This is a genomic window from Pseudomonas sp. B6002 (assembly GCF_013385985.1).
Classification (GTDB): domain Bacteria; phylum Pseudomonadota; class Gammaproteobacteria; order Pseudomonadales; family Pseudomonadaceae; genus Aquipseudomonas.
In genome coordinates this window covers 170,692-284,501 of record NZ_JACAOY010000002.1, presented here as the reverse complement: position 1 = coordinate 284,501, position 113,810 = coordinate 170,692, and the positions used below count along the sequence as shown (strand labels likewise).

The 113,810-nt window shown below is 61.0% G+C and carries 105 protein-coding genes (2 of these 105 only partly in view); 63 read left to right on the top strand and 42 right to left on the bottom strand.

The window, feature by feature from the left end:
• Together trpA and HX792_RS02435 are read left to right on the top strand one after the other, a co-directional pair.
• Nucleotides 1-32, top strand: the end of a protein-coding gene (gene trpA / locus HX792_RS02440) for a tryptophan synthase subunit alpha (RefSeq protein ID WP_176994606.1). Its footprint begins 778 nt before the window's first position; 32 of the gene's 810 nt are visible here — the last part of the coding sequence; the start codon falls outside the window, past its left edge; the stop codon is at nucleotides 30-32.
• Between the two features lie 138 nt (nucleotides 33-170).
• A complete protein-coding gene (locus HX792_RS02435; protein WP_176994605.1) occupies nucleotides 171-608 on the top strand; it encodes an anti-virulence regulator CigR family protein in 438 nt (145 codons plus the stop codon).
• A gap of 72 nt (nucleotides 609-680) precedes the next feature.
• On the opposite strand, the gene HX792_RS02430 is transcribed toward HX792_RS02435, so the two are convergent.
• The 6 genes from HX792_RS02430 to HX792_RS02405 form a co-directional block, all read right to left on the bottom strand.
• Complete coding sequence (locus HX792_RS02430; protein ID WP_176994604.1) at nucleotides 681-1,988, bottom strand: MFS transporter; 1,308 nt, start codon at nucleotides 1,986-1,988, stop codon at nucleotides 681-683.
• A 184-nt stretch (nucleotides 1,989-2,172) separates the two neighbouring features.
• Complete coding sequence (gene dgoD, locus HX792_RS02425; RefSeq protein ID WP_003170741.1) at nucleotides 2,173-3,321, bottom strand: galactonate dehydratase; 1,149 nt, start codon at nucleotides 3,319-3,321, stop codon at nucleotides 2,173-2,175.
• Nucleotides 3,322-3,369: 48 nt separating this feature from the next.
• Nucleotides 3,370-3,990, bottom strand: coding sequence for a 2-dehydro-3-deoxy-6-phosphogalactonate aldolase (locus HX792_RS02420; RefSeq protein WP_176994603.1), 621 nt, complete (start codon nucleotides 3,988-3,990; stop codon nucleotides 3,370-3,372).
• A 1-nt stretch (nucleotide 3,991) separates the two neighbouring features.
• Nucleotides 3,992-4,951: a 2-dehydro-3-deoxygalactonokinase gene (locus HX792_RS02415; RefSeq protein ID WP_176994602.1), complete on the bottom strand. Its 960-nt coding sequence runs from the start codon at nucleotides 4,949-4,951 to the stop codon at nucleotides 3,992-3,994.
• Between the two features lie 96 nt (nucleotides 4,952-5,047).
• Complete coding sequence (locus tag HX792_RS02410) at nucleotides 5,048-5,377, bottom strand: DOPA 4,5-dioxygenase family protein (protein ID WP_176994601.1); 330 nt, start codon at nucleotides 5,375-5,377, stop codon at nucleotides 5,048-5,050.
• Between the two features lie 31 nt (nucleotides 5,378-5,408).
• Complete coding sequence (locus HX792_RS02405; protein WP_176994600.1) at nucleotides 5,409-6,359, bottom strand: LysR family transcriptional regulator; 951 nt, start codon at nucleotides 6,357-6,359, stop codon at nucleotides 5,409-5,411.
• Between the two features lie 103 nt (nucleotides 6,360-6,462).
• Here HX792_RS02405 and betC point away from each other — a divergent pair, with 103 nt between their 5' ends.
• From betC to HX792_RS02390, 3 genes are all read left to right on the top strand, one after another.
• Nucleotides 6,463-7,977 carry a choline-sulfatase gene (gene betC, locus HX792_RS02400; protein WP_176994599.1) on the top strand — a complete coding sequence of 505 codons (1,515 nt, stop codon included), beginning with the start codon at nucleotides 6,463-6,465 and terminating at the stop codon, nucleotides 7,975-7,977.
• Between the two features lie 18 nt (nucleotides 7,978-7,995).
• Complete coding sequence (gene choX, locus HX792_RS02395) at nucleotides 7,996-8,910, top strand: choline ABC transporter substrate-binding protein (protein WP_176994598.1); 915 nt, start codon at nucleotides 7,996-7,998, stop codon at nucleotides 8,908-8,910.
• Between the two features lie 158 nt (nucleotides 8,911-9,068).
• Entirely contained in the window at nucleotides 9,069-10,637 is a 1,569-nt protein-coding gene (locus HX792_RS02390) for a SulP family inorganic anion transporter (protein ID WP_176994597.1), read from the top strand.
• A gap of 109 nt (nucleotides 10,638-10,746) precedes the next feature.
• Here HX792_RS02390 and aroE read toward each other — a convergent pair whose 3' ends face one another.
• Both aroE and hemF read right to left on the bottom strand, forming a co-directional pair.
• A complete protein-coding gene (gene aroE / locus HX792_RS02385; protein ID WP_176994596.1) occupies nucleotides 10,747-11,574 on the bottom strand; it encodes a shikimate dehydrogenase in 828 nt (275 codons plus the stop codon).
• Entirely contained in the window at nucleotides 11,574-12,506 is a 933-nt protein-coding gene (gene hemF / locus HX792_RS02380) for an oxygen-dependent coproporphyrinogen oxidase (protein WP_176994595.1), read from the bottom strand. The genes aroE and hemF overlap by 1 nt, the downstream gene beginning before the upstream one ends.
• Before the next feature lie 160 nt (nucleotides 12,507-12,666).
• Here hemF and HX792_RS02375 point away from each other — a divergent pair, with 160 nt between their 5' ends.
• Entirely contained in the window at nucleotides 12,667-13,644 is a 978-nt protein-coding gene (locus HX792_RS02375; RefSeq protein ID WP_176994594.1) for a quinone oxidoreductase, read from the top strand.
• A 131-nt stretch (nucleotides 13,645-13,775) separates the two neighbouring features.
• Here the strand turns inward: HX792_RS02375 and HX792_RS02370 are convergent, their stop codons facing one another.
• The 3 genes from HX792_RS02370 to HX792_RS02360 form a co-directional block, all read right to left on the bottom strand.
• Nucleotides 13,776-14,333, bottom strand: coding sequence for an L-threonylcarbamoyladenylate synthase (locus HX792_RS02370; protein ID WP_176994593.1), 558 nt, complete (start codon nucleotides 14,331-14,333; stop codon nucleotides 13,776-13,778).
• Between the two features lie 61 nt (nucleotides 14,334-14,394).
• Nucleotides 14,395-15,498 carry a DNA-processing protein DprA gene (gene dprA, locus HX792_RS02365; RefSeq protein WP_176994592.1) on the bottom strand — a complete coding sequence of 368 codons (1,104 nt, stop codon included), beginning with the start codon at nucleotides 15,496-15,498 and terminating at the stop codon, nucleotides 14,395-14,397.
• Nucleotides 15,499-15,561: 63 nt separating this feature from the next.
• Entirely contained in the window at nucleotides 15,562-16,338 is a 777-nt protein-coding gene (locus HX792_RS02360; protein WP_176994591.1) for a peptidoglycan-binding protein, read from the bottom strand.
• 135 nt (nucleotides 16,339-16,473) lie between these two features.
• Here HX792_RS02360 and def point away from each other — a divergent pair, with 135 nt between their 5' ends.
• From def to HX792_RS02335, 5 genes are all read left to right on the top strand, one after another.
• A complete protein-coding gene (def, locus tag HX792_RS02355) occupies nucleotides 16,474-16,980 on the top strand; it encodes a peptide deformylase (RefSeq protein ID WP_016978734.1) in 507 nt (168 codons plus the stop codon).
• A 69-nt stretch (nucleotides 16,981-17,049) separates the two neighbouring features.
• A complete protein-coding gene (fmt, locus tag HX792_RS02350; protein WP_176994590.1) occupies nucleotides 17,050-18,000 on the top strand; it encodes a methionyl-tRNA formyltransferase in 951 nt (316 codons plus the stop codon).
• Complete coding sequence (gene rsmB / locus HX792_RS02345) at nucleotides 17,997-19,307, top strand: 16S rRNA (cytosine(967)-C(5))-methyltransferase RsmB (RefSeq protein ID WP_176994589.1); 1,311 nt, start codon at nucleotides 17,997-17,999, stop codon at nucleotides 19,305-19,307. The genes fmt and rsmB overlap by 4 nt, the downstream gene beginning before the upstream one ends.
• Nucleotides 19,308-19,329: 22 nt before the next feature.
• Nucleotides 19,330-20,703, top strand: a complete 1,374-nt coding sequence (trkA, locus tag HX792_RS02340) for a Trk system potassium transporter TrkA (protein ID WP_176994588.1) — start codon at nucleotides 19,330-19,332, stop codon at nucleotides 20,701-20,703.
• Between the two features lie 42 nt (nucleotides 20,704-20,745).
• Nucleotides 20,746-21,057, top strand: coding sequence for a hypothetical protein (locus HX792_RS02335; RefSeq protein WP_176994587.1), 312 nt, complete (start codon nucleotides 20,746-20,748; stop codon nucleotides 21,055-21,057).
• Nucleotides 21,058-21,188: 131 nt separating this feature from the next.
• Here the strand turns inward: HX792_RS02335 and HX792_RS02330 are convergent, their stop codons facing one another.
• Both HX792_RS02330 and HX792_RS02325 read right to left on the bottom strand, forming a co-directional pair.
• Entirely contained in the window at nucleotides 21,189-22,076 is an 888-nt protein-coding gene (locus HX792_RS02330; protein WP_176994586.1) for a lysophospholipid acyltransferase, read from the bottom strand.
• Nucleotides 22,077-22,116: 40 nt separating this feature from the next.
• Nucleotides 22,117-22,674, bottom strand: coding sequence for a DNA-3-methyladenine glycosylase I (locus HX792_RS02325; RefSeq protein WP_176994585.1), 558 nt, complete (start codon nucleotides 22,672-22,674; stop codon nucleotides 22,117-22,119).
• 81 nt (nucleotides 22,675-22,755) lie between these two features.
• Here HX792_RS02325 and glyQ point away from each other — a divergent pair, with 81 nt between their 5' ends.
• The 4 genes from glyQ (at nucleotide 22,756) to HX792_RS02305 (ending at nucleotide 27,152) form a co-directional block, all read left to right on the top strand.
• Nucleotides 22,756-23,709 carry a glycine--tRNA ligase subunit alpha gene (gene glyQ, locus HX792_RS02320; protein ID WP_003187265.1) on the top strand — a complete coding sequence of 318 codons (954 nt, stop codon included), beginning with the start codon at nucleotides 22,756-22,758 and terminating at the stop codon, nucleotides 23,707-23,709.
• On the top strand, nucleotides 23,706-25,760 hold the full coding sequence (glyS, locus tag HX792_RS02315; protein ID WP_176994584.1) for a glycine--tRNA ligase subunit beta: 2,055 nt from the start codon (nucleotides 23,706-23,708) through the stop codon (nucleotides 25,758-25,760). The genes glyQ and glyS overlap by 4 nt, the downstream gene beginning before the upstream one ends.
• Before the next feature lie 2 nt (nucleotides 25,761-25,762).
• Nucleotides 25,763-26,299, top strand: a complete 537-nt coding sequence (gene gmhB, locus HX792_RS02310; protein ID WP_176994583.1) for a D-glycero-beta-D-manno-heptose 1,7-bisphosphate 7-phosphatase — start codon at nucleotides 25,763-25,765, stop codon at nucleotides 26,297-26,299.
• Nucleotides 26,300-26,381: 82 nt separating this feature from the next.
• Nucleotides 26,382-27,152, top strand: a complete 771-nt coding sequence (locus HX792_RS02305; protein ID WP_176994582.1) for a 1-acyl-sn-glycerol-3-phosphate acyltransferase — start codon at nucleotides 26,382-26,384, stop codon at nucleotides 27,150-27,152.
• A gap of 182 nt (nucleotides 27,153-27,334) precedes the next feature.
• Here HX792_RS02305 and HX792_RS02300 read toward each other — a convergent pair whose 3' ends face one another.
• The gene (locus HX792_RS02300; RefSeq protein ID WP_176994581.1) at nucleotides 27,335-29,614 is read right to left on the bottom strand and encodes a CHASE2 domain-containing protein; all 2,280 of its coding nucleotides are present in this window, start codon (nucleotides 29,612-29,614) and stop codon (nucleotides 27,335-27,337) included.
• Between the two features lie 3 nt (nucleotides 29,615-29,617).
• Nucleotides 29,618-30,580 (bottom strand): FecR domain-containing protein, encoded by a 963-nt coding sequence (locus HX792_RS02295; protein ID WP_371319322.1) that lies wholly within the window; start codon nucleotides 30,578-30,580, stop codon nucleotides 29,618-29,620.
• Between the two features lie 257 nt (nucleotides 30,581-30,837).
• On the opposite strand from HX792_RS02295, the gene HX792_RS02290 reads away from it, so the two are divergent.
• Nucleotides 30,838-31,560, top strand: a complete 723-nt coding sequence (locus HX792_RS02290) for a response regulator transcription factor (RefSeq protein WP_176994580.1) — start codon at nucleotides 30,838-30,840, stop codon at nucleotides 31,558-31,560.
• Between the two features lie 104 nt (nucleotides 31,561-31,664).
• Here the strand turns inward: HX792_RS02290 and gyrB are convergent, their stop codons facing one another.
• The 4 genes from gyrB to dnaA are packed head-to-tail and all read right to left on the bottom strand — an operon-like array spanning nucleotide 31,665 to nucleotide 37,870.
• Entirely contained in the window at nucleotides 31,665-34,082 is a 2,418-nt protein-coding gene (gene gyrB / locus HX792_RS02285) for a DNA topoisomerase (ATP-hydrolyzing) subunit B (protein WP_176994579.1), read from the bottom strand.
• Between the two features lie 4 nt (nucleotides 34,083-34,086).
• Complete coding sequence (gene recF, locus HX792_RS02280; RefSeq protein ID WP_101265038.1) at nucleotides 34,087-35,190, bottom strand: DNA replication/repair protein RecF; 1,104 nt, start codon at nucleotides 35,188-35,190, stop codon at nucleotides 34,087-34,089.
• 20 nt (nucleotides 35,191-35,210) lie between these two features.
• Nucleotides 35,211-36,314, bottom strand: a complete 1,104-nt coding sequence (dnaN, locus tag HX792_RS02275) for a DNA polymerase III subunit beta (protein WP_176994578.1) — start codon at nucleotides 36,312-36,314, stop codon at nucleotides 35,211-35,213.
• Between the two features lie 38 nt (nucleotides 36,315-36,352).
• On the bottom strand, nucleotides 36,353-37,870 hold the full coding sequence (gene dnaA, locus HX792_RS02270) for a chromosomal replication initiator protein DnaA (RefSeq protein ID WP_176994577.1): 1,518 nt from the start codon (nucleotides 37,868-37,870) through the stop codon (nucleotides 36,353-36,355).
• Nucleotides 37,871-38,456: 586 nt separating this feature from the next.
• Between dnaA and rpmH the strand changes: the two genes are divergently transcribed.
• From rpmH to HX792_RS02130, 28 genes are all read left to right on the top strand, one after another.
• Entirely contained in the window at nucleotides 38,457-38,591 is a 135-nt protein-coding gene (rpmH, locus tag HX792_RS02265; RefSeq protein WP_003213577.1) for a 50S ribosomal protein L34, read from the top strand.
• 13 nt (nucleotides 38,592-38,604) lie between these two features.
• Nucleotides 38,605-39,012: a ribonuclease P protein component gene (gene rnpA, locus HX792_RS02260; protein WP_020302575.1), complete on the top strand. Its 408-nt coding sequence runs from the start codon at nucleotides 38,605-38,607 to the stop codon at nucleotides 39,010-39,012.
• The gene (yidD, locus tag HX792_RS02255) at nucleotides 39,005-39,250 is read left to right on the top strand and encodes a membrane protein insertion efficiency factor YidD (protein WP_010207715.1); all 246 of its coding nucleotides are present in this window, start codon (nucleotides 39,005-39,007) and stop codon (nucleotides 39,248-39,250) included. The genes rnpA and yidD overlap by 8 nt, the downstream gene beginning before the upstream one ends.
• A gap of 2 nt (nucleotides 39,251-39,252) precedes the next feature.
• The gene (gene yidC, locus HX792_RS02250; RefSeq protein ID WP_176994575.1) at nucleotides 39,253-40,935 is read left to right on the top strand and encodes a membrane protein insertase YidC; all 1,683 of its coding nucleotides are present in this window, start codon (nucleotides 39,253-39,255) and stop codon (nucleotides 40,933-40,935) included.
• Nucleotides 40,936-41,014: 79 nt separating this feature from the next.
• The gene (gene mnmE / locus HX792_RS02245; protein WP_176994574.1) at nucleotides 41,015-42,385 is read left to right on the top strand and encodes a tRNA uridine-5-carboxymethylaminomethyl(34) synthesis GTPase MnmE; all 1,371 of its coding nucleotides are present in this window, start codon (nucleotides 41,015-41,017) and stop codon (nucleotides 42,383-42,385) included.
• A 551-nt stretch (nucleotides 42,386-42,936) separates the two neighbouring features.
• Nucleotides 42,937-44,829 (top strand): tRNA uridine-5-carboxymethylaminomethyl(34) synthesis enzyme MnmG, encoded by a 1,893-nt coding sequence (gene mnmG / locus HX792_RS02240; protein ID WP_176994573.1) that lies wholly within the window; start codon nucleotides 42,937-42,939, stop codon nucleotides 44,827-44,829.
• Nucleotides 44,826-45,470, top strand: coding sequence for a 16S rRNA (guanine(527)-N(7))-methyltransferase RsmG (gene rsmG, locus HX792_RS02235; RefSeq protein ID WP_176994572.1), 645 nt, complete (start codon nucleotides 44,826-44,828; stop codon nucleotides 45,468-45,470). The genes mnmG and rsmG overlap by 4 nt, the downstream gene beginning before the upstream one ends.
• Before the next feature lie 18 nt (nucleotides 45,471-45,488).
• Nucleotides 45,489-46,286 carry a ParA family protein gene (locus tag HX792_RS02230; RefSeq protein ID WP_176994571.1) on the top strand — a complete coding sequence of 266 codons (798 nt, stop codon included), beginning with the start codon at nucleotides 45,489-45,491 and terminating at the stop codon, nucleotides 46,284-46,286.
• A 9-nt stretch (nucleotides 46,287-46,295) separates the two neighbouring features.
• On the top strand, nucleotides 46,296-47,168 hold the full coding sequence (locus tag HX792_RS02225; protein WP_016970690.1) for a ParB/RepB/Spo0J family partition protein: 873 nt from the start codon (nucleotides 46,296-46,298) through the stop codon (nucleotides 47,166-47,168).
• 148 nt (nucleotides 47,169-47,316) lie between these two features.
• Nucleotides 47,317-47,724, top strand: coding sequence for a F0F1 ATP synthase subunit I (locus tag HX792_RS02220; protein ID WP_071485335.1), 408 nt, complete (start codon nucleotides 47,317-47,319; stop codon nucleotides 47,722-47,724).
• Between the two features lie 16 nt (nucleotides 47,725-47,740).
• Entirely contained in the window at nucleotides 47,741-48,610 is an 870-nt protein-coding gene (atpB, locus tag HX792_RS02215) for a F0F1 ATP synthase subunit A (RefSeq protein ID WP_058424360.1), read from the top strand.
• Nucleotides 48,611-48,744: 134 nt separating this feature from the next.
• Nucleotides 48,745-49,002 carry a F0F1 ATP synthase subunit C gene (gene atpE / locus HX792_RS02210; RefSeq protein ID WP_002555987.1) on the top strand — a complete coding sequence of 86 codons (258 nt, stop codon included), beginning with the start codon at nucleotides 48,745-48,747 and terminating at the stop codon, nucleotides 49,000-49,002.
• Between the two features lie 56 nt (nucleotides 49,003-49,058).
• Entirely contained in the window at nucleotides 49,059-49,529 is a 471-nt protein-coding gene (locus HX792_RS02205) for a F0F1 ATP synthase subunit B (protein ID WP_060756576.1), read from the top strand.
• 12 nt (nucleotides 49,530-49,541) lie between these two features.
• On the top strand, nucleotides 49,542-50,078 hold the full coding sequence (locus tag HX792_RS02200) for a F0F1 ATP synthase subunit delta (RefSeq protein ID WP_176994570.1): 537 nt from the start codon (nucleotides 49,542-49,544) through the stop codon (nucleotides 50,076-50,078).
• A 21-nt stretch (nucleotides 50,079-50,099) separates the two neighbouring features.
• Complete coding sequence (atpA, locus tag HX792_RS02195; RefSeq protein WP_016970694.1) at nucleotides 50,100-51,644, top strand: F0F1 ATP synthase subunit alpha; 1,545 nt, start codon at nucleotides 50,100-50,102, stop codon at nucleotides 51,642-51,644.
• Between the two features lie 50 nt (nucleotides 51,645-51,694).
• Nucleotides 51,695-52,555 (top strand): F0F1 ATP synthase subunit gamma, encoded by an 861-nt coding sequence (atpG, locus tag HX792_RS02190; RefSeq protein ID WP_010207685.1) that lies wholly within the window; start codon nucleotides 51,695-51,697, stop codon nucleotides 52,553-52,555.
• Between the two features lie 27 nt (nucleotides 52,556-52,582).
• Nucleotides 52,583-53,959 (top strand): F0F1 ATP synthase subunit beta, encoded by a 1,377-nt coding sequence (gene atpD, locus HX792_RS02185; protein ID WP_176994569.1) that lies wholly within the window; start codon nucleotides 52,583-52,585, stop codon nucleotides 53,957-53,959.
• A gap of 44 nt (nucleotides 53,960-54,003) precedes the next feature.
• A complete protein-coding gene (locus HX792_RS02180) occupies nucleotides 54,004-54,420 on the top strand; it encodes a F0F1 ATP synthase subunit epsilon (RefSeq protein ID WP_015886644.1) in 417 nt (138 codons plus the stop codon).
• 123 nt (nucleotides 54,421-54,543) lie between these two features.
• A complete protein-coding gene (gene glmU, locus HX792_RS02175; RefSeq protein WP_176994568.1) occupies nucleotides 54,544-55,911 on the top strand; it encodes a bifunctional UDP-N-acetylglucosamine diphosphorylase/glucosamine-1-phosphate N-acetyltransferase GlmU in 1,368 nt (455 codons plus the stop codon).
• Between the two features lie 229 nt (nucleotides 55,912-56,140).
• On the top strand, nucleotides 56,141-56,908 hold the full coding sequence (locus HX792_RS02170; protein WP_122716288.1) for a DeoR/GlpR family DNA-binding transcription regulator: 768 nt from the start codon (nucleotides 56,141-56,143) through the stop codon (nucleotides 56,906-56,908).
• 10 nt (nucleotides 56,909-56,918) lie between these two features.
• Nucleotides 56,919-58,751, top strand: coding sequence for a glutamine--fructose-6-phosphate transaminase (isomerizing) (glmS, locus tag HX792_RS02165; RefSeq protein WP_176994567.1), 1,833 nt, complete (start codon nucleotides 56,919-56,921; stop codon nucleotides 58,749-58,751).
• Nucleotides 58,752-58,757: 6 nt separating this feature from the next.
• On the top strand, nucleotides 58,758-59,657 hold the full coding sequence (locus HX792_RS02160; protein WP_176994566.1) for a LysR family transcriptional regulator: 900 nt from the start codon (nucleotides 58,758-58,760) through the stop codon (nucleotides 59,655-59,657).
• A gap of 137 nt (nucleotides 59,658-59,794) precedes the next feature.
• Nucleotides 59,795-60,544, top strand: coding sequence for an SDR family NAD(P)-dependent oxidoreductase (locus HX792_RS02155; RefSeq protein WP_176994565.1), 750 nt, complete (start codon nucleotides 59,795-59,797; stop codon nucleotides 60,542-60,544).
• Between the two features lie 33 nt (nucleotides 60,545-60,577).
• Nucleotides 60,578-61,687 carry an alkene reductase gene (locus HX792_RS02150; protein ID WP_176994564.1) on the top strand — a complete coding sequence of 370 codons (1,110 nt, stop codon included), beginning with the start codon at nucleotides 60,578-60,580 and terminating at the stop codon, nucleotides 61,685-61,687.
• Between the two features lie 145 nt (nucleotides 61,688-61,832).
• Nucleotides 61,833-63,365: a class I adenylate-forming enzyme family protein gene (locus tag HX792_RS02145; protein ID WP_176994563.1), complete on the top strand. Its 1,533-nt coding sequence runs from the start codon at nucleotides 61,833-61,835 to the stop codon at nucleotides 63,363-63,365.
• 128 nt (nucleotides 63,366-63,493) lie between these two features.
• A complete protein-coding gene (locus HX792_RS02140) occupies nucleotides 63,494-64,699 on the top strand; it encodes a Fic family protein (RefSeq protein WP_176994562.1) in 1,206 nt (401 codons plus the stop codon).
• Nucleotides 64,700-64,799: 100 nt separating this feature from the next.
• Entirely contained in the window at nucleotides 64,800-65,381 is a 582-nt protein-coding gene (locus HX792_RS02135; protein ID WP_176994561.1) for a LemA family protein, read from the top strand.
• Nucleotides 65,378-66,544, top strand: a complete 1,167-nt coding sequence (locus HX792_RS02130; protein ID WP_176994560.1) for a hypothetical protein — start codon at nucleotides 65,378-65,380, stop codon at nucleotides 66,542-66,544. The genes HX792_RS02135 and HX792_RS02130 overlap by 4 nt, the downstream gene beginning before the upstream one ends.
• Here HX792_RS02130 and pbpC read toward each other — a convergent pair whose 3' ends face one another.
• From pbpC to HX792_RS02115, 3 genes are all read right to left on the bottom strand, one after another.
• The gene (pbpC, locus tag HX792_RS02125) at nucleotides 66,545-68,842 is read right to left on the bottom strand and encodes a penicillin-binding protein 1C (protein WP_176994559.1); all 2,298 of its coding nucleotides are present in this window, start codon (nucleotides 68,840-68,842) and stop codon (nucleotides 66,545-66,547) included.
• A complete protein-coding gene (locus tag HX792_RS02120; protein ID WP_176994558.1) occupies nucleotides 68,823-74,633 on the bottom strand; it encodes an alpha-2-macroglobulin in 5,811 nt (1,936 codons plus the stop codon). Before HX792_RS02120 ends, pbpC begins: the two co-directional genes overlap by 20 nt.
• Before the next feature lie 78 nt (nucleotides 74,634-74,711).
• The gene (locus tag HX792_RS02115) at nucleotides 74,712-75,341 is read right to left on the bottom strand and encodes a LysE family translocator (protein WP_176994557.1); all 630 of its coding nucleotides are present in this window, start codon (nucleotides 75,339-75,341) and stop codon (nucleotides 74,712-74,714) included.
• Between the two features lie 136 nt (nucleotides 75,342-75,477).
• Here HX792_RS02115 and HX792_RS02110 point away from each other — a divergent pair, with 136 nt between their 5' ends.
• Complete coding sequence (locus HX792_RS02110; protein ID WP_176994674.1) at nucleotides 75,478-75,951, top strand: Lrp/AsnC family transcriptional regulator; 474 nt, start codon at nucleotides 75,478-75,480, stop codon at nucleotides 75,949-75,951.
• A gap of 117 nt (nucleotides 75,952-76,068) precedes the next feature.
• Here the strand turns inward: HX792_RS02110 and HX792_RS02105 are convergent, their stop codons facing one another.
• From HX792_RS02105 to HX792_RS02080, 6 genes are read right to left on the bottom strand one after another with little or no spacing between them, the layout of a single operon-like run.
• The gene (locus HX792_RS02105) at nucleotides 76,069-77,001 is read right to left on the bottom strand and encodes a phosphatidate cytidylyltransferase (RefSeq protein ID WP_176994556.1); all 933 of its coding nucleotides are present in this window, start codon (nucleotides 76,999-77,001) and stop codon (nucleotides 76,069-76,071) included.
• 1 nt (nucleotide 77,002) lies between these two features.
• Nucleotides 77,003-77,623 carry a 1-acyl-sn-glycerol-3-phosphate acyltransferase gene (locus HX792_RS02100; protein WP_176994555.1) on the bottom strand — a complete coding sequence of 207 codons (621 nt, stop codon included), beginning with the start codon at nucleotides 77,621-77,623 and terminating at the stop codon, nucleotides 77,003-77,005.
• Nucleotides 77,624-77,632: 9 nt separating this feature from the next.
• Nucleotides 77,633-78,076, bottom strand: a complete 444-nt coding sequence (locus HX792_RS02095; protein WP_176994554.1) for a hypothetical protein — start codon at nucleotides 78,074-78,076, stop codon at nucleotides 77,633-77,635.
• Nucleotides 78,066-79,364 carry a phosphatase PAP2/dual specificity phosphatase family protein gene (locus HX792_RS02090; protein ID WP_176994553.1) on the bottom strand — a complete coding sequence of 433 codons (1,299 nt, stop codon included), beginning with the start codon at nucleotides 79,362-79,364 and terminating at the stop codon, nucleotides 78,066-78,068. The genes HX792_RS02095 and HX792_RS02090 overlap by 11 nt, the downstream gene beginning before the upstream one ends.
• Nucleotides 79,365-79,366: 2 nt before the next feature.
• Nucleotides 79,367-81,115 carry a bifunctional alpha/beta hydrolase/class I SAM-dependent methyltransferase gene (locus tag HX792_RS02085; protein ID WP_176994552.1) on the bottom strand — a complete coding sequence of 583 codons (1,749 nt, stop codon included), beginning with the start codon at nucleotides 81,113-81,115 and terminating at the stop codon, nucleotides 79,367-79,369.
• 11 nt (nucleotides 81,116-81,126) lie between these two features.
• Nucleotides 81,127-81,747 carry a CDP-alcohol phosphatidyltransferase family protein gene (locus tag HX792_RS02080; protein ID WP_176994551.1) on the bottom strand — a complete coding sequence of 207 codons (621 nt, stop codon included), beginning with the start codon at nucleotides 81,745-81,747 and terminating at the stop codon, nucleotides 81,127-81,129.
• A 336-nt stretch (nucleotides 81,748-82,083) separates the two neighbouring features.
• On the opposite strand from HX792_RS02080, the gene hflK (HX792_RS02075) reads away from it, so the two are divergent.
• The 8 genes from hflK (HX792_RS02075) to cfaB all read left to right on the top strand — a co-directional run bounded on the left by hflK (HX792_RS02075) (nucleotide 82,084) and on the right by cfaB (nucleotide 91,263).
• Nucleotides 82,084-84,009 (top strand): protease modulator HflK, encoded by a 1,926-nt coding sequence (gene hflK / locus HX792_RS02075; protein ID WP_176994550.1) that lies wholly within the window; start codon nucleotides 82,084-82,086, stop codon nucleotides 84,007-84,009.
• A 9-nt stretch (nucleotides 84,010-84,018) separates the two neighbouring features.
• Nucleotides 84,019-85,014 carry a protease modulator HflC gene (hflC, locus tag HX792_RS02070; RefSeq protein WP_176994673.1) on the top strand — a complete coding sequence of 332 codons (996 nt, stop codon included), beginning with the start codon at nucleotides 84,019-84,021 and terminating at the stop codon, nucleotides 85,012-85,014.
• Nucleotides 85,011-86,045, top strand: a complete 1,035-nt coding sequence (gene hflK / locus HX792_RS02065) for a protease modulator HflK (protein ID WP_176994549.1) — start codon at nucleotides 85,011-85,013, stop codon at nucleotides 86,043-86,045. The genes hflC and hflK (HX792_RS02065) overlap by 4 nt, the downstream gene beginning before the upstream one ends.
• Entirely contained in the window at nucleotides 86,042-87,928 is a 1,887-nt protein-coding gene (locus HX792_RS02060; protein ID WP_176994548.1) for a cation-translocating P-type ATPase, read from the top strand. Before hflK (HX792_RS02065) ends, HX792_RS02060 begins: the two co-directional genes overlap by 4 nt.
• Nucleotides 87,929-88,044: 116 nt before the next feature.
• The gene (locus tag HX792_RS02055; protein WP_176994547.1) at nucleotides 88,045-88,299 is read left to right on the top strand and encodes a hypothetical protein; all 255 of its coding nucleotides are present in this window, start codon (nucleotides 88,045-88,047) and stop codon (nucleotides 88,297-88,299) included.
• A 67-nt stretch (nucleotides 88,300-88,366) separates the two neighbouring features.
• Nucleotides 88,367-89,212 carry a DUF692 domain-containing protein gene (locus tag HX792_RS02050; RefSeq protein WP_176994546.1) on the top strand — a complete coding sequence of 282 codons (846 nt, stop codon included), beginning with the start codon at nucleotides 88,367-88,369 and terminating at the stop codon, nucleotides 89,210-89,212.
• On the top strand, nucleotides 89,203-89,991 hold the full coding sequence (locus HX792_RS02045) for a DNA-binding domain-containing protein (protein WP_176994545.1): 789 nt from the start codon (nucleotides 89,203-89,205) through the stop codon (nucleotides 89,989-89,991). Before HX792_RS02050 ends, HX792_RS02045 begins: the two co-directional genes overlap by 10 nt.
• Before the next feature lie 87 nt (nucleotides 89,992-90,078).
• Nucleotides 90,079-91,263, top strand: a complete 1,185-nt coding sequence (gene cfaB, locus HX792_RS02040; protein WP_176994544.1) for a C17 cyclopropane fatty acid synthase CfaB — start codon at nucleotides 90,079-90,081, stop codon at nucleotides 91,261-91,263.
• A gap of 134 nt (nucleotides 91,264-91,397) precedes the next feature.
• On the opposite strand, the gene cls is transcribed toward cfaB, so the two are convergent.
• Nucleotides 91,398-92,837 carry a cardiolipin synthase gene (gene cls, locus HX792_RS02035; protein ID WP_176994543.1) on the bottom strand — a complete coding sequence of 480 codons (1,440 nt, stop codon included), beginning with the start codon at nucleotides 92,835-92,837 and terminating at the stop codon, nucleotides 91,398-91,400.
• Between the two features lie 130 nt (nucleotides 92,838-92,967).
• On the opposite strand from cls, the gene HX792_RS02030 reads away from it, so the two are divergent.
• Nucleotides 92,968-93,489 (top strand): DUF3617 domain-containing protein, encoded by a 522-nt coding sequence (locus tag HX792_RS02030; protein WP_176994542.1) that lies wholly within the window; start codon nucleotides 92,968-92,970, stop codon nucleotides 93,487-93,489.
• Here HX792_RS02030 and HX792_RS02025 read toward each other — a convergent pair.
• From HX792_RS02025 to folE2, 7 genes are read right to left on the bottom strand one after another with little or no spacing between them, the layout of a single operon-like run.
• Nucleotides 93,486-94,823 (bottom strand): dihydroorotase, encoded by a 1,338-nt coding sequence (locus HX792_RS02025; RefSeq protein ID WP_176994541.1) that lies wholly within the window; start codon nucleotides 94,821-94,823, stop codon nucleotides 93,486-93,488. The genes HX792_RS02030 and HX792_RS02025 overlap by 4 nt on opposite strands.
• 2 nt (nucleotides 94,824-94,825) lie before the next feature.
• The gene (locus tag HX792_RS02020; RefSeq protein ID WP_005792581.1) at nucleotides 94,826-95,386 is read right to left on the bottom strand and encodes a DapH/DapD/GlmU-related protein; all 561 of its coding nucleotides are present in this window, start codon (nucleotides 95,384-95,386) and stop codon (nucleotides 94,826-94,828) included.
• Nucleotides 95,383-95,796, bottom strand: a complete 414-nt coding sequence (gene hisI / locus HX792_RS02015) for a phosphoribosyl-AMP cyclohydrolase (protein ID WP_176994540.1) — start codon at nucleotides 95,794-95,796, stop codon at nucleotides 95,383-95,385. Before hisI ends, HX792_RS02020 begins: the two co-directional genes overlap by 4 nt.
• Nucleotides 95,793-96,671 carry a metal ABC transporter substrate-binding protein gene (locus tag HX792_RS02010; RefSeq protein WP_176994539.1) on the bottom strand — a complete coding sequence of 293 codons (879 nt, stop codon included), beginning with the start codon at nucleotides 96,669-96,671 and terminating at the stop codon, nucleotides 95,793-95,795. The genes hisI and HX792_RS02010 overlap by 4 nt, the downstream gene beginning before the upstream one ends.
• Before the next feature lie 11 nt (nucleotides 96,672-96,682).
• Entirely contained in the window at nucleotides 96,683-97,549 is an 867-nt protein-coding gene (locus HX792_RS02005; RefSeq protein ID WP_176994538.1) for a metal ABC transporter permease, read from the bottom strand.
• Nucleotides 97,549-98,217 (bottom strand): metal ABC transporter ATP-binding protein, encoded by a 669-nt coding sequence (locus HX792_RS02000; protein WP_176994537.1) that lies wholly within the window; start codon nucleotides 98,215-98,217, stop codon nucleotides 97,549-97,551. The genes HX792_RS02005 and HX792_RS02000 overlap by 1 nt, the downstream gene beginning before the upstream one ends.
• Nucleotides 98,214-99,110: a GTP cyclohydrolase FolE2 gene (gene folE2, locus HX792_RS01995; RefSeq protein WP_176994536.1), complete on the bottom strand. Its 897-nt coding sequence runs from the start codon at nucleotides 99,108-99,110 to the stop codon at nucleotides 98,214-98,216. The genes HX792_RS02000 and folE2 overlap by 4 nt, the downstream gene beginning before the upstream one ends.
• Nucleotides 99,111-99,238: 128 nt before the next feature.
• On the opposite strand from folE2, the gene HX792_RS01990 reads away from it, so the two are divergent.
• Nucleotides 99,239-100,450 carry an N-acetylmuramoyl-L-alanine amidase gene (locus HX792_RS01990; protein ID WP_176994535.1) on the top strand — a complete coding sequence of 404 codons (1,212 nt, stop codon included), beginning with the start codon at nucleotides 99,239-99,241 and terminating at the stop codon, nucleotides 100,448-100,450.
• On the opposite strand, the gene HX792_RS01985 is transcribed toward HX792_RS01990, so the two are convergent.
• Nucleotides 100,447-100,815, bottom strand: coding sequence for a glutamine synthetase (locus HX792_RS01985; RefSeq protein ID WP_176994534.1), 369 nt, complete (start codon nucleotides 100,813-100,815; stop codon nucleotides 100,447-100,449). The genes HX792_RS01990 and HX792_RS01985 overlap by 4 nt on opposite strands.
• 126 nt (nucleotides 100,816-100,941) lie before the next feature.
• On the opposite strand from HX792_RS01985, the gene dksA reads away from it, so the two are divergent.
• The 4 genes from dksA to HX792_RS01965 are packed head-to-tail and all read left to right on the top strand — an operon-like array spanning nucleotide 100,942 to nucleotide 104,233.
• Nucleotides 100,942-101,346 (top strand): RNA polymerase-binding protein DksA, encoded by a 405-nt coding sequence (gene dksA / locus HX792_RS01980; RefSeq protein ID WP_176994533.1) that lies wholly within the window; start codon nucleotides 100,942-100,944, stop codon nucleotides 101,344-101,346.
• Nucleotides 101,347-101,373: 27 nt separating this feature from the next.
• The gene (gene zigA / locus HX792_RS01975; protein WP_176994532.1) at nucleotides 101,374-102,582 is read left to right on the top strand and encodes a zinc metallochaperone GTPase ZigA; all 1,209 of its coding nucleotides are present in this window, start codon (nucleotides 101,374-101,376) and stop codon (nucleotides 102,580-102,582) included.
• Nucleotides 102,582-103,226, top strand: a complete 645-nt coding sequence (locus tag HX792_RS01970) for a DUF1826 domain-containing protein (RefSeq protein WP_176994531.1) — start codon at nucleotides 102,582-102,584, stop codon at nucleotides 103,224-103,226. The genes zigA and HX792_RS01970 overlap by 1 nt, the downstream gene beginning before the upstream one ends.
• Before the next feature lie 44 nt (nucleotides 103,227-103,270).
• On the top strand, nucleotides 103,271-104,233 hold the full coding sequence (locus tag HX792_RS01965; RefSeq protein WP_176994530.1) for a GTP-binding protein: 963 nt from the start codon (nucleotides 103,271-103,273) through the stop codon (nucleotides 104,231-104,233).
• Here HX792_RS01965 and HX792_RS01960 read toward each other — a convergent pair.
• Nucleotides 104,227-104,622, bottom strand: a complete 396-nt coding sequence (locus tag HX792_RS01960) for a DUF3301 domain-containing protein (RefSeq protein WP_176994529.1) — start codon at nucleotides 104,620-104,622, stop codon at nucleotides 104,227-104,229. The two genes, HX792_RS01965 and HX792_RS01960, sit on opposite strands and share 7 nt — an antisense overlap.
• Before the next feature lie 117 nt (nucleotides 104,623-104,739).
• Here HX792_RS01960 and pdxY point away from each other — a divergent pair, with 117 nt between their 5' ends.
• Together pdxY and HX792_RS01950 are read left to right on the top strand one after the other, a co-directional pair.
• Nucleotides 104,740-105,612, top strand: a complete 873-nt coding sequence (pdxY, locus tag HX792_RS01955; RefSeq protein ID WP_176994528.1) for a pyridoxal kinase PdxY — start codon at nucleotides 104,740-104,742, stop codon at nucleotides 105,610-105,612.
• A gap of 82 nt (nucleotides 105,613-105,694) precedes the next feature.
• Nucleotides 105,695-106,735, top strand: coding sequence for a hypothetical protein (locus HX792_RS01950; RefSeq protein ID WP_176994527.1), 1,041 nt, complete (start codon nucleotides 105,695-105,697; stop codon nucleotides 106,733-106,735).
• A 16-nt stretch (nucleotides 106,736-106,751) separates the two neighbouring features.
• On the opposite strand, the gene HX792_RS01945 is transcribed toward HX792_RS01950, so the two are convergent.
• Complete coding sequence (locus HX792_RS01945) at nucleotides 106,752-107,237, bottom strand: acyl-CoA thioesterase (protein ID WP_176994526.1); 486 nt, start codon at nucleotides 107,235-107,237, stop codon at nucleotides 106,752-106,754.
• Nucleotides 107,238-107,528: 291 nt separating this feature from the next.
• Here HX792_RS01945 and HX792_RS01940 point away from each other — a divergent pair, with 291 nt between their 5' ends.
• On the top strand, nucleotides 107,529-109,292 hold the full coding sequence (locus HX792_RS01940) for a cation:proton antiporter (protein ID WP_176994525.1): 1,764 nt from the start codon (nucleotides 107,529-107,531) through the stop codon (nucleotides 109,290-109,292).
• Between the two features lie 108 nt (nucleotides 109,293-109,400).
• On the opposite strand, the gene HX792_RS01935 is transcribed toward HX792_RS01940, so the two are convergent.
• The 3 genes from HX792_RS01935 to uvrD form a co-directional block, all read right to left on the bottom strand.
• Nucleotides 109,401-109,808: an SMI1/KNR4 family protein gene (locus tag HX792_RS01935; protein ID WP_010207624.1), complete on the bottom strand. Its 408-nt coding sequence runs from the start codon at nucleotides 109,806-109,808 to the stop codon at nucleotides 109,401-109,403.
• Between the two features lie 136 nt (nucleotides 109,809-109,944).
• Nucleotides 109,945-110,817 carry a Tim44 domain-containing protein gene (locus HX792_RS01930; protein WP_176994524.1) on the bottom strand — a complete coding sequence of 291 codons (873 nt, stop codon included), beginning with the start codon at nucleotides 110,815-110,817 and terminating at the stop codon, nucleotides 109,945-109,947.
• Between the two features lie 261 nt (nucleotides 110,818-111,078).
• Nucleotides 111,079-113,262 carry a DNA helicase II gene (gene uvrD, locus HX792_RS01925; protein ID WP_176994523.1) on the bottom strand — a complete coding sequence of 728 codons (2,184 nt, stop codon included), beginning with the start codon at nucleotides 113,260-113,262 and terminating at the stop codon, nucleotides 111,079-111,081.
• 279 nt (nucleotides 113,263-113,541) lie between these two features.
• Between uvrD and HX792_RS01920 the strand changes: the two genes are divergently transcribed.
• Nucleotides 113,542-113,810: the 5' end (the start) of an EAL domain-containing protein gene (locus HX792_RS01920; protein ID WP_176994522.1), read on the top strand. It continues 2,605 nt past the right edge of the window; the window shows 269 of its 2,874 coding nt (coding positions 1-269); its start codon is at nucleotides 113,542-113,544; its stop codon lies beyond the right edge, outside the window.

Below are 113,810 nucleotides of genomic sequence, written 5' to 3'. Positions count from 1 at the left end.
TGTCGGAAGGTGTCCGTAACGCCCGTAAGTAAACGCCATGTAGCAGTAGGTAAAGTTCCTGATACAGAGGAATCAAACTGAAAACTCAGTACCTAAACTGACAAGACCAAGGGATTTCGAACCTCGTTCGAAATCCCTTTTTTGTTCGTGCAGTACTGAGGAAAGCCCCCATGAAAATGCCTAAACGCTTGATCGCCGGTCTCGGCGTGCTGATGCTGGGTGCCACTGCCCTGGCACACGCGGCGCCCTACGATCAGGGCGGCCCCGACCGTGGTGGCCCGCAAGGCCAGCACGAGCAGCGCGGCGACGACCACCGCGGCCCGCCAGACAACCGCCGTGGCCCACCCCAGGATTTCGGCCCGGTACGCCAGATCATCCACGACAACCACGGCCAGTTCTCCCGTGGCGCACCACCGCCGCCAAACGTGCGTCTGGTGCGTGGCCAGCCGCTGCCACGTGGCTACTACGGCGAACGCCTGGACAATCGAGCGCTGGGTCGCCTACCGCAGTACCCGGGCTATGAATGGCGCCGCTCCGGGCCTGACGTGGTGCTGATCGCCGTGGGTACGGGCATCGTCTACGAAATCCTCGATGGCGTGCTGAACTAACTCACACACCTTGCCGGCGATGGCGTCTTCACGGGCGCTATCGCCGGCAAGCCGGCTCCTACAGGGGTTGTATCAATTGAGTTCGATGCGTTCGACTTTGCCTACGAGCAATACGTAGGACAGCGCACCCAGCAATGCCAGTACTGCGATGTAGGTAATCGCCGGCGCAAACGAATCGCCGCTGGCCAAAAAGCCAATCACGATCGGCGTGGCAATGGCTGACAGATTACCGATGAAGTTGAACACCCCACCGGTCAAACCCAGCAACCGTGCCGGCGCCAGGGTCGAGACCAGCGACCAGGTGATCGACGCCAGGCCATTACCAAAGAACGCCACAGCCAGGAAGGCAATCACCCAGGCCGTCGAGTCCACATAGTTGGCACCGATGATCGCCGTGGAGATCAGCAGCCCGCCAATGATCGGCAGCTTGCGCGCAAACCCCACCGATGCGCCGCGACGAATCAGCCAGTCGGAAAAGATCCCGGAACACAACACACCGACAAACGCAGCGAGGAACGGCAGCGACGCCAGCAGGCCGGACTTGATGAAGTCCATGCCGCGATATTTCACCAGGTAGGTCGGGAACCACGTCAGGAAAAACCACAACGTCGAGTTCAGGCAGAACTGCCCCAGGTAGATGCCCCAGAGCTTGCGCTTGCTCAGCACGATCCCCAGGTCGACCCAACTGAACGGCGCTTTGGCGGCTTTTTCCTGCATATCCACCAACCCGCCGCCTTCACGGATCAGCTCGATTTCCGCGCTGTTGGCGCCTTTGAAATCCTTCGGCTCGCGGTACACCGCGTACCAGATGATCGCCCACAAGATGCCAACACCACCGGTGACCACAAACACCATGTGCCAGCCAAACGCGTGTTGCAGCCACGCCAACACCGGTGTGAGAAACGCCAGCCCGACAAACTGCCCGGAGGTGTAGACGCCAATCGCCGTGGCGCGTTCGCGCTCGGGAAACCAGGTGGTCACAACGCGGCTGTTGATCGGATACGCCGGCGCTTCCAACGCGCCCACCGCCATGCGCAACACGAACAGCGCGATAAAACTGGCGGCAAAGCCGAGCATGACGGTCGCGATAGACCACAGCAGCAAAGCCGCCGTGTAGAGAATGCGTGGCGGCACGCGGTCCACCAGCCAGCCGCCCGGGATCTGCATGGCGGCGTAGGTCCAGCCAAAGGCCGAGAAGATCAGCCCAACATGCACCGGGTCGATGCCCAGTTCGCTGGTCAGCGCCGGGGCGGCAATCGACAGGTTGCTGCGGTCCAGGTAGTTGATCACCACGGTGATGAACAGCAGCACCATGATGAAGTAGCGCTTTCTCGTAGGCGTGACTAAAGAAGCCTGCCCGGTGAAGGTTTCAGGGTGCATGGGGGTTGCCTCTTCTTATGCTTATTGAGGTCTGGAAAATAATCTGACTGAAGAAACCGCATCAAAATGTGGGAGCTGGCTTGCCTGCGATAGCGGTGTATCAGTGCCAGATGTACACACTGGCCCACCGCTATCGCAGGCAAGCCAGCTCCCACAGGTTCAACCGCATTTCGTCAGTGAGAAATCACCACTCGGCAAAACTGCCGTCGGCATGGCGCCAAATCGGGTTGCGCCAGCGGTGGCCGATGGCGGCGCGTTCGATCACATATTCCTCGTTGATCTCGATGCCCAGGCCCGGCCCGTTGGGGATCTTCACAAAGCCTTGGTCGTAGTCGAACACGCCAGGGTCGCGCACGTAGTCGAGCAGGTCGTTGCTCTCGTTGTAGTGAATGCCCAGGCTTTGCTCCTGGATGAACGCGTTGTAGCAAACCGCGTCCAGTTGCAGGCACGCGGCCAGGGCAATCGGGCCCAGCGGGCAGTGCAGGGCCAGGGCCACGTCGTAGGCTTCGGCCATGTTGGCGATCTTGCGGGTTTCAGTGATGCCACCGGCATGGGAGGCGTCGGGCTGGATGATGTCGACGTAGCCTTCGCTGAGCACGCGCTTGAAGTCCCAACGCGAGAACAGGCGCTCGCCCAGGGCAATCGGCGTGCTGGTCAGCGGCGCCAGTTCCTTGAGCGCTTCGTAGTTCTCGCTGAGCACCGGCTCTTCGATGAACATCAGCTTGTACGGGTCGAGTTCCTTCATCAGCACCTTGGCCATGGGCTTGTGCACCCGGCCATGGAAGTCGACGCCGATGCCGACGTTCGGGCCCACCGCATCACGCACGGCGGCGACGTTGGCCAGGGCCAGGTCGACTTTTTCGAAGCTGTCGACGAACTGCAGCTCTTCGGTGCCGTTCATTTTCACGGCGGTAAAACCACGAGCCACGGCCTCTTTGGCAGCGCGGGCGGTGTCGGCCGGGCGATCGCCGCCGATCCAGGAATACACGCGGATCTTGTCGCGCACCTGCCCGCCGAGCAGGTCGCTGACCGACACACCCAAGGCCTTGCCCTTGATGTCCCAGAGCGCCTGGTCGATACCGGCCAGGGCGCTCATGTGCACGGCGCCGCCCCGGTAGAAGCCGCCGCGATAAAGCACCGTCCAGATGTCTTCGATGTTGCGTGGGTCTTTGCCGATCAAGTAGTCGGACAGTTCTTCAACGGCAGCCGCAACCGTGTGGGCGCGACCTTCGACCACGGGTTCGCCCCAGCCAGTCACGCCCTGGTCGGTCTCGACCTTGAGGAAGCACCAGCGCGGCGGGACGATGAAGGTGGTCAGTTTGGTGATTTTCATCTGTTATCTCTCTTATCGATGCGGCGCCTGTGGGCGCAAGACTTGAAATCAGCTCAGGGCTTTCCAGGCGGCGACATACGCCTGGGCGCGACTCGCGACCTGTTCCACGGTCATGCCCGGCTTGAACAACCCGGAACCCAGCCCGAACCCTTTGGCGCCGGCGTCAACAAACACCTGCATGTTGTCCGGGGTAATGCCGCCCACGGGCAGCAGCAATGTGCCCGACGGTAAAACCGCCAGCCACGCCTTGATCACCGCCGGGCCCATTTGCTCGGCGGGGAACAGCTTCAATACGTCAGCCCCTTCGGCCAATGCGGCGAAGGCTTCGGTCGGCGTCGCCACACCTGGCGACAGGTACAGGCCCGCCGCTTTCGCCGCGCGCAGCACCTGGGCGTCACTGTGGGGCATCACGATCACTTGGCCACCGGCCGCCTTCACCTGCTCAACCTGCTCTGGCGTCAACACCGTGCCCGCACCGATCAGGCAATCGGCGGGCAGGCTGTCACGCAGGGTGCGGATGCTGGTGTAAGGGTCGGGCGAATTCAGCGGGACTTCAATCACGCGAAACCCGGCCTGGTACAGCACGTGGCCGATGGCCTCGGCTTCGTCCGTGCGAATGCCGCGCAGGATGGCGATCAAACCGTTTTGCGCGAGTGCTTGCTTGAGCATGTCAGGCCTCCGATACAGGTTGAGTGAGCCCGGCCGCCACGGCCAACTGCCACAGGCCGCGCTCGGTGGCTTCCTGCGCGAGGCTGACGTGGGTGAAGCCGAAGAGGGCGAGGGCGCGTTGATAACGGGCGCACAGTGGGGCAGCGCCGACCAGGATGATCGGCTGGCGTTTGGCGCTGTCGGGCAGGCCGGAAAGTTCATGGCCGATGAGCAAACCGGACAGGTAATCGGGCTGCTGGTCTGGGGCAAGTTCGCCGGTGAGTCCAAGGGTGCGGGCACTGAACAACGTGGACAGCACGCCGCGCTGGCCGTCTTTGGAAAGCGCCACGTGCACGCCACGATCAAAGGCTTGGGCCTGAAAGTGTTCAGACGGTTGCTGGGTGCGCCCGAGGAGGCTGTGTTTGCTCAACACTGCAAACACCTCGCCGGTCATGAAGGTGTCGAAATGGGTGATGCGCCCATCGGCCACTTCGACCCACTTGGAATGGCTGCCCGGCAGGCCGATCAGCACCTGGGCGCCCAGCCCTTGCAGCACGCCCAGCACTTGGGTTTCCTCGCCGCGCATGACATTGGGCAAGCCGACCTGCTCGATCACGCCCGGCACGATATGCACGTCCACACCGCGCAGGCTGCGCACTTTGTGCAGCGCTTGGCCGAGGCTGGCGACATCGACAGGAGTATTGCGATAGGCCGCTTCGCTCCAGCCTTGGGCGCTACCAACCATGCCGCAGGCGATCACCGGCAGATTGGGTTGTGTGTCGAGCCAATCGCCGCAAGCCGTGTCGAACGCCAACTCAAAGCCATCACTGCAGCGTACGCCGGCGATGTCCCGGGGTTCGCTGGGCAGGTGCATGACCCCCAGCGCCAGCGAGCGCTGTTCGAGCACCACGCCAGCCGGGCCGAGTTTGTAAGCACGAAGGGAACTGGTTCCCCAATCGAGCGCGATCAATTGCGCCTGCATCGCTTCACCTGAGTTTTGAGCGGATGCAGCGAATATAAACCTACGCGAACGCAAGTCTCAATATATAAATATCAATCCCATATTTAGGGATGTCTTTTAAGAAAAGGCTGACAGGTTCAGCTCCCGCATTGCCCCCATCCAGACGGCATAGTCTGTGTGATCTTTCAGGTCATCGCCGGTTTCGGGATGCAGGAACACCACCAGGCCATTGCGATGGATCACCAACCACGGCAGCACCACACCGATGTACTCAGGGTCGAAGGCCAATTGGCAGCTCCAATCCGGGTGCGGGCCCACCGGCCGTTCGTGGACGCGCCCCATGCGCAATGGGAAGAGTTTGGCGGCGTCTTCGCACAAGGTGCGCGCCTGATCAATGGTGCTGGCATCGAAATAGATATGGGCGTGATAGCCCTTGATACGTTGCATGACGGACTCCGGATCCACTATGCGCCAGATGCTAGACCGCAATGGACGGCAGGGCCAGCCCGGTCAGAGACCGCGCGCTGCTGGCTTGTTCGGCGACCAACCAGTCGACAAAACGCTCGACCAACTGCCCCCGGCGTTTACGCTGCGGCTGCACCACGTAATAGCCGTAGCGTGAGATCACCGTGTCGCTGATCGGACGGCACAGCCAGTTCTGTTCCAGCAGGTTATCCACCAGGTGGCGCCAACCGATGGCCACGCCCTGGCCGGCAATCGCCGCCTGGATCAGCAAGGTGTAGTTGTCGAAACGCAGTTGGCCCGGGGTGGGCGCGGCACTAATGCCCAGTTCACGAAACACGCCGGCCCAGTCGAACCACTGGCTGTTGTTTTCCTGGCGCAGGTGCAGCAAGGGAAAATCGTGCAGATTTTGCACAGTCAGCGCGGAGGTCTGTTCCTTGAGCCACTGCGGGCTGCACACCGGGAACACTTCCTCATTGAACAGCCACAGGCTGTCGCCCTGTTTGAAGCGGCCATCGCCAAACAGCACCGCCACGTCGATATCGCTGCGCAAGGTGGCGTGGTTGCGCTCGCTGGTCACCAGGCTCACATCCACCTGGGGGTTGGCCGCATGAAAACGGTGCAGGCGCGGCATCAACCAATAGGCGGCGAAGGCGAAGTCGGTGGCGACTTGCAGCACTTCATGCTGATCCTGTTGGGTGATGAGGCTCAGGCCTTGGTTGATCCCCTGCAAGCCGCCTTGCACATGCTCGAACAGCAACGCGCCGGCGTCGGTCAGTTCGATGCCGCGATAGATGCGATCAAACAGGCGGATCGCCAACTGTTCTTCCAGACGCTTGATCTGCTGGCTGATGGCCGGCTGGGTGGTGCCAAGCTCCATTGCCGCCGCCGTAAAGCTGCGATGACGCGCCGCCGCTTCGAACGCGCGCAGCAAATCGAGGGATAAATCGCCGAGGGCTTCATACATAAGCTGTGCTTATCCTAGACATTGCTTTTCATGGGCTTTACCCCACTTTTCATGGGCTGCATGCTCATTCGCATAAACACCACCTATGGAATGCCGATAGATCATGAAGCGCAAGAACATTCTTTTCATCATGGCCGATCAAATGGCCGCGCCGTTGCTTCCGTTCTACGGCTCTTCCCCCATCAAGTTGCCCAACCTCAGTCGCCTCGCCGCGCAAGGCGTGGTGTTCGACGCGGCCTATTGCAACAGCCCGTTGTGCGCGCCGTCGCGCTTCACCCTGGTGAGCGGCCAATTGCCGAGCAAGATCGGCGCCTACGACAACGCGGCCGACTTCCCCGCCGATGTGCCCACCTACGCCCACTACCTGCGCCGCCTCGGCTACCGCACCGCGCTGTCGGGCAAGATGCACTTCTGTGGCCCCGACCAGTTGCACGGTTACGAAGAACGCCTGACCAGCGACATCTACCCCGCCGACTATGGCTGGGCGGTGAACTGGGATGAGCCGCACGTACGCCCCAGCTGGTACCACAACATGTCCTCGGTGTTGCAGGCCGGCCCGTGCGTGCGCACCAACCAGCTGGATTTCGACGAAGAGGTGGTGTTCAAGGCCCAGCAGTACCTGTTCGACCATATCCGAGAAGACGGCGAGCGGCCGTTCTGCCTGACTGTTTCCATGACTCATCCCCACGATCCGTACACCATTCCCAAGCCGTTTTGGGACCTGTACGACGACGGCGATATCCCGTTGCCTACGACGCCCGCCCAAGCCGATCTCGACCCGCATTCCCAGCGGCTGCTCAAGGTCTACGACCTGTGGGACAAACCGCTGCCGGTGGACAAGATCCGCGATGCCCGCCGCGCCTACTTCGGCGCCTGCAGCTACATCGACAGCAATGTCGGCAAGCTGCTGCAAACCCTGGAAGACACCGGCCTGGCGGACGATACGATCATCATCTTCTCCGGCGACCACGGCGACATGCTTGGCGAGCGCGGCCTCTGGTACAAGATGCACTGGTTTGAAATGGCCGCCCGCGTGCCGCTGCTGGTGAGTGCGCCAGGGCAATTTGCGGCGGGCCGTGTGGGCAAAGCCGTGTCCACCGCTGACCTGTTGCCGACGCTGGTGGAACTGGCCGGTGGCGAGCTGGACCCTCGCCTGCCGCTGGACGGCCGTTCGTTGGTGCCGCACCTGCAAGGGCAGGGCGGGCATGACGAGGTATTTGGCGAATACATGGCCGAAGGCACCATCAGCCCGCTGATGATGATTCGCCGTGGCGCCTACAAACTCATCTACAGCGAAGACGACCCTTGTCTACTGTTCGATGTACACAACGACCCGCACGAGCGGGAGAACCTCAGCCAGTCACCGGAACACCGGCCGCTGTTCGAGGCGTTTTTAGAAGAGGCGCGAGCCAAATGGGACATCCCGGCGATCCACCAGCAGGTGCTCGCCAGCCAACGCCGCCGTCGCCTGGTGTTTGAAGCACTGACCGAAGGAAAGCTGAAGAGCTGGGACCACCAGCCACTGGTCGACGCCAGTCAGCAATACATGCGCAACCATATCGACCTCGACGACCTGGAGCGCAAGGCACGTTATCCACAACCCTGCCAAAACCAATAAATAGACAGAGGGAAGGCCATGCAAAAGTTGACGGTGATACTCGCAGCCCTGGCGTTGAGCAGCGCCAATGTGTACGCAGACACCAGTTGTGACACGGTGAAAATGGCCGATCCGGGCTGGAGCGATATCGCGGCCACCAACGCCATCACGGGTTTCCTGCTGACGGGCATGGGCTACAAGGCCAAGGTCGACACCCTGGCGGTGCCGATCACCTTTGGCGGGCTCAAGGACGGCCAGGTGGATGTGTTCCTGGGCAACTGGATGCCGGCGCAGCAAGGGTTCTATGACAAGTTCGTGGCCAATGGCGATGTGGTGCAACTGGCGAAAAACCTCGACGGCACCGAGTTCACCCTCGCCGTGCCCGACTACGTGTGGGACGCCGGCGTGCATGACTTTGCCGACCTGAACAAATTCGCTGACAAGTTCGACAAGAAGATCTACGGCATTGGCTCCGGCGCGCCGGCGAACATCTCGCTGCAGGACATCATCAAGAAGAACGACTTCGAGCTGGGCCAGTGGAAGCTGATCGAGTCCAGTGAACAGGCGATGCTGGCCGAAGTATCGCGGGCAGTGAAGAAGCAGAAGTTCGTCACCTTCCTCGGCTGGACGCCGCACCCGATGAACGTGCAGCTGAAAATGCACTACCTCACCGGTGGCGAGAAGTACTTTGGTGACAAAGGCAGCGTGTATACCCTGACCCGCAAGGATTATGCACAGGCCTGCCCGAACGTCGGCAAACTGCTGACCAACCTGAGTTTCACCCAGGACATGGAGAACAGCATCATGGCCGAGGTGGCCAACAACAAGGTCAGCAATGCCGATGCAGCGAAGGCGTGGATCAAAGCGAATCCAGCGGTGTTGGATAAGTGGTTGGAGGGGGTGAAGACCGTGGATGGCAAGGATGCATTGCCCGCAGTTAAAGCAAAACTCTAAGCCCTGTGGAAACTGGCTTGTGTGGGAGCTGGCTTGCCTGCGATAGGATCACCTGTGTGTACCTGAAGTACCGCGGTGTCTGCATCGCAGGCAAGCCAGCTCCCACAGGGGCCAGTGCGTGCTGATATTCTGCGTAAAACCCTCAAACCGAGACCCTGATGCCCCGGCCCACCCGCCACACTCTTTTCCCCTTCCTGCGCTGGCTCCCGCGCCAAACCCGCGCCAGCGTGGGCCGGGACGCAATCGTCGGCCTCAGCGGCGCAGTGCTCGCCCTGCCGCAGTCGATTGCCTACGCATTGATCGCCGGTCTCCCACCCGAATATGGCTTGTACGCCGCCATCATCCCGGTGCTGATCGCGTGCCTCTGGGGTTCGTCGTGGCACCTGATCTGTGGTCCCACGGCGGCGATTTCCATCGTGCTCTACGCCAGCGTCAGCCCGCTGGCCGTGCCGGGGTCACAGGACTACATCACCTTGATCTTGTTGCTCACATTCCTCGCCGGGGTTTTCCAGTGGCTGCTGGGCATGCTGCGCTTTGGCGCGCTGGTGAATTTTGTCTCCCATTCGGTGGTACTCGGGTTCACCCTGGGTGCGGCCGTGGTGATTGCGCTCGGACAATTACCCAATCTGCTGGGGCTGGATTTGCCGAGCCAGGCCACAGCAATCAACAGCCTGCTGGCACTGATCCATCACAGTGGCGAATGGGACCATGCTTCACTCACCCTCGGAGTTGGCACGTTGCTGGTGGGCGCGTTGCTCAAATACCTCGTTCCACGCTGGCCAACCCTGTTGATCGCCCTGGCCCTCGGCAGCCTGGCGGCGTGGCTGTGGCCGGCGATGTTCGGGCATGTGGCGCTGGTCAGTTCGTTTATCGGCAAGCTGCCGCCGTTCAGCCCATTGCCCATGGACCTAGACGTGATCCTGCGCCTGCTGCCGAGCGCCGTGGCGGTGGGCATGTTGGGGCTGGTCACCAGCCTGTCGATCGCCCGCTCGCTGTCGGCGCGTTCGCAGCAATTGCTCGACGCCAACCAGGAAGTGCGTGCGCAGGGTTTATCCAACATCGTTGGCGGATTTTTCTCCGGGTATTTGTCAGCCGGTTCCTTTACCCGCTCCGGCCTCAGCTACGAGGCGGGCGCCTGTTCGCCGTTGGCCGGGGTGTTTTCTGCCTTGTGGGTGGCGCTGTTTGCGTTGTTTGGCGCGGCGTTGATCGCCCACATTCCGATCCCGAGCATGGCTGCCAGCATCTTGCTGATCAGTTGGGGGCTGGTGGACCGTCGCGGCATTCGCGCCTTATTCCGCGTCAGTCGCGCCGAGTTTGTGGTGATGAGCCTGACCTGCGTCGCCACCTTGCTGCTGGAGCTGCAAACCGCAATCTACGCCGGGGTGCTGGCGTCGCTGTTTTTTTACCTCAAGCGCACGTCGCAGCCGCGGGTTCAGCAATGGCGCGATGGCGATGAGGATGTGCTGCGGGTAGGGGGGTCGATCTTCTTCGGCGCCAGCCATTACCTGCAGGTGCGCCTGCAGAGCCTGCAGGCTGAGCGGGTGGTGATTGAGGCCCAGCAGATCAACTTTATCGATTACTCCGGCGTGGAGATGCTGCACCAGGAGGCGCGACGGTTGCGTGGGCTGGGACGCAGCCTGACGTTGCGGCGGGCACGGCCGCAGGTGGTGGAAGAGCTGAAAAAGCTGGAAGGGGCCGACAACTGCCCCCTCCATTTCGAAGACTGAACCCGGTTAAACCTGTGGGAGCTGGCTTGCCTGCGATTGCGGTGGGTCAACCAACAGATGTGTACCTGACATACCGCTATCGCAGGCAAGCCAGCTCCCACAGGGGTCTTCACAAGGCTTGAATCAACTGGCGGCGCAGCTCGGCCAACACCGGCGCCGACGCCGGGCGCACACCGCGCCACAGGAAGAAGGCTTCCGCCGCCTGTTCCACCAGCATACCCAGGCCATCCATTGCCACGGCTGCGCCCTGTTCAGTGGCCCAGCGGCAAAACGCCGTCGGTTCCTTGGCGTACATCATGTCGTAGCAAAAGGTCTTGCCCGGTTCGATCAGGCTGCCTGCAATCGGCGGTACATCGCCTGACAGGCTGGCGGAAGTGGCGTTGATGATCACGTCCACCGGCTCACGCAACCAGTCGAAACCGCTGGCAGACACCGGGCCCAGGTCGTCGAACAGCTCAGCAAGCATTTCGGCCTTTTCCACGGTGCGGTTGGCGATGATCAGCGAAGCCGGCTGCTCGGCCAGCAACGGTTCCAGCGCGCCACGTACCGCGCCACCGGCGCCCAGCAACAGGATGCGTTTGCCTTGCAGGCTCAACCCGGCATTCACCGTGAGGTCGCGCACCAGGCCGGCACCGTCGGTGTTATCGCCCAACAGGCTGCCATCGGCCAGCTTGCTCAGGGTGTTCACCGCGCCAGCGCGTTGGGCACGTTCGGTGAGGGTGTGGGCCAGGCGGTAGGCCTCTTCCTTGAACGGCACGGTGACGTTGGCGCCACGGCCTTGCGCAAAAAACGCACGGGCACACCCGGTGAAATCCTCCAGCGGCGCCAGTAAGGTGCTGTAGTCCAGTTGCTCGCCGGTCTGCTCGGCGAACATTCGGTGGATCAGCGGCGACTTGCTGTGGCCGATGGGGTTGCCGAACACGACATAACGGTCCATCAGACAGCCGCCTTGGGCGCGGCGAGGCCCAGCCAGTCACGGTCTTGCAGGAAGTAGTCGGTGAGACGTGCTTCTTCGCTGCCGGCTTCGGCTTTCCAGTCGTAGCTCCAGCGCACTTGCGGCGGCAGCGACATCAGGATCGACTCGGTGCGCCCGCCCGATTGCAGGCCGAACAACGTGCCACGGTCGTAGACCAGGTTGAATTCCACGTAGCGGCCACGGCGGAACTCCTGGAACTCGCGCTGCTGCTCGGTATAGGGCGTGGCCTTGCGGCGCTGCACGATCGGCAGGTAGGCGTCGATGTAAGCGTCACCGATGGCGCGGATGAAGGCGAAGCAGGTGTCGAAGTCCCACTCGTTCAAGTCGTCGAAGAACAGGCCGCCGATGCCACGCGGTTCGTTGCGGTGCTTGATGTGGAAGTAGGTGTCGCACCAGGCCTTGTAGCGCGAATACACGTCCGGGCCGAAAGGCGCACAAGCCTGCTCGGCCACGCGGTGCCAGTGAATGCAGTCTTCTTCGTTGCCGTAGTAGGGCGTGAGGTCGAAACCGCCACCGAACCACCACACCGGTTCTTCGCCTTCTTTTTCGGCGATGAAAAAGCGCACGTTGGCGTGGGAAGTAGGAATGTGCGGGTTATGCGGGTGGATCACCAACGATACGCCCAGGGCTTCGAAACCACGGCCGGCCAACTCGGGGCGATGGGCACTGGCAGAAGGTGGGAGACCGCTACCAAACACGTGGGAAAAGTTAACGCCGCCTTTTTCGATCACCGAACCGTCTGCGATCACGCGGGTGCGACCACCGCCACCGGCAGGCCGGGTCCAGGCGTCTTCGATAAAGCGAGTGTCCGTCTCGAAGGTTTCCAGGGCGCTGCAAATGCGGTCTTGCAGGTCAAGCAGGTAGGCCTTTACAGCCTCGGTGCGGGTAGTCATGGCATCACCTTGAATCGGGCAAAGCTACACGAGGCCATTGGGCGTCGGCGGCAAATGGGCGCACAGGATACCACCGCACCCCGCTGTGCCGCAGTTGACGAAGATCAAGCTTAGGAGTCCGATAGGGGGCTACGCGAATTCGAACCCAGGAGAAGTGCAGATGGCCAAACGTATCCAGTTCAGCGCCCATGGCGGCCCCGAAGTCCTTGAATATGTGGACTACACCCCAGCGGAGCCTGGCCCACAGCAGGTTCGCGTGCGTAATGAGGCCATCGGCCTGAACTTCATCGACACCTATTTCCGCAGCGGCCTGTACGCACCGCCCGCCTTGCCGTCGGGGCTGGGCGCAGAAGGCGCCGGTGTGGTCGATGCGGTCGGCAGCGAAGTTACCCAATTCAAGGTCGGCGACCGCGTGGCCTACGGCAGTGGACCACTGGGAGCCTACAGCCAACTGCACGTGCTGCCTGCCGCCAACCTGGTGCACCTGCCAGACGACATCAGCTTCGAACAAGCCGCTGGCGCCATGCTCAAAGGCCTGACCGTGCAGTACCTGCTGCGCCAGACCTATGAGTTGAAGGGCGGTGAAACCATCCTGTTCCACGCCGCTGCCGGTGGCGTGGGCTCCCTGGCCTGCCAATGGGCCAAGGCGCTGGGCGTGAAGCTGATCGGTACCGTCAGCTCGCCGGAAAAAGCCGCGCTGGCCAAATCCTTGGGCGCGTGGGAAACCATCGACTACAGCAAGGAAAACGTCGCACAGCGCGTGCTGGAATTGACCGACGGCAAGAAAGTCCCGGTGGTGTATGACGGCGTTGGCAAAGACACTTGGTTGACCTCGCTGGACAGCGTGGCACCCCGTGGGTTGGTGGTGAGTTTTGGCAATGCGTCGGGTGCGGTCGACGGGGTGAACCTGGGGATCCTGGCGGCGAAAGGCTCGCTGTATGTGACGCGCCCGACCCTGGCGACCTACGCGAATAACCCGGAAAACCTGCAGGCGATGGCCGATGATCTGTTCTCGATGATCAAGAGCGGCAAGGTGCGCATCGATATCAACCAGCGGTGTGCGCTGGCGGATGCGGCGAAAGCGCAGACGGAGTTGTCGGGACGGCGGACGACGGGGTCGACCATTCTGTTGCCTTAACACCATGGGTTTTCGGCGTCTGTGAGGGCCTCATCGCGGGCAAGCCCGGCTCCCACAGTTGATCAGTGTCGTTCATGACAACACGGTCAAATGTGGGAGCCGGGCTTGCCCGCGATGGCCACACCTCGGTCTCAAGACGGCCGCACCACCTCACCCGTGGCCAAATCCCGAATCAAGCTCGGGTTCTTGCGCCCACCCAAAGCGCCGCCCAATACCAGGTCAAGCTGACCACGGAAATACTGCTCCACGCGAAGTCGCGTGCGCGCAGACGGCCGCCCCTGGGGGTTGGCCGACGTCGAAATCAGCGGCCCGACCAACGAACACAAATCCCGCACCAGCGGGTGATCGCTGACCCGCAGGGCCACGGTGTCATGCACACCGGTCACCCATTCGGGCAGCAAGTCTTGATGGGGCACCAACCAAGTGTTCGGCCCCGGCCAGGTGCTGGCCATGCGTTCGATCCAGGTGTCCGGGAAGTCTTCGAACAGGAAGTCGAACTGGCGGATGTTGTCCGCCACCAGGATCAGGCCCTTGTCCACCGAGCGATTCTTGATCGCCAGCAACCGGTCCACCGCTTCTTCATTCCACGGGTCGCAGCCCAGGCCCCAGACCGCTTCGGTCGGATAGGCAATCACCGCGCCTGCGCGAATTTCTCGTGCGGCTTCCAGCACACGCCACCTGTTGACCATTGCTCACTCTCCGGACTTAAAGCTCTGCGCAGTTTACCGATCTTCGTTACAAAACCCATCCCTACAAAAGCGCACAGCGCGCCAGCCAGCGTCCGCTTTCACAGATCACCTGGCCTTCCAGCTCCAGTTCCGTAAGGGTTGCCAACACCTGGGACAAAGGCCGCCCGCTGGCCATCGCCAAGGCTTCGCTGGTATGGGGCGCAGCGTGCAACAGGGCCACCAGTGGATGGGTCACCGGCACTGGCGCCGGGCGGGACAGCGCCTGCCAGCCGCGCAACCCTTCAAGAATGTGCTCGATGGTTTCCACCAGCACCGCCCCCTCGCGGATCAACTGATGGCAGCCCTTGGCCCCAGGATGATGAATGGAGCCCGGAATCGCATACACCTCGCGCCCTTGCTCGGCTGCCAGCTTCGCGGTGATCAATGAACCGCTGGCCATGCTGGCCTCCACCACCAGCACACCCAGGGACAAGCCGCTGATGATCCGATTGCGCCGTGGAAAGTTGCCAGCCTGGGGTGCGGCATCCAGCGGAAACTCGGAAACCACGGCGCTGCCCTGGGCAATCATCGCGTCAGCCAGTTTCCTGTGGCGCTGTGGATAAAAATTTTCCAGCCCGGTGCCAAGCACACCGATGGTATGCCCACCCACATCCAATGCCGCTTGGTGGGCAGCACCGTCGATGCCCAGCGCCAACCCGCTGGTGATCACAAAACCGGCACTCGCCAGGCTGCGGGAAAACGCGGCGGCCGTGTCCATGCCAGGGCGAGAAGCACGACGGCTGCCGACCATCGCCAACTGCGGTTTTTCGAGGATGGCGGGGTTACCGGCAACGAACAAAAGCGGTGGCGCATCGTCGATCTGAGCGAGCAGTGCCGGGTAGTCCGGGTGGTCCCACATCAGCAAATGCTGGGCCGGGCGGGCCAGCCACGCCAATGCGGCACTGGCACCGTCGCGTATTTCATGGCTGCGCCGTGCCTCTGCACTGATCGCGGGCAACCCCAGGGAGCGCCAGGCACTGGCCGGTGCGCTGATCGCCTTGGAGGCCGAGCCGAACGCTTCGATCAACAGGCGAAAACGCTTCGGACCCAGTTCCGGCAGCCTGTGCAAGCGTAGACGAGCTTCCAGTTCTGACGGGGAAATTTCATGGCTGTTTATCGGATACATCTGATCATCCTTGACCGGAACAAGCTGTGGATAACTCTGTTGGTAACTTATTTAGCAGGCTATTTATTGTGTTTGATGGGCAGTCTCGAAACGGTCCATGACCGCCAAGGGTCGTGAGGCCTTGAGTACCAGGCCGTAACTGAGCTTTTCATAGGTACGAAACACCAGCAGGGTGCCAGCGCGTTCGTCGGGGAGTTTCACCGGAACGCCAGTGAGAGCGTCACGTACGGTGGCGCCGGCCTTGATCACCGTGAGCAGCTGGCCTTCGACCAGGCCATCGCGGCGGCCCTTGTTCAGGGTGACGGCATCCAGCACGCCGATCTGGGTCACGCCCTTGGGGATATCGATGATTTTTCCTTCAATGAAGGGCGCACGTTGCGCGACTTCAAGATCTGCCAACGCAATGGGGGCTTCGGTTCTCAGCAAGCGGTCGCCGGGGCGCACCTCCTGTGTCACCCGCTGCACCGCCAGGGTGGTGACGTCGCCTGCTGTCACAAAGCGGGCGGTGCCGATGTCATCGGCGTTTACACCCAGCAGCTCCTGAGTGTCGGGGTCGGTGTAGGTCTTGCCCCGGCGAAAGATCCCGTAGCTGGGCAGGGCCGGGTCCAGTTGGCCCCGGGCATGCACGGGTTCGTCATGGGCGCCCAGGACGCGGCCGGCGTCCGCGGCGACAATATACGGTGCGTTGTCCAAATCCTGCGGGGTATCGAGAATGCGGTTGTGCAGCAGGAAGCGTTGGATCGCCTGTTGCGTCGGTTGATCCAGACGCTGGGCGGGCGGGGGCAGCAGGGCCATGGCGAAGGGGGCCCACAGCAGCAAGACGAGTAGCGATTTCCTCATGGGGTGAATCTCCTTTATTATGTGCGTTCGCGTGAAATCCCCGTGCCTTCGTGGCTTTTGGGCGTTTCACACCGGCAGTCTGGGTCCATCCCAACGCCGATTTGCCTCTACCTCACATGTGCAGCAATTACGCTTATGGCTATTTTGAACATCCTCGAATTTCCCGACTCGCGCCTGCGCACGATCGCCAAACCGGTGGCCGTAGTGGACGACAAGGTTCGTCAGTTGGTCGATGACATGTTTGAAACAATGTATGAAGCCCCGGGCATCGGCCTCGCCGCGACCCAGGTCAACGTGCATCAGCGCGTCGTGGTCATGGACCTGTCGGAAGATCGCAGCGAACCGATGGTGTACATCAACCCCGAGTTCGAACCGCTGACCGACGAGATGGGTGAGTACCAGGAAGGCTGCCTGTCGGTGCCCGAGTTCTACGAGAACGTCGAACGCCCGCTGCGCGTGAAGATCAAGGCCCTGGACCGTGATGGCAAGCCGTTCGAGCTGATCGCCGAAGGCCTGCTGGCGGTGTGCATCCAGCACGAATGCGACCACCTCAACGGCAAGCTGTTTGTCGATTACCTGTCCACGCTCAAGCGTGACCGGATCAAGAAGAAGCTGGAAAAAAAGCATCGCCAGCAAGCTTGATGCCTCTCTTCCAAAGGCTTGCTGCGGCAAGCCTTTTTCTTTTGTGACTGTTTTTAACCGAGACCTCCCATGACCGAGCCACTGCGCATTGTTTTTGCCGGCACTCCCGAATTTGCCGCCGAACACCTCAAGGCCCTGCTTGCCAGCCCTTATGACATCGTCGCGGTGTACACCCAGCCGGATCGCCCGGCCGGTCGCGGGCAAAAACTGATGCCGAGCCCGGTCAAGCAACTGGCGCTGGAGCACAACCTCCCCGTGCTGCAGCCGCCGACCCTGCGCAACGCCGAGGCCCAGGCCGAACTGGCGGCACTGAAACCCGACCTGTTGGTAGTCGTGGCCTATGGCCTGATCCTGCCGCAAGCGGTGCTGGATATCCCGCGCCTGGGCTGCATCAACAGCCACGCCTCGCTGCTGCCCCGCTGGCGTGGTGCGGCGCCGATCCAACGCGCCGTGGAAGCCGGCGACAGCGAAAGCGGTGTGACCGTGATGCGCATGGAGGCGGGTTTGGACACCGGCCCGATGCTGCTCAAGGTGACCACCCCGATCACCGGCCAAGACACCGGTGGCAGCCTGCACGACCGCCTCGCCGAGCTGGGCCCGCCGGCTGTGATCCAGGCCATCGCCGGCTTGGCAGCTGGCACCCTGGAAGGCGAAGTGCAGGACGACAGCCTGGCCACTTACGCCCACAAACTGAACAAAGACGAAGCGCGCATCGATTGGAGCCGCCCGGCCGTGGAGCTGGAGCGCCTGGTACGCGCCTTCAACCCGTGGCCAATCTGCCACAGCACCCTCAACGGCGAAGCCTTGAAAGTACTGGCCGCGACCCTGGCAGAAGGCAAAGGCGCACCCGGTGAAATCATCGGCGCCAGCAAAGAGGGCCTGTTGGTGGCCTGCGGCGAACAGGCGCTGTGCCTGAGCCGTCTGCAATTGCCTGGCGGCAAGGCGCTTAATTTCAGCGATTTGTTCAATAGCCGTCGTGAGAAATTTGCCCTGGGCACTGTCTTGGGTGCTGCCCAATGAACCCACGTCTGGCCGCCGCCAAGGCTCTGGCCGCCGTCCTCAACGGCAAGGCTTCGCTGAACAGTTCGTTGCCCACCCAGCTGGACAAGGTCGAAGACCGTGATCGCGGTTTCACCCAGGACCTGGCCTTTGGCACCGCCCGTTGGCAGCCACGCTTGTCGGCGCTGGCGGCCAAGCTGCTGCAAAAACCGTTCAAGGCGGCGGATGCGGATGTGGAAGCGCTGTTGCTGGTCGGTCTCTACCAACTGCTTTACACCCGCGTGCCGGCCCACGCCGCCATCGGCGAGACGGTCGGTTGCGCCGACAAACTGAAAAAGCCGTGGGCCAAGGCCCTGCTCAATGCCGTGCTGCGCCGCGCCCAGCGCGAAAGCGAAGCGCTGCTGGCCGAGCTGGAACATGACCCGGTGGTGCGCACCGCCCACCCGCGCTGGCTGCAGAAGTCCCTGAAGGCTTTCTGGCCTGAGCAATGGGAAGCCATCTGCGCCGCCAACAACGCGCACCCGCCGATGATCCTGCGGGTCAACCGTCGTCATCACAGCCGCGACGCCTACCTGCAATTGCTCACCCACGCCGGTATCAACGCCACGCCCTGCGTGTACAGCGTCGACGGTATCGTGCTCGAAGCCGCCACCGATGTGCGCAGCCTGCCGGGCTTTGCCGAAGGCTGGATCAGCGTGCAGGACGAAGCGGCGCAACTCGCCGCCGACCTGCTCGACCTGGCGCCCGGCCAACGCGTACTCGACGCCTGCTGCGCGCCGGGCGGTAAGACGTGTCACATCCTGGAAGTCGAAAAAGACCTCGCCGGTGTGGTCGCGGTCGACCTGGAAGCCAAACGCCTGGTGCGCGTGCGTGAGAACCTTGCACGCCTGGGCCTGAGCGCCGAGCTGATTGCTGCCGACGGCCGCGACACCGCCACCTGGTGGGACGGCAAACCCTTCCAGCGCATCCTGCTGGACGCGCCGTGCTCCGCCACCGGTGTGATTCGCCGTCACCCGGATATCAAGCTCACGCGCCAGCCCGACGACATCGCCGCCCTGGCCGTGCTGCAAGGCGAATTGCTCGACGCGATGTGGCCAACCCTGGAAGTCGGCGGCATCCTGCTCTATGCCACCTGCTCCACGCTGCCGACCGAAAACACCGAAGTCATCGAAGCCTTCCTGGCCCGTACCAGCGGCGCACGCGAGTTGGACCTGGCGACCACGGCCGGCATCAAGCAGCTCCATGGTCGCCAATTGCTCGCCCAGGAAGGCGGCCACGACGGCTTCTACTACGCCAAACTGATCAAGATCGCCGCCGCTCGCGGCTGAACGGTTTTAAGGGAGTGACCGGATGAAAATCATCATCCTTGGGGCAGGGCAGGTCGGCGGCACGTTGGCCGAACATTTGGCCAGCGAAGCCAACGACATCACGGTGGTCGACACCGACAGCGAGCGCCTGCGCAACCTCGGCGACCGCCTGGACATCCGCACCGTACAAGGCCGCGCGTCGTTCCCGACCGTGCTGCGCCAGGCGGGTGCCGACGACGCCGACATGCTGGTGGCGGTGACCAACAGCGATGAGACCAACATGGTCGCGTGCCAGGTCGCCCACACCCTGTTCCACACCCCGACCAAGATCGCCCGCGTGCGCGAAGCCGCCTACCTGACCCGCGCCGGCCTGTTCGATAACGACGCGATCCCGGTGGACGTGCTGATCAGCCCGGAACAAGTGGTTACCCACTACATCAAGCGCCTGATCGAAATTCCCGGCGCCTTGCAGGTGATCGACTTCGCCGAAGGCAAGGCCCAACTGGTGGCCGTGAAGGCGTACTACGGCGGCCCGCTGGTGGGCCAGCAGCTGCGCCAGCTACGCGAACACATGCCGAATGTCGAAACCCGCGTCGCGGCGATTTTCCGGCGTGACCGGCCGATCCTGCCCCAGGGCGACACGGTGATCGAGGCCGACGACGAAGTATTTTTCATTGCCGCCAAGGCGAATATTCGCGCCGTGATGAGCGAAATGCGCCGCCTCGACGAAACCTACAAGCGTATCGTCATCGCCGGCGGTGGGCAGATTGGTGAGCGTTTGGCCGAGGCCATCGAGAGCCGCTACCAGGTGAAGATCATCGAGATGAGCCCGGCACGTTGCCGGCATTTGTCCGACACGCTGGACAGCACCGTCGTACTGCAAGGCAGTGCCTCGGACCGCGACCTGCTGATGGAAGAAAACATCGCCGACGCGGATATTTTCCTGGCGCTGACCAACGATGACGAAGCCAACATCATGTCGTCGCTGCTGGCCAAACGGCTCGGGGCGAAGAAGGTGATGACCATCATCAATAACCCGGCTTATGTGGACCTGATCCAGGGCGGCGATATCGACATCGCCATCAGCCCGCAGCTGGCCACCATCGGTACGTTGCTCGCCCACGTGCGCCGTGGCGACATCGTGAGTGTGCATTCCCTACGCCGTGGCGCGGCGGAGGCCATCGAGGCGATCGCCCACGGTGACTCCAAATCCAGCAAGGTGATCGGCAAGGCCATCCGCGATATCGGCTTGCCGCCCGGCACCACCATTGGCGCGATCATTCGTGACGAAGAGGTGATCATCGCCCACGACGACACGGTGATCGAAACCGGTGACCATGTGATCCTGTTCCTGGTGGATAAGAAACATATCCGCGATGTGGAGAAGTTGTTCCACGTGGGGCTGAGCTTTTTCTGATGACGCTATCGCCGGCAAGCCGGCTCCTACAGGGTTCTTCGTATGCTTGAGTCACTCGAGAAAATGCTGGCCAAGGGTGTGGATAATTCGCTGCTGCGCTTTGGGCTGGGCAAGGGTTATCTGGACTTGAAGGACAACGCCAGGGCGGCAGAGCATTTGCGCAAGTGCGTGGAGTTCGACCCGAAATATTCGGCGGCGTGGAAGCTGTTGGGCAAGGCGCAGTTGGGGCTGGAAGACCGCGCAGCGGCCCGGTTGGCGTGGGAGCAGGGGATTGTGGCGGCCCAGGCCCATGGTGATAAACAGGCCGAGAAAGAAATGACGGTATTCCTGAAGAAACTCGACCGCCAGGCCTGAGGCGATCCCCTGTGGGAGCTGGCTTGCCTGCGATGCAGGCAACTCGGTCTGTCAGTTGCACCGAGGTGATGCTATCGCAGGCAAGCCAGCTCCCACATTTGACCTCCATTGGCAGGGAGGTCAGCGGTTAATCAGTACCACCGCGCCTCACCCGGTGGGCGCTTCTTGAAGCGCTTCATGCTCCACATGTACTGGCTTGGGTAGGCGCCGACATAACGCTCTACCACCTTGCTCATCGCCGCGCAGGACGTGGCGGTGTCGGTGCTGTACATGTCTTCCGGCGCCGCTTCCAATATCACTTTGTAACCCGAACCGTCCGGCAGCCGCAGCGCGTGCAGGAACACGCCAACAGCCTTGTGGCCCGCCAGCATGTTCGGCACGAACTTGCTGGTGAGTGCCTGGGTGGCGAAGAACGGTACGAAGATTCCGGCCGATTCAGCCGGTTCCGGGTCGGCGGGAATGCCCACCTGGCCACCTTTGCGCACTTCCTTGATCACGCTGAGGATGCCTTCCTTGGTGGAGGCTGCCACGCGGTTGCCCAACTGCACGCGCTGCTTGCGCAGCAACTCGTCCACCGCCTTGAGCTTGGGCGGGCGGTAGAAAATGATCGGTTTGCACTGGCTGCAATAGAAGTGGTTCAGCACTTCCCAGTTGCCCAGGTGGCTGGTGATGCCGACCACGCCTTTGCCCGAGGCCAGGGCTTCGTGCAGCACTTCCAGGCCTTCCACTTCACGCACCAGGTCGATGGAGCGCTGGGCCGGCCAGATCCAGGCACAGGCGCTTTCGGTCAGGGACTTGCCGATGTCCATCAGGCTTTGGCCGACGAGGCGCTCGCGGGCGGCCGGGTCCATGTCCGGGAAGCACTTGGAGAGGTTGATCCGCACCGTGTCGCGAGAACGGTTGGGGGTTTTCCACATGATCCAGCCAATCGCCGTGCCGACCGCCTGGACAGCACGCCAGGGCAGCAGGGCAAACAACCGGAGAGCGCCTACCAGCAAGGCGCCTTTAAACTTTTCCACAGGTCACTCCTGATCGTGTGTGGTGCGCAAAGCCGGCATTCTAACCGGCGTTGGCCAGGTCCGCGTAACGGTCGCAGTCCAGGGTGTGGTCCATGACCATGCCAGAAGCCTGCATGAACGCGTAGCAAATGGTCGGGCCGACGAAGGTAAAACCGGCTTTTTTCAAGGCGCGGCTCATGGCTTCGGCCTCGGGGGTGATCGCCGGGACTTCGCTGCGATCCTTGAAATGATTGACCTTGGGCTTGCCGCCAACGAAGGACCAGAGCAACCCTACCGGGTCCTCCAGCGCCAGCCAGGCGGCGGCATTGCGTCGGGTGGCGTTGAGCTTCAGACGATTGCGCACGATACCCGGGTCCTGCATCAGCGCTTCGATCTCGTCATCAGTCAAGCGCGCCAGGCGCTGCGCATCAAAACCAAACAAGACCTTTCGATAATGCTCGCGTTTGCGTAAAACGGTGATCCAGGAAAGGCCCGCCTGGAACCCTTCGAGCAAAAGCAACTCGAACAATCCCTGTGCGTCGCGCAGCGGCGTTCCCCACTCCTGATCGTGATAAGCCATGTACAGCGGATCTTCAGAACACCAAAAGCAGCGTGGCATAAGGCTCCAGGGGATGGTGGCGCGGCCGAATCGGGTATACTCCCGCTCTTTAAATCGCAGCCCAAGTAACAGGTGAATTTCGTGAGCCAGCCTACGCCAGCCGTGCGTACCTTCCAAGACTTGATCCTCGCCCTCCAGCAATACTGGGCCGAGCAAGGTTGTGTGGTACTTCAGCCCTACGATATGGAAGTAGGCGCCGGCACTTTCCACACCGCAACATTCCTGCGGGCCATCGGCCCGGAAACCTGGAACGCCGCTTATGTGCAGCCCAGTCGTCGCCCGACTGACGGCCGCTACGGCGAAAACCCGAACCGTCTGCAGCACTACTACCAGTTCCAGGTGGTACTGAAGCCGAACCCGGACAATTTCCAGGAACTGTACCTGGGCTCGCTCAAGCACGTGGGCCTGGACCCACTGGTCCACGATATCCGCTTCGTTGAAGACAACTGGGAATCGCCGACCCTGGGCGCCTGGGGCCTGGGCTGGGAGGTCTGGCTCAACGGCATGGAAGTGACGCAGTTCACTTACTTCCAGCAGGCCGGTGGCATCGAGTGCTACCCGGTGACCGGCGAAATCACCTACGGCCTGGAGCGCCTGGCCATGTACCTGCAGGGCGTGGACTCGGTCTACGACCTGGTGTGGGCAGACGGCCCGTTCGGCAAGGTTACCTACGGCGACGTGTTCCACCAGAACGAAGTGGAGCAGTCCACCTACAACTTCGAACACGCCAACGTCGACAAGCTGTTCGAACTGTTCGACTTCTATGAAAGCGAAGCCAAGCGCCTGATCGAACTGGACCAGCCGCTGCCGTTGCCAAGCTATGAAATGGTGTTGAAGGCCTCCCATACCTTCAACCTGCTGGACGCCCGCCGTGCCATCTCGGTAACCGCGCGCCAGCAATACATCCTGCGTGTACGCACCCTGGCGCGTTCCGTCGCCCAAGCCTACCTGCTGGCTCGCGCCAAGCTGGGCTTCCCGATGGCAACCCCGGACCTGCGTGATGAAGTGTTGGCTAAGCTGGAGGCTGCACAATGAGTGCTCAAGATTTCCTGGTTGAACTGGGCACCGAAGAGCTGCCACCCAAGGCACTGAATACCCTGGCCGACGCGTTCCTGGCCGGTATCGAAAAAGGCCTGCAAACCGCTGGCCTGAAGTTCGAAGCGAAAAAAGTCTACGCCGCGCCACGTCGCCTGGCGGTGTTGCTGACCGCGCTGGAAACCCAGCAGCCGGACCGCAGCATCAACCTCGACGGCCCACCGCGCCAGGCCGCGTTCGACGCCGAAGGCAACCCGACTCAAGCGGCACTGGGTTTCGCCAAGAAGTGTGGCGTCGAGCTGAGCGAGATCGACCAGAGCGGCCCGAAACTGCGTTTCAGCCAGGTCATCACCGGCAAGCCGACTGCAAGCCTGCTGCCGACCATCGTTGAAGACTCGTTGAACGACCTGCCGATCCCCAAGCGTATGCGCTGGGGCGCACGCAAGGAAGAATTCGTGCGTCCGACCCAGTGGCTGGTGATGCTGCTCGGTGACCAGGTCATCGATTGCACCATCCTTGCCCAGAAAGCCGGCCGTGACTCCCGTGGCCACCGCTTCCACCACCCGCAAGCCGTACGCATCACTTCGCCGGCCAACTACGCCGCCGACCTGCGTGCCGCTTACGTGCTGGCCGACGCCAACGAGCGTCGCGAGCTGATCAGCAAGCGCACCGAAGAACTGGCCCGCCTGCAGGAAGGCACCGCCATCGTGCCGCCAAGCCTGCTGGATGAAGTGACCGCCCTGGTTGAATGGCCGGTGCCGCTGGTGTGCTCGTTCGAAGAACGTTTCCTCGACGTGCCGCAGGAAGCCCTGATCACCACCATGCAGGACAACCAGAAGTATTTCTGCCTGCTGGACGTGGACGGCAAGTTGCTGCCGCGCTTCATCACCGTGGCCAACATCGAGAGCAAGGACCCGCAGCAGATCATCGCCGGTAACGAGAAAGTCGTTCGCCCGCGCCTGACCGACGCCGAGTTCTTCTTCAAGCAAGACAAGAAGCAGAAGCTGGAAGACTTCAACCTGCGCCTGCAGAACGTGGTGTTCCAGGAAAAACTCGGCAGCGTCTACGACAAGGCCGTACGTGTTTCCAAGCTGGCCGCCTACATCGCGCCACGCATTGGCGGTGACGCTGCATGGGCTGCGCGTGCGGGCCTGCTGTCCAAGTGCGACCTGGCCACCGAGATGGTCGGCGAGTTCCCGGAGATGCAAGGCGTTGCCGGCTACTACTACGCCCTCAACGACGGCGAGCCGGACGATGTGGCCCTGGCCCTGAACGAGCAGTACATGCCGCGTGGTGCTGGCGCTGAACTGCCAAGCACCTTGACCGGTGCAGCGGTGGCGATCGCTGACAAGCTGGATACGCTTGTGGGTATCTTCGGTATCGGCATGTTGCCAACCGGCAGCAAAGACCCGTACGCCCTGCGCCGCGCCGCCCTGGGTGTGCTGCGCATCCTGATCGACAAGAAGCTGGACCTCGACCTGACCCAGGCCGTGGTGTTCGCGGTTGGCCAGTTCGGCGGCAAGGTCAAGCAAGCCGGCCTGGCCGAGCAAGTGCTGGAGTTCGTCTTCGACCGCCTGCGTGCGCGTTATGAAGACGAAGGCGTGGACGTGTCGGTGTACCTGTCGGTACGTGCCCTGCAGCCGGGTTCGGCGCTGGACTTCGACCAACGCGTACAAGCAGTACAGGCCTTCCGCAAATTGCCGGAAGCCGATGCCCTGGCCGCCGTGAACAAGCGCGTGTCGAACCTGCTGAGCAAGGCCGAAGGCCTGGGCAACGCCGAAGTCGACCCTGGCCTGTTTGCCGACGCCAAGGAGTTCTCGCTGAACTCGGCCATCGCCAAGGCAGAAAACGCGGTGAAACCGCTGATCGCCGAACGCAACTACGCCGAAGCCCTGGCGCGCCTGGCCACCTTGCGTGAGCCGGTGGATGCGTTCTTCGAAGCCGTGATGATCAACGCCGACGATGCCAGCGTGCGGAAAAACCGCTACGCCATGCTGGCGCGCCTGCGCGGCTTGTTCGTCAATATCGCTGACATTTCGACGCTGAGCTAACCATGTTGAAACTGCTGATTCTCGATCGGGACGGAGTGATCAATTACGACTCCGACGCTTACATCAAGTCGGTGGCGGAGTGGATTCCACTGCCCGGCTCGATTGAGGCCATCGCGCAGTTGAGCAAAGCCGGCTGGACGGTGGCCATCGCCACCAACCAGTCCGGCATCGCCCGTGGTTACTACGACATCGCCACCCTGAACGCCATGCACGCGCGCTTGCGCACGTTAGTGGCTGAGCAGGGCGGTGAGGTGGGGCTGGTGGTGTACTGTTCCCACGGGCCGGACGAGGGCTGCGATTGCCGCAAACCCAAGCCTGGCATGTTGAAAACCATTGCAGAACATTACAAGGTGCCGTTAGCTGGGATATGGTTCGTCGGGGATAGCCTCGGTGACCTGGAGGCGGCCAAAGCCGTCGACTCTCAGCCAGTTTTGGTTAAGACCGGGAAAGGCGAAAAGACCCAGGCGAAAAACCTGCCGGTAGGCACCTTGATTTTTGACGATCTGGCGGCCGTTGCCGCAGAACTTATCAACAACTAGCCGCCCTCGACTTCCTGAACAAGGATTGCTCGGGAGTGCGCTTTTAGCAGGCGGGCCGCGTCCCGCAACGGTAAATGCCGCCATGTCGATTTTGCAGGCCATCAGAACCTTTTTCTTTTACCTGCTGCTGGGCACCAGTTCGTTCCTCTGGTGCACCCTGAGCTTTTTTATTGCGCCCTTCCTGCCGTTCAAGGCGCGTTATCGCTTTATCAACGTCTATTGGTGCCGCTGCGCGTTGTGGCTGACCAAGGTGTTCCTGAACATCCGTTTTGAGGTCAAGGGTGCTGAAAATGTGCCGGACCAGCCCTGCGTGATTCTGTCGAACCACCAGAGCACCTGGGAGACGTTCTTTCTCTCGGCATACTTCTCACCCCTGAGCCAGGTGCTCAAGCGCGAACTGTTGTACGTGCCGTTCTTCGGCTGGGCCATGGCCATGCTGCGGCCGATCGCCATCGACCGCGACAACCCCAAGGCCGCCCTCAAGCACGTGGCCAAGAAGGGCGATGAGCTGCTCAAGGACAACGTTTGGGTACTGATCTTCCCGGAAGGTACGCGCGTTCCCTACGGCACCGTAGGCAAGTTCTCACGCGGCGGTACGGCTCTGGCAGTCAACGCCAACCTGCCGGTGCTGCCGATTGCGCACAACGCTGGCAAGTTCTGGCCAAAGACCGGCTGGGCCAAACGCGAAGGCACCATCACCGTGGTCATCGGCGAGCCGATGTACGCCGAAGGTGAAGGACCACGCGCCATTGCGGCACTGAATGACCGTGCCCAGGCGTGGAATGAAGCCCAGCAACGAGCCATGGGTTCGTTGCCGCCGGAGCCGGTTGTGGTCGAGACGCCGGCGGTTTGAGGATCTGTGGATAACCTGTGTACGGTTTGTTGGCGAATTGGCTTTTTTGATTCATAACAGGCTGATTTACTTACATATTTCTTCAGCTCATAAAATCACGAAAAACGTGCATAAGTTTTTTCAGCATTAAAAAACCGGTCCTTGTGACCGGTTTTTTATGCACAGCGGAAAAGTACGTTTTTTTAGTCGTCCAGCAAGGGCAGTTGCAGGCTGAATGTTGTGCCTATGCCGAGTTCGCTGTCGCATCGAATGCGCCCGCCATGACGTTCCAGCACGGCCTTGACCATGGTCAGGCCCAACCCCAGCCCCTCGCTGCCCTGGGCCGAATCGAAGCGTCGGTATTGACTGAACAACTCCGGCAGATCCGCTGGCGCGATCCCGGGCCCCTGGTCGCTGATGCGGCACTCAAGCCATCCCTGCACGCTGGCGTGGCTCAACCGAACGGTGGTGCCGGAGGGGGAATATTTGATCGCATTCTCCAGTACGTTGAATAACGCCCGGGTCAGCAACGATTGGTCGGCCAGGATCATGCCCTCGTCGGCCTCATCCAGGTCGTGGACCAAGTGAATGCCCTTGAGCTGCGCGATCACCGCCACCTGGTCGAAGGCATCCATGACCAACATGGCGAACAGGGTTGGCTGGAATTGGTAACCGTCAGCCTCGGCCTTGGCCAGTTGTACGAAGGATTCGGTAAGGCTCAAGGCCCGCCGCACTTGTTGCTCGATCTGGGCGAATACCGGGGATTCGCCATTGTGCACATCCAGCAGCGCGAGGATCGCTGAATGGGGGGCGCGCAGGTCGTGGGACAAGAAACGCAACATGGTCTCCCGGTGCTGCTGGGCGTTACGTTCCTTACTCAGGTCTGTAAGGCTCAGCAGCCAGCCGAGCGCGACGTCGCCGTCAGCCGGCAACATGGGGGCCAGCTCCATGCGCAGGCTGCGCTGGTGGATGTCCCGGAACTCGACCAGCTCCAACACTGACAGGGCAGGGCGCACGCCATTGTGCAGCGGCGGATAGCCCAAGTCGGCCAGTTCTTCGAGCAGGTTTGCGGTGATCAAGTCATGGCCAAATACGTCGCGGGCAATGCGGTTGGCCAGCAAGATATTGCCTTGGGGGTCGGTAATCAGGGTGGCAACCGGCAGGCATTCCAGGCCGTCAGCCATGAAGCGCCGGGTATCCCGTGTACGGCTTACGGCTTGCTCCAGGGCAAAGATACGCGCTTGCAGCACGTCGCCTTTGCTGGCGGGTGCCCTGCGGCGCTCAGGCAGCACTTTGGGTTCGTTATCCAACCTAGCCAGTTCCCAGCCGAAGTAGGCAAGGATCACACTGAGGCGGCGCCAGTTCCAGATCAGGTAGCTGAGCAAAAGGCCAATCAGGCACGCCGCAGGCGACCACCAATGACCCAGGCGCAGCAAGGCCAAAGAGCCCAGCAACGCAGCAGCCATGCAGCCCAGGGTCATCCACAGGGCGTAACGCGGCCGGTAGAGCAATAGACCCAGCAGCAACGCCACCCCTGAAGTCGCCATCAACGCAGCCAGCCAACCGGGAAGGTCGACGATGCTTCGGCCTTGAAGCAGTCCATTGAGGACGTTCGCCTGGATCTCTACCCCAGCCGTGGTACCGACGGTAGAGGAGAGCGGGGTGACAAAACGATCACCCATGCCAGACGCCGTGGCACCGACAAAAATCAGCCGATCACGCAGTTGCTCAGCAGGCACCTCACCCCGTAGGACGCTGGCGTAGGACACACTCGGAAAGTGCGTATGGGCACCAATGAACGGAATACGTATGGCGTGTTCACGGTGCCAGTGCGCACTGATCGGCTCCAGCGCCTCACCAGGCATCTCGTCCGCCTGGCCACTCAGCGTGTACGCCATCCACGCCAGTTGCGGCGTGGTGTCATCAGGCGGGCCTTCACGCATGTACAGATTGCGAACCACACCGTCACTGTCGGCCTCGACATTGATATGCCCTACGCCCTTGGCACATTTGAGCAGCGGCAGTAGTTGTGCGCCGGGCTGGCTGTAGCGGGTGGCGTCTTCGCGCAACAGCGGCAGCAACACGTTACCGGCCTCGCACACTGATTGGGCAAGACGCCGATCATTGGCCGGCTCACCGGGCTCGCTGAAAATCACATCGAACAGGATGGCTGCGGGCTGTGCAGCATTCAGGCGGTCGATCAGGTCTGCGTGCAGGCTGCGCGGCCAGGGCCATCGGCCGAGGTCTTTCAAACTCTTGTCATCAATGGTGACCAACAGGATGCGCGGGTCTACCGGCAGCGGGGTGAGGCGGCGCAGGCTGTCATACAGCGGGTTGTTCAGCGCCAGTCCTGGGCTGAGCGACAGGTAAGCAGTGATAGGCAAGAGCAGCAAACCTATCCACAGCCACTCACGGACCAAACCGTGGAACAGGCGCTGTGCATGGGTGGGTTGGCGTTTCTCGGCCTTGCGCCAGAGCATCATTGATTAGCCACCAGAGGCCTTGGCCTGCGTTGCGGGCGGGTAGTAGAAGATGTCATAAACCCCGGTTTCTCCCTCCAGGCCCTGTTCGTCGTAAGCCGACAATCGCACGTGATAGAACGATGCTTTGAGCCCAGTGAAGCTCATTTTCGGCTCGCTGGAAAAGTTTTCCTGCTTGATGTTCATAAAGGCTTGGTCGGTGGCGACTTGGGCGCGATAGCGCTGGGCGCCGGGTAAGGGCCGCACGTACAACTTCCACATAGGTGCATCACCTTTTTGCCCATCCTGACCCACCAACTTGGGTGCGGGCAGGAGTGTCACGGTGTTCAGATCGCCTTGCTTCTTGAACAGCAGGCCTTGGCGAGCACCGACTTTTACTTCGTCTTCATCAGGTTTTTTCCGGGTGTCCCGGTTGGCGGCTACCTGCCCATCCAGCACCTCAAGCATGGATTGCTCGCCGTCGTCCCGCACCCGAAAGTGCGTACCGCGCACGCCCAGCACGCCAACGGGTGTCACGATCTGGAACCGGTCATGCTGACTGGGCTGCTTGATCACATAGGCCTCGGCCTGACCCTGTTCCAGGATGACCTGGGGAATCGATTGCCTCTGCTCCATATGCAAACGCACCTGCGAACTTGACGGCAACACCACCCGGGAACCATCGCCCAGCAACAGGCTGACAAACGCCGAGGCCGAGGTTTTCACACCTTCCTTCTCATCAATCGTCATGCCTTCCTGCAATGGGCGTAATTGGCCCTTGGTGTCGAGCTTCCAGGCTTCTCCCGTCAGGTGCTGCACAACGGCCGGTAGCGGCTGCGCTCGACACATCCATGGGTTATCAATATAGGGCGGGCGCACCACAGCAGAAGCATGCGCCGCCCCCACCACCAAACCCAGCAATGAGGAGAGGGCGTAGCACAATCGGTTAGGGGAAAAGGTCATGGTGCTCATCAAGGTTAGGGGTTCCAGAAGGCATCTGACACCGACGCGCACAGGATGACGGCAGCGCATGTGTCGGCTGATCCTTTTCCTCAGGGGCAGGAGCCGGTATCTTTCCTACATCGGTTTTGAAGTCTTTCAGTGGGTTAAGGGCTCTTTGATATCAGCCTACCGAGGGAATCATAAGGCCGTTAATTCTGACCACAATTCTTCAGATTCAAAGGCCGGTAATTGAGCAGCCTAGCCCGAAGTTGGCCGCCGTATTTTTTAGTAGAAAGGACCCACCCATGCGTGTCGCAATACTGGATGACGAGCCCGCGGAATTGCGTCGGGTTGAACAGACACTGCGACAAATCCCCAGCACCACGGAACAGCCTTGGTCCCTGCATTTTTTTGAACGGGGTGAAGACCTGCTGCGCCAACTGCGCCGGGAAACGTTTGATCTGCTGATACTCGATTGGCAGTTGCCCGATATCACCGGCATTGCTCTGTTGCGCTGGACTCGCGAACACATGGAGTCGCCCCCCGCAGTGATCATGCTGACGAGCCGTGATGCAGAGAGCGATATCGTTACCGCATTGAACAGCGGCGCCGATGACTACGTCAGCAAGCCCTTTCGTCCCAATGAATTGAAGGCCCGGGTGTCGGCCGTTTTGCGCCGCCACGGCCTGCAGAAAACCAACGCCCATGAAGTGCAGAGCTTCAATGACCTGACCTTCGATGATGCCGAGTTGACCGTTACCCGTGCGGGCAAGCCGATCAACCTGACCGAGCGCGAGTATCGACTCGCTAGCTGCTTGTTTGCCAACCTGGCACGCCCGCTGTCTCGGGAATACCTGTACGAGCGTTTCTGGACCCATGAAGAAATGGTGTCGTCGCGGCCACTGGATACCCACATCTACCGTCTGCGTAACAAGCTTGGGCTGACGGCAGATCGCGGCTGGCAACTGCTGACGATCTACGGATACGGCTATCGGTTGGAGAGTGTGGCCGCAACGACTCCGGGGTAAAACGCAGATGTTCCACGTGGAGCATTTCAAAACTGCCTGTTCGAGTACCCAATAAAAAAGGCCAACGCTAAGCGTTGGCCTTTTTGTTTTGCCGGTTTGCCTGATCAGAAGTCCAGGTTGGAAACCGCCAATGCGTTGCTTTCGATGAAGTCACGGCGAGGTTCGACCGCATCACCCATGAGGGTGTTGAAGATCTGGTCTGCGCCAATGGCGTCTTCGATGGTAACGCGCAGCATACGACGCTGGCTTGGGTCCATGGTGGTTTCCCACAGTTGATCCGGGTTCATTTCGCCCAGACCTTTGTATCGCTGGATGGTGTGACGCTTGGTGCTTTCGGCCATCAGCCAGTCAAGGGCTTCCTTGAATTCCTTGACCTGCTTCTTGCGTTCGCCACGTTGGATGTAAGCGCCGTCGTCCAGCAGGGTGCTCAGTTGCGCGCCCAGGGTCACCACGGTTTTGTAGTCGTTGCTGCCGAAGAAGTCACGGTTGAAAGTGACGTAGTTCGACAGGCCGTGGGAGATCAGCTCGACCTCTGGCAGCCATACGTTACGTTCACGGTCTTCACGCAGGCTGGCTTTGTAAACCAGGCCAGACTTCTCGACGGTGCGCAGGCGTACTTCGTACTGGGCCAGCCAATCCTGCATTGCTGCATGATCGCCCAACTGTTCCAGGCTGACGGCCGGCAGGTAGATAAAGTGCTCGGTCAGTTCCTGCGGATACAGGCGCGACAGACGCTTGAGAGTCTTCATCACCATGCGGAAGTCGTTAACCAGACGCTCCAGCGCCTCACCGGAAATGCCCGGGGCTTCGTCGTTCAAGTGCAAGCTGGCATCTTCCAAGGCCGACTGCGTCATGTACTCTTCCATGGCGTCGTCGTCTTTGATGTATTGCTCTTGCTTGCCCTTTTTGACTTTGTACAACGGCGGCTGGGCGATGTAGATGTAGCCGCGTTCGATCAGCTCCGGCAACTGACGGAAGAAGAAGGTCAGCAGCAGGGTACGAATGTGCGAACCGTCGACGTCAGCATCGGTCATGATGATGATGTTGTGATAGCGCAGCTTGTCGATGTTGTACTCTTCGCGGCCGATACCGCAGCCCAACGCCGTGATCAAGGTGCCGACTTCCTGGGAGGAAATCATCTTGTCGAAGCGCGCTTTCTCGACGTTGAGGATCTTACCCTTCAACGGCAGGATGGCCTGGGTGCGACGGTTACGACCCTGCTTGGCGGAACCGCCAGCAGAGTCACCTTCCACCAGGTATAGTTCGGAGAGGGCAGGGTCCTTCTCCTGGCAGTCGGCCAATTTGCCCGGCAGGCCAGCGATATCCAACGCACCTTTACGGCGGGTCATCTCACGGGCTTTACGCGCCGCTTCACGAGCACGTGCCGCATCGATCATCTTGCCGACAACCAGCTTGGCTTCGTTCGGGTTCTCAAGCAGGAAGTCAGAGAAGTACTTGCCCATCTCTTGTTCCACTGCGGTCTTCACTTCGGAAGACACCAGCTTGTCTTTGGTCTGGGAGCTGAACTTAGGGTCCGGCACTTTAACCGAGATAATCGCAGTCAGGCCTTCGCGCGCGTCGTCACCGGTGGTGGCAACTTTATGCTTCTTGGCCAGGCCTTCGGCTTCGATGTAGGTGTTCAGGTTACGCGTCAGTGCGGAACGGAAACCCACCAAGTGAGTACCGCCATCGCGCTGCGGAATGTTGTTGGTGAAGCACAACAGGTTCTCGTTGAAGCTGTCGTTCCACTGCAGGGCGATTTCTACACCGATGCCGTCTTCACGCTGGATGTTGAAGTGGAACACCTGGTTGACCGCAGTCTTGTTGGTGTTCAGGTATTCAACGAACGCACGCAAGCCACCTTCGTACTTGAACAGCTCTTCCTTGCCGCTGCGCTCGTCTTTAAGGACGATACCTACGCCGGAGTTGAGGAAGGACAGCTCACGAATGCGCTTGGCCAGGATGTCCCAGCTGAAGTGGATGTTCTTGAAGGTCTCGCTGGAGGCCTTGAAGTGAATCTGGGTACCCGTGGTTTCACTGTCACCCACAATCGCCATCGGTGCTTGAGGCACACCGTGCACGTAGGTCTGTTCCCAGATCTTGCCGCTACGGCGAACAGTCAACACCAATTCTTCGGAGAGGGCGTTTACTACCGAAACACCTACACCGTGCAAACCGCCGGAAACTTTATAGGAGTTGTCGTCGAACTTACCGCCGGCGTGGAGCACGGTCATGATGACCTCTGCTGCCGAAACGCCTTCTTCTTTGTGCACGTCTACCGGAATGCCACGACCGTTGTCGCGCACGGTGATGGACTCGTCCGGGTGGATGATGATGCTGATATCGTCGCAGTAACCGGCCAGAGCTTCGTCGATCGAGTTATCGACCACCTCGAACACCATGTGGTGCAGACCGCTACCATCATCGGTGTCGCCGATGTACATACCGGGACGTTTGCGTACGGCATCCAAACCTTTCAGCACTTTAATGCTGGTCGAGTCGTACGTGTTTTCTTCGCTCATGCCTTCACTCCCGATGGTCGTGGGTCTGGGTGATACGGCCCTGTTCCACGTGGAACAAAGCGACTGGCGTTTCCGTCTGCCAGCCTTCCCTCAATAATTCGTGGTCTACACAGGTGATAAATACCTGGCAGCGTAAGTCTTCCAACAAGCGGCATAACGCACGGCGGTGTTGCTCGTCGAGCTCTGACGGCAAGTCATCCACCAGATAAATACACTGACCGCGCCGAGCCTGGCTAACCAGATGGCCCTGGGCAATACGCAGTGCACACACCACCAACTTCTGCTGACCGCGGGACAAGATATCCGCAGCATTATGTGCGCCTAGTCTAAGGCGCAAGTCAGCCCGTTGGGGTCCGGCCTGGGTATGGCCAATTTGCTGATCCCGTTGCAAGGACGTGGCAAGCACCGCACTCAGTTCACGCTCTTTGTCCCAACCACGGTAGTAGCTCAGCGTCAGCCCCTCGAGGTCCAATAGCTCACTCAAGGTCTGCTCAAAGACTGGTTTCAAGGCTTTGATATAGGCGCGTCGGTATTCATCTATTTCGTCGCTGGCCAGGCACAGTTCCCGGTCCCAGGCCGCTTGTGAAGCGGCGTCAAGTGTACCATGCCGCAGCCATGAGTTCCGCTGCCGCAGGGCCTTCTGCAGGCGCTGCCAAGTGGCCATGAAACGCGGTTCCACGTGGAACACTCCCCAATCGAGGAATTGCCTGCGGATTTTTGGCGCACCTTCCAACAGCCTGAAGCTGTCAGGGTTGATCAATTGCAGCGGCAGGATTTCTGCCAACTGCGCCGCACTACGCGCGTTTTGACCATCGATACGAATCTGAAACTCCCCACCACGATCACGGGATATCCCCAGGGCGCTGTGCCCACCTTCAGCCAATTCGACCTGGCCGAATACCGTGCACGCCAGTTGTTCGTACTGAATCACCGGCAACAAGCGTGCACTGCGAAACGAACGGGCAAGGCCTAGCAGGTGAATGGCTTCCAGCACGCTGGTTTTGCCACTGCCGTTGGCGCCGTGGAGGATATTGATGCGGGGGGAGGGGGAGAAGGTCACCGGGTGCAAATTGCGCACCGCGGTGACCGAGACGCGACTGAGGGACATCTAGCTTCTGCTGAGCATGATTACAGGCGCATCGGCATGACAACGTAAGCCGAGTCGTCGTTATCAGATTCTTGCACCAGGGCGCTGCTGTTGGAATCGGACAGAATCAGACGAACCTGTTCGGTGGTCATCACACCCAGCACGTCGAGCAAGTAGCTCACGTTGAAGCCGATTTCCAACGAGCCGCCGTTGTAGTCGACGCCCACTTCTTCTTCCGCTTCTTCCTGCTCCGGGTTGTTGGCCTGGATTTTCAGCTGACCGTTGGCCAGTTGCAGGCGAATGCCGCGGTACTTTTCGTTCGACAGGATCGCCGTGCGGCTGAAGGCTTCACGCAGGGCCTGACGATCGCCCAGTACCAACTTGTCGCCGCCTTTAGGCAAGACGCGCTCGTAATCCGGGAACTTGCCGTCGACCAGCTTGGAAGTGAAAGTAAACTCGCCAGTGGTTGCGCGGATGTGATGCTGGCCCAACACGATGCTGACAATGCCTTCCGGCTCAGTGAGCAAGCGGGCCAGCTCCAGGATACCTTTACGCGGCACGATGACCTGGTGGCGGTCAGGCTGACCAATATCAGCACGCATCGAGCACATCGCCAGGCGGTGACCGTCTGTAGCCACAGCGCGGATAATGCCTTCGGACACTTCCAGCAGCATGCCGTTGAGGTAGTAGCGTACGTCCTGCTGGGCCATGGCGAAGCTGGTGCGCTCGATCAAACGGCGCAGCTTGCTTTGCTCCAGGCTGCAGGTCAGAGAGCCTGGGCCTTCTTCCACGGTTGGGAAGTCATTGGCTGGCAGCGTGGACAAGGTGAAGCGGCTGCGACCGGCCTTGACCACCAATTTGGCTTCATCGACCTTGATGTCGATCAGCGCGTCGTTCGGCAAGCTCTTGCAGATGTCCATCAGCTTGCGCGCCGGCACGGTGATCTCGCCAGGTTCGGCGGGTTCTTCCAGCTGCACACGACCAACCAATTCGACTTCCAGGTCGGTACCGGTCAGGGACAATTGCTGGCCTTCGACCACCAGCAATACGTTGGAGAGCACCGGCAAGGTCTGTCGGCGCTCGACGACGCCTGCGACCAGTTGCAGGGGTTTCAACAGGGCTTCGCGTTGAATGGTGAAATGCATGGTCTAGTCCCTTGCCTTAATAAGCTGCGCTGGTGTCATCAAGTAGTCAGTGTACGCAGCAGGTTCTTGTAGTCCTCGCGAATATCCGCGTCGGATTCCTTAAGTTCGTTGATCTTGCGGCACGCGTGCAAGACCGTGGTGTGGTCGCGACCGCCAAACACATCACCGATTTCCGGCAGGCTGTGGTTGGTCAACTCTTTGGAGAGCGCCATGGCCACCTGCCGAGGACGTGCGACCGAGCGCGAACGGCGCTTGGACAGCAGGTCGGAAATCTTGATCTTGTAGTACTCGGCCACGGTGCGCTGGATGTTATCCACACTCACCAGCTTGTCTTGCAGCGCCAACAAGTCTTTCAAGGATTCGCGAATCAGCTCGATGGTGATGTCGCGACCCATGAAGTGCGAGTGAGCGATGACGCGCTTGAGCGCACCTTCCAGTTCACGCACGTTGGAGCGAATGCGTTGAGCAATAAAGAATGCCGCATCGTGTGGCAGATCGACTTTGGCCTGGTCGGCCTTCTTCATCAGGATCGCAACGCGGGTCTCCAGTTCTGGCGGCTCGACCGCAACGGTCAGGCCCCAACCGAAACGGGATTTCAAACGTTCTTCCAGGCCTTCGATTTCCTTCGGGTAACGGTCACTGGTCAAGATGACCTGCTGGCCACCTTCGAGCAGGGCGTTGAAGGTATGGAAGAACTCTTCCTGGGAACGTTCCTTGCGCGCGAAGAATTGAATGTCATCGATCAGCAAGGCATCAACGGAGCGATAGAACCGCTTGAACTCGTTGATGGCGTTGAGCTGCAAGGCCTTGACCATGTCAGCCACAAAGCGCTCCGAGTGCAGGTACACGACCTTGGCATTCGGGTTCTTCTTTAATAGGTGGTTACCCACAGCGTGCATCAAGTGCGTCTTACCCAAGCCTACGCCGCCATAAAGGAAGAGTGGGTTGTAACCGTGCTTGGGGTTATCGGCGACTTGCCAGGCAGCCGCGCGGGCCAGCTGGTTGGACTTACCTTCGACGAAGTTCTCAAAGGTGAAGGTGCGATTCAGATAGCTGGTGTGCTTGAGCGCGCCTTCGACCTGGACCGTGCGTTGTTCGGCACGCACCGGTGCCTGTTGTGAGCTGGCGCCGGCCATCGGGTCGAAACTGTCGCGGGACGGCTCTTCGTGCTCTGGTGCGCTCTTCTGCGCAGACGATTTTGACGCCGTGGGTGCTGGGGCAGGCGCCGTAGCAACCGGAGCGGTCGCTACCTGGGCTTGCGACGCAGCAGCAGCCAGCGGTGCATTGGGTGCGGCGCGAGGTGCGGAACTGCGCTTGCTGCCTATTAATAAGGAAAGCGCAGGCGCGAGGCCGTTGCCATGTTCGTCGAGCAATTCGAGAACGCGGCTCAGGTACTTCTCGTTGACCCAGTCGAGAACAAAACGATTCGGCGCGTAGACACGCAACTCGTCGCCTTCGGCTTCGACCTGTAGCGGACGGATCCAGGTGTTGAATTGCTGGGCAGGCAGCTCATCGCGCAAAAGCTCCACGCACTGCTGCCAAAGTTCCACTGACACGGATATCCCCTAAGTTGAAAGCCGGTGAGGCAAAAACAGCCGCCATTGTAGCGGCGAGACGCCCACTTATCCACATGTAGGTTGCTCACAGCACACCCAAAATCAATGCCTTAACCACAAAAAATACGACCAATGGTCTGTGCATAAGCTCTGTGGATAAGCGCACCTGAGCTCGTTGTACAAGTGGGGTCGAAAGTCTGTGGGTAACTGGCCTGTGGATAACAACCTGTTTCACGCACAGCTTATCCGACAGCGCAGCACAGGGAGAGCACCGTTTTCCCCCGTAGTTGTCATTCTCTGTACAGCACGTAGAATCTGGCCTCAATACAGTTATCCACAGATGATCGGCTGTCTAGCTTTTATAAGCTTTACAGAAAAGCTTTAAATAACTTCCTTCTTTATTTTTATATCTATGCCCAGTCTCATGAAAGGCAGGCACACAGAAAAGGGCTTCCTGACCTATAGAGATCTAATTAAAGGAAAAGCTGGTTGGAAATTGACCTAGAGGCTTGCTTTCTCTAGAATCGCCGGTCTCTTAAAACGGGGGCCATTCCGGCCCGTTGTGGACGAACCAGGTAACAACGCCATGAAACGTACTTTCCAACCAAGCACCATCAAACGCGCCCGTACCCACGGTTTCCGTGCTCGCATGGCTACCAAGAACGGCCGTGCAGTCCTGTCGCGTCGCCGCGCCAAAGGTCGTGCGCGTCTGGCAGTTTGATAATCCGGTACTGGTGGTGAGTCAGGACTTCAGTCGGGAAAAGCGTCTGCTAACCCCCCGGCACTTCAAGGCAGTCTTTGACTCCCCCACCGGCAAGGTTCCGGGGAAAAATCTCCTGCTCCTTGCGCGTAACAACGATCTTGATCACCCCCGTCTCGGGTTGGTGATTGGCAAGAAGAGCGTAAAGCTCTCCGTTGAGCGCAATCGCCTCAAGCGTCTGATGCGCGAATCGTTTCGCCTCCACCAGGACACTCTGGTTGGTTGGGATATTGTTATCGTCGCGCGCAAAGGCTTGGGGGATGTAGAAAACCCCGAATTGATTCAGCATTTCGGCAAGCTCTGGAAACGTTTGGCGCGTACCCACAAGCCAGCACCAGCAGTCAGCACCGAAACTGTAGGGGTAGACAGCCTTGATGCGTAAACTGGCCCTCGTTCCGATCCAGTTTTATCGCTACGCCATTAGTCCTCTGATGGCCAGCCACTGTCGTTTCTACCCCAGTTGTTCTTGCTACGCGTTAGAGGCCATAGAAAATCATGGTCTTCTGCGCGGTGGCTGGCTGACCTTTCGTCGTTTAGGTCGCTGTCATCCGTGGAATCCCGGTGGTTATGACCCGGTTCCACCTATCCCTACCTCCCGTTCTTCTTCGATGGCCGAGTAATCATGGATATTAAACGCACGATCCTGATCGTCGCCCTGGCAATCGTGTCCTACGTCATGGTTCTTAACTGGAACCAGGACTATGGCCAGGCTGCCCTGCCGACTCAGAATGTTGCTACCAATCAGGCTGCGCCGGCTATTCCGGACACCCCGTTGGGTAACAATGCTTCCGCCAGTGCCGATGTACCCAGCGCGAATGCCGATACCAGCACCCCAGTTGAAACGCCGGTTATCACCAATAAAGACCTCATCCACGTAAAAACGGATGTGCTCGATCTGGCAATCGACCCACAAGGTGGTGATATCGCCCAGCTGAAGCTGCCGCTGTATCCACGTCGCCAGGATCACCCGGATGTTCCGTTCCAACTGTTCGATAACGGTGGCGAACGTATTTATCTGGCACAAAGTGGCCTGACCGGCACCAACGGTCCGGATGCACGTGCGACCGGTCGTCCGGTTTATTCGACCGAACAGAAGACTTACCAACTGGCTGATGGCCAGAACCAGTTGAACGTCGACCTGAAATTCAGCCTCGACGGCGTCAACTACATCAAGCGTTTCAGCTTCACCCGTGGTTTGTACGACTTGAAGGTCACTTATCTGATCGACAACGAAAGCGATAAGGCATGGACCGGCAACCTGTTTGCCCAACTGAAGCGTGACAACAGCGCCGATCCTTCTTCCAGCACCGCCACCGGCACCGCGACTTACCTGGGCGCCGCCCTGTGGACAAGTAGCGAGCCGTACAAAAAAGTGTCGATGAAAGATATCGACAAGGGCGCGCTGAAAGAAACCGTACAAGGTGGCTGGGTTGCCTGGTTGCAACACTACTTCGTGACCGCCTGGATCCCGAACAAGGGTGAAGCCAACCTGGTTCAAACCCGCAAAGACAGCCAAGGCAACTACATCATTGGTTTTACTGGCCCGGCGTTGACCGTGGCACCAGGCGCCAAGGCTGAAACCAGCGCTACCCTGTACGCCGGCCCGAAAAGCCAGGCTGTGCTGAAAGAGTTGTCCCCAGGTCTGGAACTGACTGTGGATTACGGCATTCTGTGGTTCATTGCCCAGCCGATCTTCTGGCTGCTGCAACATATCCACAGCATTGTGGGTAACTGGGGCTTCTCGATCATCTTCCTGACCATGCTGATCAAAGGGATCTTCTTCCCGCTGTCGGCAGCCAGCTACAAGTCGATGGCGCGCATGCGTGCCGTGGCTCCGAAACTGGCGGCTCTGAAAGAACAACATGGTGATGACCGGCAGAAAATGTCGCAGGCCATGATGGAGCTGTACAAGAAAGAGAAGATCAACCCGTTGGGCGGTTGCTTGCCGATTCTCGTACAGATGCCGGTGTTCCTCTCGCTTTACTGGGTACTCCTGGAAAGCGTGGAAATGCGCCAGGCTCCGTTCATGCTGTGGATAACTGACCTGTCGATCAAAGACCCGTTCTTTATCCTGCCGATCATCATGGGCGCAACCATGTTCATCCAGCAGCGACTGAACCCGACTCCGCCGGATCCGATGCAGGCCAAGGTCATGAAAATGATGCCAATCATCTTCACCTTCTTCTTCCTGTGGTTCCCTGCTGGTCTGGTGCTGTACTGGGTGGTCAACAACGTGTTGTCGATCTCTCAACAGTGGTACATCACACGTAAAATCGAAGCGGCTACCAAAAAAGCTGCGGCGTAATTTACTCTGTGGATAACCACTCAAGACGCCCCCTAGTGGGGCGTTTTGCTTTCCGTCACTTTTGTTCTGGAACCTGCTGATGAGCGCTCCTCGTGAAACCATCGCTGCTGTCGCTACCGCTCAAGGTCGCGGCGGTGTCGGTATCGTTCGTATTTCCGGACCGCTTGCGAGCGTGGCAGCCATGGCCATCAGTGGCCGCGAGCTGAAGCCACGTTATGCCCATTACGGCCCGTTTCTGGATGCCGACGAAAGCGTGTTGGACGAGGGCCTGGCCCTCTATTTCCCGGGACCTAACTCGTTTACGGGTGAGGATGTTCTGGAACTGCAGGGCCACGGTGGTCCGGTGGTGCTGGATATGTTGCTGCAGCGCTGCCTGCAATTGGGTTGCCGCCTGGCACGTCCTGGGGAATTCAGCGAGCGGGCTTTCCTGAATGACAAGCTCGACCTGGCCCAGGCTGAGGCGATTGCCGACTTGATCGAAGCCAGTTCCGCACAGGCTGCGCGCAATGCACTGCGTTCACTGCAGGGCGCGTTCTCCCTGCGTGTGCATAACTTGACCGAACAACTGATCAGCCTGCGTATCTACGTCGAGGCGGCGATCGATTTCCCGGAAGAAGAAATCGATTTTCTCGCCGATGGCCACGTCCTGGCGATGCTGGATAAGGTCCGTGATGAGTTATCCACCGTCCTGCGCGAGGCAGGCCAGGGCGCGTTGTTACGTGATGGTATGACGGTAGTGATTGCCGGCAGGCCGAACGCGGGCAAATCCAGCCTGCTGAATGCATTGGCGGGCCGTGAAGCGGCGATCGTTACCGAGATTGCCGGCACCACACGGGATATCCTGCGCGAACATATCCACATTGATGGCATGCCACTGCACGTCGTCGACACGGCCGGCTTGCGCGATACCGATGACCAGGTGGAAAAGATTGGTGTAGAGCGTGCACTCAAGGCAATCGGTGAAGCGGATCGCGTGCTGTTGGTGGTGGATGCCACTGCGCCTGAGGCTGTGGATCCCTTTGCCTTGTGGCCGGAATTTCTTGAGCAAAGGCCGGACCCGGCCAAAGTCACCTTGATCCGCAACAAGGCGGACCTGACTGGTGAAGCGATCGCGATGGAAACCAGTGCGGACGGGCATGTCACCATCAGCTTGAGTGCCAAGGCGGCCGGCGATGGCCTCGAGCTGTTGCGAGAGCACCTCAAGGCCTGCATGGGATACGAACAGACCTCGGAAAGCAGCTTCAGTGCACGTCGTAGGCACCTGGAAGCCCTGCGACACGCCAGCGCGGCGTTGGAGCACGGCCGGGCGCAGCTGACCCTGGCAGGTGCTGGAGAGCTGTTGGCCGAGGATCTGCGTCAAGCACAGCAGCTGTTGGGGGAAATCACCGGGGCATTCAGCTCTGATGACCTGCTCGGTCGAATCTTTTCCAGCTTTTGCATCGGTAAATAACCTTTCGTTATCCACAGACAGGCCATTCGTGCCTGTCTGTTCTCCCCCTTTCGCCTGACACCTCACGAATTTTCCTTCTATCACCAAGACTTTGGAGGCATTGGCGTGGACGCAATTTGCCCCGAGAAGTGGATTTCTGTGGATTAAGCCCTGTGAATAACCGCCTCTGTGCCCAGTTGATAACAGGGCCTGAAACCTGAGTAAAAACCCGTCTGTGGATAACCACCTCTTTCATCCACAGGCTTAAAGCACTTATCCAAGGGCCTCATTGGCACATGACCACAGACTTTTGAATCGCTGTACATCACGTAAATCGAGGCTTGTGTAAATCTATCCACAGAAAGATAGGTCAGTAGAAATAAACATAAAAACAAAGATTTAATAAATTTCTCTCTTTTAATTTCTATTGTCTGTGATTCATCCACAGCTGGTTAAATTTTGTGCAAAGGGTTCTTTAGGAAGGGCTAAGTCCCTATACTTGCCGCCAAAGCTCTAAAACCCTTTCAACAAACAATTCCTGATTACCTACATAAGCAGGCACGAGGTGCGTGGTGGATTTCCCTTCCCGTTTTGAAGTGATCGTCATCGGCGGCGGTCATGCCGGTACCGAGGCAGCACTGGCGTCAGCACGCATGGGCGTAAAAACCCTGTTGCTGACGCATAACGTGGAAACCCTCGGTGCAATGAGTTGCAACCCCGCCATTGGTGGGATCGGCAAAAGCCACTTGGTCAAAGAAATCGACGCCCTCGGCGGCGTGATGGCCATGGCTACCGACAAGGGTGGTATTCAATTTCGCGTGCTAAACAGCCGCAAAGGGCCGGCCGTGCGTGCGACTCGGGCTCAAGCCGACCGTATCCTGTACAAGGCAGCGGTACGCGAAACCCTGGAAAACCAGCCGAACCTGTGGATATTTCAACAGGCCGCGGATGACCTGATCGTTGAACAAGACCAGGTACGCGGTGTTGTGACCCAGATGGGCCTGCGGTTCTTCGCAGAATCCGTGGTGTTGACCACCGGTACGTTCCTCGGCGGACTTATCCACATCGGCATGCAGAACTATTCCGGCGGTCGCGCCGGTGATCCGCCGTCGATCGCCCTGGCAAAACGCCTGCGTGAATTGCCGCTGCGTGTCGGCCGCCTGAAAACCGGGACCCCGCCGCGTATCGACGGGCGTTCTGTGGACTTTTCGGTAATGACCGAGCAAGCCGGTGATACGCCTATCCCTGTGATGTCGTTCATGGGCTCCAAAGAACAACACCCGAAACAGGTCAGTTGCTGGATTACCCACACCAACGCTCGCACCCACGAAATCATCGCTGCGAACCTCGACCGTTCGCCGATGTATTCCGGGGTGATCGAAGGTATTGGCCCACGCTATTGCCCGTCGATTGAAGACAAGATCCACCGCTTTGCCGACAAGCAAAGCCACCAGGTCTTCATCGAGCCCGAAGGCTTGACCACCCACGAGCTGTACCCGAACGGGATTTCCACTTCCCTGCCGTTCGACGTGCAAATCCAGATCGTGCAGTCGATTCGCGGCATGGAAAATACGCACATCGTGCGCCCGGGCTACGCCATCGAGTACGACTACTTCGACCCGCGTGACCTGAAGTACAGCCTGGAAACCAAAGTGATCGGCGGCCTGTTCTTTGCCGGGCAAATCAACGGCACCACCGGTTACGAAGAAGCCGGCGCCCAAGGTTTGCTGGCCGGGACCAACGCAGCACTGCGCGCCCAGGGCAAAGACAGCTGGTGTCCGCGTCGCGATGAAGCGTACATCGGCGTGTTGGTCGACGACCTGATTACTCTGGGTACCCAGGAACCGTACCGGATGTTCACTTCCCGGGCGGAATACCGTCTGATCCTGCGCGAAGACAACGCCGACCTGCGTTTGACCGAGAAAGGCCGCGAGTTGGGCTTGGTTGACGACGTGCGCTGGGCGGCCTTCTGCAAAAAGCGCGAAAGCATTGAGCTGGAAGAGCAACGCTTGAAAAGCACCTGGGTTCGCCCCGGTACGGAGCAGGGCGATGCGATTGCCGAAAAATTCGGCACGCCGCTGACTCACGAATACAACTTGCTGAACCTGCTGTCCCGTCCGGAAATCGACTACGCTGGTCTGGTCGAAGTGACAGGTAATGGCGCGCAAGATCCACAGGTCGCGGAACAGGTCGAAATCAAGACCAAATACGCCGGTTACATTGATCGCCAACAGGATGAAATTGCTCGCCTGCGCGCCAGTGAAGACACCAAGCTGCCTGCGGATATCGACTACACCGGGATTTCCGGGTTGTCGAAAGAGATTCAAAGCAAGCTGGGGATAACTCGCCCTGAGACATTGGGCCAGGCTTCACGTATTCCCGGCGTCACTCCGGCAGCGATTTCGCTGTTGATGATCCATTTGAAAAAACGCGGCGCGGGCCGTCAGTTGGAGCAAAGCGCTTGAGTTCGTTGGTCACCTCGCAACACGCCGAAGAGTTATCCACAGGCGCGCGCCAGTTGGGCGTTGACCTGACTGCAGCCCAGCACGAACTGCTGCTGGGTTACCTGGCTCTGTTGATCAAGTGGAACAAGGCCTACAACCTGACCGCCGTGCGTGATCCGGACGAAATGGTGTCCCGTCACTTGCTCGACAGTTTGAGCGTGATGCCATTTATCGAAAACGGCCGCTGGCTCGACGTCGGCAGTGGCGGCGGCATGCCGGGTATTCCACTGGCGATCCTATTTCCGGAGTCGCAAGTGACTTGCCTGGACAGCAACGGCAAGAAAACCCGCTTCCTGACCCAGGTAAAACTCGAACTCAAGCTGGATAACCTGCAAGTTATCCACAGTCGCGTCGAAGCCTTCACGCCTGAATTGCCCTTTAACGGAATTGTTTCCCGGGCGTTCAGCAGCATGGAGAACTTCAGCAACTGGACTCGCCACCTGGGCGACCGTGACACCCGCTGGCTGGCAATGAAGGGCGTCCATCCAAGCGATGAGCTGTTAGCATTGCCGGCAGACTTCCACCTCGATAGCGAACACGCCTTGGCCGTACCCGGTTGCCAAGGCCAACGCCATCTGCTGATACTGCGCCGCACGGCATGATTGGGAACACAAGCAAGAATGGCTAAGGTATTCGCGATAGCGAACCAGAAAGGTGGCGTGGGTAAAACCACCACCTGCATCAACCTCGCAGCATCCCTGGTCGCTACCAAGCGCCGGGTGCTGTTGATCGATCTTGATCCACAGGGCAACGCCACCATGGGTAGCGGTGTGGATAAACACGGCCTGGAAAACTCGGTATACGACCTGCTGATTGGTGAGTGCGACCTGGCCCAGGCCATGCACTTCTCCGAACACGGTGGTTATCAACTGCTGCCGGCCAACCGCGACCTGACCGCGGCGGAAGTGGTGCTGCTGGAAATGCAGATGAAAGAAAGCCGTCTGCGCAGCGCTTTGGCGCCGATCCGCGAGAATTACGATTACATTTTGATCGACTGCCCGCCGTCGCTGTCGATGCTCACGCTCAATGCGCTGGTGGCCGCCGATGGGGTGATTATCCCCATGCAGTGCGAGTACTACGCACTGGAAGGTTTGAGCGACCTTGTGGATAACATCAAGCGTATCGCCGAGTTGCTCAACCCGAACCTGCAGATCGAAGGTCTTTTGCGCACCATGTTCGATCCGCGCCTGAGCCTGATGAACGATGTGTCGGCGCAGCTCAAGGAACACTTTGGCGACCAGTTGTACGACACGGTGATCCCACGCAACATCCGTTTGGCCGAAGCGCCCAGTTACGGCATGCCGGCGCTGGCGTATGACAAACAATCCCGTGGCGCACTGGCCTACCTGGCCCTTGCCGGCGAGATGGTTCGTCGCCAACGCCGCAACTCACGCACCGCTGCTGCCCAGCCAACTTAAGGAATCCCCATGGCCGTCAAGAAACGAGGTCTCGGACGTGGACTGGATGCACTGCTGAGTGGTCCGACCGTCACATCGCTTGAAGAACAAGCGGTGCAGGCCGATGAGCGCGAGTTGCAGCACCTGCCCCTGGACCTGATCCAGCGTGGCAAATACCAGCCACGCCGAGACATGGACCCCCAGGCGCTGGAAGAACTGGCCAATTCGATCAAGGCTCAGGGCGTGATGCAGCCGATCGTGGTTCGCCCGATCGGTGGCGGGCGCTTCGAGATCATCGCCGGTGAACGCCGCTGGCGCGCAAGCCAGCAGGCCGGCAAGGAAACCATTCCGGCCATGGTGCGCGACGTGCCGGATGAAACCGCCATCGCGATGGCGTTGATCGAAAACATCCAGCGTGAAGACCTCAACCCGATCGAAGAAGCGATTGCGTTGCAGCGTCTGCAGCAAGAGTTCCAGCTCACCCAGCAACAAGTGGCCGAGGCGGTGGGTAAATCCCGCGTGACCGTATCCAACCTGCTGCGTCTGATCGCGCTGCCGGAAGTCATCAAGACCATGTTGTCCCACGGCGACCTGGAAATGGGTCACGCCCGTGCTTTGCTCGGTTTGCCCGAAAATCAACAGGTTGAAGGGGCGCGACACGTTGTCGCACGGGGGCTCACCGTTCGTCAGACTGAAGCGCTGGTTCGCCAGTGGCTCAGCGGCAAACCTGCACCGGTCGAAACGGCCAAACCTGATCCGGATATCGCGCGTCTCGAGCAGCGCCTGGCCGAGCGCCTAGGCTCTGCGGTGCAAATTCGCCACGGCAAGAAGGGCAAAGGGCAATTGGTGATCGGATATAACTCTCTCGATGAGCTTCAGGGCGTCCTTGCCCACATCCGTTGAAACATTTGCTTATGTAGCGCGCGATCGGAAAACACTACCCGACAGTTGAATAGGGGCTGAACCGCCCCTATACTCTGCGCGCATTTTGTCGGCACAAATTATGCCAAGTTATTGATTTCCGGCAGCCGACCATTGAGGAGCAAGAGTGATGGAAACCCGCACGCCAAACACGTTGCCGTTCCATCGCTTGGCCGTTTTTCCGGTTTTATTGGCTCAATTTGTCATTTTGCTGATCGCCGCATTGGCGCTTTGGTATTGGCATGGAGTCGTTGCCGGATATTCAGGACTCTGCGGAGGCCTGATAGCCTTGCTGCCCAATATGTATTTTGCTCACAGGGCCTTTCGGTTTTCCGGCGCCCGAGCAGCCCAGGCTATCGTCCGGTCTTTTTATGCCGGCGAGGCAGGGAAACTGATTTTGACGGCAGTGCTGTTTGCACTGACCTTTGCAGGTGTGAAGCCATTGGCGCCGCTGGCTGTATTCGGCGTCTTCGTGTTGACCCAACTGGTCAGCTGGTTCGCTCCCCTGCTAATGAAAACAAGACTTTCGAGACCTTAGGGCGTTTGAGGCAACCATGGCAGAAACAACCGCTTCGGGCTATATCCAGCACCACTTGCAGAACCTGACCTTCGGTCAGCTACCCAATGGCGGCTGGGGCTTTGCCCACTCCGCAGCAGAAGCCAAAGAAATGGGCTTCTGGGCTTTCCACCTGGATACTCTGGGCTGGTCGGTCGCATTGGGTCTGATCTTCGTCCTGATTTTCCGCATGGCGGCAAAGAAGGCGACTTCCGGTCAGCCAGGTGCTTTGCAGAACTTCGTTGAAGTATTGGTCGAATTCGTCGATGGCAGCGTGAAAGACAGCTTCCATGGCCGTAGCCCGGTGATTGCACCGCTGGCACTGACCATCTTCGTCTGGGTGTTCCTGATGAACGCCGTCGACCTGGTACCGGTCGACTGGATTCCTCAGCTGGCCATCCTGATCTCCGGCGATCACCACATTCCATTCCGTGCGGTTTCCACCACGGACCCTAACGCCACCCTGGGCATGGCCCTGTCGGTGTTCGCGTTGATCATTTTCTACAGCATCAAGGTCAAGGGCATCGGCGGCTTCATCGGCGAACTGACCCTGCACCCGTTCGGCAGCAAGAACATCTTCGTTCAAGCCTTGCTGATCCCGGTGAACTTCCTGCTGGAGTTTGTGACCCTGGTCGCCAAGCCGATCTCCCTGGCCCTGCGACTGTTCGGCAACATGTATGCCGGCGAGCTGGTGTTCATCCTGATCGCTGTGATGTTCGGCAGCGGCCTGCTCTGGCTTAGCGGCCTGGGCGTCGTTCTGCAGTGGGCGTGGGCTGTGTTCCACATCCTGATCATCACCCTGCAGGCCTTCATCTTCATGATGTTGACCATCGTCTACCTGTCGATGGCGCACGAAGAGAACCATTAAGACCAGTCTCGACTAGTCTGATGTCCTTCCCGGTGAAACGGGAAGGTAGGCCCTACCGGGCTATGAAACGATTTGTTTTACCGCTTTAAAATCTAAAAAACCTAAACCATACGACGTAAAAGTCGGGAGGAAAGATGGAAACTGTAGTTGGTCTAACCGCTATCGCTGTTGCACTGTTGATCGGCCTGGGCGCCCTGGGTACTGCCATTGGTTTCGGCCTGCTGGGCGGCAAATTCCTGGAAGGCGCAGCGCGTCAGCCAGAAATGGTCCCAATGCTGCAAGTTAAAATGTTCATCGTCGCCGGCCTGCTCGACGCCGTGACCATGATCGGCGTTGGTATCGCTCTGTTCTTCACCTTCGCGAACCCCTTCGTTGGTCAACTCGCTGGCTAATCACTCGACTTTTCGAGTGATTGGGGTGATGGACAACGAATGAGCGAGGTGTTGGCGTGAACATTAATGCAACCCTGATTGGCCAATCCGTTGCGTTCTTCATTTTTGTAGTGTTTTGCATGAAGTTCGTGTGGCCTCCGGTCATCGCGGCTTTGCACGAACGTCAGAAGAAGATCGCGGACGGTTTGGACGCTGCCACCCGTGCAGCTCGCGACCTGGAGTTGGCCCAAGAGAAAGCGGGTCACCAACTGCGCGAAGCTAAGGCACAGGCAGCTGAAATCATTGAGCAAGCCAAGAAACGCGGTAACCAGATCGTCGAAGAGGCTGTTGAAAAAGCCCGCGTCGAAGCTGACCGTGTGAAGGCTTCGGCTCATGCCGAGATCGAACAGGAACTGAACGGCGTCAAAGACGCGCTGCGTGCCCAACTGGGTGCTCTGGCGGTCGGCGGTGCTGAGAAGATCCTCGGTGCCACAATCGATCAAAACGCGCACGCGGAGCTGGTTAACAAACTGGCTGCTGAAATTTAAGCGAGGGCGATCATGGCAGAACTGACCACGTTGGCCCGACCTTACGCCAAGGCAGCCTTCGAGCACGCCCAGGCCCACCAGCAGCTGGCCTCTTGGTCAGCCATGCTCGGCCTGGCAGCAGCGGTGTCGCAAGACGACACCATGCAGCGCGTGCTCAAGGCCCCGCGCCTGACGAGCGCAGACAAGGCCGCCACTTTTATTGAAGTGTGCGGCGACAAGTTTGATGTGAAGGCACAGAACTTCATCAATGTCGTTGCCGAAAACGACCGTCTCCCGCTGTTGCCGGAGATCGCCGCTCTGTTCGACCTGTACAAGGCCGAGCAAGAGAAGTCGGTAGACGTTGAAGTGACCAGTGCTTTCGCATTGAACCAAGAACAGCAAGACAAACTCGCCAAGGTTCTCAGTGCACGACTCAACCGGGAAGTGCGCCTGCATGCTGCGGAGGATGCATCCCTGATCGGGGGTGTTGTCATTCGCGCCGGCGACCTGGTTATCGATGGCTCGATTCGCGGCAAAATCGCGAAACTTGCCGAAGCATTGAAATCTTGAGTTTGAAGGGGCAGCAGAGCAATGCAGCAACTCAATCCTTCCGAAATAAGTGAAATTATCAAGGGCCGCATCGACAAGCTCGATGTGACCTCCCAAGCCCGTAACGAAGGCACTGTCGTCAGCGTATCTGACGGCATCGTGCGGATTCACGGTCTGGCCGACGTCATGTACGGCGAGATGATCGAGTTTCCGGGCGGCGTCTACGGTATGGCCCTCAACCTGGAGCAAGACTCCGTAGGTGCCGTTGTATTGGGCGCGTACACCAGTCTGGCTGAAGGCATGAGCGCCAAGTGCACTGGCCGCATCCTGGAAGTTCCGGTAGGTAAGGAACTGCTGGGTCGCGTAGTCGACGCACTGGGTAACCCTGTTGACGGTAAAGGTCCACTGGGCAACACCGAGACCGACGCGGTCGAGAAAGTTGCTCCAGGCGTGATCTGGCGTAAGTCGGTAGACCAGCCTGTACAGACTGGCTACAAGGCTGTCGATGCCATGATCCCAGTCGGCCGTGGCCAGCGTGAGCTGATCATCGGTGACCGTCAGATCGGTAAGACCGCTCTGGCGATCGACGCGATCATCAACCAGAAAGACAGCGGCATTTTCTGCGTCTACGTAGCCATCGGTCAGAAACAATCGACCATCGCCAACGTGGTTCGCAAGCTGGAAGAAAACGGCGCCCTGGCCAACACGATCATCGTGGCTGCCAGTGCTTCGGAATCTCCTGCGCTGCAATTCCTGGCACCGTACTCCGGTTGCACCATGGGCGAATACTTCCGCGACCGCGGTGAAGACGCGCTGATCGTTTATGACGATCTGTCCAAGCAAGCAGTGGCTTACCGCCAGATTTCCCTGCTGCTGCGCCGTCCACCAGGCCGTGAAGCTTACCCAGGCGACGTGTTCTATCTCCACTCCCGTCTGCTGGAGCGCGCATCCCGCGTTTCGGAAGAGTATGTAGAGAAGTTCACCAACGGCGCAGTGACCGGCAAAACCGGTTCCCTGACCGCACTGCCGATCATCGAAACCCAGGCTGGCGACGTTTCCGCGTTCGTTCCGACCAACGTGATTTCCATCACCGACGGTCAGATCTTCCTGGAATCGGCCATGTTCAACTCGGGCATCCGCCCTGCAGTGAACGCCGGTGTTTCGGTATCCCGTGTGGGTGGTGCCGCTCAGACCAAGATCATCAAGAAGCTCTCCGGTGGTATCCGTACCGCTCTGGCTCAGTACCGTGAACTGGCGGCATTCGCCCAGTTCGCTTCTGACCTGGACGAAGCGACCCGTAAGCAACTTGAGCATGGTCAGCGCGTTACCGAGCTGATGAAGCAGAAGCAATACGCCCCAATGTCGATCGCTGACATGGCGTTGTCGCTGTATGCCGCTGAGCGTGGGTTCCTGACTGACGTCGAAATCACCAAGGTCGGCAGCTTCGAACAAGCGCTGATTGCTTACTTCAACCGCGATCACGCCGACTTGTTGGCCAAGATCAACGTGAAGGGTGACTTCAATGACGAAATCGACGCTGGCATGAAAGCCGGTATCGAGAAGTTCAAGGCCACCCAAACCTGGTAAGCCGCAGCGGGAGCCGCAAGGCTCCCGCTTGCTAACCTGATAGGTGTTACATGGCAGGCGCAAAAGAGATTCGCAGTAAGATTGCGAGCATCAAAAGCACGCAAAAAATTACCAGCGCCATGGAAAAAGTGGCGGTCAGCAAAATGCGCAAGGCACAAATGCGCATGGCTGCTAGCCGTCCTTATGCGGAGCGTATCCGCCAGGTAATTGGGCATTTGGCCAACGCCAACCCGGAATACCGCCACCCATTCATGATCGACCGCGAAGTTAAGCGTGTGGGTTATGTGGTAGTGAGCAGTGACCGTGGTTTGTGCGGTGGTTTGAATACCAACCTGTTCAAGGCCCTGGTCAAGGACATGGCGGTAAACCGCGAAAAGGGCGTCGAGATCGATCTGTGTGTTGTTGGTAGCAAGGGTGCGGCCTTTTTCCGCAACTTCGGCGGTAACGTCGTTGCAGCTATCAGCCACCTGGGTGAAGAGCCGTCGATCAATGATTTGATCGGCAGTGTGAAGGTGATGCTGGATGCGTACCTGGAAGGCCGGATTGACCGCCTGTCCGTGGTATCCAACAAGTTCATCAACACCATGACCCAGCAGCCAACCGTGGAGCAATTGATTCCACTGGTGGCGACTCCGGATCAGGAACTCAAGCACCACTGGGACTACCTCTACGAACCAGACGCCAAAGAGCTGCTTGACGGCTTGATGGTGCGCTACGTGGAGTCGCAGGTGTACCAGGCGGTGGTCGAGAACAACGCAGCTGAACAAGCGGCGCGGATGATCGCGATGAAAAACGCTACCGATAACGCCGGTGATCTGATCAGCGATTTGCAGCTGATCTACAACAAGGCGCGTCAGGCTGCGATCACCCAAGAGATCTCGGAAATCGTCGGCGGCGCTGCCGCGGTTTAACGGTTCAAATATTCAGAGGATCCAGCTATGAGTAGCGGACGTATCGTTCAAATCATCGGCGCCGTTATCGACGTGGAATTTCCACGCGACAGCGTACCGAGCATCTACAACGCGCTGAAAGTACAAGGCGCGGAAACTACTCTGGAAGTTCAGCAGCAGCTGGGCGACGGCGTAGTTCGTACCATTGCGATGGGTTCCACCGAAGGCTTGAAGCGCGGTCTGGACGTTGTCGACTCTGGCGCAGCCATCTCCGTACCGGTCGGTAAAGCGACCCTGGGCCGGATCATGGACGTACTGGGCAACCCGATCGACGAAGCTGGCCCGATCGACACCGAAGAGCGTTGGGGCATTCACCGTCCAGCACCTTCGTTCGCGGAGCAAGCTGGCGGCAACGACCTGCTGGAAACCGGCATCAAGGTTATCGACCTGGTTTGCCCGTTCGCCAAGGGCGGTAAAGTCGGTCTGTTCGGTGGTGCCGGTGTAGGCAAGACCGTAAACATGATGGAACTGATCCGTAACATCGCCATCGAGCACAGCGGTTATTCCGTGTTCGCCGGTGTGGGTGAGCGTACTCGTGAGGGTAACGACTTCTACCACGAGATGAAGGACTCCAACGTTCTGGACAAAGTGGCACTGGTTTACGGTCAGATGAACGAGCCGCCGGGAAACCGTCTGCGCGTAGCACTGACTGGCCTGACCATGGCCGAGAAGTTCCGTGACGAAGGTAACGACGTTCTGCTGTTCGTCGACAACATCTACCGTTACACCCTGGCCGGTACTGAAGTATCCGCACTGCTGGGCCGTATGCCTTCGGCAGTAGGTTACCAGCCGACCCTGGCCGAAGAGATGGGCGTTCTGCAAGAACGTATCACTTCGACCAAAGAAGGTTCGATCACCTCGATCCAAGCGGTATACGTACCTGCGGATGACTTGACTGACCCGTCGCCTGCGACCACCTTCGCCCACTTGGACGCCACCGTCGTACTGTCCCGTGACATCGCTTCCCTGGGTATCTACCCAGCGGTCGATCCACTCGACTCGACTTCGCGCCAGCTGGACCCGAACGTGATCGGCCAGGAGCACTACGACACCGCTCGCGGCGTTCAGTACGTGCTGCAGCGTTACAAAGAACTGAAGGACATCATTGCGATCCTGGGTATGGACGAGCTGTCGGAAGCCGACAAGCAGTTGGTAAACCGTGCTCGTAAGATCCAGCGTTTCTTGTCGCAGCCGTTCTTCGTGGCTGAAGTCTTCACCGGTGCCTCGGGTAAATACGTTTCCCTGAAAGACACCATTGCTGGCTTCAAAGGCATCCTCAACGGTGACTACGACCACCTGCCAGAACAAGCGTTCTACATGGTCGGCGGCATCGAAGAAGCGATCGAGAAAGCCAAGAAACTGTAATCCAAGCGCCCGGCAACGGGCGCTCATCAGGTTGAGGCAATCAGATGGCTATGACAGTCCATTGCGATATCGTCAGCGCGGAAGGGGAAATCTTCTCCGGTCTGGTAGAAATGGTGATTGCACACGGCGACCTGGGTGACCTGGGTATTGCCATGGGCCACGCGCCGTTGATCACCAGCTTGAAGCCAGGTCCTATCACGCTGACCAAGCAAGGCGGGGAAAAAGAGGTGTTTTACATCTCTGGTGGTTTCCTCGAGGTTCAGCCGAACATGGTCAAGGTACTTGCCGACACCGTGCAACGTGCTGGCGACCTGGATGAAGCCTCCGCTCAGGAAGCCGTCAAGGCTGCCGAGAAGGCCCTGAACGAAAAGGGTGCGGACTTCGACTACAGCGCTGCTGCTGTACGTCTGGCCGAGGCTGCAGCCCAGCTGCGCACGCTCCAGCAGATCCGCAAGAAGTAAGCGGCCACGCCGTCATGCTTCAAGCGCGATTGATTAAAAAGGGTAGCCTCGGCTACCCTTTTTCTTTTTCAGCAAAACACTTCTCTGGTCTGAAGCCGGACCGCCCAGGATTGGTAGCCATTCATGTCTCTTGAAATCGTCATTCTCGCCGCAGGCCAGGGCACCCGCATGCGTTCAGCCCTGCCCAAGGTGCTGCACCCGGTTGCCGGCAATTCCATGCTGGGCCACGTTATCCACAGCGCCCGGCAACTTGATCCACAGCGCATCCACGTGGTGATCGGCCACGGTGCCGATGTGGTGCGTGAACGCTTGGCGGCCGACGACCTGAATTTCGTATTGCAAGACAAACAACTCGGCACCGGCCACGCCACTGCGCAAGCCGTGCCATTTATTACCGCCGACACCGTGCTGATCCTCTACGGCGACGTGCCGCTGATCGAAGTCGAAACCCTGCAGCGCCTGCTCAAGCACGTGGTGCCTGGCCAAATGGGCCTACTCACCGTAGAGCTGGATGACCCCACCGGCTACGGTCGCATTGTGCGTGACGCCAGCGGAAAGGTTGCCGCCATCGTCGAGCACAAGGATGCCAGCGAAGCCCAGCGCGCCATCACCGAAGGCAACACCGGCATTATGGCGGTGCCTGGCAACAAGCTCGCCGACTGGATGAGCCGCCTGTCCAACAACAACGCCCAGGGCGAGTACTACCTCACTGACGTCATCGAGATGGCCGTGAGCGATGGCCTGCTGGTTGCCACGGAACAGCCCCACGACCCGATGGAAGTGCAGGGCGCCAACGACCGCAAGCAGCTTGCGGAGCTTGAGCGTCACTACCAGCTGCGTGAAGGCCGCCGCCTGATGGCCCAGGGCGTAACCCTGCGCGACCCGGCTCGCTTTGATGTACGCGGCGAAGTCACCGTCGGCCGTGACGTGCTGATCGATATCAACGTGATCCTCGAAGGCCGCGTGATCATCGAAGACGACGTGGTGATCGGGCCTAACTGCGTGATCAAGGACAGCACCCTGCGCAAAGGCGTGGTGGTCAAGGCCAACAGCCACTTGGAAGGTGCCGTGATGGGCGAGGGCAGCGATGCCGGCCCGTTTGCACGCCTGCGCCCTGGCAGCGTGCTGGAGGCCAAGGCCCATGTGGGTAACTTTGTCGAACTGAAAAACGCCCACCTGGGCGAGGGCGCCAAGGCCGGTCATTTGACCTACCTGGGGGATGCTGTGGTTGGCGCGCGCACCAACATTGGCGCGGGTACCATCACCTGCAACTACGATGGAGCCAACAAGCACCAGACCGTATTGGGCGAAGACGTGTTCATCGGCTCCAACAACTCGTTGGTCGCTCCGGTGAAAGTCGGCGATGGTGCCACCACAGCGGCCGGTTCAACCATCAACGTGGATGTGGATAACTTGCAGCTCGGCGTGGCCCGTGCCCGCCAGCGCAACATCGACGGCTGGAAACGCCCGGTCAAAATCAAAAAGAGCTGAGTTATCCACAGCTCTATGGCCTAGTGCGGTTCCCTGTGGGAGCTGGCTTGCCTGCGATAGCGGTCTGACATCCAAGATGGGTGTCTCCTGACACTCCGCCATCGCAGGCAAGCCAGCTCCCACATTTGGTTTGTGATGACCCAAAAAATTTGCTCGCCCTGCTTGACGATCTTTCGCCAATAGGTTTTTATTGCCTTCGTTATCTTTCGAAACGAAACTTATCATCACCATGTCGAAACGAAATACACCCCAACGGCGCCACAACATTCTGACTTTGCTCAATGAACAGGGCGAAGTCAGCGTGGACGAATTGGCCAAGCGTTTCGAAACCTCGGAAGTCACCATCCGTAAGGACTTGGCTGCCCTCGAAAGCAATGGTCTGTTGCTGCGCCGCTACGGCGGTGCAATCACCATGCCCCAGGAACTGGTGGGTGACGCCGCCCAGCCCATCTCGGTGTACAAGCGCGCCATCGCGCGTGCCGCCGTGATGCGCCTGCGTGAGCACGCCCGCATCATCATCGACAGCGGCAGTACCACCGCCGCCATGATCCCGGAGCTGGGCCACCAGCCCGGTCTGGTGGTGATGACCAACTCCCTGCACGTGGCCAGCGCCTTGAGTGAGCTGGAACACGAACCGGTGCTGTTGATGACCGGCGGCACCTGGGACCCGCATTCGGACTCGTTCCAGGGCCAGGTTGCCGAGCAGGTGCTGCGTTCCTACGACTTTGATCAACTGTTCATCGGCGCCGACGGCATCGATCTGCAGCGTGGTACCACCACCTTCAACGAACTGTTGGGCCTGAGCCGTGTGATGGCCGAGGTCGCCCGTGAAGTGGTGGTGATGGTCGAATCCGACAAGATCGGCCGCAAGATTCCCAACCTGGAACTGCCCTGGAGCAGCGTCCATACCCTTATTACCGATGATCGCCTGCCGCTTGAGGCCCGCGACCAGATCCAAGCCCGCGGCATTACGCTGATATGCGCGGCAATCATCTAGGAGAAACACCATGTGTGGAATTGTAGGCGCAGTCGCTGAACGCAACGTTACCGCCATCTTGCTCGAAGGCCTCAAGCGCCTCGAATACCGCGGCTACGACAGCGCCGGTGTGGCGGTCTTCACCAACGCCGGCAAGCTTGAGCGCATGCGTCGCCCGGGCAAGGTCAGCGAGTTGGAACAGGCCTTGGCCGGCGAGCCGCTGGTTGGCCGTTTGGGCATCGCCCACACCCGTTGGGCCACCCACGGTGCCCCTTGTGAGCGTAACGCCCACCCGCATTTCTCCGGCGACCTGGCCGTGGTGCACAACGGCATCATCGAGAACCACGAAGTACTGCGTGAACAACTTAAAGGCCTGGGCTACGTGTTCACCTCGGACACCGACACCGAAGTCATCGCGCACCTGCTGAACCACAAGCTCAAGACCCTGGGCGACCTGACCGTGGCCCTGAAAGCCACCGTGAAGGAACTGCACGGTGCCTACGGCCTGGCCGTCGTGTCCGCCAGCCAACCCGACCGCGTGGTTGCCGCTCGCAGTGGCAGCCCGCTGGTGATCGGCCTGGGCCTGGGGGAAAACTTCCTCGCCTCCGACCAACTGGCCCTGCGCCAGGTCACTGACCGCTTCATGTACCTGGAAGAAGGCGACATTGCCGACATCCGCCGTGAAAGCGTGCAGATCTGGGACGTCAACGGCAATTCCGTCGAGCGCGAAGCCGTGCAATACCGTGACGGTGCCGAGGCTGCCGACAAGGGCGAGTTCCGCCACTTCATGCTCAAGGAAATCCACGAGCAGCCTTCCGTGGTGCAGCGCACCCTTGAAGGTCGCCTGAGCCAGAACCAGGTGCTGGTCAATGCCTTCGGCCCGCAAGCCGCCGAGCTGTTCGCCAAAGTACGCAATGTGCAGATCGTTGCCTGTGGCACCAGCTACCACGCCGGTATGGTTGCGCGTTACTGGCTGGAAGAGCTGGCCGGTATCCCGTGCCAGGTCGAAGTCGCCAGTGAGTTCCGCTATCGCAAGGTGGTGGTGCAGCCCGATACCCTGTTCGTGACCATCTCCCAGTCCGGCGAAACCGCCGACACCCTGGCCGCGCTGCGCAATGCCAAGGAGCTGGGTTTCCTCGGCAGCCTGGCGATCTGCAACGTCAGCATCAGCTCCCTGGTGCGTGAATCCGACCTGACCCTGCTGACCCAGGCCGGTCGCGAAATCGGCGTAGCGTCCACCAAGGCCTTCACCACCCAGTTGGTCGGCCTGCTGCTGCTGACCTTGTCCCTGGGCCAAGTGCGCGGCACCCTCGCCGAGGGCGTCGAAGCCACGCTGGTAGAAGAACTGCGTCGTTTGCCGACCCGTCTGGGCGAAGCCCTGGCGATGGACAGCACCGTGGAAAAAGTCGCCGAGCTGTTTGCCGACAAGAACCACACCCTGTTCCTCGGCCGTGGCGCGCAGTACCCGGTGGCGATGGAAGGTTCGCTCAAACTCAAGGAAATTTCGTACATCCACGCCGAAGCCTACCCGGCCGGCGAGCTGAAACACGGCCCACTGGCCCTGGTGGATGACGACATGCCGGTGGTCACCGTTGCGCCTAACAACGAACTGCTGGAGAAGCTCAAGTCGAACCTGCAGGAAGTGCGCGCCCGTGGCGGCCAATTGATCGTGTTCGCCGACGAAAAAGCTGGCATGACCAACGGTGAAGGCACCCACGTCATCAACATGCCGCACATCCACGACACCTTGTCGCCGATCCTCTACACCATCCCGCTGCAGTTGCTGTCGTACTACGTCGCCGTGCTCAAGGGCACCGACGTCGACCAGCCGCGCAACCTGGCGAAGTCGGTGACCGTGGAGTAACCCGTCATGAATCGACTGGCTGCCATGGAAGCCCTGGTACGCGTCATCGAAACCGGTTCGTTTTCCGGTGCGGCACGCCAGCTTCATGTGGGGCAGCCGGCGATTTCAAAAGCCATCGCCCAGCTCGAAGAGCGGCTGGGTGTGCGCCTGCTGTTGCGTTCGACCCACGGCCTGACACCCACCGAAGCCGGACAAAACTTCTACGAACACGCCAAACGTTCGATCGAAGAGGCCGACGAGGCGGACATGGCCGCGCGGGGTGCCGCGACGGCGCTGACCGGCCGTTTGCGGATTTGCGCCGCCGTGACCTTTGCACGGCTGCACATCGTGCCGCACCTGGGGCAGTTCCTTGCGGAGCACCCGTCGCTGGAAGTCGAGGTGGTGCTGGATGATCGCAACGTCGATCTCATCGAAGCCGGCATCGACGTGGCGTTGAGGATGGGCGACCTGGTCGACTCCGGTTTGACCGCCAGGAAAATCGCCCAGTCTCGCCGCCTGGTGCTCGGCACGCCGGCCTATTTCGAAAGCGCTGGCGAGCCGCAGGTACCTGCGGATGTGGCGTCCCATCAAGCCGTCGTCTACGACCAACGGGGCGGTGGCGCGGTGTGGGCGTTCCAGCAAGGTTCGGAAAAAACCACCGTGACCGTTCGCGGGCGACTGCGCATCAGTGCGGCTGAAGGTATTCGTGAAGCGGTGCTGGCCGGGCTGGGCCTCACCATCTCCTCCGAATGGATGTTCGCCCCCGAGCTAAAGGCCGGAACCGTGAAACCCGTGCTGCAAGACTGGACACTGCCCTCTATCGACCTGTGGGCCGTGTTCCCCACGGGTCGTCAGGCCAGCGCCAAGGCGCGGGCTTTTATTGCGTTCGTGGAATCGCGGATGGCAACGGCATCCCCGCCGACCTGATCCTCTTGCTCAAGGCCAAGCTATTCTGATCTGGAATAACCTTCATGCTTGGTCACCCTCTACAAGGCATGTGCCTCCCTCAGTACCGTTGAGTCCTTGGTCCGTAACCCACGGGCACTCATCAGGTGGAGCACTGCATGGCCAGGCTACAAGGCAAGGTCGCCGTCATCACAGGCGGCAACAGCGGTATCGGGCTGGCGACAGCCAAGCGTTTCGTCGATGAAGGCGCCAGCGTTTTCATCTTCGGCCGCCGCCAATCTGAACTGGACAACGCCGTCAGCCTGATTGGCGGCGACATCACGGCGGTGCGGGGCGACGCGTCCGAGCCCCGCGACCTCGACCGGCTCTACGCCACGGTCGAGCAGGCGAAGGGCAAGCTGGATGTGCTCTTTGCCAACGCAGGTGTGGTGGAGCTTCGCCCCCTGGAAGCATTTTCCACCGAACACTACGACAAGACCTTCGACGTCAACGTGCGCGGCCTCGCGCTCACCGTGCAGAAGGCATTGCCGCTGCTGCGCGATGGCGCCAGCGTCATCCTCACCGGCTCGATTGCCGGAGTCAAAGGCTACCCCACCTACGGCACCTACAGCGCCAGCAAGGCAGCGGTCCGCTCGTTTGCTCGCACCTGGACGATGGAGCTGAAAGACCGCGGCATCCGGGTCAACACCATCAGCCCGGGCGCCATCGATACGCCGATCATGGACAGCCAGGTATCCACGCCCGAAGAGGCTGACGCCCTGCGCGTTCAGTTCGCACAAGCCACTCCCCTCGGTCGCCTTGGCCGGCCTGAAGAGGTGGCATCGGTTGCCCTCTTTCTCGCCTCTGAAGACAGCAGCTTCGTGGCCGGTATCGACCTGTTTGTCGATGGCGGCATCGCCCAGGTCTAGTCACCGCATCCACTCAAAAACACGGAACTCATCATGACCAAGCTATTCAGCTCCACCCAAGTCGGCACCCTCAACCTGGCTCACCGCGTCGTGCTTGCACCGCTTACCCGCCTGCGCACCGAAACCGGCGATGTACCCGGCGACCTGATGGTCGAGTACTACACCCAGCGCGCCACCAAAGGCGGGCTGCTGATCGCCGAAGCCACCAGCGTGTCGCCCATGGGTATCGCTTATGCGCTCGCGCCCGGCATCTACACCGATGCGCAAGTGGCTGGCTGGAAGCGTGTGACCGACGCCGTGCACGCCAAGGGCGCCAGCATCTACCTGCAAATCTGGCACGGCGGCCGCCAGGCGCACCCGGGCAACCTGGACGGTGCGCAACCCGTCGCCCCTTCGGCGATTCGCGGTGAAGAAAAATCGGTGATCCGCGACGGCGACAGCATCGCCGAGGTGGATCAGGTGGTGCCCCGTGCACTCAGGATCGACGAGATTCCAGGCGTCATCGAAGAATTCCGCCGTGGGGCAGAACGCGCCAAGGCCGCAGGCTTTGACGGCGTAGAACTGCATGGCGCCAACGGTTACCTGCCGGACCAGTTCCTGCAGGACGGCTCCAACCACCGCGACGACGCTTATGGCGGCCCGATCGAGAACCGCGCGCGGTTCATGCTCGATGTCGTCGAGGCACTGGTCTCGGTGTGGGGCGGCAATCGCGTTGCCGTGCGCATCTCACCGAGCGGCCAGTTCGGCACCATGTCCGACAGCAACCCGGCCGCGACCTTCGGTTACCTGGCCGAGGCACTCAACCGCTTTGGCCTGGCCTACCTGCACGTCATCGAGCCGCGCATTCGCGGTTACGAAGACATCGAGCTGAACGTCCCCGCCGTGGCCTCCAAAAGCCTGCGCGGTATCTTCAAGGGACCGATCCTGGCGGCCGGCGGATTCTCACGGGAAACCGCCGAGGAAATCATCGCAGCGGGCGATGCCGACCTGGTCGCGTTCGGTCGGCTCTTCATCTCCAACCCCGACCTGCCGGAGCGCCTGCGCAGCGGCGCGCCGCTCAATGATTACGACCGCAACACCTTCTACGGCGGCCGTGGTGAGGGTTACATCGATTACAGCTTCCTCGACGAAGTCGTCGCCTGACGCTGTCTTTGTGGCGAGGGAACAAGCGCCCTCGCCACACGGATGTGAGCGGCCGTTTGTGTGTAAACGAACCTTCACGAAATAAACCGGCCCTTCCAGGTGTTCCCTTGGGGAGAACGCGCCAAGCCACCCCTGGAAGACCATCATGCTGACCTGTTTCGAACCCCTTGAAGCCCTGTCCGCCTCGCAAGCCCCGTTGCAGGCACTGTTCCAGCACGCGGCCGAACGGCCCAACGCCATTGCCCTGATTGCCGACGGTGACGTGTGGTCCTATCACCGCTTGGCCGGTGAGGTAGTGCGCCTGAGCAATGGGTTCAAGCGTGAGGGCGTCGAGCCAGGTGATCGTATCGTCATGCTGGTGCGCACCTCGCCGCTGTATGCGGTGTTCCTGTTTGCCGCGATGATGAGCGGCGCAATCATGGTGCCGCTCAAGACTGAATTCACTGCGCGGGAGCTGGAGGAGTTCCTGGGCTGGCTGCGGCCTCGGCTGTTTATCCATGAAGCGGATTTGCAACCCGTCATCGCCCAGATAGACGACGCGGCTATCGAACGCACGCGCACCTTCAGCAGCACGAACTGGTATGCGCTGCTGGGCGAAGGCAGCCCGCAAACGGCGGCAGTGCCCGGTGATATCGACTCAACCTGCTTGCTGTTGGCAACCTCTGGCACCACCGGCATGCCCAAGCTGGTGGCCTACAACCAGCGTGCGATTGCCCACGTGGTCGGCGCCTTGGGCGCGTGGCAGCTGGATCTGGATTCGTGCACCCTCGGCAGCACGCCGGTGGCCCATGTGTCTGGCTCGTTCGTGTTGATGGCGACAATCATCAAGGGCTGCCAGGAAGTCATGTTCAGCCGCTTCGATGCCGACAAACTGCTCGACGCCATCGAGCAAGAGGGCGGCTCCATGCTGTTTGTCGCGCCGTTTATCTGCCCGCCGCTGGTGGACGCCCAGCGCAGGCGCCCACGGGATCTCAGCTCGTTGAAAGTCTGCGGGATTGGCGGCGACGCGTGCCGGCCGAGGGTGGCCGAGACCTTTCAGGACACCTTTGACCTGCGCCTGAACAACACCTACGGCCTGACGGAATGCCTGGGCAGCATGGCCTTCGGCTCCGCCTGGGACACCCTCACCGCCGTGCCTGGGCGCGCGCGCCTGGTGGACGCCAACGGCGTGGCCGTGGCCCCGGGCGAGGTGGGCGAATTGCAGATGTGCGGCCCCAACCTGAGCCTTGGCTACTGGACCGGCCCCGGCGACATCATCAGCCACAGCCGTGATGGCTGGTTTTCATCCGGCGACCTGATGCAGCAGGAACCCAACGGCGAGTTTCGTTTTGTGGGGCGCTGCAAAGACCAGATCGTCTGCTTCACCGACAAGATCTCCCCGGTGGAAGTGGAAAACCAACTGATCCTGCACCCGGCAATCGCCGACGCTGCCGTGGCCGGCGCGCCGGATTGCAACGCCGGGCAACGCGTGGTGGTGCTGGTCAAGCTGGAACAGGAGGCTGCCGGCACCACGGCGGATGAACTTCTCGCCTGGCTGCGCACGCGTCTGGCGCCGTTCAAGTTGCCCCAGCGCATCGTGTTGAGCCAGACCATCCCGCGTAATGCGCTGGGCAAGGTGGACCGAAATGAGGTGGTGCGAATGGCATTACACGAAGAGTTTTCTTACGCCAGACCGTAGGAAAACGGATCAGAAAATAAATCGGAAAATTAGTCGCTTAATGTTTCCATACATTGGGCTTTAACCCAGGCTATTATTGGTCGAAGGGTAAAAAAAGATCAGAAAATAAATCGGAAAAGGTGAAGCCAATGGCGCATGAATTTATCTCGGGAAACCACTGGCTTGAACCTGTCTGGCCATCCCCGGGGTTTCCTGCGTCAGTGGTGCGCACCGCCGAAACGCTCGGGTTTCGCGCAGGGAGGCTGACAGGCTTGCTGCCCAAAGAGACGGCCAGCCGCATCGGCGGCCTTATGCGGATTACCAATAGCTACTACAGCAACCTGATCGAAGGTCAATTCACCGAGCCGGCGACGTTGTCCGCCCGCGTGCCAAGGCGTGACCCAAAAGAACTCAGGGCATTGGCCGAAAGCCATATCGGCGTCCAGCAGCTGCTGGAAAGGGTATTGCGACGCCCCAAATCCGTTGATGCTCCCTGGGATGAGTTCTTTGTACCAGAGCTGGTGTCCATGGTTCATCGTCGCCTGTTCGCGGGGGCAAGCGATGAGGATTTACGCTTGAGTGATGGGCGCTTGCTGGTGCCTGGCCAGCTGCGTGGTTCCTCTCAGCGTAACGTCTTGGTGGGCGACCACGCTGCACCGGCATGGGAATCGGTGGCCCCTATGTTGACTCGGCTTCAGCACGTGTATGGCAGGCAGCCGGATCTGACGCCACGCATCCTCGGCTCGCTGGCCTATCATCATCGCCTTGCATTTGTGCACCCCTTTGAAGATGGCAATGGCCGCGTAGTTCGCATGATGACCCATCTGCAACTCATGCGACTTGGACTTGCCTCGCCGCTTTGGTCGTTGTCCAGGGGGCTGGCGCGCAAGCAGGACGAATACTACGGTCAACTGCGGGCTGCAGATCAGCCTCGTCGAGGTGATCTCGACGGCCGTGGCCAACTAACCCAGGCCGGGTTGATTGGCTTCGTGGAGTTCATGTTGCAGGTGTGCATTGATCAAATGGACTACGTTGAGCAATCCATGGGCCTCGTTAGCCTGCGCCATCGACTTGAACGAGTCATCGGGCTTGAACCGCGATTTATACAGGCTGGTGTGAAGCAGGAGATGGCCAAGGCCGTCCATATCCTGCTGACCCAAGGGGAAATTCTGCGCGCTGACTTCAAAGTTTTCTCAGGCCTTCATGACCGGGTCGCAAGTGATCAGCTAAGAAAGCTCATTGACCTGGGAGTGGTCGAGGCGCCTTCAACAAAGTCGCGGTCAATCTTCCCAGGTTTGCCTGTCTGGTTTGCGCAACTGATATTTCCTGATTTACACCGACGTTTCTGGGCTTGAGCCCGGCTCTTCTCATTTCTGTGCACTAAGTCCGAGTGTATTACACCGCTTTAACCCTAGAATGCCCCCTGTGGATAACTCACCCAGGGACGTGCTCACCATGAATATCGAACTGCTAATCGCCGGCATCGTTGTGCTGATCATTGTCGTCGGCCTGGTGGGCTGGATGGTGGGGGTCTACAACGGCCTGGTGATGCGGCGTAACGATGTGGATAAAGCGTTTGCCAACATCGACGTGCTGCTCAAGCAGCGGGCTGATCAGATCCCGGACTTGATGCGTGTGGTGCAGACCGCCATGAATCATGAGCACGCGCTGTTCACCCGGCTCAGCGATGCGCGCCAGCAGTACCTGAATGCCAGCAGCCTCAACGACAAGGTCGATGCGTCCAACCAGTTGAACGCGGCGCTCAAGTCGGTGATTGCGGTGGCGGAGGGTTACCCGACATTGATCTCCGGCCCCAACATGGTCGAGTTGCAGCAAGCCATCTCGGCCGTGGAGGAGCGCATTGCCGACCGCCGCGAGTTCTTCAATGAGTCGGTCAACCTCTACAACATCGCCATTGCGGTGTTCCCCGACCTGTTCTTTGCGCGGATGCTCAGCTATCAGCGCATCCCGCTGCTGGCCATCAGTGCCGAAGAAACCCGTTACGAAGGCGTGAAGCTTGAGGTGCCGGGGGTATGAAAACCACTCAGGCGGGCGTTGTGGTGAAAAAGCCGAAGTGGAAAACGGCGCTGGGCCTGATGTTCCTCGCCGGTTTTATCGCCTTGATGGTGTACGCGCCGAACATCCTGATCGCGCTGTTTTTCCCGATGCTCATCCTGATCGGCCTGCTGGTCAGCTTTGGCCCAAACTTCTACAAAACCGAACAGCGCCTGGCCACCAGCCAGATACGCTCGTTGGCCATGGGCCTGGTGGAGGTGCGCGGCAAGGTCATTGCGGACAAGACGATGCTGTCGCCGGTCAATGGCAAGCCGTGCGTGGGTTATGTGTGGATTGTCGAAGAGGGCACCCAAGACAAAGATGGCGATTGGAGCTGGAGCCGAGTGTCTGGCGAGGCGCGCTGCAATGACTTTCGCCTGAAGGACGCCAGCGGTGAGATGGCGGTGATTGCCGAGGGCATTGACCTGTTTGGCAATAAATCGCCTGACGAATACGCGTTGCTGGGCAGTTCCCGACGCCAGGGCGAAATTCTGCTGGTACAGGACCTGGACGTGATGCTGATCGGCGACGCCTGTGAGCGCGATGGCCATACGGTAATCGCACAGGGCAAGGACCCGAAAGCCGTGTTTGGCGTGGCGCTGACCGCTGATGTGGAAAACCGTCGTGTGCTGGCGCCGTTATGGCGTGCCGGTGGCTTCTATGGCGCGATAGTCGGGCTGCTCGGCGTCGGCGTGATGGCCATGACCCCGGCCCATTTTGCGCAACTGCATTTACCGGGGCCCGACACTTATCCACAGATGGCCGGACAGGGTCCGGTGTATCAGTTGCTCGCCTGGCTATACCGCGAAGGTGGTTTTCCGATTCCGTTCATGGCGGCGTTCGGCTTCATGCTGACGATTTTCATGGTGCTGATCTGGACCCGGTTGTTGCTGCCCAAAGGGATACGCCTGGCCGTGGGACGTGTACTCGGCGCGTGGGCAGGGTTGGGAGCAGTCATCGGCGGGGTGGTGGCCTTGCTGTTGTTTGTCGCCCATGTGGATGCATTGAAGCAATTTTTGATCTGGATGCTGATCTTGCTCGGCACCCTGGCGTTCTCGCTGTTTGAGCAACGCAAGATGGGCGTGGCGTATCAACATTTTGCCAAACGCGTGAGCAAAGGCAGTTTCAGTGACGAAGACGCCTGATCAGGGCACAAACTCCACTTTCAGCCCCCGGCTGGTGCTGCGCCCCTGATCATCGGTGACCCGCAACCGATACTCCCCCGACTTGCCCGGCCGCCAGTTCAACAGGGCTTGCGGCGGGCCCTGGGCGATCAGGGTCTGGTCGGCGAACCAGTACAGCGTCACGGCATCGCTGGCGGCGTTGGCGTTCAGCGGGATGCTTTCCTGGGGTTGAGACAGGCGCAACTGATAGCTCACCTGGGTCAGTGGCGAGCGGATCTGCGGTGCTTCGCTCGTGTCACTGATGCGAGTGGGCTGGCAGTTTTTCATCACGTTGGGTGGCGTGCGCCGAGGCAGGCCGGCCGCGCGGTACAGGCGTTGCACGTCGCTGGGCCAGAATTCGAATACTTCTTCACGGGTGTATTGGGCATCGAAGGGCGGGCACGCGGCCTTGCCGGTGCGGGTGTCGATCAGCACCGGGCGATGCAGGTTGGACACACGAATCGGCGACACGCCGGGGATGTACCAGGTCTTGCGGGTTTGCGGGCACCAGCGGTTGGGCAGCTCGCCGGACGCGGCGCAGACGTCGATGCGCACCAGCCCCACGGGCGGCTTGTCGGGTTTGATCACCACGTTGGGCAAGGCCAGGGGCAACGCGTCGGCGATGCGGAAGAACAACGGCGCGGCGGTCTTGGCCCCGATAAACGCCGGGTTCGGCCGGCCATCGAAGTTGCCCACCCACACCACCAGCACGTAGGGGCCCACCAGGCCGGCACTCCACGCATCGTGAAACCCCCAGGAGGTGCCTGTTTTCCAGGCGGTGCGCCAATGACGGCTCGGCAACCCGTCGGGGCGTGGGTTGCGGCGCAACATGTCGCGCACCATGAATGCTGCTTGGGGCGTGAGCAGTTGCGGGCCGGTGGATTGAGGCTGTTCCTGCAGATAGCGCAACGGCCGCAAATGCCCGTCGCCGGCCAGCATCACGTACAGCCGGGCCAGCTCTTCCGGGGTCATCTCGCCACCGCCGAGCGCCAGGGCCAGGCCGTAATGGCTTTCGTCGCGCAGGCCCTTGATGCCGGTGCGTTGCAGCAACCCGTACAGCGACGGCGACTTCACCTGGCTGGCCAGCCACACGGCCGGGATATTGCGGCTACGAATCAACGCATCCCGCGCCGTCAGTGGCCCGACAAAACTGCCGTCGAAATTTTCCGGCTGGAAGTAGCCGAAGTTACTCGGCAGGTCCTTGAGGATGCTCATGGGGTGAATCACCCCCTGATCCAGCGCCAGCCCGTACAGGAACGGTTTGAGCGTCGACCCGGGCGAGCGCCGTGACAGCACACCGTTGACCTGGCCGTGAATGCCTGTGGATAAGTAATCCGCCGAGCCCACCAGCGCCTTTACGCTCTGGTCGCGGCTGTCGATGAGAATGGCCGTGGCGTTTTCTACACCGGTGCTGCGCCGCTCGGCGATAAAGCCGGTAATCAGGCGTTCCAGCAATTGCTGCAGTGGCAAGTTGAGCGTGCTGTTCAGCTCGTTGCCCGGCTGGGACGCCAGCAGCTGTTCACTCAGGTGCGGCGCCAGGAACGGGATCTGCTGGCGGTTGCGCGCTTCCAGGGGCAAGTCCAGCAAGCTGTCGTTGCGTGGGTCCTGTGGATAAGTGGCGCGCCAGTCGGCCATCAAGCGCAGCCTGGCGTTTTGCAGCGATGGCCCGAAGCGCGCACGCCGCCCGGGTTGTTGGGGGATCACCGCCAGCGCCAGCGCTTCAGACAACGAAAGCTGCGCCGCCGACTTGCCAAAATAGATCCGGCTGGCCGCCTCGGCGCCTTCGATATTGCCGCCCATGGGCGCCAGGTTCAGGTAGGCCTCAAGGATGTCGTGCTTGCTGTAGCGCGCCTCCAGCCACAGCGCCAGGGCCATCTGCTGCACCTTGCCCGGTACCTGGCGGGTGTTCAGGTCCCACAGGCGTCGTGCCAATTGCATGCTCAAGGTCGAGCCGCCCTGGCGCTGGCCACCGCTGTAGGTGGCCATGGCCGCCCGCAGCAATGCCGGAGGATTGACCCCCGGGTGCCAGTAGAAATTACGGTCCTCCTTGAGCAACAAGGCTTCGACCAATGAAGGCGACATCCGCTCCAGGGGGAGCCACAAGCGGTATTGCCCGTCGTCTGCCAGTGTCATGCGCAGCAGTGAGCCGTCGTCGGCCAGCACCACCCGTGATGAGGTCACGGCCTGTTCCAGCGGGGCGTGCGGCCAAAGCCGCAACCCCGCCAGCACCACCGCCGCTACAAACAGCGGCGCCAGGCGTTTAAGGCTTGGTAATTTCAAGCTGGCCTACTTTGCCGCGCCCTTGCAGGGTGGTTTCGTACATGCCTTCGGCATAAGCCGGTGGCGTATTGAAGGTCCCGGCGTTGGTGGCGCGTACGCGGTACACGAAAGTGCCTACATCGCGCAGCGCGGTGCCGTACAACACCACTCGGTCATCACGCACGTCGACGTAGTCCGGCTGCCAGTTGCTCAGCTCGGTTTCACCGATCGGTGCTTGCCAGGCATCGGCCTCTTGGTTGTCTTCGCTGGTTTCCACGTACTCGGCATCGTCGCCTTCACTTTCCTCGGTGCTCGCGGCTTCCGGCTCCGGCGGCAGGTTATACACAGGCTCGACCCCGCCCGGCAGCAGGTCGACCACGGCCACCTGTTGCACTTGATCGCGGTCGGTAGCCCGCAGGCGCAGGCGCACCAGGAACTCATCGCCGACGGCGACTTTGCTCACCGGGTCGCCCTTGAGGTCGAGGTATTCGTGGATGATTTCCAGGCCGTTGGTGATCGACTTGAGCTTGGCACCCTTGTCGAAGCCGGCTTCGCTGAGCATGTAGAACGCGGCCGGGCCGTCGGTTTTTTCCATTACCAGTTTCTGCGTGGCGCTCGGCACGGCCGCGCGGGGTGGCTGGCCAGCCATTTCCAGCAATTGCTGTTGTTTGTCACTCAGCCACGCGGTGGCCTTGAGGGTCATGTCGCTTTGCGCACGTTGGCCGTAGTTATCCAGGGCACGCAGCAACAGCGCGGCCGACAGCGAGTTGTAACGCTGTTCGTTGAGACGTTTGCCGAGTTTATCCAGCAGCGCCGTCGGCACGTCGTCGATCATCTCCGGGAAGTGCCGTGCCAGCAGGTGCAGGTGTTCTGCGTCGTGCACCAGCGGGTCGTAGTACAGGCCGTCGCTGTCCCACTTATCCACAAGGGAACGCCACGGGATTTTGCGGAACAGCGTGTCGGCCTGGCGATCCTGCTTGAGCAGCTTGTAGCTGGCGGCCAGGTACGCAGCGCCCAGGTCGTTCTGCCAGGTGTCCTTGAAGTAGCTCTCGTAACGCTCGCGGATATCACTCAACGCACCGCTCACCAGAATCCCCTGACGGCTCAGCAGGTAACTGGCGTAGGCGCGGTTGCGCAATTCCGACAAGCCTTCGCTCGGGCCGTTGGCCAGGTCGGTCAGGTACGCATTGGACCGCACCAGCAGGTCCTCCGGCACTGGCAGCCCACGTTCCTTGGCTTCGATCAGGAAGTCAGTGGCGTACAGGCTGGCGTAAGGCGCTACATCCGGGTTGGCCGCCCACAGACCAAAACCACCGGCCCCGTTCTGACGCTGGCGCAACATGCGCACCGCGCCTGTGAACGCCTGTTCGGCTTCCGGCGCGTTGCCGCCCCAGATCAGCGCCGGCATGGCCTTGGACACCAATTGCTCGGTGCAGGCATAGCCGTAGTCGTCCAGGTAATGCTTGAGGCCATTGGCCCATACCAGCGGCGACGCAGCCACGCCCACTTGCACATCGCGCAGTTGGCTGAACAGTTCGCGGGTGGGCTTGAGTTCTTTGTTGGCGCCGTCGAAACGGCCCAGGCTCAAGGCCACGCGGTGCTCGCTCAATGGGCGGACCGAGGTGGTTTCCGCCACCTGGACTCGCTTGCCATCCGGCAGCACGGCGACAAAGCGCAGGTCCGCCGAACCCAGGGTTTCGCCGACCTTGATCTTGAACTCGGCCGTGCCTTCCTTGCGCGGTTGCAGCGACAGCGTGCTGCCCTTGTCGCCCTGAACGTTCAAGCCGTCGCTGGTCTGCAGTTCAAACTTCACATCCGCCGCGGCGTCGAGGTTGCTGAACACCCCGGCGCTCACGTTGAACACATCGCCCGGCGCTACAAAAGCGGGGACGTTTGGCGTGATCACGATCGGCCCGCGCACTTCCGTGTTGGCGTCGCTGACGCCGACGCTGTCGTTATCCACCGCCACTGCAAACAGGTGCAGCTTGCCGTTGAAGCTGTCCGGCACCTGATAGTGCAGCACGGTTTCACCGGCCGGCAGGTCCACCAAGCCGGACCACCACGCCACAGGCGGCTGGTGTTTACGCTTGAACGGGTTGAGGTGGTTGGCCAAGGTGCCTTCGGTGTCACCACCAGGCGCTGCCCCACTGAGCAGGCGGCTGAATTCCGGCAGGATCAGGTCAAGGATCTGACTGGTGCCGACCTCCAACGCACGTTTCTGGAAGAAGAAGCCCAGCGGGTCCGGCGTCTGGTAGCGCGCCACTTGCAGGATGCCTTCGTCCACCGCGTAAACCACGGCACGGCCCGGGCGGTCGGCGGTGACCTTGATGTCCAGGGTCTGCCCCGGCTCGATCTTCGCCGGGCCTTCGACCTTCAGCGCCATGCGCCGCGCATCCAGGTTGATGCTGAACGGCACCACGCCATAGGACAGCGGGCTCATGTATACCTCGGCCGAACCCATGTCCCGCACAAACTGCACGTTGACGTAGGCATTGCCCTCAAGCCCCGCTGGCACACGGATGTGCTGCACGCTGTTGGTGCTGTCGGCCTTGAACCACTGCTGGGTGTAGACCTTGTCGCGCTCGATGGTAATCAAGCCCGCGCCGGTGTACGGCGCGCGGATGCTGATGGCGATCTCATCACCGGTGGCATAGCTGCGTTTATCCAGGCGCAGTTGCAGTTCGGCGTTGCGCTCCAGGGAGCGCGAAGTGTTGCCGCGCCCGGCCACGCTGTAGTCGATCTGGTTAAGCAGGTTGCCGTTGGCATCCTTGAGTTGCAGGGTGAAATCCCCCGGCGTACCGGTGTTCAGGGCCTGCTTGGCGCCGTCTTTGGTCATCACCAGCGGTGAAGCCGGTTGGCTGATGTTCTTGATGCGCGACTCGTATTTGTAGGTGCCGTTGGACTGCTTCACCAGCACCGACACGTAACGGTGTTCCACCACTTCAGTGGTCAGGCCGTCTATCGCGAGCGGCGTAAGGTCTGGCGCGACGGCCAGCCATTGCACCTGGCGCGGCGCATCCTTGGCGACGTACGACAGCGAATCCTGGCTTTTCACACCGACCAGGTAAGGCGCGGACGACACCAGCAAGGCGTTTTGCGCCGCCACGTTACGACCGCCCTCGGCTTCGAACACCTGGGTCATCACCTGCAGGCGATAGGTGCTGTTGGCGAAGCGTTGCAGGTTGAGGTCGAGCGTGGCCTGGCCGTTGTCATCCACGGTGGTTTCGGCCAGGTCTTCGGTGCTGGCGTCTTCCAGGGCGTTGTTCAGGCGGAAACGGTAATCCGGGTAGCGGTCGAACGCCGCGAGCGTTGGGCTCAGGGACATTTTCGCGGTGACGCGGCGGCCGGACGCCGGGGCGCCGAACAGGTGCATGGCCGTGACCTTGGCCACCACCTGGTCCGGTGGAATCCAACCCAGCACCGGCGTGTCGTGCAGGCTCAGGCTGACCTTCATGCGGTCCGGCTCGAAATCCCGCACCTTAAAGCTGACACTGCCCAGGTCGGTGCGGGTCTGCTTCTCGCCAATCAACTGCAAGGTCGCGGTGTACTCACCGGCGGGGGCGACTTCGCTGCTGGGGAAATCAAAGGTTTCAAAGCCGCTGGCCGACAGTTTCAGGGGTTGGCGAATCACTTCCAGGCCCCGTGGGTCGGTGATTTGCAGCTCGACGGGCAAGCCCTGCAGGGCGCCTTTCCAGTTGCCGCTGCGCACGATCATGCCCAGGTGCGCGGTCTCGCCCGGCCGGTACAGGCCACGGTCGGTGAACAGGTAGGCGCTGAGGCGATCAATCGCACCGTCCTCTTCCAGACCGCCTACGTCGAAGCGCGACAAATCCAACTGCTGGGACTGGCGGGCAATCGGCAGGAACGACTGGTCATTGCCACGTGTGACCACATACATCAGGGGCGTTTTCTCACGGCGCAGTTCATCCAGCTTGGCGAAATGCGCGTGGCCTTCGGCGTCCGTGCGGCCGCTGCTCACCGGCAAGCCGTTGCGGCCGATGATGTCGACTTGGGCGTCAGACACCGGCGAACCGTTGCCGATGGATTGCACATATACATCATGGCTGCCGTCACTGGAGCGCTTGGCGATGATGCCGAGGTCCGTCACCACGATGAAGCGCAGGTCGCTGGTGCTGCTGCGGTCGTACTCGAAGGTGCGGGTGGCCGGGTCATCCTGCGGGCTGAGCTTGAGCACGAAAATGCCGCGCCGCCCGCCGTTGGCGGTGAGGTAGTGGCTGAGGTCCACATTGTCGTAGACGGTTTTTGCCGGGTCGTTGGACGACAGGGGAATGTCCAGCGACTGACGCTCAACCATGCGGTCGAAGTATTCGTTGCCAAAGTTCGGTCGGGCAAAGCTGCCGCTGCTCTGGTCCACCAGGTGTTGCAACTGGTTAGGCAGCAGGCGGGCGATTTCCACGTGGGCGCCGGGCACGCCACGGGCCATGAAGCCCAGCCGTTTTTCGCCGTTGAGGCTGAGCAACGCGCCGTCAGACAGGAACTGCAGGGTGCGCGGGTACGCCGGCATGCTGATCAGCGAGGCCGTAGGGTTTTTCGCCAGGTAGCCGCCAATGGCTTCCAGGTTGGCAGGCACGCGCACGTAAATGGCGCGACCGGCCGGGGCCTTGAACTTGAAAGCGTGCAGGGTGTTCAGCGGTTCGACGCTGGGCACGTGGGTCAGGGTGACCTTGGTGCTGCGGGCGAGCAGGGCGTCGTCGATGTCGTTGCTGTTATAGGGGCGCGTATCGTCCTGGGCTTTTTCCGGCAGCAGCCAGGCCTGGACCTTACCGGCGATGGTCTCGTCGGCGACGGCGCTGGAGCTGCTGAACATCAGCACCGGCTCTGGCTCACCGCGCTGGTTGTCGACAAAACTCACTTCGGCGCCGGTGAAGGTCAGGCGATAGCGGCCGGGCACGGTGACTTCCGAGACCAGCGGCGCGGTGCTGGCGTTGCCGCCGTCACGGGCCTTGATGCCTTCATCGAGCTTGGCGCTGACCGGCGTGCTTTCCAGCGGCGTCGCCAGGGCGGCGGAGCGGACGTAGGCGTTGAGCTTGGTGTCGTCGAAGGTGACTTCCGGGCGGTTGGGCAACTGGGCGTCGCGGTAGGCCAGGCCTTTGCCGAGGGTCACCGACACGCGTTTCCGCAGGTTGTCTTCATCCACCGGGTGGGAAAAATGGAAGGTCGCCACCAGTTGTTTCAGCGTCGGGTTGGACGGGTCCTGGTACAGCTCGTTTTGCGCCAGGGTGGCGCGGAACGGTTGGGTGGAAAACTGGCTGCTGTACTGGCTGAGCAACACACCGTCGGCCAGCAGCTTTTTCTTGGCCAGGTCCAGGGTGTAATGGGCGTCTACCGGCCAGTCTTTTTCCGGCACGAACTGCAGGGTGCGGTCATCGGTCCAGCGCCAGGCGCCCGCCACGGGTGGTTTGAGGGTGATGCCTTCTGTGACCGGCTTGCCAATGGCGGCCAGCGGGGCCACGGATTCGGCAAAGCGCACCTGCAAGTTATCCACAACCGGTGGCTGCTGGGTGTAGTCGGTCAGGTTCGGCTTGTGCAGCGAGTAGCCCACGGTGTGGGGCTGCGGCAGGTGGGAATACCACTGCCAGCCATAGAAACCGGCGCCGGCCAATAACGCCAGGCCCAGCACACCAGCACCGGCTTGGCGTGGATAGGCGCGGGCCTTGTGGCCCAGGTTCGCCAGGCCACGGCCGATAGCGCGCAGCCAGAACGGCGGATGCCATTCGCCAAAGACGGCCCCCACCACAGTCAGTAACGCACTGGTTATACGGCGGCTGATCGCTTTCAACGAATCGAACATGGTGAGCATCCCTGGCTAAGTGCGGCGTATCTTACACGCGTCTTTGATACAAAAGATGACGTGGATACGCCGGACCGCTCAGGCGTGTTGCACAAAGGTGAGGCGTACCGCAAAACCGATCAAAAGACTGCCGAACAACCATTGCTGCACCCGCTGCGCCGAACGATTGTGCGCCAGCCATCGGCCGATGCGCGCACCGGCCAGGGCGTAGCAGCAGTCGAAGGCAAAACCGACCGCCACCAGGATCACACCCAGCAAGGCAAACTGCGCCGCCACCGGGCCGGCCTGCGGGTTGATGAACTGCGGCAGCAGCACCGAACAGAACAGCAGCGCCTTGGGGTTGAGCAGGTTGGTCAACAGGCCACGCTGGAAGGCTTCGCGCCAGGCGTGGGCCTGTGTGATGGCGTGTGTCGGGTCGAGGTTGGGCAACAGGTTCGCGCGCAGGCATTGCACACCCAACCACAACAGGTAGGCCGCGCCGCCCAGGCGCACCACGTCAAAGGTCCACGGCGCCACCTTGAACAGGGTCGCCAAGCCCATGCCGGCCAACGCCACGTGGCACACCCGGGCAACCCCCAGGCCAATCGCCGTGGTCAGCGCCAGGGCCTTGCCCTGGCGGGCGCCGGTTTGCAGCAGCAGGATCATGTCCGGCCCCGGCAGCAGATACGCCACCGAAAGGGCCACCAAAAACAACCAGAGCTCCGCCATGTTTCACCCCCTTGAATGGTTGGCAAATTCTAGGGTGCAAAGGCGGGGCAGGTGGTTGCGTAGTCAGCTGATAAATCGGCTAGTCTTGGCACTATCTACCACTAACAACTACAAAGACCATTCACTTATGCCAAATCTGAAACTCGATGCTTTTGACCGCAAGATTCTAGAAGCCCTGCAACGGGATGGTCGCCTGAGCAACGTGCAACTGGCCGACGAGATTGGCCTGTCTGCTTCACCTTGCCTGCGCCGCGTGCGTCTGCTCGAAGAAGCCGGGGTCATTCGGGGCTACCAGGCCACACTGGATCGCGATGAAGTGGGCCTGGGCATGATGGTGTTTGTGGGCGTGAAGGTAGAGCGGCATAACGACACCGAGGCCAATGCCTTTCGTGAGGCGGTGACGGCACTGCCCGAGGTGATCTCGGCGTTCCTGGTGTCGGGGGAGTCGGACTTTCTGTTGCAGGTGGTGGTGCCGGATTTGCGTGGGTATGAGCGGTTTGTCACCGGCAGCCTGTTGAAGCTGCCGGGGGTGAGGGATATCCGCAGCAACTTCGCGATCCAGACCGTAAAGACTCCGGGAGCGTTGCCGTTGGGCCACCTACCAACCTAACGGCCCACCACAACACCTTGTAGGAGCCGGCTTGCCGGCGATGGCGTCCTTAAGGGCCTCATCGCCGGCAAGCCGGCTCCCACAGGGGATTTTCGTTGGGTTTGAGGGCTGTGATTGTCAGGTCCACCAGTAACGCACGAGGTGGAAGAAAATCGGCGCCGCAAAGCACACGGAGTCCAACCGATCCAGCATGCCGCCGTGCCCTTCGATCATATGCCCCCAGTCCTTAACGCCACGGTCGCGCTTGATTGCCGACATGACGATGCCGCCAGCAAAGCCCAGCAGGTTGATCAACAGCGCAATCAAAAACGACTGCCACGGGTTGAATGGTGTGGTCCACCACAGCGCCGCACCAATCAGCGAGGAGAGCAGGATGCCGCCGACAAAACCTTCCACTGTCTTGGACGGCGACAGGTTGGGCGCGATCTTGTGCTTGCCGAACAGCTTGCCGCACACGTACTGCAGCACGTCCGAGAGCTGTACCACGATCACCAGGTAAGCGATCAGCAACAGGTTGCGGCCTTCGTAGCCCGGGATGTCGAGGGTCAGCAGGGCGGGCACGAACGACACGCAGAACACCGCGATCATCAGGCCCCACTGCACTTTCGAGGCGCGCTCCAGAAAGTGCGTGCTGTCGCCGCCCAGCGACGCGAGGATCGGCAGCAGCAGGAATACGTACACCGGGATGAAGATCGAGAACAGCCCGTACCAATCCGAATAGATCAGCAAGTATTGCAGCGGCAGGGCCAGGTAGAACGCCGCCACCAGCGCCGGGTAGTCGCTGCGGCGGGTGGGGGTGAGGGTGAGAAACTCACGCAGGGCATAGAACGACACGGCGTAGAACAGCAGGATCACCGCGCCGGTGCCGAGCCAGAAGGCGATGCCGATCACCACCACCATCACCCACCAGGCATTGATGCGGGCGTTGAGGTTGTCGATCACCGCGTTGGGTGAACCACGGGTACGCAGCTTGAGGATCAGGCCGATCAGCGAGGCGAGCACCAGGATCGCGCCGATACCGCCGAACAACATCAGGGTTTGGCTGGGCATGTCAGACGTGCTCCGGGGCAAGGGCGAGCAGCGCGTCGCGGGTGCGGGTGAGAAACGCGGCTTTGTCTTCGCCCTCTTCCAATTGCAGCGGCTTGCCGAAGCTGGTGGTGCACAGCAGGGGCAGCGGCAACACGCGGCCCTTGGGCATGACGCGGTTGAGGTTGGCAATCCACACCGGGATCAATTCGGCCTGTGGGTAACTTTTTGCCAGGTGATAAAGCCCGCTCTTGAACGGCAGCAAACCGTCTTCCAGGTTGCGTGTGCCCTCGGGAAAGATGATCAGCGAATCGCCAGCCTCCAGGGCGCTGAGCATGGGCTGCAGCGGGTTATCCACAGGGTCCTTGCGTTCACGATCGATCAGCACGCCGTTGAACACGCGGTTGATGATGTAGCGGCGCAGGGCGCTTTTGTTCCAGTAATCGCTGCCGGCCACCGGGCGCGTGAATTTGCGCAGGTTCTGCGGCAGCGAGGCCCACAACAGCACAAAGTCGCCATGGCTGCTGTGGTTGGCGAAGTAGATGCGTTGCACCGGCACCGGCGCGCAACCAAGCCACAGGCTGCGGGCGCCCGTGACAGTGCGGGCCATGGAAGTAATCAGCGTGGCAACCACGGGTTCGAACATGGGGATTCCTTATCCGGCGAAAGGCAGCCAAGGGCTGGCGAGAACCACGCCCAGGGTCAGCAGCGCTTGTGCACCGAGCAACCAGGCTTGTTTGCGCAACAGTTTGAGGGCGCCGCGACGGCGTTCGCTCCAGGGCCGGCCAACGCGCTTGGCCGATTGCAGGCCTAGGTCCACCAGCGCCTGGTCGAGGTCCGGGGTGCGTGCGGTGTCGCGGGCCAGCAGGGCGAACAGGTCGGCGTCGAACGCCACGCGCAGCGCCCAGTACTTTTGCAGCAGCCCCAGGATGATCATCCACAGGGCGAGCAGCAGGCAGAGGGTCGAGATACTTGCCAGTAACAGTTGAGCAAGACCAAACAGAAAGCCGAGCAGTGTCAGGCCTGTGGATAACTGATCCAGGGAACGGCCACGGCGCAACAGGCTGGCGACCACCTGGAGTTCCATATCAGCGGGCATGGGGCAAACCCTCCAAAGCTTCGCGGTGAGCGGGGTGCAGGACCACCTGGGTCCGCGCTGTACGAATAATAGCCAGTGCCTCGTCCACCGTGCTGGCGCGACCTGTGTGCATCAGCCAGGCGGCCACGGCAGTGGCGCTGCGCGAATAGCCGAGGGCACAGCACACCAGCAGCGGGCCGTGTGAGCGCAGGCGTTCGATGGCTTGCGCAGCCTGCAGGCATTCGGCGGGCGTGGGCGCGATCAGGTCCAGCACAGGAATGGATTGATAGGCGCGGCCCTGTGGATTAATCGGTAATTCGGCGCACAGATCGACGATTGCCTTGAAGGGCGCCTGCTCGTTCGTTGTAGGAATGCGCCCGAGCCAAACGTTATCCACAATCAGGTCCGGCTGTGGATGCTTGCGTGTCCACAGGCGTGAATTGATCCACGCGGCCGCCAAGTACGGTGCGTACAACCAACGCGCGGCGGGCGTGAGTCGGCCATCGGCGCGCTTCTGGAAGCCTGAAGCACCGAGCACGAAGTAATTGGCCTTGATCAACGCCAGGGAAACCACCGGCCACAGTATCCACAGCCAGGCGCCGCGCAGCACCCAGGCCAGAATCACCAGGAGCACCGCCCCCAGGCCGTAGCGCACGCCGATTTTCCAGCGTTGTACGTCCCGCGTCAGCTGAACATTCAACAATGGGCTGCGATGCTCCACCGGCCATAACCACACGCACAGCCAGCCGGCGAGGGCGCCTGTGGGTAAGTCGATAAAGTGATGTTGATAAGTGGTCAGTACCGAAATCCCGATTAAGGCGAACCAGCCATGCACTAACCAACGCCAGAGCCCTTGGGCATGGCGCTGGTACATCACCCACAGGATCACCAGCAGCGCGATATGCAGCGACGGCGCCTGGTTGAACGGCTTATCGAACCCTGCCAGTACTGCAAACAACCAGCCGAACACACCGTCCAGCTCGGGCCGCTCGAAGGTGAAACGCAGCGGCCAGATCAGGAAGCAGCTCACCGCGATCACCTGTGCACTCAGCAAGCGCAGTGCGTGCTGCTTGAGTTCATGGCGGGTATTGGGCAGCAGCAGGGAAAAGCCGTAGAGCAGGTCGATGGACCAGTAGGGCACGATGGTCCATGCCCAGAAGGGCATGTGGGTTTCCCAGTCGAACACCAGGGTGCCGACGTCGCTGCGCTGGCTGGTGACCCACGTGGCAAAGCCGTAGGTGCTGAAAAACAGCGGTGCCAACACCAGCAGCCACAGGACGGCGGGCTTCAACAGGCCGGGTTCGCGCATGCTTAGATCTTCTGCGCCAGGGACACGGTGAAAATGCCCCACTCATCCACGCGTTGGGTGATCTTGCGGAAGCCGGCAGCTTCTACCAGTTGGTCCATTTCCGACTGGCTGCGACGGCGCATCACCCAGGCCTGGCCCTGGCGGTGGCTGGTCAAGGCGCGAGCGATCAGTTCCAGTTGCGGGTGCCAGGGCTGGCCGGTGTAGACCAGATAGCCACCCGCTTCTACGGCCTCAGCCAGGCCAGCCAGGGAGCCGCCGACCATGCCGTTATCGGCGAACAATTCATACAGCCCGGAGACCACCGCCAGCGTCGGCTTGGGGTCCAGCGCCGCGAGGTCGGCGCGATCAAAGGCGTCACCTTTGACGAATTGCGCGATATCGCCCAGGCCTTTTTCGCGGATCAGCGCGCCACCGTCACGCACGTTGATGTCGCTGTAGTCGCGCAGCAGGATCGATTCCGGCAGCGGCGAAACGCCCTGCAAGGCTTCGAGGATGTAACGCCCATGGCCGGCAGCGATATCGACGATGCGCACTTCACGGCGTTCATCACGCAACTTGGCCATGGCCAGGCGCAGCAGCTCCTCGACGTTCAACTTGCGCTGACGAATGCCACGCCAGCCGATGGAGTTGAGGTAGTTGGTGTCGATCATCCGCCCCAGCCCGCCCTTGCCGGTGGGGGTGTTGCGGTACACGTAGTCCAGGGTGCTGCCAGAGTCGAAGCCGGTGTCGAAGCCCAGCTTCACGCCGTCCGACAGGCTTTTGCCCAGGCCCATGCTGGCGCGGGTGAGGCGCCAGTACAGGTCGCGCAGGGAATTGCGCGGCAGCGGTGCGGCGAGGGCTTCGGATTCGGCGCAGGTGGCGCCCAGCTTGTCGGCATCCAGCAAGGACGCGCGGTCCAGCGGGTAGCTGAAGTTCTGCAGGATAAAGCGCCTGGCGCTGCTCACGGCGGTGGCCCGGTCGCGTTCGCCGAGGGTGTCGTGGAAGAAACCCGGGAGAATGTGCAGCTCTTTTTTCAGGCTGCCGAGGCGGTCGAAAAACTGCTGCTGGGGTTTGCGGTGCACCACGAAGTCGGCGCCAGACACCAGCACTTGGGTCGGCACCTGGATCGCCTGGGCATCGGCGACAACACGGTCGGCCGCTTCGTACAGGCCCAGCAGCACGTTCACCGAGATGGCCTTGGTGATCAGCGGGTCGCTGTCGTAGGAGGCTACACGCTCCGGGTCATGGCTGAGGAACTTGGCCTTGACGTAGCTGTTGACGAAAAAATTGCCGCGAAACTTGCGCATCAGCGCCAGGCCCGGGCGGGCGAAGGGCACGTACAGCTTGACCTTGAAGGCCGGGGAGGCGAGCACCAGCGCGCGGATCTTCGGCGCGTAATCGTGCACCCAGGTGGCGGCGATCACGGCGCCGACGCTTTGGGCGATGACCGCGAGGTTTTCTGCCTCAATGCCGTAGGTGGCGCCGATGTGGTCGCAGAAGGTCTGCACGTCGCGGGCGCTGGTGGCGAAGCTTGGGCTGTCGCCGCGCTCCCCGGGCGACTGGCCGTGACCACGGGCGTCCCAGGCAAAGAAGTCGAATTGCGGCAGGTTCAGTTCATCCACCAGGTGCGCAATGCGTCCCGAATGCTCGTGGCCGCGATGGAACAGCAGGATCGCCTGGCGCGGCCCGGTGGTGTCCGTGGCCGGCCAGTGGCGGTAGAAAACCTCGACGCCATCATGGGTACTGAAGGTGTGCTCTTGCTGTTCGCGCATCGCAAAAATCCTTATGCAATCGGAGAGGGGTGTTCTTCTTTGAGGCCTTGGCGCACACGGTTGACCAAGGTGTAGGCGAGCAGGGCGGCGACCAGCCACATCACCGTGTTGACCCAGCCGGCACCCAGCCAGCCCAGGGCGACGCCGGTGGCCAGCACGCCGAGTACGAACGCCCGGTCGCTCTTGCCCATGGGCCCGTCGTAACGGCGTGACGCACCGACCATCGGCCCGAGCACGCCGGCGTATTCGCTGAAAACCGCCAGCAGCGCCACCAGCAGCACGGGAATGAGGCTGACACCGGGGATCAGCGCAAACGGCAGGATCAACGCGCTGTCGGCGATCACGTCGCACAATTCATTGAGGTAGGCGCCCAGTCGCGACTGCTGGCCGAATTCCCGGGCGAGCATGCCGTCGATGGCATTGAGGGCCATGCGCAGGATCATCCACAGCGGGATCAGCGCGAACAGCCAGAGATGTTGGGCAAATGCAGCGATCAGTGCGCCGACCAGCAAGGATACGACGCCGGCCAGCACGGTGATCTGGTTGGCCGTGGTGCCATTGTCGTAGAGACGCTGCACAAGCGGGCGCAGCAGGTTTTGAAAACGCGGTTTGAGTTGATAGATCGAAATCATGGGGGGTGACGCTTCCTTGTCCGTGGACCCGCGAAAAACTGTTTCGGAGTGTGCCGATTAATCACGGCCTGCACCAGTGATGGCTCGTGTTTATGGGGGTTTAGTCACAGTGATAGCGCTATGTAGGAGCTGGCTTGTCGGATCGCCGCACCGCAGCGATGCAGGCACCTCGGTTTATCAGCTGCACCGAGTCGATGCCATCGCAGCGGTGCGGCGATCCGACAAGCCAGCTCCCACAAAAGCCTGATCCCACAGGGGATTTACGTTGTATTCGGACAAAAATTTCACGCTCCGTGTTATATCGTAACTAATTGTGTGTTAACGGGCGTTGAGTGGATGCAAGTGGATCTGGAAGCTGACGGCGCTTCGGTGGAAGGCCTTCCGCGTTTTCAACAGGGGGTGTTTCACGCCCGTCGATTGCGCCAAGCCGGCATCAGCCTGACAACCCTGGCCGTGGCCGGTTGGATACTGGCGCTGTTTGTTGCCCTGTTTGCCCCGCTGTCGATCTGGCCGGTGGTGTTGATCACGTGTTCGTCGGCGCTGCTGGTGCTGGTGGCCGGCTTGCAATCGGCGTGGTGGGTGGCTGATTGGCGTGCCCAGGTGCTGGAAGAACCTGCCGAGCCACTGATCGAGCCGCCCGCCGATGAGGTTGGCGGGTACTCGCGCCTTGTCGGGCGTTTGCGCAGTGGCCTGCTGGCCCAGATTGGCGCGCCAGTGCTGTGGCTGGCGGGTTGGTCGTTGCTGGCGCTGGTCAGCCTTATTGAGTTCTGGAACCTGGCCTTGCCCGCTGCGCCCGTCGGCCAATCGGCAAGCATCGGTGCCGCGCTGGCGTTGGCCTTGGCATTCGGCTTGCTGGTGTTTGAGCGCCGCCTGGCCCAGGAATCCGTTGCCCAATGGCCGGAAGCTTCGCCACTGGCGCAATTGAGCCGGGTGGCGATTACCTGCCTGGTGGTCAGTGCGCTTTGTTTGCTGTTTGCCGGTGCGGAGTCTGTGTGGCAGCTGCGCCTGGCCGTGCTGGTCGGCCTGCTGCCGGGGCTGGTGGCCGTGGAGTTTTTGCTGCGGGCCGTGCTGTCGCTGTTCAGCCCACGCCAGCCACGCCTCGAACCGCGCCTGATGGCGCAGAGTTTTATCGCCGGGCTGCTGCGCTGGCCGCCGCAACCCCTGCTGGCCTTGCAGCACGAACTGCACAACCGCTTCGGTATCGATCTGCGCCAGATCTGGGCATTTACCTACATGCGCCGGGCGTTTCTGCCGGTGCTGCTGGTCGTGCTGGCGGTGGGCTGGTCTTTGACCGGCGTGCATGAAGTGCCCCTGCAAGGCCGTGGGATTTATGAGCGCTTTGGCAAACCCGTGGAAGTGTTCGGCCCCGGTCTGCACGCCGGGTTGCCGTGGCCGCTGGGCCGGGTGCTGAAGGTGGAAAACGGCGTGGTGCATGAGTTGGCGACCAGCGTCAGCGAAGCCTCCACCCCTGAGTTGGCACCCGCCGAAGGCCCGGCCCCGCTGATCGCCAACCGGTTGTGGGACGCCAGCCATGTGAATGACAAATCCCAGGTCATCGCCAGCAGCAGCGGCGACAAGCAGGGCTTCCAGATCGTCAACATGGACGTGCGGTTCGTCTACCGCATCGGCCTGACTGACCGTGCTGCACTCGCCGCCACCTACAACAGCGCGGATGTGCCGACCCTGATCCGCAGCACCGCCAGCCGCATCCTCGTCCACGACTTTGCCTCGCGCACCCTCGACGAATTGCTCGGTGAACAACGCACACGCCTAGCTGATGAAATCGGCCGCGCCGTGCAGGCCGACCTGCAAAAGCTCGACAGTGGTGTCGAAATTCTCGCCACGGTGGTGGAAGCGATTCACCCACCGGCGGGTGCCGCCAACGCCTATCACGGGGTGCAAGCGGCGCAGATCGGCGCCCAGGCGCTGATTTCCCGTGAACGTGGCGCGGCCAGCGAGCAGACCAACCAGGCCCTGCTGCAGGCCAGCACCGTACGCGATGAGGCCCAGGCCACGGCGCGTGAAGTGAACGCTGGCGCCCAAGCGGCGGACCTGCGCTTTGCCGCCGAACAAAAGGCCTACGCCACCGCCGGCCAGGCGTTCGTGCTGGAGCAATATCTCGGCCAGCTCAGCCAAGGCCTGGCCCACGCCAAGCTGCTTATTCTGGATCATCGCCTGGGTGCCGACGGCGCGCCGACGATCGATCTACGTTCTTTTACTTTGCCGGCCGACCCTTCGGTGCCGCGTAAAGCCGTTCAATAAGGAGTCTGTCTGTTGAGCGCTCATTCTCACGATCACGGTCATCATCACCATCATGGCCATCACCACCATCATCACGGGGATGAACAGGCAGCCGGCCCGTTCCCTTGGCGACGCATGGCGTGGGCCGTGCTGTTGGTGCTGTTTGCCGTAGCGGCCGCCAGCCTGGTGCAAGTGCGTTCCGGCGAGGCCACGGTGATTACCCGCTTCGGCAACCCGTCCCGTGTGTTGTTGGAACCGGGCCTGGGTTGGCGTTGGCCGGCGCCGTTCGAGGCGGCGATTCCGGTGGACCTGCGCCTGCGCACCACCTCCAGCGGTTTGCAGGACGTGGGCACCCGCGATGGCCTGCGCATCATCGTGCAGGCTTACGTGGCGTGGCAGGTGCAGGGCGACGCCGACAATGTGCAGCGCTTTATGCGCGCGGTGCAGAACCAGCCGGATGAAGCGGCGCGGCAGATTCGCACTTTCGTCGGCTCGGCGCTGGAAACCACCGCCGCCAGCTTTGACCTGTCCAGCCTGATCAACACCGACGCCAGCCAAGTGCGCATCGCTGATTTCGAAGCGCAATTGCGTCAGCAGATTGATCAACAATTGCTCACCACCTATGGCGTGCGTGTGGCGCAAGTGGGCATCGAGCGCCTGACCTTGCCGTCGGTGACGCTCACCGCCACCGTCGACCGCATGCGCGCCGAGCGTGAAACCATCGCCACCGAGCGTACTGCCGTGGGCAAGCGTGAAGCGGCGCAGATCCGTTCGGCTGCCGAGCGTGATGCGCGCATTGTGCAAGCCGATGCCACGGTGAAAGCCGCCGATATCGAGGCGCAATCGCGGGTCGAGGCGGCGCAGATTTATGGGCGTGCCTACGCCGGGAACCCGCAGCTGTATAACCTGCTGCGCTCCCTGGATACGTTGGGCACGGTGGTGACGCCGGGCACCAAGATCATCCTGCGTACCGATGCTGCGCCGTTCCGTGCCTTGGTGGACGGGCCGAAGGACGTCCAGCCATGACCGAGCGTGACAGCCCGGACAGCCCTTGGATCCAGGCCGGGCGCCTGACCTTCCTGGCGCTGTACGCGGTGACCGTGCTGGCGGCGTTGGCCTGGGCATTTTCCAATGTGCGCCAGATCGACCCGCAGAACCGCGCCGTGGTGCTGCACTTCGGCGCCCTGGACCGGATTCAGAATGCCGGCCTGTTACTGGCCTGGCCGCAACCGTTCGAACAGGTTGTGTTGCTGCCGGCCGCCGACCGTGTGATCGAGCGCCGGGTAGAAAACCTGCTGCGTTCCGACACTGCGATCCAGGCCGACCGGGTTGCCAGTTTTGCCACGCCGTTGAGCGACGCCTTGGCCGGCTCCGGTTACCTGCTGACCGGTGACGCCGGCGTGGTGCAGCTGGATGTGCGGGTGTTCTACAAAGTCACCGAGCCCTACGCGTTTGTGCTGCAGGGCGAGCATGTGTTGCCAGCGCTGGATCGCCTGGTGACACGCAGCGCCGTGGCCCTGACGGCGGCCCGTGACCTGGACACTATTCTGGTGGCGCGTCCCGAGCTGATCGGCACCGACAATGGCGCCGCCGAGCGCCGTGAGCGGCTGCGCGGTGACTTGGTACAAGGCATCAATCAGCGCTTGGCTGAATTGGCCTCGACGGGCCTTGGACTCGGCATCGAGGTGACCCGCGTCGACGTGCAATCGAGCCTGCCGGGCCCGGCGGTGAATGCCTTCAACGCGGTGCTGACCGCCAGCCAGCAGGCCGACAAAGCCGTGGCCAATGCGCGCACCGACGCCGAAAAACTCACCCAGACCGCCAACCAGCAAGCCGACCGTCTGGTGCAGGTGGCCCATGCCCAGGCCAGCGAGCGCCTGGCCAATGCTCAGGCGCAAACTGCCACGGTCGCCAGCCTCGCCCAGGTCAAAGACCCAGGCTTGCTGTTGCGCCTGTACCGCGAGCGCTTGCCGAAGATTCTCGGCCAGGCCGGCTCGGTGACCACGGTCGATCCTAAAGACGACTCCCGCTTGATCATTCAGGGAGCCGAACAATGAGCGCACCCATGCTGACTTCCGCCGAGCAGCGCAGTGCTGCCCGGCAATTGACCCTGGCCATGCTGGCCCTGGGTTTGCTGGTGCTGGGGCTGGTGTGGCGCTGGCTGGCACCGGACCAGACTGGCGTCAGCCAACTGTTGCTGGGCGTGGCCTCGTTGCTGGTGGCCGTGCCGGTGATGCGTTCGGCCTGGTACAGCCTGCGTTACCCGAGCCTGCATGGCATCACCGACCAGTTGATTGCCCTGGCGATGATGGGCGCGTGGGCCACGGGTGATCTGCTGACTGCTGCGTTGCTGCCGATCATCATGATCTTCGGCCATGTGCTGGAAGAGCGCAGCGTGATCGGTTCCCAGGAAGCGATCCACGCGTTGGGCAAGCTGACCCGCAGCCATGCGCGGTTGGTGCAGGCCGACAGCAGCATTGTTGAAGTGGATAACGGCACGCTGAACACCGGCGATATCGTCGAAGTGCGTGCCGGCGACCGCGTGCCCGCCGACGGTGTGGTGCTGTCCGGCCAGGCGAGCCTGGACACGGCGCCGATTACCGGCGAGTCGGTGCCGCTGGAGGCCAGCGTTGGCGTGCAGGTGTTTGGCGGGGCGATCAACCTGGATGGCCTGCTGCGCCTGCAGGTGACCCGCACCGGCAATGAGTCGACCCTGGGCAAAGTCATCGCACTGATGCAGAACGCCGAGCGTTCCAAGCCGCCGATCACGCGGCTGCTGGAGCGTTATGCCGGCAGCTATATGGTGCTGGTGTTGTTGCTGGCGGCGGTGACCTGGTTTGTGACCAACGACGCGCAGGCAATGCTGGCGGTGTTGGTCGCTGCGTGCCCGTGCGCGTTGGTGCTGTCGGCGCCGGCCACGGCAATTGCCGGGATTGCGGTAGCGGCGCGCCATGGGATTTTGATTCGCAGCTCGGCGTTCCTCGAAGAGCTGGCCGACCTGACCTCCCTGGTGGTCGACAAGACCGGCACCCTGACTTACGGCACCCTGCGCCTGCAATCGATCGAGACGCGCGCACCGGATCGCCAGGTGCTGCTGAATCTAGCGGCCAGCCTGGGGTCGGCCAGCAGTCACCCGGTCAGCCGGGCGTTGGCAGGGCTGGCGACCCAGGAACAGCTGCTGGTGCTCACGGATATTCGCGAACGCCAGGGCCTTGGTGTGGTGGCGCAGACCGAGCAGGGCGAAGCGGCGTTGGGGCGCCCGGAGTTGTTCGAGCAGTTGGGCATCGTCACCACTGCGGTGCCGAATCACGATGGCCCGATTGCCGGGCTGGCGCTGGACGGGCAGTTCCTCGCCTGGTTGCTGCTGGCCGACAGCGTCAAGCCGGAAGCCCGCCAAGCCCTGCAAGAGTTGCGGGAGTTGGGCCTGGGCCGGCAATTGCTGCTGACGGGCGACCGCCAGAGCGTGGCCGACAACTTGGCGCTGGACGTGGGCATCAGTGATGTCGAGGCCCAGGCGTTGCCGGAAGACAAGCTCAACCGGGTGCTGGGTGAAATCGGCAACGGCTTCCGCCCGATGGTGGTGGGCGATGGGATCAACGATTCCCTGGCGCTCAAGGCCGGGGTGGTGGGCGTGGCGATGGGGGCGGGCGGGGCGGATATCGCCCTGGCGTCGGCAGACGTGGTGCTGATTGGCAGTGACTTGCGTCGCCTGGGCACTTGCGTGCGCTTGAGCCGCCAGTGCCGGCAGACGCTGCAGGTCAACGTGATCATCGGCCTGGGCTGGACGCTGGCCATCGTGGTATTTGCGGCATTTGGCTGGTTGGGCGCGGCGGGCGCCATGATCGCAGCGGTGTTGCATAACCTCAGCACGTTGCTGGTGCTGGGTAACGCCGGGCGTTTGCTACGCTTTCAGGAGCCGCTTTTGAAGCTCGACGAATAATTTTCAGAAATATTTGCACACGGCTGTAACGCCGATGAGGGACCTCACTCTAGTGGTATGTCGAGACTGAACAATCCGTTTGGACCGACACCCCTACCGATCATGAGGATACAAAAATGAACTTCAAATCCGCTGCTGCTGGTGCCGCCCTCGCAATGGCCGCCGCTACCATGTTTGCTGGTGTTGTCACTCAGGCTCAAGCCGCTGACATGTCTGTGCACTGCTACGGCATCAACGCCTGCAAAGGCCAGAACGATTGCAAAACCAAGGACCACGCTTGCAAAGGCCAGGGTTCTTGCAAAGGCCAGGGCTTCAAAGTACAAGCCAGCGCTGATGCTTGCACCAAGGCTGGCGGTACCGTCGGCGAATAACCGGCAACCGAGTGCTCCCGCAGCGGATGCCCCCCACCGCTGCGGACACTTTGCCCAGGAGTGAATGATGTCCGCTTCTCTTCCGAGCCTGGGTTATGGCCTGGGTCTACGCAGTGAGTACTACCAGCAGATCCTTGAACAGTCGCCGGCCGTGGATTGGTTCGAAGTGATCTCCGAGAATTATCTGGTGCAGGGCGGCAAAGCCTTGTACTACCTGGACGCGATAGCCGAGCGCTATCCCCTGGTGATGCATGGCGTGTCCCTGTCTATCGGCGGACCCCATGCCCTCGATACCGATTACCTGAAACAGCTCAAACAACTCGCCCAGCGCATCCAACCGGCGTGGGTGTCCGATCACCTGTGCTGGAGCCGCGGCAGCGCCCATCAATTGCACGACCTGCTGCCCCTGCCTTACACCGAAGAAAGCCTGTACCACGTGGCCGGCCGTGTACGCCAAGTGCAAGACGTGTTGCAGCGCCCGTTGGTGCTGGAAAATGTCTCCAGTTACGTGCGCTCCAAGGCCGATGAATTCACCGAGTGGGAATTTCTCAACGCGCTGGCTCACCTGACGGGCTGCCAGTTGTTGCTGGACGTCAACAATGTGTACGTCAGCTCGCGCAACCATGGGTTCGATGCCTGGACGTTCATCCGCAACTTGCCGCCTGACAGCATCCGCCAACTGCACCTGGCCGGGCATATGGACTACGGCGACTATGTGGTCGATACCCATGACCACCCGGTGTGCGATCCGGTGTGGGCGTTGTACCAGCAGACGTTGGAGCACCTGGGACCGGTGTCGACCTTGTTGGAGCGCGACGACCATTTTCCGCCGTTCGAAGAGCTGCTCACCGAGCTGGGCAAGGCCCGTGAACTGGGGGCTTCGGCATTGGCCAGGAGGTCGTTATGCGCCTGACCGATTGGCAGCTGGCGTTCGAACAGCACCTGTTATCCGAGAATTCCGTCGCCAATAGTGGGTTCGCCGCCACGTTGTTGGGCGGGCCGACGCTGGATGTGGACACGGGCCTGGCGATTTATCACAACGCCTACGTGTCGCGGTTGCAGGAGGTGTTGCGACATGACTTCGGCGCCATCTGGTATTGGCTGGGGGATGACGAATTTGAGGTGCTGACCCGTGCCTACGTACGCCGCTACCCGTCTGCCCATTACAGTCTGCGCTGGTTGGGTGAGCGTTTTCCGGCGTTTATCATGGAGCACCTGGTGGCTGAACAGAGCGCACCGCTGGCCGAGCTGGCGCGATTGGAATGGGCATTCACCCTGGCGTTCGATGCGCCGCAGGGCGAGCCTCTGACCCTCAATGACATGGCGCAACTGGCGCCTGAAGAGTGGCCAGGCCTGCAGGTGAGTTTGGCGCCGTCGGTGCAGCAGAGGCTGTGCCACTTCAACAGTGTGGCGATCTGGCGTGCCAGCAAGGATGAGTCGGACTTCCCCGACAGCCAGGCCCTGGCACTGCCGCAGGTTTGCCTGGTGTGGCGTCACCAGAATGTGTGCCATTACCGCAGCCTGGAACCCGCCGAGGCGTGTGCGCTAGCCGGGATGGTGACCACTGGCTGGAATTTTTCAGAACTGTGCGAGCAGTTGCTAGTCACTTATGCAGAGGGTGCGCCACTGCAAGCGGTGACGTGGCTGAAACAGTGGATCCAGGACGGTTTGCTCGAGCGCCGAGCCCCATAGAGGAACGCTATCAAATCGATAGCCTCCTACTTTGTCTTCGGATGGTCTACCCTCACTCCAGACGTCTGAAACAAGGGGGGACTACTCATGCTCGCGCAACTTCCACCGGCCTTACAGAATCTTCAGCTACCGCTGCGTCTTCGACTCTGGGACGGCCATGAATTCAACTTGGGCCCCGAGCCCAGTGTGACCATCGTGGTGAAGGACCCCACGGTCGTGACCAAGCTGACCCATCCCACGCTCGATTCATTGGGCGAAGCCTTCGTCGAGGGCAAACTGGAGCTGGAAGGCTCCATCGCCGAGGTCATCCGGGTATGTGACGAACTGAGTCACGCCCTGATCGAAGACGACGAGGGGAGTCGTCCGGTGCGCTCGATCCACGACAAAGCCACTGACGCAGCGGCTATTTCCTACCATTACGACCTGTCCAACGAGTTCTACCAGCTGTGGCTGGATCAGGACATGGCGTACTCCTGCGGTTACTTTGAAACCGGCAGCGAATCCATCGACCAGGCCCAACAAGACAAATTTCGCCACCTGTGCCGCAAGTTGCGCTTGCAGCCGGGCGAGTATCTGCTCGACGTCGGCTGTGGTTGGGGTGGGCTGGCGCGGTTTGCGGCGCGGGAGTTCGGGGTCAAGGTGTTTGGTATCACCTTGAGCAAAGAGCAGTTGGCGTTAGCCCGTGAGCGGGTGAAAGACGAAGGCCTGGAAGACCAGGTCGACCTGCAACTGCTCGACTATCGCGACCTGCCGCAAGACGGACGTTTCGACAAAGTGGTCAGCGTGGGCATGTTCGAACACGTGGGCCACGCCAACCTGGCGGAGTACTGCAAGACACTGTTCGGCGCGGTGCGTGAAGGTGGCCTGGTGATGAACCATGGGATTACCGCCAAGCACACCGATGGCCGCCCGGTGGGGCGTGGCGCTGGCGAGTTTATTGAGCGTTATGTGTTCCCCAATGGCGAGCTGCCGCACCTGGCGATGATGACCGCTGAAATCAGTGAAGTCGGGCTGGAAGTGGTGGACGTTGAAAGCCTGCGCCTGCACTACGCGCGCACGCTGGACCATTGGAGTGAGCGTTTGGAAGACAATCTGGAAGCGGCAGCCAGGATGGTGCCGGAGCAGGCGCTGCGAATCTGGCGGCTGTACCTGGCCGGTTGCGCCTATGCGTTTGCCCGGGGCTGGATCAACCTGCACCAGATATTGGCGGTGAAGCCTCACGCCGATGGCAGCCATGAATTGCCGTGGACGCGGGAAGATATCTACCGCTGATTGACTGCAACACCGTAGATCCAAAAACTGTGGGAGCTGGCTTGCCTGCGATAGCGGTGTACCAGAACCAGATAGGTGACTGACACACCGCTATCGCAGGCAAGCCAGCTCCCACATTTGTTCCATGTGGGCTATTAGAGGATCGGTGAGATCAAGCGGGCCACCCGCATGCCGAGCTGTTGCAGGCGGCGGGTCTCGCGGCTTTCTTCCTGGCTGACTTCATGGGCCAGGGCGAAGTCATCCAGCAGCATCTGTTCCACCTGGCTGGCGAAGGCTTGGTCCACGGTCAGCAACATCACTTCGAAATTCAACCGGAATGAACGGTTGTCCATGTTCGCACTGCCGATGGCGCTGATTTCGCTGTCGACCAGTACCACTTTCTGATGCAGAAACCCTGGCGTGTAGCGGAACACCCGCACCCCAGCGCGCACGGCTTCGATCGCGTAGAGGCTGGAAGCTGCGTAGACGATGCGGTGGTCGGGGCGCGAGGGCAGCAACAGGCGCACATCGACGCCGCGCAAGACCGCCAGGCGCAGGGCGGAGAAGACCGCTTCATCGGGAATGAAATACGGACTGGTGATCCACACCCGTTCAGTTGCCGCATGAATGGCTTCGACAAAAAACAGCGAGCAGGTTTCATACGGATCGGCCGGGCCGCTGGCGAGCAGTTGGCAGAGCACGCCGTCTTCGGGGTAGGCGTCCGGCAGGATCAGCGGCGGCAGCTCCCGCGCGGCCCAGAACCAGTCTTCGGCAAACGACTCCTGCAAGCATGCGACCACCGGACCGGTCACCTGCACATGGGTATCGCGCCAGGGCGCTAGTGGCGGTTTTTTGCCCAGGTATTCATCGCCCACGTTATGCCCGCCGACGAACCCGGTTATACCGTCCACCACCACGATTTTGCGGTGGTTACGGAAATTGACCTGGAACCGATTGAGCCAGCCGCTGCGGGTAGCGAACGCCTTGACCTGTACGCCGGCATCACGCAGTGACTGCACGTAACGATGGGGCAGGGCATGGCTGCCGATGCGGTCGTAGAGCACATAAATGGCCACGCCTTCGGCCGCCTTTTTCTTGAGCAGGGCGTGGAGTTGGCGGCCGAGCTCATCGTCGTGAATGATGAAAAACTGGAACAGCACAGCGGTTTTGGCGTTGCCAATGGCTTCGAAGATCGCGCTGAACGTGGCATCGCCATTGATCAGCAAGCGCACTTCATTGTTGGCCAGGCGCGGCATGCGCCCCAGCTTGGGCATGGCGCGCAGGGACGCGTAGGCGCTGGAATTGCGCGCAGCGAGGGCTTCCTCGACCCAGGGGCGCCAGTTCAATTCGGTGATGGCGGTGTGCATTTCCTGGTTGGCCTGGCGACGGGCCTGGATGTAGGCGTCGAAGGTGCTGCGGCCGAAGATCAGGTAGGGGATCAGCGTCAGGTAGGGCATGAACATCAACGACAAGGCCCAGGCGATCGAGCCTTGGGCGGTCCTGACGGTCAGCACCGCGTGGATCGCGGCGAGTGTCCCGAGAAAGTGCAGCGTGGCGATGAAGTAGGCGAGCAGGTGCGGGCCAAAAAAATCCATGAACGACATGACTCCTGACAGTCCAGTGCCTAACAGACCATGAACGGCTGTGAATGTCGCTATTTTATTTGCCGTGCAACACTGGCGGCTTTGCGGCGTCTAACGCCCAACATTACCCAGGAGTTACCCGATGAATGCTCGTTTGCTCTGTTTAGCCATGGTTACTGGTTTGTCGCTGCCTGTGGCGGCGCAGGCGCAGATGCTGGCGCCGGGCTTGTGGGAATTGACCACCAGCAACATGAAAGTGGACAACCAGGACCTGCCGGATCTTTCTCTGATCCTCGGCCAGCTCAAGCAACAGATGACCCCTGAACAGCGCGCCATGCTGGAAAAGCAGGGCATCACTATGGCCGGTAAAGGCGTGCAGGTGTGCCTTACACCGGCTCAGGTCGCCTCGGACTCGATCCCCCTGACCGACCCGCAATCGGGCTGCAAACAGGAAGTGACCGACAAGACCGGCAACCAGTGGAAATTCCGTTTCAGTTGCCCGAAAGCCCAAGGCACTGGCGTCGCGACCTTCCAGAGCCAGAAAGAATTCACCACCACCGTCAACGGTACCTTCAATGCCACCGGCATCCAGCAGAAGGGCAGCCTCGACAGCCATGCCCAATGGCTGGGCAACGATTGCGGTACGGTCAAGCCCCGCGCTTAACGCAGAAAATGCAGGGGCAAGCCCTGGCAACTGTCGACCACCTGGCCGTTGTGCCACGCCAGGTGGCCTGACACCAGCGTGGTGCTGACGCTGTGCCGGAAGCTGCGCTCGGCAAAAGGCGTCCAGCCGCAGCGCGCCAGGATCGGCTGGCTGCTGACGGGCTTGCCTTGGGGCTCGGGCTGGATCAGCACCAGGTCGGCCCAATAGCCTTCACGCAAATAGCCCCGATCAGGAATGGCGAACAGATCGGCCACGCGATGGCTGGTCTTCGCCACCAGCGTGGTCAGTGGCAGATGCCCGTCAGCCACCAGTTCCAACAACGCCGGCAATGCGTGTTGCACCAGTGGCAGCCCGGACGGCGCTTCGCGATAACCCAACTGTTTCTGCGCCCAGGTGTGCGGTGCATGGTCACTGCCGATCACGTCCAGACGATCACTCAACAAGGCCAGGCGCAGGGCGTCGCGGTCGGCGCGGGTCTTGATCGCCGGGTTGCATTTGATCTGATGGCCGAGGCGGTGATAGTCGCGGTCATCGAACAACAAGTGGTGCAGGCACACCTCGGCGGTGATGCGTTTCTCGGCCAGCGGTTTGTCTTCGAACAGTTCCAGCTCACGGGCGGTGGTCAGGTGCAACACGTGCAGGCGCGTGCCGTGGCGCTGGGCCAATTCCACCGCAAAGGATGACGAGCGATAACAGGCTTGGGCATCGCGGATCAGCGGGTGGGCGACGGCGGGGATGTGATCGCCAAAGCGTTCGCGCAGGCGTTGCTCGTTGGCCAGGATGCTCGGCGTGTGCTCGCAGTGGGCCAGCAAGATGGTCGGCACTTCGGCAAACAGGCGCTCCAGTATTCGCGGGTCGTCCACCAGCATGTTGCCGGTGGACGCGCCCATGAACACTTTGACGCCGGCCACTTCCCGTGGGTCGAGGGCGGCGACGGTGTCCAGGTTGTCGTTGCTCACCCCGAAGTGGAAGCCGTAGTTGGCCACCGAATGCAGGGCGGCGCGACGCTTCTTGTCGGCCAGCGCTTCCAGGTTCAGGGTGGCCGGGTGGGTGTTGGGCATGTCCATGAAGCTGGTGATGCCACCGGCCACGGCCGCGCGCGATTCGCTATAAAAACTGCCTTTGTCCGGCGCGCCAGGCTCACGAAAGTGCACTTGGTCATCGATCATGCCCGGCAGCAGCCACTGGCCTTGGGCGTCGATTTCCACCGGTTCGTTGTAGCCTTCGAGGCTGCTGGCAATCTTCTCGATTCGGCCATTGGCAACCAGCACATCGGCGTCGAATTCCAGGCCTTCGTTTACCAGGCGGGCGTTGCGGATTAGCAGGCGGCTCATGGTCAGAACTCGTTTTGCAGGGCTTTGTAGCCGCGTACCAAATCGACGTTGGTGCGTGCCACGTCTTCGGAAAACTCCGAGGCGCTGACACTCACCGGCGGGAATTGCGACAGGTCCGTATTGGGCCCAATGCGTGTGGTGGACGGTACGTAGAAGGCGGCAGGCAAGTCGCGGCCGTCGACCACCGAGTTGTGGCGCACCACGCAACCATCGCCGACGGCGCAGTTGAACAGCACACTGTTGAAGCCGATGAAGACGCGATCGCCGACCGTGCAGGGGCCATGGACGATGGAGCGGTGCGCGATGGAGGTGAATTCGCCAATGGTCACCGCCGCGCCGGATTTGGAGTGGATGACCACGCCGTCCTGGATGTTGGAGTTGGCGCCGATGGTGATGGGGTCCATCGCACCGGAGGCGTCGACTTCGTCGGCGCGAATCACGGCGTAGGGGCCGACGAAGACGTTCTCGCCGATGATGACCTTGCCGCAGATGATTGCGGTCTTGTCGACGTAGGCCGATTCGGCAATGACCGGCAGGTCGCCGGAGGGGTTCTTGCGGATCATGCAACGGGCTCCGTAATGATGTGGACGTGGTCGCCGTCAATGGCGTTGTAGAAACAGGTGGGGCGGCCGGTATGGCACGCCGGGCCTTGCTGGTCGACGATTAGCAGCACGGCGTCGCCGTCGCAATCCAGGCGTGCCTCCACCAGTTGCTGCCAGTGGCCCGAGCTTTCGCCCTTGCGCCACAAGTGCTGGCGCGAGCGGGACCAGTAGCAGACTTGCCCGGTAGCCAGGGTTTCTGTGAGGGCCTGGCGGTTCATCCAAGCCAGCATCAACACCTCGCCGCTGCCGTGTTGCTGGGCAATGGCGGCAATCAGGCCATCGCTGTTCCACGGCAGGGCGTCGAGCACCGGTTCGAGTGGAAAGCGGCTGCCCAGGGCAGCCTCTTCCAGATCGAGCATGCTCAAGGTCATGGCTTGCTCAGGGCTGCGCACAGGGTGTTGAGGTTGTATTCGAACAGCCCGGTGAAGGTGCTGGCCGGGCCTTCGGCGGCGAGAGCGTCGGAGTACAGCGTGCCGCCGATCTGCGCGCCGCTTTCGTCAGCGATCTGCTTGAGCAGGCGCGAGTCCTTGATGTTTTCCATGAACACGGCTTTGACCTTGTCCTTGCGGATCTGAGTGATCAGTGCGGCGACTTCGGCAGCCGACGGTTCACGCTCGGTGGACAGGCCTTGTGGCGCGAGGAACTCAATGCCATAGGCCTGGCCCAGGTAACCGAAGGCGTCATGGGAGGTCACGATGCGGCGGTTGCCCGGTGGCAGCGCGCCGAACTTGGTCTTGGCTTCGGCGAGCAGGCGGTAGATTTCCTTCAGGTAGGCCTGGCTGTTGCGCAGGTAGTCCGTCTTGTTGGCCGGGTCGGCAGCCACCAGCGCTTTGGTGATGTTGTTCACGTAGATTTCGGCGTTGGCCAGGTTGTGCCAGGCGTGCGGGTCGGGGATGGTTTCGCCGTCTTCTTCCATGGTGTGGGAGATCACGCCTTTGCTGGCAGTGACCACGGTGGCCTTGGTTTCGGTGCTGGTCACCAGGCGGTCCAGCCAGGGCTCGAAGCCCAGGCCATTCTTGATGATGACTTTGGCCTTGAGCAACGCCTTGGCGTCGTCCGGGGTGGGTTCATAGGTGTGGGCGTCGGAATCGGGGCCGACCATGTTGCTGATCTGGATGTGATCGCCACCGATCTGGTGGGTGATGTCATCGAGAATACTGAAGCTGGTAACCACCTGGAGTTTGTCGGCGGCCTGGGCCATCGACAACGGCAGCAGCAGACTGAACAGCACGAGTAAAGCGCGCATCGGGAAACACCTCATTGGGATGTAAGAGAGGGCGGACGGCGCAGCAAGCCGTGCACCGGACCGAAAACCACAGACAGCAGGTACCCAATGCCAGCCACCAGCACGATGGCCGGGCCGCTGGGCAGTGAGTAGTAGAACGACAGCAACAAACCGAACCACACCGACAGGCATCCCAGCACCGCCGATACCGCGATCAACACCGGCAGGCGCCGGCTCCAGAAGCGTGAAGCAATGGCCGGCAACATCATCAAACCCACGACCATCAAGGCGCCGATGGCCTGGAAGCCGATCACCAGGTTCAGCACCACCAGGGTCAGGAACAACCCATGAGCCAGCGGGCCCAGGCGGCTGACGGTTTGCAGGAACAGCGGGTCGAGGGTGTCCAGCAGCAGCGGTTTGTAGATCACCGCCATGGCGATCAGGCTGAACCCGGAGACCCACAACATGCCGGTGAGGGTGGTTTCGTCCACGGCCAGGGCAGAGCCGAACAGCAGGTGAAGCAGGTCCAGGCGCTTGCCGGCGATGCCAAGGATGAGCACGCCGGCCGCGAGGGAAATGGGGTAGATGGCGGCGAGGCTGGCGTCTTCACGCAGCCCGGTGCGGCGGGTGATCCATGCCGAGAGCCCGGCCATGCCCAGGCCGGCACCGAGGCCGCCGATGGTCAGGGCGGGCAGACTGAGCCCGGCGAACCAGAAGCCCAGTGCGGCACCGGGCAGGATGCCGTGGGCCACGGCGTCGCCGATCAGGCTCATGCGGCGCAGGATCAGGAACACGCCGAGTGGCGCGGTGCTGCAGGCGAGCACCAGGCCGCCGATCAGGGCGCGGCGCATAAAGACGAAATCGAAGAACGGCATCCACAGGTGGGCGGCGAAGTGCATCAGGCCACCTGCATGTGCGGTTGCGGGCGAATCAGTTCTTTGCTTGGGCCGAACACGCAGCCGGTGCTTTTGATTTGAACCACTTGCTGGGTGTGATGGCGCACGGAGGCGAGGTCATGGCACACGATCACCACGGTGCGGCCTTGATCGTGCCAGGCGTGTACGTGTTTCCAGCACAGGGCCTGGCCTTCTTCATCGAGGGCGGCGTGGGGCTCATCCAGCAGCAATACCGGCGCTTCGGCCAGGCTCATGCGGGCGAGCAGGGCGCGTTGCAGTTCGCCACCCGATAACGCCATTAATGGGCGATGTTCGAGGCCGCTGAGGCACCAGTCTTCCAGCACCGCTTGTAGGCGCTGGTTGCGCTGCTCCGGGGTCAGCTTGGTGCCCCAGAAGCCAGCGGCCACCAGCTCTTGCAGGCTGATAGGGAACTGGCGGTCGAGGTGTTGTTGCTGGGGCAGGAACGACAAGCCACCACGGCGTGGAACATCCACGGTGACTTTCCCTGCCAGTGGCTTTTGCAGGCCGGCGATGACTTTGAGCAGGCTGCTTTTGCCGGTGCCGTTGGCGCCGATCACGCCGGTGAGGCTGCCTTTCTCCAAGGTGAGATCAATGGCGGGCGTCAGCGGTTGGCCAGGAGCGCCCCAGCGCAAAGCGGTGCAGGTGATCATGCAGAGTGTCTCGTCCAGCGGCTTTCAGCCACGGCATCGTGCGCGTGCAGGCTTTCGGCGTGGATCACTTTCAGGTGGAAGGCTTTGACGGCATCCGAGCGTTTCAAGGCGAGGTTCAGGCGGCGGGCGGCGTCTTCGCAGAACATCAGGTTCTGCCCGTTGGCCAGCGCGAAGGCTTGTTCGTCCGCACGTTTTACTGCGGTTTGCACAGCGGTGCCGAGAGCGGCCTCGACGTTGTTGATCAGGTCAGTCAGGGGAAAACCTGGCTGGGTTTCATCCAGCTGGATGGAAAGCTGCGCGCTGCTGCGCTGGCTGTGAGGTGTGGCGACGATGCCGTTGGCGCTGCCGAGCCAGGTCAGCACGTCCTCGTGTTGTAGCGGCGTATTGGCGAAATCTTCAAGAAATTGCTGCTGAATCAGCTGCCTGGCGAGCGCGGCGGAGCAAGGGCAGGTTGACGAGTAAGTAACGTCAATTTTTAGTTCCACGTGGAACATCTGGTTTTCCAGGCGCGCTTCGATGCTCACCGGATAGCCTTTCCAGCCGGCCAGCGGGCTGACCAGCGCCGGCCGTTTGAGCAGCAAATCGGTGTGGATACGCAGGTAGGCGTTCTTAGATAAACCTTCATGACTCTCAAGAAAGCGCTCAAGTAGAGTATGCAGAAGCGCAGGCGTAAGGGGCTGTTGGTCGAGCATTTCCAGGGCCAGGTACAGGCGTGACATATGAATGCCACGGGCCTCACCGTCGTCCAGGCTTACGCCGGCATCGGCGGTGGCCGTCAGACGCTGGCCGTCGATGAGAATCGGCAGGGCAATGCCGCACATGCCCACCCAGTCGAGTGGCAAGGCTTGGCGTGAAGCCTGCGCGGCGATATCCGGCAGAGTCAGCGCATTCATGAGCAGGTCCATCGTTGGAAATAAAAAGACATGTTATATTATAACTATTGAGTCGACGATGATTTTTCTGCTCCAGCCTTTCTTCAGTCATATCGAGCAGGGACGCTCCTTTATTCGCGGTATATGTCATGCACAGACGTCAGCTTCTTAACCTGCTGCTGGTCAGTCCCCTGTTCACGTTGCCGTTGGGGGCCTACGCCACGCAGATCCGTAATGCACGCCTGTGGCGTTCGGACGACAAGCTACGGCTGGTGTTCGACCTCAGCGGCCCGGTGCAATACAAGACCTTTTCCCTGACATCGCCTGAACGCTTGATCATCGATTTGAGCGGCGCCGGGCTCACCGGTGATTTTTCTCAACTGGCGTTGAAGAACAGCGGGATCACGTCGATTCGCTCCGGGCATTTCGGCAAGGGCGACACGCGGATCGTGCTGGACCTGGCCGCGCCGATGCAGCTCAACAGCTTCTTGCTGCCGCCTCAGGACGGCCAAGGCCACCGCCTGGTGCTGGACTTGACCAGCGCCACCCACGCTCCGCGCCAGATCGCCGCTGAGCCGGCGCCGCTGGCCGCTCCGGTGGATAAAGCCCACCCCAAGCGCGACATTATTGTGGTGGTCGACCCTGGCCACGGCGGCAAAGACCCCGGCGCCATCGGTTCCAAAGGCCAGCGCGAAAAAGATGTGGTGTTGTCGATCGCCCAGTTGCTGGCCAAGCGTTTGAAGCGCGAGAAGGGCTTTGACGTGAAGCTGGTGCGCAACGACGACTTCTTCGTGCCGTTGCGCAAGCGCGTGGACATTGCGCGTCAGCACAAGGCGGATATGTTCATTTCGGTACACGCCGATGCTGCACCACGGCTCACGGCTTCGGGCGCCTCGGTCTATGCGCTGTCAGAAGGCGGAGCAACTTCGGCTACCGCGCGTTTCATGGCGCAGCGTGAAAACGGCGCGGACTTGTTGGGCGCTACCACCTTGCTCAACTTGAAAGACAAAGATCCGATGTTGGCCGGTGTGATTCTCGATATGTCGATGAACGCCACCATCGCTTCCAGCCTTCAATTGGGCAGCTCGGTATTGGGCAGCCTGCAAAGCATCACCACGCTGCACCAGAAGCGCGTGGAACAGGCAGGTTTTGCGGTGCTCAAGTCACCTGATGTGCCGTCGATTTTGGTGGAGACCGGGTTTATCTCCAACACCCAGGACGCCCAGCGGCTGGTGACGGCGCGTCATCAGCAGGCTGTGGCCGATGGCCTGTTCGAAGGTCTGAAAAGTTACTTCCAGAAGAACCCACCGATGAACAGCTACATGGCCTGGGTCCAGGAGCAGAAGAACGGCCAGGTCTAACAGCCGGTGATACGGCTGCACGTGAACTTGGCGCTGGCGCCCCCTGAACTGGAGAACCGGTTGAGGGTGGTCCAGCCCACGCGGCGCGTGTAGCCGACCCACGCCTCACCATCGGAAGCCAGCCCGGTAAAGAACGTCAGTTGCCCATAGCGGCTGTTGGTCTGTGCCCAATAGCGTTTGCCGATCACTTCAAACCCCCGCAAGTACGTGGTGCTGCCCGCCGTCGCCACGCTGTAGGCATTCCCCAATGGGTCCACACACGCCAGCAGGTTGGCGCTGCGCGTGCAGTTGGCCAACAGGCTCGGTGGCTGGGCGCAGGCCGATCCTGCCGCTGCCAATAACAGGGCGCACACCAGGGATTTCATAGGTTTTCTCAGGGGCAGAGGGTGGTCAAGCATTGCGCCCTTCGTCGCGACGAGCAAGGGGGATTGGCTTATTTGTATTGTTATACTATAACATTAAAAAACAGCCTGACCCGTGAACCGCTTCCCATGACTGAACAAGACCTCCTGGCCCAACCCGCCGCCGAATACATGAATGAAGCCCAGCAAGGCTTCTTCCGAGAACTGCTGTTGGTTCAGCGCAATGAGCTGCAAGTGCGTATCGACGCCGAGTTCCTCGTCCTGCGTGAGCAAGAAACCAACAGCGACCCGGCTGACGTAGGCAGCGCCGAAGAACAGCGCCAGTGGCAACTGCGCCTGCTCGAGCGGGAAAAGAAGCTGTTGGACAAGATCGACGACGCCCTCGAACTGCTGGCGCGCGGCGAATACGGCTGGTGCCGTGAAACCGGCGAGCCCATCGGCCTACAGCGCCTGCTGCTGCGTCCTACCGCCACCTTGTGTATCGAAGCCAAAGAACGTGAAGAGCTGCGCGAACGCCACAAACGGGCGATTTGACCGGCCACCCCTGATGAGGACCACCTGATGACCAACCGCCTTCCCGTTACCGTGTTATCCGGCTTTCTCGGCGCCGGCAAAAGTACGCTGCTCAACTATGTCCTGCGCAACCGCGAAAACCTGCGGGTGGCGGTAATCGTCAATGACATGAGCGAAATCAACATCGACGGCAGCGAGGTACAGCGCGACGTCACCCTCAACCGCGCCGAAGAGAAGCTGGTGGAGATGAGCAACGGCTGCATCTGCTGCACCTTGCGTGAAGACTTGCTGGAAGAAGTTGGAAAACTCGCCAAGGAAGGTCGGTTCGATTACCTGTTGATCGAATCCACCGGCATCTCCGAGCCTTTGCCCGTGGCCGAGACATTTACCTTTCGCGACGAAAACGAGCAGAGCCTGGCCGACATCGCCCGCCTGGACACCATGGTCACGGTGGTCGACGGCATGAACTTCCTGCTCGACTACCAGGCCGCCGAAAGCCTGGCCTCACGGGGTGAAACCCTGGGGGAGGACGACGAACGTTCCATCACCGACCTGCTGATCGAGCAGATCGAATTTGCTGACGTCATCCTGATCAGCAAGATCGACCTCATCAGCCGCCGCGAGCGCGAAGAGCTGATGGTGATCCTTGAACGCCTGAATGCCCAGGCCGAAATCATCCCGATGGTCATGGGTGAAGTGCCGCTGAACAAGATCCTCAACACCGGCCGCTTTGACTTCGAACGCGCCGCCCAGGCCCCGGGCTGGCTGCAGGAGTTGCGCGGCGAGCACGTGCCGGAAACCGAAGAATATGGCATCGCGTCCACCGCTTACCGCGCGCGCCGCCCCTTCCACCCACAGCGCTTCTTCGACTTCATCGACCGCCCGTGGGTGAACGGCAAATTGCTGCGCTCCAAGGGCTTTTTCTGGCTGGCCAGCAAGCATCGGGACGCGGGCAGCTGGTCCCAGGCCGGTGGCTTGATGCGCCATGGTTTTGCCGGGCGTTGGTGGCGTTTTGTGCCAAAAAGCCAGTGGCCCCAAGACGAAGAAAGCATCGCGGCCATCATGGGCAACTGGCAGTTGAGCACCGGTGACTGCCGCCAGGAGCTGGTGTTTATCGGGCAAAACATCGACTTCGACCAAATGCGCGCAGAGCTGGATGCCTGCCTGCTCAACGATGAAGAAATGGCGCTGGGCGTCGAAGGCTGGCGCTTGCTGGCTGACCCTTTTGGCCCTTGGTATGAGGAGGCTGCCGCCTGATGCTTGCCCCGGTTATCCCCCTGCGCCCCGTGATCCGCCAGAGCCACGGCGAAACGCCGCTGGCCCTGTCCGATATTCTGGAAGACGGCGTCAACCTGGCCGTGTGGCAGCGCCAGTTGCCCCTGCATATCGCCGAATTCGGGGCGTTGCTGGTGGCGCTGAACGAGCCTTTGGCCGAATCCCTCGTGATTGAGCTCAACAACGAGGACGCAGTGCCGAACCTGCAAGGTTTGGCGTCCAGTTGCCGCGATCTGGAAGGCTACGAAGGCTTCATCGCCGATGTCTCCTGGTTGGTCAGTGCCTTCGCCTGTTTGCTCGGCGCCAAGCGCATTGGCGTGCGTCTGAGGTTGCTGGACAAGGCCATGTGCCCGCGTTTTCACGTCGACCACGTGCCGGTGCGCCTGATCACCACCTATGCCGGCATCGGCAGCCAGTGGTTGCGCGAAGGCGTGATGGACCGCCGCCAGCTCAGCCAGCCCGACGCCGAGCCCACTGACCGTATCGAGCAGATCCACTGCGGTGAAGTGGCCTTGCTCAAGGGCACCAAATGGCATGGTAATGAAGGCCATGGCTTGATCCATCGCTCACCGGCGCTGAAGGCCGATGAGCGTCGTTTGATCCTGACACTGGATTGGCTGGCATAACCGCGTAGGATCAAACGCTCTACACGGCCTGAATGACACCTTTCATGTTGCAGAACATTCCCACCCACGTGATTGCCGGGCCTTTGGGCGCCGGCAAGACCAGCCTGATCAAGCACCTGCTCGCCCAACGCCCGGCCAACGAGCGCTGGGCGGTGTTGATCAACGAGTTCGGGCAGATCGGCCTGGACGCGGCCTTGCTCACCCAGGATGACGACGGCATCGCCTTGGGCGAAGTGGCGGGCGGCTGTCTGTGTTGTGTGAATGGTGCGCCGTTTCAGGTAGGCCTGGGCCGCTTGCTGCGTAAGGCCAAGCCGGATCGGCTGTTTATCGAGCCCTCTGGCCTGGGCCATCCGGCACAGTTGCTCAAGCAATTGCGCGAAGCGCCGTGGCAAAACGTGCTGGCGGTTCAGCCCTGCGTGCTGGTGCTGGATGCCCAGGCGCTGGCGGCGGACAAACCCTTGCCCGAATCGCAGCGTGAGGCGCTGGCCAGTGCCGGCTTGCTGGTGTTGAACAAAGAGGAGTCGCTGGATGGCGAGCAACGCCTGGCCATCGAACGGCAGCTACCCGAAAAACCGCTGTATTGGGCCCGCCAGGCGCAATTGCCGCTGGAGCACTTGCCCGGCCTGCACGCCAAGGCCAGCGCGGCCGTGGATAACTTCGAAGCACCTCAAGGCTTGGCCCAGATGCCAGCTCTCTGGAGCGACCCGGCGCTGCCCATCTGCTTGAGCCAGGCCCAAGAGGGCGGCTGGAGCATCGGCTGGCGTTGGCACCCAAGCCAGCAATTTGATGTTCAACACCTGCATCGCTGGCTTACCAGCCTTGAGTGGCGCCGCGCCAAACTGGTTATCCACAGCGTGGACGGCTGGCTCAGCGCCAACGCTGTGGATAACAGCCCGCTCGCCTGGCAGCCCAGCGAGTGGCGGCGTGATTCGCGTATCGAATTGATCTTCAGCGCACCACAGGACGTGGCGGCGCTGCAGGCTGCGCTGGCCGCCTGCCGTCAGTGACGGTTCTTGGTGGCGTGATCCTGACGCCATTGGCTCAGCTCGATGACTTCGGCGCTGGGCAGGGGGGTCTTGATTTCGAACGGGTAGGGTGCCAGTTCGATTTGAGCGCTGTGGGCGCCGAATTGGGTGATGGTCCCTGGATGGCGGGCTTCGCCGGTCACTGTGAACTCGAAATTGTAGATGCGTGCCAGGCGCCGCCGACCGTTGGCATCCTTCACAAAACCGATGCGCTTGAGCGCCACGGCACCGTCGAGCAGTTCGATGTCGAGCTTGGCGCAATGCTGCTTGACCCGCTCCAGCGCCCGCTCACGCAGGCCGTGGTTGTGCCAGACCCAGGCAGCGCCGGTCGCCAGCAGCATCAACACGAAGATGTTTCCCAGGGTCAGCATGCGAAAAACTCCAACAAAGTGAGAGCAGCTTAACTGTGTCGCCGGTCTGTCGTACAGGCTGCGTTTAGTCGCATACTGCGCGGCCAGAATTTCAATGGCTTTACGGAAATCTCCCGCATGAAACGCACACCTCATCTGCTTGCGATCCAGTCTCATGTGGTCTTTGGCCACGCCGGAAACAGCGCTGCCGTATTCCCTATGCAACGGGTCGGGGTGAACGTCTGGCCGCTGAACACGGTGCAATTCTCCAACCATACCCAGTATGGCCAGTGGGCGGGCGAAGTGTTGGCGCCGCAGCAAATTCCGGCGCTGGTCGAAGGCATTGCGGCCATCGGCGAGCTGGGCAACTGCGACGCCATACTGTCCGGCTACCTGGGCAGTGCAGACCAGGGGCGGGCGATCCTCAGCGGTGTGGCACGCATCAAGGCGATCAACCCCAAGGCGCTGTACCTGTGCGACCCGGTGATGGGCCATCCGGAAAAAGGCTGCATCGTGCCGCAGGAAGTCAGCGATTTCCTGCTGGACGAAGCAGCGGCCATGGCCGATTTCCTGTGCCCTAACCAGCTGGAGCTCGACAGCTTTGCCGGTCGCAAGCCGCAATCGCTGTTCGATTGCCTGGCCATGGCCAAGGCGTTGCTGGCACGCGGGCCCAAAGCGGTGCTGGTCAAGCACCTGGATTACCCAGGCAAGTTGCCCGAAGGTTTTGAGATGTTGCTGGTGACCGCCGAAGGCAGTTGGCATTTGCGTCGGCCGCTGTTGGCGTTCCCGCGCCAGCCGGTGGGCGTGGGCGACCTGACCTCGGGGCTGTTCCTGGCGCGGGTGCTGCTGGGCGACAGCCTGTTGGCCGCCTTCGAGTTCACCGCAGCAGCAGTGCATGAAGTGCTGCTGGAAACCCAGGCGTGCGCCAGTTACGAGCTGGAGCTGGTACGCGCCCAGGACCGTATCGCCCATCCCCGCGTACGGTTTGAAGCAACGCCCATCGAGCTGTAGGAGTATTCCTGATTGAGCGAGGCAAAGGGCGTCCGGTAGTATCGGCCGCCTCTTTGTCCCCTGTGCTAATCAAGGAAGACCGATGCCAGCCGTATTCCCATCGCCACGGGCGCTCACCGCCCTGGCCCTGACGTCATTGCTCACAGGCTGCAGCGTCAACGGTGCCTACACCGACTCGACGGCACCCGATGCCGCCAAGTTGCGCTTTGTCTCCAACACCTCGAACAGCACCCTCGACATCTACGACGCCCAGCATTGCCAGGGCCGCAACACTGGCATGCTCAACAACTTCCTGCTGGTCGATACCAAGCGGCGTGTCGACATGATCGTCCCTCCGCCCGCCAAGGCCAGGGGCCTGTTGGAGGTCAAGCTGGAGCCGGGTAAAGACGTCATGTTGATGATCAACACCAACGGCGGCAGCTACGTCTGTGGCAAGGCCGTGAGCTTCACGCCCAAGGCGGGGCAAGAGTATGAAGTGACCTTCGATATGCGAGGCGGCAGCTGCACCACGCTGCTGCAGCGCCTGACCCGTTTTGACGGCAAGGACCAGCGCATTCCGCTGCCTATTTTTGATAAAGGGATGATGGCGTGCACGGGCCAAAGTCCGGTCTTCGGCAAGTCAATCGCAGAAACCCCCAAGCGCGCGGCCCTGATCAACACGATCACGTCCACCAACCTGCAACTGATCACGCTGATGGAGCCCGACACTCAGGGGCGCCTGCAAGCGTCCCTGGACGAGATCGACGGTGTGATCGCCAAGCGCAAGGCGCAACTGGGTGCGTTTACCCCGCCTGAAGCCTATTGGACGCAATACCGTCAGAACTATGTCCTGTTCAGTCAGGAAATGGCCGGCCGCAAGGCGCGCACGCTGGCGCTTTACGAGCAGGTGTATCGGCTGCGCCTGAGTGGCACCGAAGACGCTGTGCTGGAACAGTGGATGAACCCCACGGACCGCGCTGTCACCGAACGCGTCAAGGCGAACGACAAATTCATGGAGCGCTACTACCAGGACACCGACAAGTCGATGATGGTCGAGACCCTCAACCTTCACATGGAGCGCATGGCCCAATTGGACCAGCGCTTTGACGTGTGCGCGCACTACGACCAGTGCTGGCGCTATTGAGGGCGGGCGAAGAGGCTTACGGCGCGTCGTCCTTGATTTCCTGGTAACGCTTCTCCAATTCCTGGCGAATCTGCCGACGCTGCTGGGCCTGTACGAAACGGCGCTTGTCTTCGCTGTTCTGCGGCTGCAGCGGCGGGACGGCGGCGGGTTTGCGCTGGTCGTCCACGGCCACCATGGTGAAGAAGCAGCTGTTGGTGTGGCGCACCGAGCGTTCGCGGATGTTCTCGGTCACCACCTTGATGCCCACCTCCATCGAGGTGTTGCCGGTGTAGTTGACTGACGCGAGGAAGGTCACCAGTTCGCCGACATGGATCGGCTCGCGAAAAATCACCTGGTCTACCGACAGCGTCACCACATAGCGACCGGCATAACGGCTGGCGCAGGCGTAAGCCACTTCGTCGAGGTACTTGAGCAAGGTGCCGCCGTGGACATTGCCTGAGAAGTTGGCCATATCAGGGGTCATCAGTACCGTCATCGACAGCTGGGCGTTTCCGGGTTCCATAGCACACTCACGGGTTGTAGGCATTGGTTGGGGGGCACCTCTGCGGGTGCTGGAATCTTTGCAGAGCCATCCATAACCGGACGCCGGTGGGCGGGTTGTCGTCACGCCTGCACCGTTCTGTTTCCATATATTGCACCGGCTTTCTGCCGGAAGTCGCGGTGTTAACCTTCAAAAGCCCGTCTCAGGGCATTTCTTACGATTTAGGCCGACTTTTCCTTCCGCGCATTGCGATTGTTCAACGGCGCGCGCGGAAGTGGGAAAAGCGCCAGTACCCTCAAGGAGCCCCTCGCCATGCACGCCATCAGCTTTATCCAGGACTTGGCTGTGATCATGCTGGTGGCAGGGGTGGTCACCATCCTGTTCCACCGCCTCAAGCAGCCGGTGGTGCTGGGCTACATCGTCGCCGGCTTCATCATCGGCCCTCACACCCCGCCGTTCGGCCTGATCCACGACGAAGACACCATCAAGACCCTGGCCGAACTGGGCGTGATCTTCCTGATGTTCTGCCTGGGCCTGGAGTTCAGCCTGCGCAAGCTGTTCAAGGTGGGCGCCACGGCGTTCATCGCAGCGTTCCTCGAGATCATCCTGATGATCTGGATCGGCTACGAGATCGGCCGCTGGTTCGACTGGAACACCATGGACTCACTGTTCCTTGGCGCGATCCTGGCGATCTCTTCCACCACCATCATCGTCAAGGCGCTCAACGACCTGAAGATGAAGAACCAGCGTTTCGCCCAGCTGATATTCGGCGTGCTGATCGTGGAGGACATCCTCGGCATCGGCATCATCGCCTTGCTGTCGAGCATTGCCGTCAGTGGCACGGTCAGCTCCGGCGAGGTGTTCTCCACGGTCGGCAAGCTGTCGCTGTTCATGATCGTCGCCCTGGTCATTGGCATTTTGCTGGTGCCGCGCCTCTTGGCTTATGTGGCCAAGTTCGAAAGCAATGAGATGTTGCTGATCACCGTACTGGGCCTGTGTTTCGGCTTCTGTCTGTTGGTGGTGAAGCTGGAATACAGCATGGTGCTGGGCGCGTTCCTGATCGGTGCGATCATGGCCGAATCCCGCCAGCTGATTAAGATCGAGCGCCTGATCGAGCCGGTTCGCGACATGTTCAGCGCCATCTTCTTTGTGGCCATTGGCTTGATGATCGACCCACAGATCCTGCTGCAATACGCCTGGCCAATCGCGGTGATCACGGTGGCGGTGGTGCTCGGCAAGATGTTGTCCTGCGGGTTGGGGGCGTTTATCGCCGGTAATGACGGGCGTACCTCACTGCGGGTGGGCATGGGGCTGTCACAGATTGGCGAGTTTTCCTTCATCATCGCCGCGCTGGGCATGACCCTGCAGGTGACCAGTGATTTCCTTTACCCGGTCGCGGTGGCGGTTTCGGCAATTACCACACTGCTGACGCCGTACCTGATTCGCGGCGCCGACCCCTTGTCATTGAAGATTGCGGCGGTGATGCCCAAGCGCATGAGCCGGGTGTTTGGCCTGTATGGCGAATGGCTGCGCAGCATTCAGCCCCAAGGCGAGGGCGCGATGCTGGCCTCGATGATCCGCAAGATCATCCTGCAAGTGGGGGTGAACCTGGCGTTGGTGGTGGCGATCTTCTTCGCCGGCAGCTTTTTCGCGGCGCGTATCGGTGGGTATCTGGAGGGCTGGATCAGCGATCCGAGCTGGCAGAAGGCGTTGATCTGGGGCGGTGCGTTGCTGTTGTCGCTGCCGTTCCTGATTGCGGCATACCGCAAGCTCAAGGCGCTGTCGATGCTGCTGGCAGAGATGAGCGTGAAGCCGGAAATGGCCGGGCGCCATACCCAGCGTGTGCGGCGGGTGATCGCGGAGCTGATCCCCCTCCTGTCGCTGCTGGTGATCTTCCTGCTATTGGCTGCGTTGTCGGCCAGTATCCTGCCGACCAACAAGCTGCTGGTGCTGATCGCCGTGGTCACGGCAGCGGTGGCGGCGGTGCTCTGGCGCTGGTTTATCCGGGTGCATACGCGGATGCAGGTCGCTTTGCTGGAGACGCTGGATAACCACAAGGACACGCCAGAGCACTAATCGCTTTTGTAGGAGCTGGCTTGCCGGCGATTCAGGCACCGCGGTGCATCAAGTTCACCGCTGCGATCCTATCGCCGGCAAGCCGGCTCCTACGGGATCGCGGTGTGATCAGCTTTCCAGCCAGACGTCCCGCGCCCAGTGCCACACCGATTCCCAGGTTTCCTCGGTAACGATTTCTTCCTCGCCAGACCACAGCACCACGGTGCCGTCTTCTTCGACGCAGTAGTAGTCATCGCCGTCCTGGCAGATCGGGATCAGGCTGCGGTCGACACCGGCGTCCCAGGCGTTGGCAGCAACGTCCGGCAGGTAGGTGTGGGATTGCGGGTCGGTGACGGTCACCGGCTCCAGGCTGCCGTACACCACGTCGCTGACGGTCAGCAGGAATTCACGGAAGACAAACGGGATGTCGATGAACAGTTGTTCCTCGATTTCCACCAGCAGGTCTTCGTCAGGCAGTTCCAGAGGAACCGGGACCGGTTCGTTGGCTTCACGCAATTGTTCGATGATTTCTTCCACGGCCGGGATCCTCTTGCTAGATGGCGCGGTTTATAGGGGCGTTTTATACAGTAGCTCGCTATAAGTGCAACCGTGAAATAGAAAACCCCGGAACATGTCCGGGGTTTTTATTACCGCTTGCTCAAGCGTGCGGGTATCAGCCGTTCTGGCGGATACCGGCGACCAGCCAAGGCTGGTTCTCGCCTTGTGGGCGTTCCATGTTCCAGCTTTCGCTGAACACTTCGCCCTGGTCGAAACGCGAGGTCTTCGACACACCGCTGAAGGTCAGGGTGGCGATGGTCTTGTCGGCGCGATCGTCCACGCCTTCGAGCTGTACGCGCAGGTCGTCGATGTAGGTCGACTGGAAGCCGTCGCCCAGGTCAGCGCGTTCGCGCTTGAGGAACTCCAGCAGTTGCGGGGTCACGAACTCGGCGATCTTGTCCATTTCGTTGGCGTCCCAGTGCTGTTGCAGGGACTGGAAGTGGTTGCGGGCCGCTTCGACAAAACGCTCTTCGTTGAACCAGGCCGGTGCGTTGATCACCGGGCGTGCAGCCGCAGGGGCTGCCGAACCACCGAAGATCGAGCCCATGGCAGGCTTTTGCTCGAACACTTCACGCTGCATCGGCGCGCCGGCTGGAGCCAGGTGCTCCTGCTGCTTGCGGCGACGGGCGGCGATAAAGCGGAAGATCACAAAGGCGATGACCGCCATGATCAGGATGTCGAAGATCTGCATGCCCTGGAACCCGCCGCCCATGAACATGGACGCGAGCAGGCCACCGGCCGCGATACCGGCCAGAGGGCCCAACCAGCGCGAAGCACCGCCAGCCTTGGCAGCGGCGCCAGCAGCACCGGCTGCGCCCGCGGTAGCGGCTGCACCGCCCATGCCACCGGCAGATGGAGCCATTTGGCTGGTCTGGTGAGTCGGTGCCGAGCCCATGCTTTTGCCGCCACCGAAGCGTTTGGCGTTGGCGTCGAGGCTCATCGTCAGGCCGATGCACAACGCCATGGCGATGCTAAGAAAACGTTTCATAAAGGGAATTCCCATTTGTGGATTGCACGCGCGCCATGTTGCACAGGTGCAGTGACAGTGGCTAGCGGCAGAGTGTTTCGGGCTTTTGCGTAAGACCGATTCCGAAGGGTCTGTAGGACTAGTTACAGATATTGGTCCGAGCGGGGGAAAAACAAGGGCGCAACGCTGATCCCTGTAGGAGCCGGCTTGTCGAATCGTCGCACCGCGGCGATGGCGCCCGTGAGAACGCCATCGCCGGCAAGCCGGCTCCTACAGAGGATTTCAGATCGCTTCGAGCTTCGCGTAACCCATCATCAGCCACTTGCTGCCTTCGGCGAAATTCACCTGCACCCGGGCCTGGGCGCCGGCACCTTCGAAGTTGAGGATGACCCCTTCGCCGAAGATCGCATGCTTGACCTGCTGGCCGAGGCTGAACTGGGTCTCCGGAATCTCGGAGCCGGCGAACAGCGTGCTGGCGTTCTGCTGCTGGCCACCGCCGAACGGGCGGCTGACGCTGTTGGACAAACGCACTTCCTGGATCAGCCCCTTCGGCACTTCGCGTACGAAGCGCGACACCTTGTTGTAGGTCTCGCTGCCATACAAGCGTCGGGTCTCGGCGTAGGTCATCACCAGGTTCTGCATGGCGCGGGTGATGCCCACGTAGGCCAGGCGGCGTTCTTCCTCAAGGCGGCCGGGCTCTTCCAGGCTCATCTTGTGGGGGAACAGGCCTTCTTCCATGCCCACCAGGAACACGTAGGGGAACTCCAGGCCCTTGGCACTGTGCAAGGTCATCAGCTGGATGCTGTCTTCATGCTCGTCGGCCTGGGTATCACCGGCCTCCAGCGAGGCATGGCCGAGGAACGCGGCGAGCGGGGTCAGCTCTTCATCTTCCTCGGTGTTCTCGAACGCGCGGGCGGCGCTGACCAGTTCCTCAAGGTTTTCTACCCGGGCCTGGCCTTTCTCGCCTTTTTCCGCTTCGTGATAGGCGATCAGGCCGGACTGTTCGATCACCGTCTGGGTCATCAGGTGCAGGGGCATTTCCGCGCACTTGGCCGCCAGGTTCTCGATCAGCTCGACAAACACACCCAGCGCACCCGCCGCACGGCCGGTCAGGCCTTTGTTGGCGATGAGCAAACGCATGGATTCCCACATCGACACGTCGGCGTGGCGTGCGTGGTCGCGGATCGCTTCAACGGTCTTTTCACCGATGCCACGGGCCGGGATGTTGATCACCCGTTCCAGCGCCGCATCGTTGCCACGGCCTTCCAGCAAACGCAGGTAGGCCATGGCGTTCTTGATTTCAGCGCGTTCGAAGAAGCGCTGGCCGCCATAGATGCGGTACGGAATGCGCTCACGCAGCAAGGCTTCTTCCAGCACCCGCGACTGGGCGTTGGAGCGGTACAGGATTGCGATATCGCTGCGTGCCAGGCCGGTTTTCAGGGCGCTCTCGATGGTTTCCACCACGTAGCGCGCTTCATCGTGCTCGTTGAAGGCCGCGTACAGGTTGATCGCTTCGCCTTCGCCGCCGTCGGTCCACAGCTCTTTGCCCAGGCGCCCGGTGTTGTTGGCGATCAAGGCGTTGGCGGCCTTGAGGATGCCTGCGGTGGAGCGGTAGTTCTGCTCCAGGCGAATGGTCTCGGCGTCCGGGAAATCTTCGGAATATTGGTAGATGTTCTCGATTTTCGCGCCACGCCAGCCGTAGATCGACTGGTCGTCGTCGCCCACCACCATCAGGCTGTCGCCGCCTTTGGCCAGCAGGCGCAACCAGGCGTACTGCACGGCGTTGGTGTCCTGGAACTCGTCCACCAGGATGTGGCGGAAGCGTTTCTGGTAGTGCGCCAGCAAACCCGGGTTGTCGCGCCACAGGTCGAGGGCGCGCAGCAGCAGCTCGGAGAAGTCGATCACACCGGCGCGCACGCAGGCGGCTTCATACGCCTCATAAATGCTGCGCATGGTGGCCAGGAACAGATCGCCGCTGGCCTGGATATGTTGCGGGCGCAGGCCTTCGTCTTTCTGGCCGTTGATAAACCATTGCGCCTGACGCGCCGGCCAGCGCTGTTCATCCAGGCCCAGCTCACGGATGACGCGCTTGACCAGGCGTTGCTGGTCGTCGCTGTCGAGAATCTGGAAGGTCTGGGCCAGGCCCGCCTCCTGCCAGTGCGCTCGCAACAGGCGATGCGCCAGGCCGTGGAAGGTGCCCACCCACATGCCGGCCGGGCTGATGCCCATTAACTGCTCGATGCGGTGGCGCATCTCGGCAGCGGCCTTGTTGGTGAACGTCACCGACAGGATGGAATGCGGAGACGCGTTTTCGACCTGGATCAACCAGGCAATACGGTGTACCAGCACTCGGGTTTTACCGGAGCCAGCACCGGCCAGGACCAACTGACGGCCAACGGGGGCCGCTACGGCCTGGCGTTGGGCATCGTTGAGGGAGTTCAGCAAAAGGGAGAGATCATCGCGCATCGGCGCATTCTATGGCCCCGGGGGGAGTGGGGCAAATCCCAATGCCGGGTGGTCGATGGAAAACTGCAAGGGTGAGCGGGGCGGCTGAAACATTCTGTCGGGGGTGATGACCGGTCGGTCATGGGCCACAGCCCGCGCAGCGTCTCGCTCAAGCTGTCTGGCACCAAGGTTTGCGACGGTTTATCGTGCGTTTTTTATGACTTGGAGCAGTTTGGCCCAAGCGCGTGCTTGTGTATGCTCCGTCGACGTTTCGGGCTCACCATTATAAGAACACTGCCTATGACCCTCAGCACCGACCTGTTCGGCCCCTCGGCGGCGCCCGCGCAGGTCATCCGTAAACATTACGCCACAGAGATGGCGGTCGAGCGTACACGCCTGCTGTATCAGGGCTCGTTGCTGCCCACCTTATTGATGCTGGTCAACGGCCTGGTCTGCGCCTGGCTGTTGTGGAACCCCAAGCAATACCTGCTCGACAGCATCTGGTTGGTGTGGCTGCTCGCGCTGGTGGCCATGCGCGTGATCCAGGTGGCAGCCTTTGATTCGGCCAT

Excerpts from the sequence above, each read along its gene's own strand:
- HX792_RS02225 (WP_016970690.1), top strand. The coding sequence starts at position 46,296 with ATGGCCGTCAAGAAACGAGGTCTCGGACGTGGACTGGATGCACTGCTG.
- choX (WP_176994598.1), top strand. The coding sequence starts at position 7,996 with ATGCAAAAGTTGACGGTGATACTCGCAGCCCTGGCGTTGAGCAGCGCC.
- HX792_RS01960 (WP_176994529.1), bottom strand. The coding sequence starts at position 104,622 with ATGCTGACCCTGGGAAACATCTTCGTGTTGATGCTGCTGGCGACCGGC.
- atpB (WP_058424360.1), top strand. The coding sequence starts at position 47,741 with ATGGCAGAAACAACCGCTTCGGGCTATATCCAGCACCACTTGCAGAAC.
- pdxY (WP_176994528.1), top strand. The coding sequence starts at position 104,740 with ATGAAACGCACACCTCATCTGCTTGCGATCCAGTCTCATGTGGTCTTT.
- trkA (WP_176994588.1), top strand. The coding sequence starts at position 19,330 with ATGAAAATCATCATCCTTGGGGCAGGGCAGGTCGGCGGCACGTTGGCC.
- HX792_RS02080 (WP_176994551.1), bottom strand. The coding sequence starts at position 81,747 with ATGATTTCGATCTATCAACTCAAACCGCGTTTTCAAAACCTGCTGCGC.
- HX792_RS02335 (WP_176994587.1), top strand. The coding sequence starts at position 20,746 with ATGCTTGAGTCACTCGAGAAAATGCTGGCCAAGGGTGTGGATAATTCG.
- HX792_RS02360 (WP_176994591.1), bottom strand. The coding sequence starts at position 16,338 with ATGAGGAAATCGCTACTCGTCTTGCTGCTGTGGGCCCCCTTCGCCATG.
- atpA (WP_016970694.1), top strand. The coding sequence starts at position 50,100 with ATGCAGCAACTCAATCCTTCCGAAATAAGTGAAATTATCAAGGGCCGC.
- HX792_RS02030 (WP_176994542.1), top strand. The coding sequence starts at position 92,968 with ATGAATGCTCGTTTGCTCTGTTTAGCCATGGTTACTGGTTTGTCGCTG.
- dksA (WP_176994533.1), top strand. The coding sequence starts at position 100,942 with ATGACTGAACAAGACCTCCTGGCCCAACCCGCCGCCGAATACATGAAT.
- dprA (WP_176994592.1), bottom strand. The coding sequence starts at position 15,498 with ATGTATCCGATAAACAGCCATGAAATTTCCCCGTCAGAACTGGAAGCT.
- HX792_RS02055 (WP_176994547.1), top strand. The coding sequence starts at position 88,045 with ATGAACTTCAAATCCGCTGCTGCTGGTGCCGCCCTCGCAATGGCCGCC.
- HX792_RS02100 (WP_176994555.1), bottom strand. The coding sequence starts at position 77,623 with ATGTTCGAACCCGTGGTTGCCACGCTGATTACTTCCATGGCCCGCACT.
- HX792_RS02005 (WP_176994538.1), bottom strand. The coding sequence starts at position 97,549 with ATGCACTTCGCCGCCCACCTGTGGATGCCGTTCTTCGATTTCGTCTTT.
- HX792_RS02135 (WP_176994561.1), top strand. The coding sequence starts at position 64,800 with ATGAATATCGAACTGCTAATCGCCGGCATCGTTGTGCTGATCATTGTC.
- atpD (WP_176994569.1), top strand. The coding sequence starts at position 52,583 with ATGAGTAGCGGACGTATCGTTCAAATCATCGGCGCCGTTATCGACGTG.
- HX792_RS02405 (WP_176994600.1), bottom strand. The coding sequence starts at position 6,359 with ATGTATGAAGCCCTCGGCGATTTATCCCTCGATTTGCTGCGCGCGTTC.
- HX792_RS02010 (WP_176994539.1), bottom strand. The coding sequence starts at position 96,671 with ATGCGCGCTTTACTCGTGCTGTTCAGTCTGCTGCTGCCGTTGTCGATG.
- fmt (WP_176994590.1), top strand. The coding sequence starts at position 17,050 with ATGACCGAGCCACTGCGCATTGTTTTTGCCGGCACTCCCGAATTTGCC.
- yidD (WP_010207715.1), top strand. The coding sequence starts at position 39,005 with ATGCGTAAACTGGCCCTCGTTCCGATCCAGTTTTATCGCTACGCCATT.
- hflK (WP_176994550.1), top strand. The coding sequence starts at position 82,084 with ATGCAAGTGGATCTGGAAGCTGACGGCGCTTCGGTGGAAGGCCTTCCG.
- folE2 (WP_176994536.1), bottom strand. The coding sequence starts at position 99,110 with ATGAATGCGCTGACTCTGCCGGATATCGCCGCGCAGGCTTCACGCCAA.
- glmS (WP_176994567.1), top strand. The coding sequence starts at position 56,919 with ATGTGTGGAATTGTAGGCGCAGTCGCTGAACGCAACGTTACCGCCATC.
- HX792_RS02140 (WP_176994562.1), top strand. The coding sequence starts at position 63,494 with ATGGCGCATGAATTTATCTCGGGAAACCACTGGCTTGAACCTGTCTGG.
- yidC (WP_176994575.1), top strand. The coding sequence starts at position 39,253 with ATGGATATTAAACGCACGATCCTGATCGTCGCCCTGGCAATCGTGTCC.
- HX792_RS02145 (WP_176994563.1), top strand. The coding sequence starts at position 61,833 with ATGCTGACCTGTTTCGAACCCCTTGAAGCCCTGTCCGCCTCGCAAGCC.
- HX792_RS02045 (WP_176994545.1), top strand. The coding sequence starts at position 89,203 with ATGCGCCTGACCGATTGGCAGCTGGCGTTCGAACAGCACCTGTTATCC.
- HX792_RS02095 (WP_176994554.1), bottom strand. The coding sequence starts at position 78,076 with ATGCCCGCTGATATGGAACTCCAGGTGGTCGCCAGCCTGTTGCGCCGT.
- HX792_RS02000 (WP_176994537.1), bottom strand. The coding sequence starts at position 98,217 with ATGATCACCTGCACCGCTTTGCGCTGGGGCGCTCCTGGCCAACCGCTG.
- gmhB (WP_176994583.1), top strand. The coding sequence starts at position 25,763 with ATGTTGAAACTGCTGATTCTCGATCGGGACGGAGTGATCAATTACGAC.
- betC (WP_176994599.1), top strand. The coding sequence starts at position 6,463 with ATGAAGCGCAAGAACATTCTTTTCATCATGGCCGATCAAATGGCCGCG.
- HX792_RS02325 (WP_176994585.1), bottom strand. The coding sequence starts at position 22,674 with ATGCCACGCTGCTTTTGGTGTTCTGAAGATCCGCTGTACATGGCTTAT.
- HX792_RS01930 (WP_176994524.1), bottom strand. The coding sequence starts at position 110,817 with ATGAAACGTTTTCTTAGCATCGCCATGGCGTTGTGCATCGGCCTGACG.
- HX792_RS02230 (WP_176994571.1), top strand. The coding sequence starts at position 45,489 with ATGGCTAAGGTATTCGCGATAGCGAACCAGAAAGGTGGCGTGGGTAAA.
- HX792_RS02435 (WP_176994605.1), top strand. The coding sequence starts at position 171 with ATGAAAATGCCTAAACGCTTGATCGCCGGTCTCGGCGTGCTGATGCTG.
- HX792_RS02170 (WP_122716288.1), top strand. The coding sequence starts at position 56,141 with ATGTCGAAACGAAATACACCCCAACGGCGCCACAACATTCTGACTTTG.
- HX792_RS02150 (WP_176994564.1), top strand. The coding sequence starts at position 60,578 with ATGACCAAGCTATTCAGCTCCACCCAAGTCGGCACCCTCAACCTGGCT.
- atpE (WP_002555987.1), top strand. The coding sequence starts at position 48,745 with ATGGAAACTGTAGTTGGTCTAACCGCTATCGCTGTTGCACTGTTGATC.
- zigA (WP_176994532.1), top strand. The coding sequence starts at position 101,374 with ATGACCAACCGCCTTCCCGTTACCGTGTTATCCGGCTTTCTCGGCGCC.
- recF (WP_101265038.1), bottom strand. The coding sequence starts at position 35,190 with ATGTCCCTCAGTCGCGTCTCGGTCACCGCGGTGCGCAATTTGCACCCG.
- HX792_RS01970 (WP_176994531.1), top strand. The coding sequence starts at position 102,582 with ATGCTTGCCCCGGTTATCCCCCTGCGCCCCGTGATCCGCCAGAGCCAC.
- HX792_RS02130 (WP_176994560.1), top strand. The coding sequence starts at position 65,378 with ATGAAAACCACTCAGGCGGGCGTTGTGGTGAAAAAGCCGAAGTGGAAA.
- uvrD (WP_176994523.1), bottom strand. The coding sequence starts at position 113,262 with ATGCGCGATGATCTCTCCCTTTTGCTGAACTCCCTCAACGATGCCCAA.
- HX792_RS01945 (WP_176994526.1), bottom strand. The coding sequence starts at position 107,237 with ATGGAACCCGGAAACGCCCAGCTGTCGATGACGGTACTGATGACCCCT.
- cls (WP_176994543.1), bottom strand. The coding sequence starts at position 92,837 with ATGGATTTTTTTGGCCCGCACCTGCTCGCCTACTTCATCGCCACGCTG.
- cfaB (WP_176994544.1), top strand. The coding sequence starts at position 90,079 with ATGCTCGCGCAACTTCCACCGGCCTTACAGAATCTTCAGCTACCGCTG.
- HX792_RS02090 (WP_176994553.1), bottom strand. The coding sequence starts at position 79,364 with ATGCGCGAACCCGGCCTGTTGAAGCCCGCCGTCCTGTGGCTGCTGGTG.
- HX792_RS02115 (WP_176994557.1), bottom strand. The coding sequence starts at position 75,341 with ATGGCGGAGCTCTGGTTGTTTTTGGTGGCCCTTTCGGTGGCGTATCTG.
- HX792_RS02290 (WP_176994580.1), top strand. The coding sequence starts at position 30,838 with ATGCGTGTCGCAATACTGGATGACGAGCCCGCGGAATTGCGTCGGGTT.
- HX792_RS01940 (WP_176994525.1), top strand. The coding sequence starts at position 107,529 with ATGCACGCCATCAGCTTTATCCAGGACTTGGCTGTGATCATGCTGGTG.
- dgoD (WP_003170741.1), bottom strand. The coding sequence starts at position 3,321 with ATGAAAATCACCAAACTGACCACCTTCATCGTCCCGCCGCGCTGGTGC.
- HX792_RS02120 (WP_176994558.1), bottom strand. The coding sequence starts at position 74,633 with ATGTTCGATTCGTTGAAAGCGATCAGCCGCCGTATAACCAGTGCGTTA.
- rpmH (WP_003213577.1), top strand. The coding sequence starts at position 38,457 with ATGAAACGTACTTTCCAACCAAGCACCATCAAACGCGCCCGTACCCAC.
- glmU (WP_176994568.1), top strand. The coding sequence starts at position 54,544 with ATGTCTCTTGAAATCGTCATTCTCGCCGCAGGCCAGGGCACCCGCATG.
- HX792_RS02050 (WP_176994546.1), top strand. The coding sequence starts at position 88,367 with ATGTCCGCTTCTCTTCCGAGCCTGGGTTATGGCCTGGGTCTACGCAGT.
- mnmE (WP_176994574.1), top strand. The coding sequence starts at position 41,015 with ATGAGCGCTCCTCGTGAAACCATCGCTGCTGTCGCTACCGCTCAAGGT.
- hisI (WP_176994540.1), bottom strand. The coding sequence starts at position 95,796 with ATGACCTTGAGCATGCTCGATCTGGAAGAGGCTGCCCTGGGCAGCCGC.
- HX792_RS02085 (WP_176994552.1), bottom strand. The coding sequence starts at position 81,115 with ATGCGCGAACAGCAAGAGCACACCTTCAGTACCCATGATGGCGTCGAG.
- HX792_RS02305 (WP_176994582.1), top strand. The coding sequence starts at position 26,382 with ATGTCGATTTTGCAGGCCATCAGAACCTTTTTCTTTTACCTGCTGCTG.
- HX792_RS02300 (WP_176994581.1), bottom strand. The coding sequence starts at position 29,614 with ATGATGCTCTGGCGCAAGGCCGAGAAACGCCAACCCACCCATGCACAG.
- HX792_RS02415 (WP_176994602.1), bottom strand. The coding sequence starts at position 4,951 with ATGCAGGCGCAATTGATCGCGCTCGATTGGGGAACCAGTTCCCTTCGT.
- HX792_RS02105 (WP_176994556.1), bottom strand. The coding sequence starts at position 77,001 with ATGCCCAGCCAAACCCTGATGTTGTTCGGCGGTATCGGCGCGATCCTG.
- HX792_RS02180 (WP_015886644.1), top strand. The coding sequence starts at position 54,004 with ATGGCTATGACAGTCCATTGCGATATCGTCAGCGCGGAAGGGGAAATC.
- aroE (WP_176994596.1), bottom strand. The coding sequence starts at position 11,574 with ATGGACCGTTATGTCGTGTTCGGCAACCCCATCGGCCACAGCAAGTCG.
- def (WP_016978734.1), top strand. The coding sequence starts at position 16,474 with ATGGCTATTTTGAACATCCTCGAATTTCCCGACTCGCGCCTGCGCACG.
- atpG (WP_010207685.1), top strand. The coding sequence starts at position 51,695 with ATGGCAGGCGCAAAAGAGATTCGCAGTAAGATTGCGAGCATCAAAAGC.
- HX792_RS02160 (WP_176994566.1), top strand. The coding sequence starts at position 58,758 with ATGAATCGACTGGCTGCCATGGAAGCCCTGGTACGCGTCATCGAAACC.
- HX792_RS02025 (WP_176994541.1), bottom strand. The coding sequence starts at position 94,823 with ATGAGCCGCCTGCTAATCCGCAACGCCCGCCTGGTAAACGAAGGCCTG.
- rsmB (WP_176994589.1), top strand. The coding sequence starts at position 17,997 with ATGAACCCACGTCTGGCCGCCGCCAAGGCTCTGGCCGCCGTCCTCAAC.
- HX792_RS02155 (WP_176994565.1), top strand. The coding sequence starts at position 59,795 with ATGGCCAGGCTACAAGGCAAGGTCGCCGTCATCACAGGCGGCAACAGC.
- HX792_RS02060 (WP_176994548.1), top strand. The coding sequence starts at position 86,042 with ATGAGCGCACCCATGCTGACTTCCGCCGAGCAGCGCAGTGCTGCCCGG.
- HX792_RS02220 (WP_071485335.1), top strand. The coding sequence starts at position 47,317 with ATGGAAACCCGCACGCCAAACACGTTGCCGTTCCATCGCTTGGCCGTT.
- HX792_RS02410 (WP_176994601.1), bottom strand. The coding sequence starts at position 5,377 with ATGCAACGTATCAAGGGCTATCACGCCCATATCTATTTCGATGCCAGC.
- hemF (WP_176994595.1), bottom strand. The coding sequence starts at position 12,506 with ATGACTACCCGCACCGAGGCTGTAAAGGCCTACCTGCTTGACCTGCAA.
- HX792_RS02020 (WP_005792581.1), bottom strand. The coding sequence starts at position 95,386 with ATGATCCGCAAGAACCCCTCCGGCGACCTGCCGGTCATTGCCGAATCG.
- gyrB (WP_176994579.1), bottom strand. The coding sequence starts at position 34,082 with ATGAGCGAAGAAAACACGTACGACTCGACCAGCATTAAAGTGCTGAAA.
- HX792_RS02390 (WP_176994597.1), top strand. The coding sequence starts at position 9,069 with ATGCCCCGGCCCACCCGCCACACTCTTTTCCCCTTCCTGCGCTGGCTC.
- HX792_RS02200 (WP_176994570.1), top strand. The coding sequence starts at position 49,542 with ATGGCAGAACTGACCACGTTGGCCCGACCTTACGCCAAGGCAGCCTTC.
- HX792_RS01990 (WP_176994535.1), top strand. The coding sequence starts at position 99,239 with ATGCACAGACGTCAGCTTCTTAACCTGCTGCTGGTCAGTCCCCTGTTC.
- hflK (WP_176994549.1), top strand. The coding sequence starts at position 85,011 with ATGACCGAGCGTGACAGCCCGGACAGCCCTTGGATCCAGGCCGGGCGC.
- HX792_RS02420 (WP_176994603.1), bottom strand. The coding sequence starts at position 3,990 with ATGCTCAAGCAAGCACTCGCGCAAAACGGTTTGATCGCCATCCTGCGC.
- HX792_RS02375 (WP_176994594.1), top strand. The coding sequence starts at position 12,667 with ATGGCCAAACGTATCCAGTTCAGCGCCCATGGCGGCCCCGAAGTCCTT.
- HX792_RS01985 (WP_176994534.1), bottom strand. The coding sequence starts at position 100,815 with ATGAAATCCCTGGTGTGCGCCCTGTTATTGGCAGCGGCAGGATCGGCC.
- HX792_RS01950 (WP_176994527.1), top strand. The coding sequence starts at position 105,695 with ATGCCAGCCGTATTCCCATCGCCACGGGCGCTCACCGCCCTGGCCCTG.
- dnaN (WP_176994578.1), bottom strand. The coding sequence starts at position 36,314 with ATGCATTTCACCATTCAACGCGAAGCCCTGTTGAAACCCCTGCAACTG.
- HX792_RS01965 (WP_176994530.1), top strand. The coding sequence starts at position 103,271 with ATGTTGCAGAACATTCCCACCCACGTGATTGCCGGGCCTTTGGGCGCC.
- HX792_RS02430 (WP_176994604.1), bottom strand. The coding sequence starts at position 1,988 with ATGCACCCTGAAACCTTCACCGGGCAGGCTTCTTTAGTCACGCCTACG.
- glyS (WP_176994584.1), top strand. The coding sequence starts at position 23,706 with ATGAGTGCTCAAGATTTCCTGGTTGAACTGGGCACCGAAGAGCTGCCA.
- HX792_RS02370 (WP_176994593.1), bottom strand. The coding sequence starts at position 14,333 with ATGGTCAACAGGTGGCGTGTGCTGGAAGCCGCACGAGAAATTCGCGCA.